The sequence below is a fragment of the Bradyrhizobium sp. 164 genome (assembly GCF_023073715.1).
Classification (GTDB): domain Bacteria; phylum Pseudomonadota; class Alphaproteobacteria; order Rhizobiales; family Xanthobacteraceae; genus Bradyrhizobium.
The window spans coordinates 1-109,797 of the sequence record NZ_JADPKA010000069.1 but is presented as its reverse complement, the minus strand read 5'-3'; the positions used below and the strand labels follow the sequence as shown (position 1 = coordinate 109,797).

At 63.4% G+C, this 109,797-nt stretch carries 114 protein-coding genes, 1 tRNA gene and 5 pseudogenes (1 of these 120 only partly in view); 64 read left to right on the top strand and 56 right to left on the bottom strand.

The window, feature by feature from the left end:
• A protein-coding gene (locus IVB01_RS22600; RefSeq protein WP_247280182.1) for a sigma-54 dependent transcriptional regulator crosses the window boundary here: on the bottom strand, positions 1–94 show its beginning. It extends 1,403 nt beyond the left edge of the window; the window shows 94 of its 1,497 coding nt (coding positions 1–94); it begins with the start codon at positions 92–94; its stop codon lies off the left edge, out of view.
• A gap of 127 nt (positions 95–221) precedes the next feature.
• Between IVB01_RS22600 and IVB01_RS22595 the strand changes: the two genes are divergently transcribed.
• The 12 genes from IVB01_RS22595 to IVB01_RS22540 all read left to right on the top strand — a co-directional run bounded on the left by IVB01_RS22595 (position 222) and on the right by IVB01_RS22540 (position 11,105).
• A complete protein-coding gene (locus tag IVB01_RS22595) occupies positions 222–2,156 on the top strand; it encodes a M3 family oligoendopeptidase (protein WP_247280181.1) in 1,935 nt (644 codons plus the stop codon).
• A gap of 87 nt (positions 2,157–2,243) precedes the next feature.
• A complete protein-coding gene (locus IVB01_RS22590) occupies positions 2,244–2,468 on the top strand; it encodes an AbrB family transcriptional regulator (RefSeq protein WP_124162834.1) in 225 nt (74 codons plus the stop codon).
• A 10-nt stretch (positions 2,469–2,478) separates the two neighbouring features.
• Complete coding sequence (locus IVB01_RS22585) at positions 2,479–2,874, top strand: type II toxin-antitoxin system death-on-curing family toxin (RefSeq protein WP_247451484.1); 396 nt, start codon at positions 2,479–2,481, stop codon at positions 2,872–2,874.
• Between the two features lie 96 nt (positions 2,875–2,970).
• On the top strand, positions 2,971–3,123 hold the full coding sequence (locus tag IVB01_RS22580; protein ID WP_008136857.1) for an aa3-type cytochrome c oxidase subunit IV: 153 nt from the start codon (positions 2,971–2,973) through the stop codon (positions 3,121–3,123).
• Between the two features lie 138 nt (positions 3,124–3,261).
• Entirely contained in the window at positions 3,262–4,389 is a 1,128-nt protein-coding gene (locus IVB01_RS22575; protein WP_247280179.1) for a Re/Si-specific NAD(P)(+) transhydrogenase subunit alpha, read from the top strand.
• 11 nt (positions 4,390–4,400) lie between these two features.
• Complete coding sequence (locus IVB01_RS22570) at positions 4,401–4,718, top strand: proton-translocating transhydrogenase family protein (protein ID WP_235543528.1); 318 nt, start codon at positions 4,401–4,403, stop codon at positions 4,716–4,718.
• Positions 4,719–4,757: 39 nt separating this feature from the next.
• A complete protein-coding gene (locus IVB01_RS22565; protein WP_247280178.1) occupies positions 4,758–6,155 on the top strand; it encodes an NAD(P)(+) transhydrogenase (Re/Si-specific) subunit beta in 1,398 nt (465 codons plus the stop codon).
• 210 nt (positions 6,156–6,365) lie between these two features.
• Positions 6,366–7,163: an alpha/beta hydrolase gene (locus tag IVB01_RS22560; RefSeq protein WP_247280177.1), complete on the top strand. Its 798-nt coding sequence runs from the start codon at positions 6,366–6,368 to the stop codon at positions 7,161–7,163.
• On the top strand, positions 7,117–8,595 hold the full coding sequence (locus tag IVB01_RS22555) for a sodium:proton antiporter (protein WP_247280176.1): 1,479 nt from the start codon (positions 7,117–7,119) through the stop codon (positions 8,593–8,595). Before IVB01_RS22560 ends, IVB01_RS22555 begins: the two co-directional genes overlap by 47 nt.
• A gap of 49 nt (positions 8,596–8,644) precedes the next feature.
• Positions 8,645–9,742, top strand: a complete 1,098-nt coding sequence (locus IVB01_RS22550) for an ionic transporter y4hA (RefSeq protein WP_247280175.1) — start codon at positions 8,645–8,647, stop codon at positions 9,740–9,742.
• A 22-nt stretch (positions 9,743–9,764) separates the two neighbouring features.
• Positions 9,765–10,049: a cupin domain-containing protein gene (locus IVB01_RS22545; protein ID WP_247280174.1), complete on the top strand. Its 285-nt coding sequence runs from the start codon at positions 9,765–9,767 to the stop codon at positions 10,047–10,049.
• Between the two features lie 93 nt (positions 10,050–10,142).
• Positions 10,143–11,105 (top strand): hypothetical protein, encoded by a 963-nt coding sequence (locus tag IVB01_RS22540; protein WP_247280173.1) that lies wholly within the window; start codon positions 10,143–10,145, stop codon positions 11,103–11,105.
• Positions 11,106–11,126: 21 nt separating this feature from the next.
• On the opposite strand, the gene IVB01_RS22535 is transcribed toward IVB01_RS22540, so the two are convergent.
• Both IVB01_RS22535 and rpsU read right to left on the bottom strand, forming a co-directional pair.
• Positions 11,127–11,777, bottom strand: coding sequence for a tetratricopeptide repeat protein (locus IVB01_RS22535; protein WP_247280172.1), 651 nt, complete (start codon positions 11,775–11,777; stop codon positions 11,127–11,129).
• Between the two features lie 255 nt (positions 11,778–12,032).
• Entirely contained in the window at positions 12,033–12,326 is a 294-nt protein-coding gene (rpsU, locus tag IVB01_RS22530) for a 30S ribosomal protein S21 (RefSeq protein WP_247280171.1), read from the bottom strand.
• A gap of 262 nt (positions 12,327–12,588) precedes the next feature.
• Between rpsU and aqpZ the strand changes: the two genes are divergently transcribed.
• A complete protein-coding gene (gene aqpZ, locus IVB01_RS22525; protein WP_247280170.1) occupies positions 12,589–13,311 on the top strand; it encodes an aquaporin Z in 723 nt (240 codons plus the stop codon).
• A gap of 34 nt (positions 13,312–13,345) precedes the next feature.
• Here aqpZ and IVB01_RS22520 read toward each other — a convergent pair whose 3' ends face one another.
• On the bottom strand, positions 13,346–14,452 hold the full coding sequence (locus IVB01_RS22520) for a 5-(carboxyamino)imidazole ribonucleotide synthase (RefSeq protein WP_247280169.1): 1,107 nt from the start codon (positions 14,450–14,452) through the stop codon (positions 13,346–13,348).
• Positions 14,449–14,937: a 5-(carboxyamino)imidazole ribonucleotide mutase gene (gene purE / locus IVB01_RS22515; protein ID WP_247280168.1), complete on the bottom strand. Its 489-nt coding sequence runs from the start codon at positions 14,935–14,937 to the stop codon at positions 14,449–14,451. Before purE ends, IVB01_RS22520 begins: the two co-directional genes overlap by 4 nt.
• Before the next feature lie 141 nt (positions 14,938–15,078).
• Between purE and IVB01_RS22510 the strand changes: the two genes are divergently transcribed.
• Positions 15,079–15,789 (top strand): GGDEF domain-containing protein, encoded by a 711-nt coding sequence (locus tag IVB01_RS22510; protein WP_247280167.1) that lies wholly within the window; start codon positions 15,079–15,081, stop codon positions 15,787–15,789.
• A gap of 2 nt (positions 15,790–15,791) precedes the next feature.
• Here IVB01_RS22510 and IVB01_RS22505 read toward each other — a convergent pair whose 3' ends face one another.
• From IVB01_RS22505 to IVB01_RS22495, 3 genes are all read right to left on the bottom strand, one after another.
• Positions 15,792–16,043: a hypothetical protein gene (locus tag IVB01_RS22505; protein WP_247280166.1), complete on the bottom strand. Its 252-nt coding sequence runs from the start codon at positions 16,041–16,043 to the stop codon at positions 15,792–15,794.
• A 21-nt stretch (positions 16,044–16,064) separates the two neighbouring features.
• A complete protein-coding gene (locus IVB01_RS22500; RefSeq protein ID WP_247280165.1) occupies positions 16,065–16,283 on the bottom strand; it encodes a hypothetical protein in 219 nt (72 codons plus the stop codon).
• 114 nt (positions 16,284–16,397) lie between these two features.
• Entirely contained in the window at positions 16,398–16,604 is a 207-nt protein-coding gene (locus tag IVB01_RS22495) for a DUF465 domain-containing protein (protein WP_008546179.1), read from the bottom strand.
• A 330-nt stretch (positions 16,605–16,934) separates the two neighbouring features.
• On the opposite strand from IVB01_RS22495, the gene IVB01_RS22490 reads away from it, so the two are divergent.
• The gene (locus IVB01_RS22490) at positions 16,935–17,114 is read left to right on the top strand and encodes a DUF465 domain-containing protein (RefSeq protein ID WP_025034152.1); all 180 of its coding nucleotides are present in this window, start codon (positions 16,935–16,937) and stop codon (positions 17,112–17,114) included.
• A gap of 168 nt (positions 17,115–17,282) precedes the next feature.
• Here IVB01_RS22490 and IVB01_RS22485 read toward each other — a convergent pair whose 3' ends face one another.
• Positions 17,283–18,386, bottom strand: coding sequence for an NAD(P)/FAD-dependent oxidoreductase (locus tag IVB01_RS22485; RefSeq protein ID WP_247280164.1), 1,104 nt, complete (start codon positions 18,384–18,386; stop codon positions 17,283–17,285).
• A 202-nt stretch (positions 18,387–18,588) separates the two neighbouring features.
• Here IVB01_RS22485 and IVB01_RS22480 point away from each other — a divergent pair, with 202 nt between their 5' ends.
• Genes IVB01_RS22480 through IVB01_RS22460 form a run of 5 tightly spaced genes read left to right on the top strand, consistent with a single transcriptional unit; the run spans position 18,589 to position 25,743 of the window.
• Positions 18,589–21,276 (top strand): EAL domain-containing protein, encoded by a 2,688-nt coding sequence (locus IVB01_RS22480; protein ID WP_247472827.1) that lies wholly within the window; start codon positions 18,589–18,591, stop codon positions 21,274–21,276.
• Positions 21,277–21,311: 35 nt separating this feature from the next.
• Positions 21,312–22,790, top strand: a complete 1,479-nt coding sequence (locus tag IVB01_RS22475; RefSeq protein WP_247494887.1) for a glycerol-3-phosphate dehydrogenase — start codon at positions 21,312–21,314, stop codon at positions 22,788–22,790.
• A gap of 52 nt (positions 22,791–22,842) precedes the next feature.
• Positions 22,843–24,015, top strand: a complete 1,173-nt coding sequence (locus tag IVB01_RS22470) for an ABC transporter ATP-binding protein (protein WP_247280162.1) — start codon at positions 22,843–22,845, stop codon at positions 24,013–24,015.
• Entirely contained in the window at positions 24,012–24,926 is a 915-nt protein-coding gene (locus tag IVB01_RS22465; RefSeq protein ID WP_247280161.1) for an ABC transporter permease, read from the top strand. The genes IVB01_RS22470 and IVB01_RS22465 overlap by 4 nt, the downstream gene beginning before the upstream one ends.
• Before the next feature lie 4 nt (positions 24,927–24,930).
• Positions 24,931–25,743: an ABC transporter permease subunit gene (locus IVB01_RS22460; protein WP_247280160.1), complete on the top strand. Its 813-nt coding sequence runs from the start codon at positions 24,931–24,933 to the stop codon at positions 25,741–25,743.
• A 51-nt stretch (positions 25,744–25,794) separates the two neighbouring features.
• Here IVB01_RS22460 and IVB01_RS22455 read toward each other — a convergent pair whose 3' ends face one another.
• The 3 genes from IVB01_RS22455 to IVB01_RS22445 all read right to left on the bottom strand — a co-directional run bounded on the left by IVB01_RS22455 (position 25,795) and on the right by IVB01_RS22445 (position 29,010).
• A complete protein-coding gene (locus IVB01_RS22455; protein ID WP_247280159.1) occupies positions 25,795–26,661 on the bottom strand; it encodes a carbohydrate ABC transporter permease in 867 nt (288 codons plus the stop codon).
• On the bottom strand, positions 26,658–27,530 hold the full coding sequence (locus tag IVB01_RS22450) for a sugar ABC transporter permease (RefSeq protein ID WP_247280158.1): 873 nt from the start codon (positions 27,528–27,530) through the stop codon (positions 26,658–26,660). The genes IVB01_RS22455 and IVB01_RS22450 overlap by 4 nt, the downstream gene beginning before the upstream one ends.
• A 94-nt stretch (positions 27,531–27,624) precedes the next feature.
• The gene (locus IVB01_RS22445) at positions 27,625–29,010 is read right to left on the bottom strand and encodes an ABC transporter substrate-binding protein (protein WP_247280157.1); all 1,386 of its coding nucleotides are present in this window, start codon (positions 29,008–29,010) and stop codon (positions 27,625–27,627) included.
• Positions 29,011–29,446: 436 nt separating this feature from the next.
• On the opposite strand from IVB01_RS22445, the pseudogene IVB01_RS22440 reads away from it, so the two are divergent.
• A pseudogene (locus IVB01_RS22440) lies at positions 29,447–29,764 on the top strand (cation:dicarboxylase symporter family transporter); the annotation flags it as partial.
• Between the two features lie 96 nt (positions 29,765–29,860).
• On the opposite strand, the gene IVB01_RS22435 reads toward IVB01_RS22440, so the two are convergent.
• Positions 29,861–31,753: an AsmA family protein gene (locus IVB01_RS22435; RefSeq protein WP_247280277.1), complete on the bottom strand. Its 1,893-nt coding sequence runs from the start codon at positions 31,751–31,753 to the stop codon at positions 29,861–29,863.
• Positions 31,754–32,040: 287 nt separating this feature from the next.
• Between IVB01_RS22435 and IVB01_RS22430 the strand changes: the two genes are divergently transcribed.
• The 5 genes and pseudogenes from IVB01_RS22430 (at position 32,041) to IVB01_RS22410 (ending at position 36,297) form a co-directional block, all read left to right on the top strand.
• Complete coding sequence (locus tag IVB01_RS22430; RefSeq protein WP_008546160.1) at positions 32,041–32,748, top strand: CoA transferase subunit A; 708 nt, start codon at positions 32,041–32,043, stop codon at positions 32,746–32,748.
• Positions 32,749–32,824: 76 nt separating this feature from the next.
• Positions 32,825–33,475: a CoA transferase subunit B gene (locus tag IVB01_RS22425; RefSeq protein WP_247280156.1), complete on the top strand. Its 651-nt coding sequence runs from the start codon at positions 32,825–32,827 to the stop codon at positions 33,473–33,475.
• 22 nt (positions 33,476–33,497) lie between these two features.
• Complete coding sequence (locus IVB01_RS22420) at positions 33,498–34,133, top strand: GNAT family N-acetyltransferase (protein ID WP_247280155.1); 636 nt, start codon at positions 33,498–33,500, stop codon at positions 34,131–34,133.
• A gap of 5 nt (positions 34,134–34,138) precedes the next feature.
• Positions 34,139–34,438 (top strand): annotated as a pseudogene (locus tag IVB01_RS22415) (DNA-binding response regulator); the annotation flags it as partial.
• 182 nt (positions 34,439–34,620) lie between these two features.
• Positions 34,621–36,297, top strand: a complete 1,677-nt coding sequence (locus IVB01_RS22410; RefSeq protein WP_247280154.1) for a mucoidy inhibitor MuiA family protein — start codon at positions 34,621–34,623, stop codon at positions 36,295–36,297.
• Positions 36,298–36,368: 71 nt separating this feature from the next.
• Here the strand turns inward: IVB01_RS22410 and IVB01_RS22405 are convergent, their stop codons facing one another.
• Genes IVB01_RS22405 through IVB01_RS22390 form a run of 4 tightly spaced genes read right to left on the bottom strand, consistent with a single transcriptional unit; the run spans position 36,369 to position 39,425 of the window.
• Positions 36,369–37,172, bottom strand: coding sequence for a heme ABC transporter ATP-binding protein (locus tag IVB01_RS22405; RefSeq protein ID WP_247416277.1), 804 nt, complete (start codon positions 37,170–37,172; stop codon positions 36,369–36,371).
• On the bottom strand, positions 37,169–38,263 hold the full coding sequence (locus IVB01_RS22400) for an iron ABC transporter permease (protein WP_247494886.1): 1,095 nt from the start codon (positions 38,261–38,263) through the stop codon (positions 37,169–37,171). Before IVB01_RS22400 ends, IVB01_RS22405 begins: the two co-directional genes overlap by 4 nt.
• Positions 38,260–39,213, bottom strand: a complete 954-nt coding sequence (locus IVB01_RS22395) for a hemin ABC transporter substrate-binding protein (protein WP_247280151.1) — start codon at positions 39,211–39,213, stop codon at positions 38,260–38,262. Before IVB01_RS22395 ends, IVB01_RS22400 begins: the two co-directional genes overlap by 4 nt.
• 5 nt (positions 39,214–39,218) lie before the next feature.
• Positions 39,219–39,425, bottom strand: a complete 207-nt coding sequence (locus tag IVB01_RS22390) for a hemin uptake protein HemP (RefSeq protein ID WP_247280150.1) — start codon at positions 39,423–39,425, stop codon at positions 39,219–39,221.
• A gap of 262 nt (positions 39,426–39,687) precedes the next feature.
• On the opposite strand from IVB01_RS22390, the gene IVB01_RS22385 reads away from it, so the two are divergent.
• The 6 genes and pseudogenes from IVB01_RS22385 to IVB01_RS22360 all read left to right on the top strand — a co-directional run bounded on the left by IVB01_RS22385 (position 39,688) and on the right by IVB01_RS22360 (position 45,098).
• On the top strand, positions 39,688–42,039 hold the full coding sequence (locus IVB01_RS22385) for a TonB-dependent hemoglobin/transferrin/lactoferrin family receptor (RefSeq protein ID WP_247280149.1): 2,352 nt from the start codon (positions 39,688–39,690) through the stop codon (positions 42,037–42,039).
• 98 nt (positions 42,040–42,137) lie between these two features.
• Positions 42,138–42,471, top strand: a pseudogene (locus IVB01_RS22380) (antibiotic biosynthesis monooxygenase).
• A 27-nt stretch (positions 42,472–42,498) separates the two neighbouring features.
• Positions 42,499–43,014: a heme utilization cystosolic carrier protein HutX gene (gene hutX, locus IVB01_RS22375; RefSeq protein ID WP_247280147.1), complete on the top strand. Its 516-nt coding sequence runs from the start codon at positions 42,499–42,501 to the stop codon at positions 43,012–43,014.
• 26 nt (positions 43,015–43,040) lie between these two features.
• Positions 43,041–43,817, top strand: a complete 777-nt coding sequence (gene exbB / locus IVB01_RS22370) for a tonB-system energizer ExbB (RefSeq protein WP_247280146.1) — start codon at positions 43,041–43,043, stop codon at positions 43,815–43,817.
• A 4-nt stretch (positions 43,818–43,821) separates the two neighbouring features.
• Positions 43,822–44,265 carry a TonB system transport protein ExbD gene (exbD, locus tag IVB01_RS22365; protein WP_247280145.1) on the top strand — a complete coding sequence of 148 codons (444 nt, stop codon included), beginning with the start codon at positions 43,822–43,824 and terminating at the stop codon, positions 44,263–44,265.
• The gene (locus IVB01_RS22360) at positions 44,265–45,098 is read left to right on the top strand and encodes an energy transducer TonB (RefSeq protein WP_247280144.1); all 834 of its coding nucleotides are present in this window, start codon (positions 44,265–44,267) and stop codon (positions 45,096–45,098) included. Before exbD ends, IVB01_RS22360 begins: the two co-directional genes overlap by 1 nt.
• Before the next feature lie 129 nt (positions 45,099–45,227).
• Here IVB01_RS22360 and IVB01_RS22355 read toward each other — a convergent pair.
• The 5 genes and pseudogenes from IVB01_RS22355 to IVB01_RS22335 form a co-directional block, all read right to left on the bottom strand.
• Positions 45,228–46,584 (bottom strand): annotated as a pseudogene (locus IVB01_RS22355) (esterase-like activity of phytase family protein).
• An 86-nt stretch (positions 46,585–46,670) separates the two neighbouring features.
• A complete protein-coding gene (locus IVB01_RS22350) occupies positions 46,671–47,570 on the bottom strand; it encodes a carbohydrate ABC transporter permease (RefSeq protein WP_091888289.1) in 900 nt (299 codons plus the stop codon).
• Positions 47,563–48,519, bottom strand: a complete 957-nt coding sequence (locus tag IVB01_RS22345; RefSeq protein ID WP_247280143.1) for a sugar ABC transporter permease — start codon at positions 48,517–48,519, stop codon at positions 47,563–47,565. The genes IVB01_RS22350 and IVB01_RS22345 overlap by 8 nt, the downstream gene beginning before the upstream one ends.
• A gap of 140 nt (positions 48,520–48,659) precedes the next feature.
• On the bottom strand, positions 48,660–50,009 hold the full coding sequence (locus tag IVB01_RS22340; protein WP_247280142.1) for an extracellular solute-binding protein: 1,350 nt from the start codon (positions 50,007–50,009) through the stop codon (positions 48,660–48,662).
• Between the two features lie 84 nt (positions 50,010–50,093).
• Positions 50,094–51,137, bottom strand: coding sequence for a C-terminal binding protein (locus IVB01_RS22335; RefSeq protein WP_247494885.1), 1,044 nt, complete (start codon positions 51,135–51,137; stop codon positions 50,094–50,096).
• Between the two features lie 251 nt (positions 51,138–51,388).
• On the opposite strand from IVB01_RS22335, the gene IVB01_RS22330 reads away from it, so the two are divergent.
• Entirely contained in the window at positions 51,389–53,074 is a 1,686-nt protein-coding gene (locus IVB01_RS22330; protein WP_247494884.1) for a methyl-accepting chemotaxis protein, read from the top strand.
• 186 nt (positions 53,075–53,260) lie between these two features.
• Here IVB01_RS22330 and IVB01_RS22325 read toward each other — a convergent pair whose 3' ends face one another.
• The 3 genes from IVB01_RS22325 to IVB01_RS22315 form a co-directional block, all read right to left on the bottom strand.
• The gene (locus IVB01_RS22325; RefSeq protein ID WP_247280139.1) at positions 53,261–54,238 is read right to left on the bottom strand and encodes a tripartite tricarboxylate transporter substrate binding protein; all 978 of its coding nucleotides are present in this window, start codon (positions 54,236–54,238) and stop codon (positions 53,261–53,263) included.
• 98 nt (positions 54,239–54,336) lie between these two features.
• A complete protein-coding gene (locus IVB01_RS22320) occupies positions 54,337–55,272 on the bottom strand; it encodes a DMT family transporter (protein WP_247280138.1) in 936 nt (311 codons plus the stop codon).
• 179 nt (positions 55,273–55,451) lie between these two features.
• Entirely contained in the window at positions 55,452–56,384 is a 933-nt protein-coding gene (locus tag IVB01_RS22315; protein WP_247280137.1) for a DMT family transporter, read from the bottom strand.
• A gap of 423 nt (positions 56,385–56,807) precedes the next feature.
• Between IVB01_RS22315 and IVB01_RS22310 the strand changes: the two genes are divergently transcribed.
• Positions 56,808–58,100, top strand: a complete 1,293-nt coding sequence (locus IVB01_RS22310; protein ID WP_247280136.1) for an adenylosuccinate synthase — start codon at positions 56,808–56,810, stop codon at positions 58,098–58,100.
• Positions 58,101–58,137: 37 nt separating this feature from the next.
• Entirely contained in the window at positions 58,138–59,754 is a 1,617-nt protein-coding gene (locus IVB01_RS22305) for a hypothetical protein (protein ID WP_247280135.1), read from the top strand.
• Positions 59,755–59,934: 180 nt separating this feature from the next.
• Here IVB01_RS22305 and IVB01_RS22300 read toward each other — a convergent pair whose 3' ends face one another.
• The 3 genes from IVB01_RS22300 to IVB01_RS22290 all read right to left on the bottom strand — a co-directional run bounded on the left by IVB01_RS22300 (position 59,935) and on the right by IVB01_RS22290 (position 60,960).
• Positions 59,935–60,276, bottom strand: coding sequence for a hypothetical protein (locus IVB01_RS22300; RefSeq protein WP_247280134.1), 342 nt, complete (start codon positions 60,274–60,276; stop codon positions 59,935–59,937).
• A gap of 179 nt (positions 60,277–60,455) precedes the next feature.
• Positions 60,456–60,686: a hypothetical protein gene (locus IVB01_RS22295; RefSeq protein WP_247280133.1), complete on the bottom strand. Its 231-nt coding sequence runs from the start codon at positions 60,684–60,686 to the stop codon at positions 60,456–60,458.
• A 31-nt stretch (positions 60,687–60,717) separates the two neighbouring features.
• Positions 60,718–60,960, bottom strand: coding sequence for a hypothetical protein (locus IVB01_RS22290; protein WP_247280132.1), 243 nt, complete (start codon positions 60,958–60,960; stop codon positions 60,718–60,720).
• 145 nt (positions 60,961–61,105) lie between these two features.
• On the opposite strand from IVB01_RS22290, the gene IVB01_RS22285 reads away from it, so the two are divergent.
• On the top strand, positions 61,106–61,531 hold the full coding sequence (locus tag IVB01_RS22285) for a DUF5413 family protein (protein ID WP_247280131.1): 426 nt from the start codon (positions 61,106–61,108) through the stop codon (positions 61,529–61,531).
• A 61-nt stretch (positions 61,532–61,592) separates the two neighbouring features.
• Positions 61,593–62,135 carry a DUF4112 domain-containing protein gene (locus IVB01_RS22280; protein WP_247280130.1) on the top strand — a complete coding sequence of 181 codons (543 nt, stop codon included), beginning with the start codon at positions 61,593–61,595 and terminating at the stop codon, positions 62,133–62,135.
• Between the two features lie 160 nt (positions 62,136–62,295).
• On the opposite strand, the gene IVB01_RS22275 is transcribed toward IVB01_RS22280, so the two are convergent.
• The 5 genes from IVB01_RS22275 to IVB01_RS22255 all read right to left on the bottom strand — a co-directional run bounded on the left by IVB01_RS22275 (position 62,296) and on the right by IVB01_RS22255 (position 65,581).
• Entirely contained in the window at positions 62,296–62,580 is a 285-nt protein-coding gene (locus tag IVB01_RS22275) for a hypothetical protein (protein WP_247280129.1), read from the bottom strand.
• A gap of 214 nt (positions 62,581–62,794) precedes the next feature.
• Positions 62,795–62,959 carry a DUF3309 family protein gene (locus tag IVB01_RS22270; RefSeq protein WP_060737078.1) on the bottom strand — a complete coding sequence of 55 codons (165 nt, stop codon included), beginning with the start codon at positions 62,957–62,959 and terminating at the stop codon, positions 62,795–62,797.
• 104 nt (positions 62,960–63,063) lie between these two features.
• The gene (gene msrB, locus IVB01_RS22265) at positions 63,064–63,483 is read right to left on the bottom strand and encodes a peptide-methionine (R)-S-oxide reductase MsrB (protein ID WP_247280128.1); all 420 of its coding nucleotides are present in this window, start codon (positions 63,481–63,483) and stop codon (positions 63,064–63,066) included.
• A gap of 30 nt (positions 63,484–63,513) precedes the next feature.
• Positions 63,514–64,224 carry a peptide-methionine (S)-S-oxide reductase MsrA gene (gene msrA, locus IVB01_RS22260; protein WP_247280127.1) on the bottom strand — a complete coding sequence of 237 codons (711 nt, stop codon included), beginning with the start codon at positions 64,222–64,224 and terminating at the stop codon, positions 63,514–63,516.
• A 241-nt stretch (positions 64,225–64,465) separates the two neighbouring features.
• Complete coding sequence (locus tag IVB01_RS22255) at positions 64,466–65,581, bottom strand: ATP-dependent RecD-like DNA helicase (RefSeq protein ID WP_247280126.1); 1,116 nt, start codon at positions 65,579–65,581, stop codon at positions 64,466–64,468.
• 171 nt (positions 65,582–65,752) lie between these two features.
• On the opposite strand from IVB01_RS22255, the gene IVB01_RS22250 reads away from it, so the two are divergent.
• The 7 genes from IVB01_RS22250 (at position 65,753) to IVB01_RS22220 (ending at position 71,280) form a co-directional block, all read left to right on the top strand.
• Complete coding sequence (locus IVB01_RS22250; protein ID WP_247280125.1) at positions 65,753–66,958, top strand: LLM class flavin-dependent oxidoreductase; 1,206 nt, start codon at positions 65,753–65,755, stop codon at positions 66,956–66,958.
• 211 nt (positions 66,959–67,169) lie between these two features.
• Positions 67,170–67,664, top strand: coding sequence for a septal ring lytic transglycosylase RlpA family protein (locus tag IVB01_RS22245; RefSeq protein WP_247280124.1), 495 nt, complete (start codon positions 67,170–67,172; stop codon positions 67,662–67,664).
• A gap of 21 nt (positions 67,665–67,685) precedes the next feature.
• Entirely contained in the window at positions 67,686–67,979 is a 294-nt protein-coding gene (locus IVB01_RS22240) for a hypothetical protein (protein WP_247280123.1), read from the top strand.
• 516 nt (positions 67,980–68,495) lie between these two features.
• A complete protein-coding gene (locus IVB01_RS22235; protein WP_346015533.1) occupies positions 68,496–69,443 on the top strand; it encodes a DUF3618 domain-containing protein in 948 nt (315 codons plus the stop codon).
• 12 nt (positions 69,444–69,455) lie between these two features.
• A complete protein-coding gene (locus IVB01_RS22230; protein WP_247280121.1) occupies positions 69,456–70,136 on the top strand; it encodes a hypothetical protein in 681 nt (226 codons plus the stop codon).
• Positions 70,133–70,549 (top strand): phage holin family protein, encoded by a 417-nt coding sequence (locus IVB01_RS22225; RefSeq protein ID WP_247280120.1) that lies wholly within the window; start codon positions 70,133–70,135, stop codon positions 70,547–70,549. Before IVB01_RS22230 ends, IVB01_RS22225 begins: the two co-directional genes overlap by 4 nt.
• Complete coding sequence (locus IVB01_RS22220) at positions 70,546–71,280, top strand: hypothetical protein (protein ID WP_247280119.1); 735 nt, start codon at positions 70,546–70,548, stop codon at positions 71,278–71,280. The genes IVB01_RS22225 and IVB01_RS22220 overlap by 4 nt, the downstream gene beginning before the upstream one ends.
• Before the next feature lie 115 nt (positions 71,281–71,395).
• On the opposite strand, the gene IVB01_RS22215 is transcribed toward IVB01_RS22220, so the two are convergent.
• The 4 genes from IVB01_RS22215 to IVB01_RS22200 form a co-directional block, all read right to left on the bottom strand.
• Positions 71,396–71,659, bottom strand: coding sequence for a GlsB/YeaQ/YmgE family stress response membrane protein (locus tag IVB01_RS22215; RefSeq protein WP_247280118.1), 264 nt, complete (start codon positions 71,657–71,659; stop codon positions 71,396–71,398).
• A 44-nt stretch (positions 71,660–71,703) separates the two neighbouring features.
• Entirely contained in the window at positions 71,704–72,159 is a 456-nt protein-coding gene (locus IVB01_RS22210) for a YidB family protein (protein ID WP_247280117.1), read from the bottom strand.
• A 146-nt stretch (positions 72,160–72,305) separates the two neighbouring features.
• On the bottom strand, positions 72,306–72,785 hold the full coding sequence (locus IVB01_RS22205) for a DUF2269 domain-containing protein (RefSeq protein ID WP_247280116.1): 480 nt from the start codon (positions 72,783–72,785) through the stop codon (positions 72,306–72,308).
• Positions 72,785–74,056, bottom strand: a complete 1,272-nt coding sequence (locus IVB01_RS22200; RefSeq protein ID WP_247280115.1) for an SDR family oxidoreductase — start codon at positions 74,054–74,056, stop codon at positions 72,785–72,787. The genes IVB01_RS22205 and IVB01_RS22200 overlap by 1 nt, the downstream gene beginning before the upstream one ends.
• Positions 74,057–74,447: 391 nt before the next feature.
• Here IVB01_RS22200 and IVB01_RS22195 point away from each other — a divergent pair, with 391 nt between their 5' ends.
• Both IVB01_RS22195 and IVB01_RS22190 read left to right on the top strand, forming a co-directional pair.
• Entirely contained in the window at positions 74,448–74,801 is a 354-nt protein-coding gene (locus tag IVB01_RS22195) for a DUF2200 domain-containing protein (RefSeq protein ID WP_247280276.1), read from the top strand.
• Between the two features lie 184 nt (positions 74,802–74,985).
• Positions 74,986–75,762 carry a helix-turn-helix transcriptional regulator gene (locus IVB01_RS22190; protein ID WP_247280114.1) on the top strand — a complete coding sequence of 259 codons (777 nt, stop codon included), beginning with the start codon at positions 74,986–74,988 and terminating at the stop codon, positions 75,760–75,762.
• 899 nt (positions 75,763–76,661) lie between these two features.
• On the opposite strand, the gene IVB01_RS22185 is transcribed toward IVB01_RS22190, so the two are convergent.
• The gene (locus IVB01_RS22185) at positions 76,662–77,117 is read right to left on the bottom strand and encodes a GNAT family N-acetyltransferase (RefSeq protein WP_247280113.1); all 456 of its coding nucleotides are present in this window, start codon (positions 77,115–77,117) and stop codon (positions 76,662–76,664) included.
• A 414-nt stretch (positions 77,118–77,531) separates the two neighbouring features.
• On the opposite strand from IVB01_RS22185, the gene IVB01_RS22180 reads away from it, so the two are divergent.
• Complete coding sequence (locus IVB01_RS22180; RefSeq protein WP_247280112.1) at positions 77,532–77,756, top strand: hypothetical protein; 225 nt, start codon at positions 77,532–77,534, stop codon at positions 77,754–77,756.
• Between the two features lie 702 nt (positions 77,757–78,458).
• Here IVB01_RS22180 and IVB01_RS22175 read toward each other — a convergent pair.
• From IVB01_RS22175 to IVB01_RS22150, 6 genes and pseudogenes are all read right to left on the bottom strand, one after another.
• The gene (locus IVB01_RS22175; protein ID WP_247280111.1) at positions 78,459–79,205 is read right to left on the bottom strand and encodes a C13 family peptidase; all 747 of its coding nucleotides are present in this window, start codon (positions 79,203–79,205) and stop codon (positions 78,459–78,461) included.
• 287 nt (positions 79,206–79,492) lie between these two features.
• A complete protein-coding gene (locus IVB01_RS22170; RefSeq protein ID WP_247451477.1) occupies positions 79,493–80,662 on the bottom strand; it encodes a beta-propeller fold lactonase family protein in 1,170 nt (389 codons plus the stop codon).
• Positions 80,663–80,795: 133 nt separating this feature from the next.
• Positions 80,796–81,116, bottom strand: a pseudogene (locus IVB01_RS22165) (integrase); the annotation flags it as partial.
• Positions 81,117–81,261: 145 nt separating this feature from the next.
• Complete coding sequence (locus IVB01_RS22160) at positions 81,262–82,011, bottom strand: class I SAM-dependent methyltransferase (protein WP_247280392.1); 750 nt, start codon at positions 82,009–82,011, stop codon at positions 81,262–81,264.
• Complete coding sequence (locus IVB01_RS22155) at positions 82,008–82,526, bottom strand: GNAT family N-acetyltransferase (RefSeq protein WP_247280391.1); 519 nt, start codon at positions 82,524–82,526, stop codon at positions 82,008–82,010. The genes IVB01_RS22160 and IVB01_RS22155 overlap by 4 nt, the downstream gene beginning before the upstream one ends.
• A gap of 286 nt (positions 82,527–82,812) precedes the next feature.
• Positions 82,813–83,400 carry a hypothetical protein gene (locus tag IVB01_RS22150; protein ID WP_247280390.1) on the bottom strand — a complete coding sequence of 196 codons (588 nt, stop codon included), beginning with the start codon at positions 83,398–83,400 and terminating at the stop codon, positions 82,813–82,815.
• 323 nt (positions 83,401–83,723) lie between these two features.
• Here IVB01_RS22150 and IVB01_RS22145 point away from each other — a divergent pair, with 323 nt between their 5' ends.
• Both IVB01_RS22145 and IVB01_RS22140 read left to right on the top strand, forming a co-directional pair.
• Positions 83,724–84,173, top strand: coding sequence for a DUF4440 domain-containing protein (locus IVB01_RS22145; RefSeq protein ID WP_247280389.1), 450 nt, complete (start codon positions 83,724–83,726; stop codon positions 84,171–84,173).
• Between the two features lie 329 nt (positions 84,174–84,502).
• The gene (locus IVB01_RS22140) at positions 84,503–84,796 is read left to right on the top strand and encodes a hypothetical protein (protein WP_247280388.1); all 294 of its coding nucleotides are present in this window, start codon (positions 84,503–84,505) and stop codon (positions 84,794–84,796) included.
• 232 nt (positions 84,797–85,028) lie between these two features.
• Here IVB01_RS22140 and IVB01_RS22135 read toward each other — a convergent pair whose 3' ends face one another.
• A complete protein-coding gene (locus IVB01_RS22135; protein WP_247280387.1) occupies positions 85,029–85,919 on the bottom strand; it encodes an AraC family transcriptional regulator in 891 nt (296 codons plus the stop codon).
• 118 nt (positions 85,920–86,037) lie between these two features.
• Between IVB01_RS22135 and IVB01_RS22130 the strand changes: the two genes are divergently transcribed.
• Positions 86,038–86,517 carry a nuclear transport factor 2 family protein gene (locus IVB01_RS22130; RefSeq protein ID WP_247280386.1) on the top strand — a complete coding sequence of 160 codons (480 nt, stop codon included), beginning with the start codon at positions 86,038–86,040 and terminating at the stop codon, positions 86,515–86,517.
• Between the two features lie 402 nt (positions 86,518–86,919).
• Positions 86,920–87,420 (top strand): nuclear transport factor 2 family protein, encoded by a 501-nt coding sequence (locus IVB01_RS22125; protein WP_247280385.1) that lies wholly within the window; start codon positions 86,920–86,922, stop codon positions 87,418–87,420.
• A gap of 477 nt (positions 87,421–87,897) precedes the next feature.
• Here the strand turns inward: IVB01_RS22125 and IVB01_RS22120 are convergent, their stop codons facing one another.
• On the bottom strand, positions 87,898–88,107 hold the full coding sequence (locus tag IVB01_RS22120) for a hypothetical protein (protein WP_247280384.1): 210 nt from the start codon (positions 88,105–88,107) through the stop codon (positions 87,898–87,900).
• Between the two features lie 183 nt (positions 88,108–88,290).
• Here IVB01_RS22120 and IVB01_RS22115 point away from each other — a divergent pair, with 183 nt between their 5' ends.
• Complete coding sequence (locus IVB01_RS22115; protein WP_247280383.1) at positions 88,291–88,713, top strand: hypothetical protein; 423 nt, start codon at positions 88,291–88,293, stop codon at positions 88,711–88,713.
• 139 nt (positions 88,714–88,852) lie between these two features.
• Here the strand turns inward: IVB01_RS22115 and IVB01_RS22110 are convergent, their stop codons facing one another.
• Positions 88,853–89,044, bottom strand: a complete 192-nt coding sequence (locus IVB01_RS22110) for a hypothetical protein (protein ID WP_247280382.1) — start codon at positions 89,042–89,044, stop codon at positions 88,853–88,855.
• 332 nt (positions 89,045–89,376) lie between these two features.
• Between IVB01_RS22110 and IVB01_RS22105 the strand changes: the two genes are divergently transcribed.
• From IVB01_RS22105 to IVB01_RS22070, 8 genes are all read left to right on the top strand, one after another.
• A complete protein-coding gene (locus IVB01_RS22105; protein ID WP_247280381.1) occupies positions 89,377–90,543 on the top strand; it encodes a cytochrome P450 in 1,167 nt (388 codons plus the stop codon).
• A gap of 372 nt (positions 90,544–90,915) precedes the next feature.
• Entirely contained in the window at positions 90,916–91,866 is a 951-nt protein-coding gene (locus IVB01_RS22100; protein ID WP_247280380.1) for a sulfonate ABC transporter substrate-binding protein, read from the top strand.
• A 37-nt stretch (positions 91,867–91,903) separates the two neighbouring features.
• Positions 91,904–92,857, top strand: a complete 954-nt coding sequence (locus tag IVB01_RS22095; protein ID WP_247280379.1) for a sulfonate ABC transporter substrate-binding protein — start codon at positions 91,904–91,906, stop codon at positions 92,855–92,857.
• Entirely contained in the window at positions 92,854–94,032 is a 1,179-nt protein-coding gene (ssuD, locus tag IVB01_RS22090) for an FMNH2-dependent alkanesulfonate monooxygenase (protein ID WP_247280378.1), read from the top strand. The genes IVB01_RS22095 and ssuD overlap by 4 nt, the downstream gene beginning before the upstream one ends.
• Positions 94,029–94,835 (top strand): aliphatic sulfonate ABC transporter permease SsuC, encoded by an 807-nt coding sequence (gene ssuC, locus IVB01_RS22085; RefSeq protein WP_247280377.1) that lies wholly within the window; start codon positions 94,029–94,031, stop codon positions 94,833–94,835. The genes ssuD and ssuC overlap by 4 nt, the downstream gene beginning before the upstream one ends.
• Before the next feature lie 7 nt (positions 94,836–94,842).
• Positions 94,843–95,679, top strand: a complete 837-nt coding sequence (locus IVB01_RS22080) for an ATP-binding cassette domain-containing protein (protein WP_247280376.1) — start codon at positions 94,843–94,845, stop codon at positions 95,677–95,679.
• Between the two features lie 32 nt (positions 95,680–95,711).
• On the top strand, positions 95,712–96,293 hold the full coding sequence (locus tag IVB01_RS22075; protein WP_247280375.1) for a flavin reductase family protein: 582 nt from the start codon (positions 95,712–95,714) through the stop codon (positions 96,291–96,293).
• A gap of 95 nt (positions 96,294–96,388) precedes the next feature.
• Complete coding sequence (locus IVB01_RS22070; protein ID WP_247280374.1) at positions 96,389–96,544, top strand: hypothetical protein; 156 nt, start codon at positions 96,389–96,391, stop codon at positions 96,542–96,544.
• A gap of 115 nt (positions 96,545–96,659) precedes the next feature.
• Here the strand turns inward: IVB01_RS22070 and IVB01_RS22065 are convergent, their stop codons facing one another.
• From IVB01_RS22065 to IVB01_RS22025, 9 genes are all read right to left on the bottom strand, one after another.
• A complete protein-coding gene (locus tag IVB01_RS22065) occupies positions 96,660–97,808 on the bottom strand; it encodes a M20 family metallopeptidase (protein WP_247280373.1) in 1,149 nt (382 codons plus the stop codon).
• A gap of 255 nt (positions 97,809–98,063) precedes the next feature.
• Entirely contained in the window at positions 98,064–99,449 is a 1,386-nt protein-coding gene (locus IVB01_RS22060; RefSeq protein WP_247280372.1) for a sigma-54 dependent transcriptional regulator, read from the bottom strand.
• Between the two features lie 54 nt (positions 99,450–99,503).
• Entirely contained in the window at positions 99,504–99,854 is a 351-nt protein-coding gene (gene fliN / locus IVB01_RS22055) for a flagellar motor switch protein FliN (protein ID WP_247280371.1), read from the bottom strand.
• A gap of 3 nt (positions 99,855–99,857) precedes the next feature.
• On the bottom strand, positions 99,858–100,481 hold the full coding sequence (locus IVB01_RS22050; protein ID WP_247280370.1) for a FliH/SctL family protein: 624 nt from the start codon (positions 100,479–100,481) through the stop codon (positions 99,858–99,860).
• Positions 100,481–101,578: a flagellar motor switch protein FliG gene (gene fliG / locus IVB01_RS22045; protein ID WP_247280369.1), complete on the bottom strand. Its 1,098-nt coding sequence runs from the start codon at positions 101,576–101,578 to the stop codon at positions 100,481–100,483. The genes IVB01_RS22050 and fliG overlap by 1 nt, the downstream gene beginning before the upstream one ends.
• Before the next feature lie 32 nt (positions 101,579–101,610).
• Entirely contained in the window at positions 101,611–103,221 is a 1,611-nt protein-coding gene (gene fliF, locus IVB01_RS22040) for a flagellar basal-body MS-ring/collar protein FliF (RefSeq protein ID WP_247494882.1), read from the bottom strand.
• Between the two features lie 179 nt (positions 103,222–103,400).
• Positions 103,401–103,676: a DUF1153 domain-containing protein gene (locus IVB01_RS22035; RefSeq protein WP_002714638.1), complete on the bottom strand. Its 276-nt coding sequence runs from the start codon at positions 103,674–103,676 to the stop codon at positions 103,401–103,403.
• Positions 103,677–104,048: 372 nt separating this feature from the next.
• A complete protein-coding gene (locus IVB01_RS22030) occupies positions 104,049–104,756 on the bottom strand; it encodes a flagellar hook capping FlgD N-terminal domain-containing protein (RefSeq protein WP_247280367.1) in 708 nt (235 codons plus the stop codon).
• Between the two features lie 12 nt (positions 104,757–104,768).
• The gene (locus tag IVB01_RS22025) at positions 104,769–106,400 is read right to left on the bottom strand and encodes a flagellar hook-length control protein FliK (protein WP_247280366.1); all 1,632 of its coding nucleotides are present in this window, start codon (positions 106,398–106,400) and stop codon (positions 104,769–104,771) included.
• A gap of 346 nt (positions 106,401–106,746) precedes the next feature.
• Here IVB01_RS22025 and mnmA point away from each other — a divergent pair, with 346 nt between their 5' ends.
• The 4 genes from mnmA to IVB01_RS22005 all read left to right on the top strand — a co-directional run bounded on the left by mnmA (position 106,747) and on the right by IVB01_RS22005 (position 109,565).
• Positions 106,747–107,928 carry a tRNA 2-thiouridine(34) synthase MnmA gene (gene mnmA / locus IVB01_RS22020; RefSeq protein ID WP_247280365.1) on the top strand — a complete coding sequence of 394 codons (1,182 nt, stop codon included), beginning with the start codon at positions 106,747–106,749 and terminating at the stop codon, positions 107,926–107,928.
• Between the two features lie 262 nt (positions 107,929–108,190).
• Entirely contained in the window at positions 108,191–108,829 is a 639-nt protein-coding gene (locus IVB01_RS22015; protein WP_247280364.1) for a class I SAM-dependent methyltransferase, read from the top strand.
• A 46-nt stretch (positions 108,830–108,875) separates the two neighbouring features.
• On the top strand, positions 108,876–109,232 hold the full coding sequence (locus IVB01_RS22010) for a hypothetical protein (protein WP_247280363.1): 357 nt from the start codon (positions 108,876–108,878) through the stop codon (positions 109,230–109,232).
• Between the two features lie 256 nt (positions 109,233–109,488).
• Positions 109,489–109,565: transfer RNA gene (locus IVB01_RS22005), tRNA-Met, on the top strand.
• Positions 109,566–109,797 lie beyond the last annotated feature (232 nt).

The window sequence follows — 109,797 nt, the reverse complement described above, 5'->3', positions numbered from 1 at the left end:
CGACGACCGTCTCGTAGCCGCATTTCTGCACCATGTTTTCGACCAGCCGGCGGGCTACAGCGTCGTCGTCGGCGATCAAAATACTGGCAGCCATGGTTTTCCCTGCACGCTACAACTATCTGTCTCGAATCGGGGCACTCTGGCCGAAGCCGATTAACGCACTCTTAAACCTTGATGCCCACGCCCGCCGTCGCGACGGTTGAACACAGGTTTCCCGCACAATGAATTCGCGCTCCAAGCTCGCTCTCAAAAAGTCTGCTCTCAAGAAGCCCGTTTCCAGCAAGTCCGCTCCCCGCAAGCCGAGCACCAGGAAATCCGCCGCCAAAGCAAAGTCCTCCAGGCCTTCCGCAAAGTCTCCGCCTGCAAAGCCTGCAAGCAAGACCGGCAAGCTTCCGGAGTGGAACCTGGCCGATCTCTTTTCGGGGATCGAGGCGCCGGAAGTGGCGCGCGACCTCGACAAGATGGATGCCGATTGCGTCGCGTTCGAGACGGACTACAAGGGCAAGCTCGCGACAGGGACAGCAAACGAAGATGGCGGAAAATGGCTCGCTGAAGCCGTGCGACGCTATGAGGCGATCGACGACCTCGCCGGCCGTCTCGGCTCCTATGCCGGCCTGGTCCACGCCGGCGACAGCGTGGACCCTGCGATTTCAAAATTTTACGGCGACGTGTCCGAGCGCCTGACGGCGGCGTCGACACATCTTCTGTTCTTCGCGCTCGAGCTCAATCGGATCGATGACGATATTTTGAACCGCGCGATGCAGACACCGGAGCTGGCACACTATCGCCCCTGGATTGAGGATTTGCGCAAGGAAAAGCCGTATCAGCTCGACGACAAGCTCGAGCAGCTCTTCCTGGAGAAGGCGCAGACCAGCTATTCCGCCTTCAACAGGCTGTTCGACCAGACCATCTCGGGCCTGCGCTTCAAGGTGGGCGCAAAAGAGCTCGCGATCGAGCCGACGCTCAATCTGTTGCAGGACCGAGACGGCGCAAAGCGCAAGGCCGCCGCCGAAGCCCTGGCGAAGACCTTCAAGGCAAATGAGCGCACCTTTGCGCTGATCACCAACACGCTCGCGAAGGACAAGGACATTTCCGACCGCTGGCGCGGCTTTCAGGATGTTGCGGATTCCCGGCACCTCAACAACCGCGTCGAGCGCGAGGTGGTGGATGCGCTTGTCGCCTCGGTGCGCGCGGCCTATCCAAAATTATCGCATCGCTACTACGGGCTGAAGGCGAAGTGGTTCGGCAAGAAGCGGCTCGCTTATTGGGACCGTAACGCGCCGCTGCCCTTTGCCGCGACCGACGTCATCGGCTGGCCCGATGCGCGGAACATGGTGCTGACGGCCTATCGCGGCTTCTCGCCCAAGATGGCCGACATTGCGGAGCGCTTCTTCACCGATCGCTGGATCGACGCGCCGGTGCGTCCGGGCAAGGCGCCCGGCGCGTTCTCGCATCCGACCACACCGTCGGCGCACCCTTACGTGCTGATGAACTACCAGGGCAAGCCGCGCGACGTGATGACGCTCGCGCACGAGCTCGGCCATGGCGTGCATCAGGTGCTCGCCGCGAAGAACGGCGCGCTGATGGCACCGACGCCGCTGACGCTGGCGGAGACCGCGAGCGTGTTCGGCGAGATGCTGACCTTCCGGCGGCTGCTGGCGCAGACCAAGAGCGCAAAACAGCGCCAGGCGCTGCTCGCCGGCAAGGTTGAGGACATGATCAACACCGTGGTGCGGCAGATCGCGTTCTATTCGTTCGAACGCGCAGTTCATACCGAGCGCAAGAACGGCGAGCTCACCGCGACCCGGCTCGGCGAGATCTGGCTGTCGGTGCAGGGCGAGAGCCTGGGGCCCGCGATCGAGATCAAGGCGGGCTACGAGAACTACTGGATGTACATCCCGCACTTCATCCACTCGCCGTTCTACGTCTACGCCTATGCGTTCGGCGATTGTCTCGTGAACTCGCTTTATGCGGTCTACGAGAATGCGGCCGAGGGCTTTGCCGAGCGCTATCTCGACATGCTTGCCGCCGGCGGCACCAAGCACTATTCCGAGCTGCTGCGGCCATTCGGGCTCGACGCCAAGGACCCAAAATTCTGGGATGGCGGGCTCAGCGTCATCGCCGGAATGATCGACGAGCTGGAGAAGATGGCCTGAGTGGCTGGCTTCTTGCGGGGCGTAAAACGTCTGTTGAACCAAGAGTCCAGCAATGTTATACACCCGTATAACCGCTGGAGGTTAGCCATGAAGATCGAGATCAAGAAGATCGGCAATTCGGACGGGTTGTTGCTGCCCCGCGAGCTTATGCAGCGACTCGATCTCAAGCGCGGGCAGCAATTGCATGTCGTGGAATTGCCCGGTGGGGGTTTTCAATTGCTGCCTTACGACCCCGACTTCGAGCGGACGATGGAAATTGCCGATGAGGTGATGGATAAGTATCGCGATACGCTCGCTGCGCTGGCAAAATAGCGGCCGGCGCATGAGTGATCCTCAGGAGCCACTCTGGGTCACCTACGAGCAGGCTGTCGCAATTCATAGCCGACAGCTCCGGCGCTTCGGTGGCGCGCCCGGATTGCGCGACGAGGGCATGCTGCGTTCGGCGCTGGAGCGTCCGATCAACAAATGGCGCTATGAACAGGCGCCAATGGAAGAACTCGCTGCAGCATACGCGTTCGGCCTCGCGAAGAACCATGCATTTGTCGACGGAAACAAGCGCATCGCCTTCATGGCGATGATGGTCTTCCTTCACAAGAACGGCGTCGCCTTCAGTCCCGCTCCCGCGGAAGCGACAACGATGATCCTCTCGCTTGCCGCGGGCGAAGTCAGCGAGCAGAGCCTGGCGCGCTGGATCCGCGACAATTGGAATTCCAAATGACCTCATTTGCGGGAAAACCGCGCCCGCGTGCCGTTGCCCTGCCCGAAAGTTTGCGGTATCCCAGCCCAACAATTCGACTTTCGACTGGGGACATCCATGGCTGACCATAGCGAAGTGGCGTACACCACCGCCGACGGCAACGACTACGTTGCGCACGAGCAGACCTACGAGGGCTTCATCAAGCTGGTGAAGTACGGCACGGCCTCGGTCGCGCTCATCGTGATCCTGATGGCGATCTTCCTCACCTGATCGATCGGCAGCTGCACACGCCAGCGGCAGCAGCTGCCCAGAAAATTTGCATACAAACCGGTCCCAGAACCGGTATCGAACGCCGCGGGAGTAACGCTTTAGTTTGCGCGCGCGCTGTCCTGCGCCGCCGGAGGCCTCATGAAGATTGCCGTTGCCAAGGAAATCGATCCGTCCGAGCCGCGGGTCGCCGCTTCGCCTGATACGGTGAAGAAATTCAAGGCGCTGGGCGCCGAGATCGCCGTCGAGCCGGGCGCCGGCCTCAAGTCGGGCCTGCCGGATTCCGAATTCACCGCCGTGGGCGCGGCCGTCAGCACTGATGCGCTGAAGGACGCCGACATCATCATCAAGGTGAAGCGCCCCGAGGCGTCGGAACTCTCGCAATACAAGCGCGGCGCGCTCGTCATCGCCATCATGGATCCCTATGGCAACGAGGCGGCGCTGAAGGCGATGGCCGATGCCGGCGTCTCCGCCTTCGCGATGGAATTGATGCCGCGCATCACCCGTGCGCAGGTGATGGACGTGCTGTCCTCGCAAGCCAATCTTGCCGGCTATCGTGCCGTGATCGAGGGCGCCGAGGCCTTCGGCCGCGCCTTCCCGATGATGATGACGGCGGCCGGCACTATACCCGCGGCCAAGGTGTTCGTGATGGGCGTCGGCGTTGCCGGTCTCCAGGCGATCGCGACCGCGCGCCGTCTCGGCGCCGTCGTGACCGCCACCGACGTGCGTCCCGCCACCAAGGAGCAAGTGGAATCGCTCGGTGCGAAATTCCTTGCCGTCGAGGACGAGGAGTTCAAGAACGCGCAGACCGCCGGCGGCTACGCCAAGGAAATGTCGAAAGAATACCAGGCCAAGCAGGCCGCGCTCACGGCCGAGCACATCAAGAAGCAGGACATCGTGATCACGACCGCGCTGCTTCCGGGCCGGCCGGCGCCGAAGCTCGTCAGTGCCGAGATGGTCAAGTCGATGAAGCCGGGCTCGGTGCTAGTCGATCTCGCCGTCGAGCGCGGCGGCAATGTCGAGGGCGCCAGGGCCGGCGAGGTCGTTGATCTCGATGGCATCAAGATCGTCGGCTACACCAACGTCGCCGGCCGCGTCGCGGCCTCTGCCTCCAGCCTCTACGCACGCAATCTGTTCTCCTTCATCGAGACCATGGTCGACAAGAATGAGAAGAAGCTCGCCGTCAACTGGGACGATGAGCTCGTCAAGGCCACTGCGCTCACGAAAGACGGCGCCGTCATCCACCCGAACTTCCAGCCGAAGGTTTAAGGAGAGTCGCCATGGAGCATGCTGCACAGGTCGTCGACCCCTTCATCTTCCGGCTGTCGATCTTCGTTCTCGCCGTCTTCGTCGGCTATTTCGTGGTGTGGTCGGTGACGCCGGCGCTGCACACCCCGCTAATGAGCGTGACCAACGCGATCTCGTCGGTGATCGTGGTCGGTGCGCTGCTCGCGGTCGGCGTCGGCATGATCTCGAGCGGCTCGGGCTGGGCGCGCGGCTTCGGCTTCGTCGCGCTCATCTTTGCCTGCGTGAACATCTTTGGCGGCTTCCTTGTCACGCAGCGCATGCTTGCGATGTACAAGAAGAAGTCGAAGTAAGCGGCCACCTCGGGCTGAAGGGACAGATGGGGACCTGAGATGAACGCCAATCTCTCTGCATTCTTGTATCTCGTGGCGGGGGTGCTGTTCATCCTGTCGCTGCGCGGGCTGTCGAGCCCGGCGACGTCGCGCCAGGGTAATTTGTTCGGCATGATCGGCATGGGCATCGCGGTTGCGACCACCCTCGCCAGCCATCCGCCTGCGGACGGCGTCGCCTGGATCCTCGTGATCCTCGGTATCGCCATCGGTGGCGCGATCGGCGCCGTGATCGCCCGCCGCGTGCCGATGACCTCGATGCCGGAACTGGTCGCCGCCTTCCACTCGCTGGTCGGCATGGCCGCGGTGCTGGTCGCCGCCGGCGCGTTCTACGCGCCCGAGGCCTTCGACATCGGCACTCCCGGCAACATCCATCCGCAGAGCCTGGTCGAGATGTCGCTCGGCGTCGCCATCGGCGCGCTGACCTTCACCGGTTCGGTGATCGCCTTCCTGAAGCTCTCCGCACGCATGAGCGGCGCGCCGATCATCCTGCCGTTCCGCCACGTCATCAACATCGCGCTCGCCGTGGCGCTGGTGTTCTTTATCGTCGGCCTCGTGCTGACCGGCAGCGCGCTCGACTTCTGGCTGATCGTCATCCTCGCCCTGGTGCTTGGCGTGCTCATGATCATCCCGATCGGCGGCGCCGACATGCCGGTCGTGATCTCGATGCTGAACTCCTACTCCGGCTGGGCCGCTGCCGGCATCGGTTTCACTCTCGGCAATTCCGCGCTGATCATCACCGGCGCGCTGGTCGGCTCCTCGGGCGCGATCCTGTCCTACATCATGTGCCACGCGATGAATCGGTCCTTCATCTCGGTCATCCTCGGCGGCTTCGGCGGCGAGACCGCTGCGGCCGGCGGCGGTACGGGCGAGCAGAAGCCCGCCAAGCTCGGCTCGGCCGACGATGCTGCCTTCATCATGAAGAACGCCTCCAAGGTCATCATCGTGCCCGGCTACGGCATGGCGGTGGCGCAGGCCCAGCACGCGCTGCGCGAGATGGCCGACATCCTGAAGAAGGAAGGTGTCGAGGTGAAATATGCCATTCACCCGGTCGCCGGCCGCATGCCCGGCCACATGAACGTGCTGCTCGCCGAAGCCAACGTGCCCTATGACGAGGTGTTCGAGCTCGAGGACATCAACTCCGAATTCGCGCAGGCCGACATCGCCTTCGTGATCGGCGCCAACGACGTTACCAACCCGGCCGCCGAAGAGGACAAGACCTCACCGATCTACGGCATGCCCGTGCTCCAGGTCTGGAAGGCCGGCACCGTGATGTTTATCAAGCGCTCGCTCGCCTCCGGCTATGCCGGCATCGACAATCCGCTGTTCTATCGCGACAACACCATGATGCTGCTCGGCGACGCCAAGAAGGTCACCGAGAACATCGTCAAGGCGATGTAGGCGGAAGCAAACGGACCGTGGCCATCAACAAAGGAATGGCACCGGTCCCGTCGCATGCCTCCCAAAGCGATGCGCGCGCAGCGTGCAGCCGGCAGGCCGCCCGCAAGGCGGCGTGCCGCTGCCGCGATGTTCCGGCCAGCCTCCGGCCCCATGTCATGAAATTGCTGCGGAGCCGTCGCAAGCCGTGAGCCGAAAGGCCGGCCGCGTATCATGACCATCGTCAAGTGGATCGCCATCCTGCTCGCGGCCGTCTATTGCGCCGGTCTCCTCGTGCTGTATGTCCGGCAGCGCCAGATGATGTTTCCGATCCCGCCCGCCGGTCGCACCGCACCCGATGCCGCGGGCCTTCCCGAGGCGGAAGAGCATGTCCTGACCACGTCGGACGGCGAGAAGGTCATCGTCTGGCACGTGCCGGCGAAGCGTGGCCGTCCCGTGATCCTGTATTTTCCGGGCAATGGCGATTTTCTCGCCGGTCGCGTCAGCCGCTTCAGGGCGATGACGGCCGACGGCACCGGCCTCGTCGCGCTGTCCTATCGCGGCTATGCCGGCTCGAGCGGTGCGCCGAGTGAGGAGGGTTTGCTGCGCGATGCCGCAGCTGCCTACGATTTCACGTCGGGGCGCTATGCCGCGGAACGGATCGTCGCCTGGGGCTTTTCGCTCGGCACCGGCGTGGCCGTCGCGCTCGCATCCGAGCATCCGATCGGCAAGCTGATCCTGGAGGCGCCCTATACCTCGGCGGTCGATATCGCCGCATCGGCGTTCCGGTTCGTGCCGGTGCGCCTCCTGATGCGCGACCCGTTTCGCTCCGACGAGCGGATCGCGCGCGTCACGGTGCCGCTGCTGATCATGCATGGCACCAATGACCTTGTCATTTCGATCGTGTTCGGAGAGCGTCTGTTTGCGCTCGCCCGCGGACCCAAGCAGTTCGTTCGCTTCGCGGGCGGCGGACACGACAATCTCGATGCTTTCGGTGCGATCGAAACGGCAAGGCGCTTCATTGAATCCTAAGCAGTTCGTCACGTGGCCCTGGCGCCTGGCCTTCGCCGCGATCCTCGCGTTATCGCCGCAACACGCATGGGCAGCGACCGGGCTCGATGGTGCTGCCATGCGCTGGCCCTATGCGCTACCCTTTGCCGGCCTGTTGCTATCGATCGCATTGGGTCCGCTGCTGTTTCCAAAAATCTGGCATCATCACTACGGCAAGATCGCCGCGGCCTGGTCGCTGCTGGCACTCGCCGCGCTCGTCATCTTTGCCGGGAGCATGGCAACGCTGGCGGCGCTCGTTCACGCCATGCTCGCCGAATATCTCGGCTTCATCGTGCTGCTGTTCTCGCTCTATGTCGTGGCCGGCGGCATCCTCATCACCGGCGACATCAAGGCCACGCCGGCGACCAATTTCGGCATCCTCGCGCTCGGCACATTGGGGGCGAGCATTGTCGGCACCACGGGGGCCGCGATGATCCTGATCCGTCCCTTGATCCGCGCCAACCGGCTGCGGCGCCACAATACCCATGTCGTCATCTTCTTCGTCATCCTGGTTGCCAATGTCGGCGGCGCGCTGAGCCCGCTCGGCGATCCCCCGCTGTTCGTCGGCTTCCTGCATGGCGTCGATTTCTTCTGGACCACGCGTACCATCTGGTTGCAGACCGCAATCGTGGCCGGACTGCTGCTCGCCATCTTCGTCGCCATCGACGTCAGGCGCTTCCGCAGCGAGTCGCCGCCCGGCGACACAGGTTGCGGGGAGCCGCTGCGCATCCGCGGCCTTGTCAATTTGGTGCTGATCGCGGCCATCGTCGCGAGCCTGCTGGCGTCGGCGATGTGGAAGCCCGGCATTGCCTTCGACATTCTCGGCACCAAGCTGCAATTGGAGGACGTCGTCCGCAATTTGGTGCTGCTGGCCATTGCGGCCTTGTCGGTTTGGCTGACGCCGGACGAGCACAGACTGGCCAACGGCTTCACCTGGGAGCCGATCCGCGAGGTCGCGAAACTGTTCGCCGGCATTTTCGTCGCGATCATTCCCGTCATTGCCATGCTCAATGCCGGCCATCACGGTGCCTTCGCCTGGCTGTTGTCGGCGGTGACGGCGCCGGACGGTGCGCCGCGCGAAGTCGCCTATTTCTGGTTCACCGGCCTGATGTCGGCGTTCCTCGACAATGCGCCGACCTATCTGTTGTTCTTCGAACTCGCCGGCGGCGACCCGCAAGTGCTAATGCATGAACTCTCGGGTACGCTCGCCTCGATCTCCATGGGTGCGGTCTACATGGGTGCGCTCACCTATATCGGCAATGCGCCGAACTTCATGGTGAGCAGCATTGCCAGCGAGAACGGCATCGAGATGCCGAGCTTCTTCGGCTATATGCTGCGCGCCGGCGCCGTGCTGATTCCGCTGTTCCTGCTGCTGACGCTGCTGCCGGTCGCGCCGATCCTGCACTGGCATTGAATCTCACGCCTGATTTGCTACTGCTCATGCCAGCAAATGGAAGCGGTGGATGAGCGCACATAACCCGATGCCCCGGTCGGCCTGGACCTTCCCGGCGCTGGCCGTGCTGTTGTTCGCGGCTGTTAGCGCGACGGACTACGTGTTCACGCTGTCGCTCGGCGGGCTCGTCTTCGCCATTGTCCTTCTGATCATCCTGTTCGGCACCGTATTTTCCGCGGTTCATCATGCCGAAGTGATCGCTGAGCGGGTCGGCGAACCCTATGGCACGCTGGTGCTGACGCTCTCGGTGACCATCATCGAAGTGGCGCTGATCACCACGATCATGCTGGGCGACAAGCCCGCCCCGGCGCTCGCGCGCGACACCGTGTTCGCCGTGGTCATGATCGTCTGCAATGGCCTCGTCGGGCTCTGCATCTTCATCGGCGGTCTGCGTTATCGCGAGCAGGGTTTCCAGCTCTCCGGGGCCAACGTCTATCTCAGCGTCCTGTTTGCGCTTGCCACCATCACGCTGATCATGCCGAACTACACCACCACCACGCCCGGGCCGGTCTATTCGGCGGTTCAGCTCGGTTTCGTCGACGTGGTCACGCTCGCGCTTTATGCGGTGTTTCTCTACACCCAGACCGTCCTGCACAAGGATTACTTCGTTCATGAACGGGCGCAGGGCGAGGGCGGGGAGGTGCACCTGTCAAGTGGGGCGCTCGCGCTCACCGTGGCGCTGCTCTTGGTCTCACTTCTGGCGGTCGTGCTGCTCGCCAAGAAATTCTCGCTGGTGGTCGATGCCGTGGGCGCCAGGATCGGCGCGCCGCCGGCCTTCGCCGGCCTTCTGGTCGCGCTCCTGATCCTGCTGCCCGAGGGCGTCGCGGCCATCGCGGCTGCCCGCAAGAACGACCTCCAGAAGAGCATTAACCTCGCGCTCGGATCGTCACTCGCGACCATCGGGCTGACCATCCCGGCCGTCGGCGTCGCCACCTACGCGCTCGACAAGGAGCTCGAACTCGGCCTCAACGCCCAGGGCAGCGTGCTCTTGCTCCTCACCTTCTTCTTGAGCATGCTGACGTTCGGCACCGGGAGGACCAATGTCCTGTTCGGTCTGGTCCACATGGTGGTATTTGCCGTCTACGTGTTCATGGTCTTCGTGCCCTGAAGCGCGACAAGGAGAGTTCCCGATGCTTGCCGCCCAGTCCGAGGTTCAGGTCGACAACGCGCAGGTCCGCGTGACCGAGTGGCGACTTGCGCCGGGGAGCGCCACCGGGCATCACACGCACGGCATGGACTATGTGATTGTACCCGTGGTGGCGGGGGAGATGACCATCGTGGCGCCCGGCGGCGAGAGATCCAAGGCGCAGCTTGCGGCCGGGAAATCCTATTTCCGCAAGGCTGGCGTCCAGCATGACGTACTTAACGAAACCTCAACCGAGATCGTGTTCCTTGAAGTCGAGCTAAAACCGTAGGTTGGCGTTGCTGTTTGCCATCGATCCGTCGCAGTTGATCCCTCACAATGCCCCAAAGTTCCCGCATCAGATCGCGCGGGGAGTGGCCGAGAAATGCTGAAATACCTCGCTAAAATCTCGATGGATATTTTCCCCTCGGTGCTCGCGACGATCATCGGGGCTTACATCGTTAATCACTACATCAATGCCAAGCCCGCACCCGATACTCCTGCGGCCGTGGCGGTGCCTGCCCAGGCTGGCAGTGAGGGCAAGCCGGCGGATACCGCCAGCCTTCCCGCGCCCGGCGTCAAGGCCAAGGGTGTCTCCGAGAAGAGCGTCTCCGAGAAGAACGCTGCGGACAAGCCGGCGGCCGAGAAACCTGCCGATCATCAGCCTTCTGCCGAGACCAAGGCCGCAGACGTTGCTCCCGCCGAGACCAGCCCGCGCGGCCGCACCGCCGCGCGCGAAAAGGCGGCCGCCAAGTCCGCTCCGGCTGCTGCGGTTCCCGCCACCGCCCCGATGGTGGAGGCCAATTCGGCGCCGGCTGCGGCTTCCCCGGCCGCGGCCCCCGACGCCAACGATCTCGTGCGTGCCGCGATCGAGCGTCTGCGCAAGTCGCCTGAGGGCAAAGCCGCTGAGGCCAAATCAATCGAGACCAAGTCTTCCGAGACCAAGTCTTCCGAGACCAAGCCGGCTGAAAGGCCGGCAGAGCCTGCGATACGGGAAGCAACCCGTACCCCGGAGGCGCCGCGTGTGATCACCGCGGAGCCGTCCACGGTGCGTCCGCTGCCGCCGCCGATCACCGTGTCGACGCCGTCACCCGAGGCCTATGGCAATAGCGGCTCGTCGCCGCTCAACCCGCCTTACACGGCCTCGGTCGGAAATGACGACCCGAATCGGATCACGCCGCCGGCTGACATTCCCGTGCCGGTGATCGCACCGCCGCTCGATCTGCGCGCCGACGCCGCCGCGACCACGACCATGCGGCGGCCGAAGACCAATGTCGCCGATGAGATGCTGTCCGGCGTGAAGTCGATGTTCCACGCCGTTTTGCCAAAACCCGCCACTCCCGATTAGGACGGCATCTGAGCCGCGCTGTCAGCCGCCGACCCGGGCGAGGCCGCTGCGGGCGGCATCGTCGCGTGGGCGAAGCGAGACCGCCTTGGTGTAGGACGCCGCTGCCTTGGCCCTGTCGCCCAGCCGCTCATAGGCCTGTCCGCGGGTGGTCCAGACCTGGGCGTTGTGCGGATCGGACTCGGAGGCCTCGTCCAGATCGGCTGCGGCTTCCTTGATCTTGCCGAGCGCGAGATAGCTGGTGGCGCGGCCGAGCAGTGGCTCGACCTTCTGCGGGTTGAGCCCGCTCGCAGCGCTGAAATCGGCGATTGCGAAATCGTGCTGGTTATTGCCCTGATAGATCAAGGCACGGCCATAGAGCGCCTGCGCGTTGTAGGGATCGAGCCCGACCGCGCGATTGAATTCGTCGAGCGCAGCTGCGGCCTCGCCTGACTTCGCCAAGGATTGGGCCTTTGCCGTGTGCGCCTGAGCTTCGCTGACGTTGCCGGCGCTGACCGCGCTTTCGGCGGTCGCGATCGCCTTCGGCGCCTCCTGAGGCTTCTCCTTCTCCGGCATCAGCGATCCCAGATCGAAGGAGCAGCTGCACAGCGCAATCCCGATCAAAGCCAACACGAACGGTTGCTGCCAGATCTGGCGTAGCCGCGCCAAGCTGCGCTCGGGGAAAGGGGAGGCCATCTACGGTTCGCTCGCGCTAGAGCATGGTCCGAAAAAATGTAAAGCGGTTCTCCCTCGCGACAAACGCGGAAATGCGTTTGCGCGGAGATCATGCTCAAACAACAAACCAAAGCGCGATGACGTTCAATCCCAATCTCATCGTGCTTTAGTGCCGCATCGGTGGCGCCCCTGTCCCAGAATAGGCACCGCTCAAAACAATAACGCGGGCCAGGGGCCCGCGTTATCGAAGACTAAAGTCTTGCAAGATCCGCTAGATCAGCGCGGTCCGCGCGGACCTGCACCCGGGCCGCGACCGCCACGATCACCGCCCGGACCTGCGCCGAACACCGGCTTCGGCTTCATCGGCAGCAGGCCTTCGCGCTGCAGCTTCTTGCGGGCCAGCTTGCGTGCGCGGCGCACGGCTTCGGCCTTTTCGCGGGCCTTCTTCTCGGACGGCTTCTCGTAATGACCGCGGAGCTTCATCTCGCGGAAAATTCCCTCGCGCTGCATCTTCTTCTTCAGCGCCTTGAGGGCTTGATCGACATTGTTATCGCGGACGAGAACCTGCACGCGGCATCCTCTTCAGGTGGATCGGATTTGAATTCTGGTAAGAATTAAGGGGATGGCAAAACGCGCAAGCCCTTAACCTTGAGCGCGCGGATGTATCAGACAAAACTGCAGATGTCCACCGGCCAAGCGGGGTTTCGGGCCAATTTCGGCCACTAAATGCGGCGAAAATACCTCTGTGCGGCCCCGATTTGGGCGATTTGACGTCCATGGCGGGGTCGTTTCCGGAGCTTTGTTCCGGAAACTTGAAATCAGGGGACGACACATGGACATGAAAAAATACGCCGCCGAAGCCATCGGCACTTTCTGGCTCACATTCGCAGGCTGCGGCAGCGCCGTCATTGCCGCCGGCTTTCCCCAGGTCGGCATCGGACTGGTCGGTGTGTCGCTGGCGTTCGGGCTGAGCGTCGTCACCATGGCCTATGCGATCGGCCACATCTCGGGTTGCCACCTCAATCCGGCCGTCACGGTCGGCCTCGCTGCCGGTGGCCGTTTTCCGGCCGGCCAGATCCTGCCCTATGTGATCGCACAGGTGGCGGGCGCCATCGTTGCCGCGTCGCTGCTCTATGTCATCGCGAGCGGGGCGCCCGGATTTGACGTCACCAAGGGCTTCGCGTCGAACGGCTATGACGCGCATTCGCCCGGCCAGTACAGCATGATCGTGTGCTTCCTCACCGAAGTGGTGATGACCATGATGTTCCTGTTCATCATCATGGGCGCCACCCATGGCCGTGCGCCCGCGGGCTTCGCGCCGCTCGCGATCGGGCTCGCGCTGGTGATGATCCATCTCGTCAGTATCCCCGTCACCAACACCTCGGTGAACCCGGCGCGCAGCACCGGCCCCGCGCTGTTCGTCGGCGGCTGGGCGCTGTCGCAGCTCTGGCTGTTCTGGGTCGCGCCATTGATCGGCGGCGCGCTAGGCGGGGTGATCTACCGCTGGCTCAGCGAGGAGCCTACAGGTGTCGTCGCGGGCGCAAAGACGGCGTGATCGCAAGGGGATCGCAGCGATTGCTGCGGTCCCCTCATTTGGCTTTTGTCGGCCTGACTTCGGTGACGTGTCCCATCTTGCGGCCGGGGCGCGGCGCGCCCTTGCCGTAGATGTGCACCGTGGCGCCAGGAACCGTCAGCCACTTGTCGTAGTCATTGATCTCGTCGCCAATCAGATTGGTCATGGTGACGCATTCGCCGTGGCGCACGGGCTTGCCGAGGGGCCAGCCGGCGATGGCGCGGATGTGCTGCTCGAATTGCGACACGGACGCGCCGTCCAGCGTCCAGTGTCCGGAATTGTGCACGCGCGGAGCGATCTCGTTGACCAGCACCTTCGGTCCGGTGCCATTGGTGAGCACGAACATCTCGACGGCGAGCACGCCGACATAGTCGAGCGCGCTGGCGATCTTGCTGGCGATGCTGCGCGCTTCTTCGGCGAGCGAGTCCGCGATCGGTGCGGGCGCGCGCGATATCTTGAGAATGTGGTCGCGGTGCTCATTCTCGGTGACGTCGAAGCACTCGACCTGACCCGTCGCCGCGCGGGCGGCGATCACGGAAATCTCGCGCTCGTAGGGCACGAATGCCTCCAGGATCGCCGATTTGGTGGCGAGACTGGTCCACACCTTGGCGATATCGTCGCCCTCGCGGATGATGGCTTGGCCCTTGCCGTCATAACCGAAGCGGCGGGTTTTAAGCACGGCTGGAAGGCCGATCCCGACGATCGCCTCGCGCAACGAAGCCACCGAGGTGACGTCGGCGTAAGCGGCGGTGCCGATGCCGAGCCGGGTGACAAAATCCTTCTCGGCCAATCGATCCTGGGTGGTCTCGAGGATCTTGCGGTTGGGCAGCACCGGGCGGCGCGCGTCCAGCACCATCGCGGCGGCCGCCGGCACGTTCTCGAATTCGTAGGTGATGACGTCGACGTCGTTGGCGAACAGCTCGAGCGCCTCGACATCGGCATATTCGGCGCAGGTTGCATTGAGGACAACGTCGAAGGCCGGCGAGTCCGGATCGGGCGAGAAGACCTGGCAGCGCAGCCCGAGCCGCGCCGCAGCCATCGCCAGCATCCGGCCCAATTGTCCGCCGCCGAGGATTCCGATGGTGTCGCCCGGCTTCAGCGTCACCTGCTTTGCGTCAGTCACGCCTTGTCCTCCGGGCGCTCGGCAACTGCCTCGGTCTGCGCCTTGCGCCAGGCGGCAAGGCGACCGGACAGGGCGGGATCGGACAGCGCCAGCACGGAAGCTGCCAGCAGCGCGGCGTTGATCGCGCCGGCCTTGCCGATGGCGAGGGTGCCCACCGGGATACCCGCGGGCATCTGAACGATCGAATACAGCGAATCGAGGCCTTTGAGCGTCTTCGATTCGACGGGCACGCCGAACACCGGCAGCTCCGTCAGCGCCGCCGCCATGCCGGGCAGATGCGCGGCGCCGCCAGCGCCGGCGATGATGACCTTGTATCCCGCCGCCTTGGCGCCTTTGGCGAAGGCAAACAGGCGATCGGGCGTGCGATGGGCCGAAACGATGCGGGTGTCGGCGGCGACGCCGAGCGCGGCAAGCGTGTCGGCGGCATGCCGCATCGTGTCCCAGTCCGACTGGCTTCCCATGATGATGGCGATCGGCGCGGTCATGACGTCAATTGTGCCCGGAAAACAGAAAGATAGGCCAGATTAAAGGTTCCGGCCGGCGGCTCGCAAGGCGGTGGCAAGGAGAAGGGAATGCACTATCCTGTCTTGGTGAATCCCCGCAAGCCTTCATTGAGCAGGATGCCCATGAAGAAACCAAAAAGGGCGAGTGCTGCGAAGGCCGAAAAGGGCCGGAAGACCAGCGCCAGCCGTTCCAAAGCCGCTGCCAAGCCTCCGGCCAGACCGTCGCGGCGCCGAACGCAGGCCAATGGCGCCACGGAAAGCATCAAGGCGACCATCCGCGGCTTGCGGAGCAAGCTGAAGGCGGCGGAGCGGCGGGTCGCGGAGCTCGAAGCGGCCGCTGACACCGATTTCCTGCTCGAGATTCCGAACCGGCGCGGCTTCGAGCGCGAGCTCAACCGCGCCATCGCCTACATGAAGCGCTACCGCGCCAGCGGCGCGCTGATCGTGCTCGACGTCGATCGGCTGAAGCCGATCAACGATTCCTTCGGACACGCCGCCGGCGACGAAGTGCTCAAGGCGATTGCCGCGACCCTGACGCGGCAGGTCCGCGCCTCGGACGTGGTCGGCCGTCTTGGCGGCGACGAGTTCGCGCTGCTGCTGTGGAATCTCAGCGAGACCGACGCCAAAGCGAAGGCCGCCTCGTTCGAGCAGGCGATCGACGAATTGTCCTTCACCTTTCGGGGCCAGCACGTGGCTGCGGGCGCCTCCGCCGGCGTCGCGTTGCTGGGGGCGCAGTCCGACGCTGGCCGCGCCCTCGAGGAAGCCGATGCCGCCATGTATGTGCGCAAGGCGTGCCGGCGGCACGAGCCGCGGACCAGGTTGGCCGGGAGCTAATCCTACAGCGCGGTGAGATCTTGTGGCACATTGCCGAACTTGCGCAGCAATGTGGCGTCGCCGAATTCGCCGGTCATGGGATCGCCGCTGCGGCTGAACGCGATCGCGCCGATGTGACCAGCGCCGCGCGATAGGATTTCGGCGCGCCGCAACGCGGCCGTCGAGCTCTGGCACTCCTCTGCGGCGCCCGCGACGGGCGATCCGTCAGCATCGATCAGGAAGGGCATTGCAACGTAGTAGGTTACATCCGACATGGCGTTGCTCCGATGTTGAACTCAGGCGGCGCTGCTTTTGCTTCGCATCTTGCCGGGCGAGATCTCCGGAACGCAGCCGGCGGAAATCGCCGCCTGCAATTCCTCCAGCTCGGCTTCCAGATATTCATTGGCCATGATCAGCGCCTTGATGGTGCTGCGCAGATTGCCGTCGCACATCGCGATCGCCTGATCGCAGGCCTGTTCATAATGGCTGTTGTCGAGAAGGGCGGTTGCCGACATCTGCGTTGTCCTTGGCGTTTCCTGGGGCGTTGGAAGGCAGAATGTTCCTATTTTGTTCTCGTTGAGTCAAGCAGATTCACGCACCCGCAAGCCGCGGCAAGGCCGCCTTGCGGATCAGGCGATGATGTCGGGCGTGATCTGGTCTTCGATGAAGGCGATGCGGTCGCGCAACAACAGCTTGCGCTTCTTCAACCGTTGTAACCGCAACAGGTCGGGGGCGGGCGACTGATGCAGTGCATCGATCGCCGCATCGAGGTCTCGGTGTTCCTGCTGCAACCGGGTGAGCTCGGCTTCGAGCTCACGCTCGTCTTCATTGGTCATGTCTGCGGTGGCCGAAAACCGATAGCCGTGAGATCTGGGCTGTGGATGCCCTGTGGAAATTATCGTCCTTGCGCGGCGTGACCGCAAGCGATCTGCGGCCGCCGGCCGCCGATCTTCCGCAACATATTTCTGCGGGTCGCCGCGGCGCTGCGCAAGCGCATTGATATCATGGATTTTTTCTGCGTGGTTCCCTTACTCACGCTTCGTTACATATGAATTTTCAAAAATGACGGCGCAACCACGGATACCCATCGACAGAACGAATCGGTGATGTAGACTTCCCTCGTCCGGATCGAATCCTGAGGTTCAACCCTACCGAGGAGGTTTCGAATGACAATTCAGGCACATCTTGTTGAATTGGAACGGAAGCACAAACTTCTCGAAAACGAATTGCACGAAGCTCTCGTGCACCTTTCAACAGACGACCTGCAAATTGTTGAGTTGAAGCGCCGGAAGTTGATGGTCAAGGACCAGATCGAGCGTCTGAAGCAAGGCGACACGCTCCACTAGTGATCCCCGCAACAGCGTAGAGTTGATCGTACTCCTTAGGCAGGGATGAGCGCCTTTGCGCTCATCCCTGCTGCAAGGAGCGCGCGTCGTGCAAATTTGTGCGGCGTCAGCCTTTTGCTTCGACGCATTTTCTTGACGCAAACCGGTATCCGCTTTGCTCGAAACGCTCTAGATGTCCGCGAGCTCAGCGACGTGATCCGCGATTGCGAGCGACGACGTCAGTCCCGGCGATTCGATGCCGAACAGGTTGATCAAGCCTGCCACGCCGTGATCGCGCGGGCCCTGCATCAGAAAATCCTGCGTCGCCACCGCTGGCGGCACGATCTTCGGGCGAATGCCAGAATAGCTCGGCATCAACGCCCCGTCGGGCAGCGTCGGCCAGTATTTGCGGATCGCGGGATAGAAGCGCTCGGCGCGTGCCGGATCGACCTCGTAATTGATGGTCTCGATCCACTCGACGTCGGGGCCGAAGCGGGCCTGACCTGCCATGTCCAGCGTCAGGTGCACCCCCAACCCGCCGGGCTCGGGCACCGGGTAGATCAGGCGCGAGAACGGCGCCCTGGCACTGCAGCTGAAATAATTTCCCTTGGCGAGATAGGCCGGCGGAATCCGGTCCAGCGGCATGCCGTCGATGTTACGCGCCACATTCGTCGCCGAGAGTCCCGCGGCGTTGACGAGAAGGCTGCATTGCAGCGTCATCGGCGCCTCACCGCCGGCCTCGATCTCGATGCCGTCGGCGGCGGCCTTGGCACGGACCAGCGGCGTGTGGAACGCGAAGGCCGCGCCGGCCTCCTCGGCTTCGCCGCGTAGCGAGAGCATGTAGGCGTGGCTGTCGATGATGCCGGTCGACGGCGACAGCAGTGCGGCGTCGCAGGCGAGCGCCGGCTCCAGCGCGCGTGCGGCCTCGCCCGAAAGCAGTTGCATGTCGAGCACGCCGTTGGCTTCGGCATGCGCCTTGATCGATTGCAGCTTCTCGGTCTCTTTCGCGCTGGTCGCGACGATCAGCTTGCCACAATTCTTGTGCGGGATGCCGCGCTCAGCGCAGTAGCGGTACAGCGCCTGCTTGCCGCCGACGCACATGCGCGCCATCCAGCTCCCGGCGCGGTAGTAGATGCCGGCATGGATCACCTCGCTGTTGCGCGAGGAGGTGACGGTGCCGATGGCCTCGGCTTCCTCGAGCACGACGACCTCGCGCCCGGCCTGAGCGAGCCTTCGAGCCACCGCGAGCCCGATCACGCCGGCTCCGATGACGACGCAATCGACCCTATCCATGGTCGTGCAGGACGTCAGTTGGGAGAGCCGGTGGCAGTGGGCCTTGAGGCGACGGCGCGCGGCCGTTTTCCGTTAAGGAAGCATTTATCATGTCAGGGCAATTGCCGTGTTTCGCGTCACATTTTTCCGTTGCGCGTACAGGCGTTTACCCGATCCAAACCCGCGAAGCCAGACAATCCGGCGTTGAAATCGCGGGTGGCGGATGGCTGAGAAAAACTGGCACGTGGGCAGTGCGCTTCCGATTGCTGTGCAGGCCGTCGTGTGCCTGGCTGGCGCGGTCGGCCCTGCGCACGCCTTTGCGCTGTCGGACAGCTTCACCGCTCCGAGTGATCTCGCCAAGCTCGATCCCAACGTGATCTGGGAAGTCCTGATCGCGAGCATCGTCGTCTGCTCGTTCCTCGCCGCGATCGCGCTATGGATCCATTCCTCGCTGCGGCGGACCAGGCGTTCGCAGATGCGGCGCAATGCCTTCGTCTCCTCGGCAATGAACAATCTCAACCAGGGCGTGGTGATGACGGATGCGCAGCGGCGCGTCATCTTCTGCAACGACCGCTATCTCGAGATCTATGGCCTGACGCGGTCGGATATCCGGGCCAACATGAACGGCTCCGAACTCCTCGAGCTGCGACGCAAGCGCGGGGTGCTCGGCGGCGCCTCCGTTGACGAGTTCTACGAGAAGGCGGCAAGCAGCAACGGTTTGATCACCGAGCTGCCGGATGGACGGGCCATCCTGGTGAAATTTTACGTGCTGCCGAACGGCGGCTCGGTGGCGACGCATCTCGACGTCAGCGAACAGCGGCGGCTTTCGCAACAGCTCGCCTCCACCAAGCAGTTCCTGGAAACCGTGCTGGACAATGTGCCGGCCTGTGTTGCCGCGAAGAGCATCGAGGACGGCCGCTACATCTTCGCGAACACCGCCTATGAGCGCTTCTGGGGCTTCTCGCGGGATCACGTGGTCGGCAAGAATGCGCGCGAGTTGTTTTCGCCCGCCTCGGCGGCCACTATCGAGGCGACCGACCAGGCCGCGCTCAACTCGCCGGACGGTCAATTCCGCAACGACTTCGAGGTCGAGCGTGGCGGGGAGCAGCGCATGGTCGCCTCGATCCGGATCGCGGTCCGCAATGAAAGCAACAGGCCCGGATTCCTGCTGCTGGTATTCGAGGACATCACCGACCGCCGCTCGCTGTCGCAGGAACTGGAGAGCACCAAGAAGTTCCTCGAGCTCGTGGTCGACAACATTCCGGTCGCGCTGATCGTCGAGCAAGTCAAGGACGGCCGCTATTTGCTCGCCAACCGCAGCGCCGAGACGATTCTCAACCGCAGGCGGGAGGAAGCCACGGGCCTGACTGCCGCGGATATCTTCAATCCCAAGGAAGCCAAGCTGATCATCGCGCGCGACGAGGCCGCAATCAAGAAGCGCGGGATGATCACCGAGGAGCATCCGATCTCCACTAAGGACGGCTTGCGTCTGTTCCTGACACGCCGCGCCACCGTGTTGAGCGATGCCGGCGAGCCGCAATATCTGATCAAGACCCATGAGGACGTCACCGATCGCCGGCAGACCGAGTCGCGCATGGCGCACATGGCCTATCACGACGGCCTCACCGATCTGCCGAACCGCGCCGCCTTCCTCCAGGCGCTGACCCAGATGATCGAGGCCTGCGAAGGCACGGTCGAGGAGTTTGCCGTCCTGTGCGTGGACCTCGACGGCCTCAAGGAGGTCAACGACGTCTTCGGCCATGCGCTCGGAGACAAGCTCCTGATCGAGGTGGCCCAGCGGCTCCAGGACTCCGCGCGCGGCGGCGTGGTGGCGCGCCTGTCGGGCGACGAATTCGGTCTCATCATCGACGGCAAGCAGCCGGACGCCGGAATGGCGCTGGCGCAGCAGATCGGCGAAGCCGTCGCCCGGGAATTCCAGATTGATGGCCGGCCGGTTCGCGCCGGTATCACCACTGGCATGTCGGTCTTCCCGCACAATGGCGCCGACGGCGCTTCGCTGCTTGCCAATGCCGGCGCGGCGCTGTTCCGCGCCAAGCAGAAGTCGCGCGGCACGATCAGCCTCTACCAGCCGGAGATGGACCAGCAGATCCGCGATCGCCGCGTGCTGCACCAGGACCTATCGATGGCGATCAAGAAGGGCGAGCTCTCGCTCGCCTTCCAGCCGCAGGGCGCCGCCGGCCACAGCGTCGCCGAGAGCGAGATCATCGGCTTCGAGGCATTGGCGCGCTGGCAGCATCCGGTGCGTGGCCAGGTCTCGCCGGCCGAATTCATCCCGATCGCGGAAGAGAGCGGCCTGATCGTCGAGATGGGCCAGTGGATCCTGCGCGAGGCCTGCCGTGAGGCGGCGTCCTGGCCAAAACCGCTCCAGGTCGCCGTCAATCTGTCGCCGGCGCAGTTCATGCACGGTGACGTGGTTGGCCTCGTCCATTCGATCCTGATCGAGACCGGCCTTGCACCCGGCCGGCTCGAGCTGGAGATCACTGAGGGCGTGCTGATCGAGGACTTTGATCGAGGCCTTGCGCTGCTGCGCCGGCTGAAGGCGCTCGGCGTGCGCATCTCCATGGACGATTTCGGCACCGGCTATTCCTCGCTGAGCTATCTCCAGGCGTTCCCGTTCGACAAGATCAAGATCGACCGAGCCTTCATCATCAATCTCGGCCGCAACCCGCAATCGGCGGCAATCGTGCGCGCCGTGATCGATCTCGGCCACGGCCTCGAAATGTCGATCATCGCCGAGGGCGTCGAGACCACCGACCAGCTCGCCTTCCTTGCCAAGGAGGGCTGCGACGGCGTGCAGGGCTATCTGCTCGGCAAGCCCCTGCCGATCGGGAAATATGCCGGCCTCGTCGGCCGTGCTGAGGTCATGGAGCTTGCGCTCAAGACCGGCTAATGATGATGGGGCGCTTCGCTCCTTCTCGTCGGCTCATGGCGGATTACGACCTTGCGATCATCGGCGGCGGCCTGAACGCTGTCAGCCTCGCGCGCGATGCGGCTGGCCGTGGTCTGCGGGTCGTCCTGTTCGAGCAGGGCGATCTCGGCGCCGGGGCGTCGTCGGCGACGCCGCGGCTGATCCACGGCGATCTGTCGGTTCTGGAACGGCGCGGGTTCTGGCGGGTGCGCCGGGCGCTGATGGAGCGGCGGACCTGGCTCAGGATCGCGCCGCATCTGGTCCGGCCGATGCAGTTCGTCATTCCCGCCCATTCGGACGAACGTCCGCCATGGCTGCTGCGCGCCGGCCTATTCCTTTATGACAGCCTCTCCAGCCGGAGCGGGCTGCCTGTCGCGACAACCCTCGACATCACGCATCATCCGGTTGGCAACGCGCTGAAGCGTCCGTTCGGCATGGCGTTCGAATATTCGGATTGCGTCGTCGATGATTCCCGCCTGGTGGTGGTCACGGCGCTCGATGCCGCCGAGCGTGGCGCGGTGATCCGGACCGGCGCGCGTTGCGTCCGCGCCGATCGAACCGACGCCTGGCGGCTTGCGGTGGTCGATCGAGGCCAGCGCCGCACGATCACGGCCCGGGCACTGGCCAACGCGACCGGGGCCTGGACGTCGGTGGTGGCGGAGACTGTGCTGCGGCAGCCGTTGCTCGCCATGGCCGCCATGCAGATGAGCCAGATCATCGTGCCGCGGCTGTTCGAATCCGATAACGTCTACGTCTTGCAGAACAACGATGGACGGCTGATCTTTGCCCGGCCCTTCGAGCGCGACTTCACCCTGATCGGCACGGTCACGCGTGAGTTCACCGGCGATCCCGCGATCGTGGCGATGCCTGGGGCCGATATCAGCTATCTCTGCGAGGCGGCCAGCCGCTATTTCCGCGAGCGCGTTACCCCGTCCGACGTGGTCCGGACGGTCTCCGGCGTCAACCTGGCGCTGGCGTCCGCACGCAGACGTGATGGCACGACCCTGTTCCACGCGCGCCGGCGCAAGGCGCCGTTGATCACGATGTTCGGCGGCGACATTACGACGTCGCGCCTGCGCGCGGAGAGGGCGGTGACGAAGTTGGCGCGGTTCTATCCGATGTCGCCGCGCTGGACCGCCGGCGCAGCGCTGCCCGGCGGGGATTTTGCCTGGAATCGTTTTGACACCGAGGTCGATCTCGCGCGCGACCGGTGGCGCTTTCTCTCGGAGCCGCAGGCCCAGCGGCTGGTTGCCGCCTACGGCTCGCGGTTAGCGGCGGTGCTCGGCGAGGCCAAGATCCGTGAAGAGCTCGGTCCCGCCTTCGGTCCCGAGCTGACGGGGGCCGAGGTGCGCTATCTCATGACCCACGAATGGGCGCGCTTCCCAGAGGACATCCTGTGGCGCCGTTCCAAGCTTGGTCTGACCATGCCCGCAGCGGATCGCGACGCGCTGGCCGCGTTCATGGCGGGTGTGAACGATTCATCCCGAACCGGTTGAGCTAGGCAGGATCGGCCGCTAGCGTGCGGCGGAATCGGGGTTGGCAGGGAACATGACGGACGAGTTGCCCAGAACAGACGCCGCGGCGAATGCGGCCAGCGGAGATCAACATCCGGTGGCCGGGCAGCCGTTGCTGCGCATTGAGGGCGTCTCCAAGAACTTCGGGACGTTCCGTGCCGTGGACGGCGTGTCGCTCGACATCAGGGCCGGCGAGTTTTTCGCGCTGCTTGGTCCGAGCGGCTGCGGCAAGACCACGCTCTTGCGCATGCTCGCCGGTTTCGAGGCGCCGGACGAGGGGCGCATCCTGCTCGGGGGCAAGGATATCGCGCAGGCCTTGCCGCACGAGCGTCCGATCAACATGATGTTCCAGAGCTACGCGCTGTTCCCGCATCTGTCGTCACAAGACAACATCGCCTTCGGCCTGAAGCGCGCCGGTATGGCGCGCGCCGACATTGCCGCGCGCGTTGCGGAGATGGTCGCGCTGGTGAAGCTCGGGGGGCTGGAGAAACGCAAGCCCGACCAGCTCTCCGGCGGCCAGCGCCAGCGCGTCGCGCTCGCCCGTGCGCTGGCCCGCCGACCGCAGCTCCTGCTGCTCGACGAGCCCCTCGCCGCGCTCGACAAGAAGCTGCGCGAGAGCACGCAAGCCGAGCTGATGGAGCTGCAGCGCCGGCTCGGCATGACCTTCATCATCGTCACCCACGACCAGGAAGAGGCGATGACGATGGCGAGCCGGATCGGTGTGATGAACGCCGGCAAGCTGGCGCAGGTCGCGACCCCGCGCGAGCTTTACGAGGCGCCGCGCTCGCGCTGGATCGCCGAGTTCGTCGGCGACGTCAATTTGTTCGACGGCGAGTTCAGGCTGCGCGACGGGCATCGCCTGGTGATCGCCACCCGTGAAGCGGGCACGCTGGTAGCGGCGGAGCCGCGCGAGCCGGTGAGCGAGACGAAACTGTCGGTCGCAATCCGGCCCGAGAAGGTCAAGCTCTCACGCCGCGGGCCGGTGTTTGAGGCCGGCCGTGAAACGGCGATCAACAGTCTGGACGGCGTGATCGCCGACATCTGCTATCTCGGGGGCACCACCACCTATAAGGTGAAGCTCGACGACGGCGGAATGGTGCAAGCTTCAGTCGTCAACAGCGCGCGCCTCGACGTCGATGCCTACAGTGTGAACCAGAGAGTCATCGCCTGGTTTACGCCCGACGACTGCGTGGTGCTGTCGTCATGAGCTCCCGCCGTATCTTCGCGCGGCCGGCGCGTTTTGCTGCCATCGCGCCTTACCTCTGGATGGCGCTGTTCTTCCTGGTGCCGTTCGGCTTCGTGCTGAAGATCAGCCTGTCGCAGACGGCGATTGCTCAGCCACCTTACGAGCCCGTGTTCGACCTGACGGCGGGATGGGAAGCGCTGAAGACGGCCCTTGCTGCGTTGTCGATTGACAATTTCAGGCTGCTGATCTCCGACGACATCTACGTATTCGCTTATGCGCGCAGTCTCATCGTCGCGGTCACGGCGACCGCGCTCCTGCTCCTGATCGGTTACCCCATCGCCTATGGCATGGCGCGGCTGCCGAAGCGCTGGCAGGCGGTGGCGATGGTGCTGGTGATCGTGCCCTTCTGGACCTCGTTCCTGATACGCATCTATGCCTGGATCAACATCCTCCAGCACGATGGCCTGCTCAATCAGATCCTGCTGGCGCTGCATCTGGTCAGCCAGCCCGTGGTGTGGCTCTCCACGGACAGCGCGATGTATATCGGCATCGTCTATTCCTATTTGCCGTTCATGATCCTGCCGCTCTATGCCACGCTCGCCAAGATGGAGCGGGCGCTGGAGGAGGCGGCCGGCGATCTCGGCGCGCCGCCGTGGCAGGTGTTCTGGCTCGTCACATTCCCGCTGTCGCTGCCCGGCGTCGGCGCCGGCGTGCTCTTGTGCTTCATTCCGATCGTCGGCGAGTTCGTCATCCCGGATCTTCTCGCCGGCTCCAATTCGCTGATGATCGGCCAGACCCTCTGGCTCGAATTCTTCACCAACAAGGACTGGCCGGTCGCGTCCGCGGCGGCCATCGTGCTGCTGGTGATGCTGCTGCTACCGCTTCTGCTATATGAGCGGCTCCAGAAGCGGCAACTGGAACAGGGGCGCTGATACGATGCGCAAGCTCTCCCGTCTCTCCCGCTTCAACATCGCTTCGCTCGCGCTGGGGCTGGCGTTTCTCTATTTGCCGATCCTCATCCTCGTCATCTATTCCTTCAACGCCTCGCGTCTGGTGACGGTGTGGGGTGGCTGGTCGCTGCGCTGGTATCACGAGTTCTTCAATGACCGCGCCATGATCGAGGCGGCCTGGATGAGCCTGCGGGTTGCGGTCTCGTCTGCAACCATTGCCACGCTACTCGGCACCCTCGCAGCGGTCGCACTGTCGCGCGGTGAACGCTTCCGCGGACGTACGCTGTTCTCCGGCATGCTCTATGCGCCGCTGGTGATGCCGGAGGTGATCACCGGATTGTCGCTGCTGCTGTTGTTCGTCGCGCTCAACGCCGAGCGCGGTTTCTGGACGGTGACGATCGCCCACACCACGCTGACGATGTGCTTCGTCGCCGTGGTCGTGCAGTCCCGCCTCGGCTCGCTCGATCGCTCGCTGGAGGAGGCCGCGATGGATCTCGGCTGCGATCCCGTCCGCGCGTTCGTGGCCGTCACGCTGCCGCTGATCGCGCCGGCGATCGTCGCCGGCTGGATGCTGGCATTCACGCTGTCGCTGGACGATCTCGTGATCGCGAGCTTCACCACGGGTCCCGGCTCGGCGACGCTGCCGATCCGGATCTACTCCGAAGTGCGGTTGGGGGTGAAGCCGGAGATCAACGCGATCTGCACGCTGGTGATCGCCCTGATCGCGGTGGTCATCGTCATTGCCTCGCTCGTCTCGAAACTGTCGAGCTCACAGGGCGAGAGCGCGGCGCCGCTGTAGCGAAGGCATCATTCCGGGTGCACTGCGCGTGCACCGGAATGACCAGTTTGCCTACGACTTCACCGCACCCGCCGTCAGTCCGCCCACCATGTAGCGGCGGAAGGCGTAATAGACCGCGGCCGGCGGCAGCGCGTAGATGAAACCGGTGGTCATCAGCAGTTCCCACGGGGAATCGTCGGCGGCGAGGAAGTTGCCGAGCGCGACGGGGAGGGTGATCTCGCGGTCGTTGGAGAGCAGCAGGAACGCGTAGAGATATTCGTTCCAGGCGAGCAGCACCGCATAGGTGCCGATCGCGACCAGCGAGGGCATCATCAGCGGCAGGTAGACCAGACGGAAGATCTGCAGCGTCGTCGCGCCGTCCATCACGGCGGCTTCGTCCAGCTCGACCGGCAGCTTGTCGGAGGCCTGCTTGAGCACCCAGATCGCGTAAGGCGAGGCGATCGTCACCATGGCCAGGATCAGCGACCAGTGATTGTTGAGCAGGCCGTAATTGCCCATGGTGCGGTACATCGGCACGGCGAGGAACGCGGCGGGGATGAAATAGGTGAAGAGCGCCAGGTTCAGCACGGTGCGTCCGCCCGGCACCTTCAGCCGTGAGATGGAGAACGCCGCCGCGGTTGCGATGAACAGCGTCAGCACACCGACGGAGACGGCGATCACCGTCGAATTCCAGAACTGAACGTAAAAGTCGCGCAGAAAGTAATGCTGCTGCTTGAACACGATCTCGAAGTTATGCAGCGTCGGATGATCCGGCCACAGCTTGCCCGAGAACGCGTCCTCCTTCGGGGAGATCGCGAACAGGAACATGTGATAGATCGGGATCATCGTCCACAGGAAGACGGGGATGCCGATCAGCAGCAGCCGCGCTTCGGTCGCGACGTCACGCCAAGAAAATTCGCTTACGCCGGGGAGCTTCATCGCGACAACCGTTTCATCATGAAGTACACGAGCGGCAGGACGAACGGCATCGCGCAGACGATCGACGCCATGGCCAGCGAGAGCTGGTCGAGCCGGAGATAGCGGATGCCGAGCGTCGACAGCACGTGCGTGAGGTCGGCCGGGCCACCGCCGGTGAGCAGATAGACGCTGTTGAAATCGCCGAGCGTCCAAATCATCGAGAGCAGCGTGCAGGTGACGTACAGCGTCTGCATTGACGGCCAGGTGATGTAGCGGAATTTCTGCCACCAGCTCGCGCCGTCGACCTCGGCGGCCTCGAACAGATCGTGCGAGATCGCAAGTCGGCCGGTGATCAGGATCAGCGTCCAGAACGGCAGCGACTTCCAGATGTGCACGGCGATCGCCATGCTCAGCGCCACGGTCGGATCGTTCAGCCAGTTCGGGCCGTCATCGCCGGTGAAGGAAAAGATGAGGTGGTTGATCATGCCCCATTCGGGATTGAGCATGAAGCGTACCGACAGGATGGTCGGGATCGACGGCACCGCCCAGGGCAGGATGAAGATCACCGAGAGCCATTTGATCCAGGTGCGCTGCTGGGCGAAGAAGCCGGACAAGAACAGCGCGATCAGCATCTTGATATTGATGCCGATGACCAGGAAAATCAGCGTGTTGACCGCGGCGCGGGCGAAGATCGGGTCGTTGTACAGCGCGACGTAGTTCGCCGGAGCGCGCGCCAGCCACAGCCCATAGCAGACGGGATAAACGACGAAGGCCAGGAAAACGAGCAGGTAGGGCGCGAGCAGCACGATGCCCCAGACCTGCGCCGGGGTCAGCCGCGACGACAGAGGCGGGCCGGGAATTGCCTGATCGCCAGAGAGCGTGATCGCCATTCTTTTCGAACTCTTCAAAGAGAAGCCGGCCGCGAAACGCGGCCGGTGTTGTTCTTATACCTTTCCCCGCAACGCGGGGAGAGGGGCGGACGACTTAACCCGCGACCTGCTTGATGCGGGCAATCAGTTCGTCGACGGCCTTGTCGACCGGAACCTTCTCGCTCACCACCCGGTTCATCGCCTTCGCCCACACGTTCTCGTTGTTGAGAATCGTGAATTTCCAGTTCTTGGTGAAGTCGAACGCGGCGGTGCCGCCTTTGAACTGCGTGTAGACTGCCTTGCGGTGCTTGTCAGCCTGCCAGAACGGGCTTTCCTGGCTTTCCTTCGTCACCGGGAACCAGCGGCCGAGCGCGCCCTCGATATAGGGACGGACGTTCTCTTCCTGGAGCAGGAAGCTGATGAACTGCTTGGCCTCGGCCTTGTTCTTGGCCGCGGTGAAGATCAGCCCGGTCTTGACGTCGGAGCGGTAGCGGATGGTCGAACCATCCGGCGCCTTGGGGAAGGACGCCGTGATGATGTCCTGTTCATAGGCCTTCTTGCCGGCGTCGCGCTGTTCCTGGGTGAGGGCCTGGTTCTGCGAATCCTCGAACCACTTCGCCGCGATCGAGATCGTGAAGTTGTGGGTCATCACGATCGTCTTGTTGTGGAAGGCAACGTTGTTGTCAGGATCCTTCCACGTCGTCGAGGACGGCGGCGTGCAGCCCTTGATGTACGTGTCGGTGTAGTCCTTCATCGCCTTGATCAGGTTCTCGCGGACCTTGGGATCATCGACCAGCAGCTTGCCGTCGTCGTCGACCAGCTTGACGTGGTAGGCGTCCATGAAGGTGTAGAACGACTGGAAGGCATCGGTGGATTCCACGCCCATCGGCTGGCCCACGGCATAGATGCGCTGGCCGGTCGCCTTGCGGATCGCCGGCTGCACCTTGTCGCACCAGAACGACCAGTAGCCCGTCCAATCGGTCGGAATGTCGCTCTGCTTGAAGCCGGCCTTCTCCAGCATGTCGTTCCAGATCTGGACGTGCATGCTCTGCTGCTTCAGCGGGAAGCCGTAATAGGCCTTCTTCTTGGTCACGTCGTTGTAGAGGATCGACGCGTCCAGCGTGTTCTGCACGAACCGGCCCTTGATCGGCTCCATGACATCCGTGAGGTCCTCGAGCTTGCCCTCGTATGCCCACTTGCCCTGCGCCTGCACGTCATAGGAGTCGGAGTAGGCAACGTCGGGCACCGTGCCGGCATCGAGCGCCGCGACCGTCTTCGGAATCATGTCCTGGATCGCGTACTGCGACAATTCGACCTTGATGCCGGTCTTGGCTTCGAACTTCTTGATCGTCTCGATCAGCGCGTCGTCTTCGGAGCGATAGAAGCCCTTGCCCCACCAGACCGTAATCGTCTTCTGCTGCGCAAAGGCGGGTGCAGTGGCGGCGAAAAGCCCAACCGCAGCGACCGCCAATGATACTGCGCCAATAACCTTGGATCTCACGTTTTTCTCCCTCAAACGGCCGGTGTTTTTAGCCGGCCGTCTAAAACACTAGCGCATGGCGGAAGTCTGATCTAGCGCCATGTTGTCAGACCAATGTCGTGGGATGGAGCCTCGCGGAGATGCTTGACCCGCGTATCGATCCAATCGCCGCATCAATTCGCAGCGATCAATTCGCCTTGTGCGTTCTGGCTTGGCCTGCCCATGCGCAGCTCCACACACCTGCTCGCCGCCAGCGAAAGACTCAGCTGTTGTAAGCGGTATGAGGACTGAACGCAACGCAGCCGGCTCGCAGCGACGCGGCGCTCCGGCTGCGGGAGCCAAAATGTCTCTGAAGCAAACGGGCCGATTGATCCAGGAACTCAGGTTCGTCGGGGAACGGACTTGCACCGCTTAGCGGGCAAACTGTCAGCGTTTCCCCTTCAGCCCGGTTGAAATGGCAGGCGTCACCGGCAGCGGCTTCGTCGCGCTTGTCGCGACCCTTTCGGTCATGCCGGATTTGCCGGTGCCCGGCCTGGCGCTGCTTGTTGGCATCGACCGCTTCATGTCGGAGGCGCGGGCGCTGACCAGCATGATCAGCAACTGTGTCGCGTCCATCACCATTTCGCTGTGGGAGGACGCCTGTGACCGCGAGGTGCTGGCCCGTGAACTGGGACAGAGCGGCACTATCAAGGTCGCGGCCGGGACGAAGATCGACGGGGCAACCATGGTGCACGAGGACAAGAGCTGGATCTCGACGACGCAATCGGCCGCTTGACGCCGCGTTTGCATGAAATCCGTCGCACTGTTGGATTTGGCAAATCGAGCCTGTCGCGCGCAGGCTGCCAAGCCTAAGAGAGCGAGGTTGATCACTCTAGTTGGACTTGGCGCCCTCCTTCGCGTTCTCCGCCGTCGGCGATCCGTCCTGCGCCGGGCGCTTTCCGCCACCGGTAATGCGCTGCTTCAGGAGATCGAGGAAGGGAGATGCTGCGGGCGACTGCCGGATCAGGCTTTCGGGGTCGGGGAAAATCAGGGGATCGTCCCAGGGCCCCTGCACCATGAAGGGCAATTGAAAGCCTGACGTCGTGTTGAGGCTCGCGACGCCCTTCATGTCGTATTCGCGTGTCGGCACGGAGGCGGTGCCGGTCAGCGTGATCTTCGCCGCGGGTCCTTCGATGCGGATGTCCTCGGCGGTGGCGATCCCGTCGGAGAATTTCACTGCGATGGTGAGCTTGTCGTAGGGGGTCGAGCCGTTGCGGAAATTGCCGCCGCCCGACAGCGGCCGCCGCTCCAGCCGCTTGAGCAGCTGCTCGGCATTGAAGCCGGAGATCGCGCCGTCATGCCCGGTGACGGTGGCGCTGCCGTCGAGCGACTGCACGAGGCCGAACGGGCTCGAGCCGGAGGCGAAGAGCGACACGTTGATGTTGCCGCGGCCGGACAGCTTGTTGAGGCCGAACAGTTCGGAGGCGCAAGCCTGGAGATCGACGTCGGTGAACTGGAATTGCGCCTTGATGTCGGCGACGCTGTCGGCGCGCGCGATGCCGAAAGAGCCCTTGGCGATGCCGCCATAGACCTGGGCCTCGCCAACCGAGAGCGCCAGCGTGCCGTTCCGCAAATTGGCGCCGATCGCAGTGCGGCCGAGCTTCGACGGGCCGACCGTCAGCTTTGCCGCTGACAGGCGCATGTCGAGGTCAGTGGTCGAGAGCCCGTTAAGATCGAACAGCTGCCTGTTCCAGTCGCGCGCGCCGCTCGCGAGCAGGCGGAAGGTCGAGATATAGGGTGTGAAGTCGAGCGCGTCGGCGGCGAGCGTCGCCTGCAGCGTCTGCCGGCCGTTATTGGCGTAGGTCATCACGCCCTCAGCGGCATTGCCGTCGAGTTCGACATTGACGTTGGTGAGCGCGATCGAGGCACCCACGACATTGGCGCGCGCCTTCAGCGCGAAACGGCCGAAGCCGCCGCTGGCGGGCTGCGGCTGGCCGGTCCAGCGCAGCGCATTGCGCAACGACGGGCTGTCGATGGTGAGCGTGCCTTCCATCATCGGGCTGGTGCGGTTGGCGACGCTGCCGTCGAAGGCGAGCTTGAGCGGCGCGCTCGCGATCCGCGCCTTCAATCCTGAGCGCTCGCCGGAGAGGGCGGCGACGAAATCGGAAAAGGTGATCGAGCCATCGACGCGCTCGCCGCGCCAGTCGAACTGTCCGGTCGCGGCGAAGGAGCGCGAGATCGAGGGCCAGGCCAGCGACAGGTCGATGTCCTCTAGCTTCTCGGTGGCGCGCGTGGCAACGTCCTCGTAATTGAGCACGCCGTCCTGGATCCTGATCTCGGAGAACGACACTTGATTGTCGGCGCCGGGCTTCATGGTGCGCGCAATGGTCTGGATGAAGGGCGTCCAGTTGCTCTCGCCGTCCGGCTTCAGGCTGACATGAATGCGCGGCCGCAGCAGCGTCAGGTCGGCGATTTCGAACCGTTGCAGCAGCAGCGGCAGCAGCCGCAAATTGGCGGTGAGGACGTCGACATGGAGCGCGGGATCGTTGGCGCCGCCGCCCTTGAGACCGACGTCGCGGAAGGAGATGTAGCTCGCCGGCAGGACCGAAATGTCGATGTTGCCTGCGACACTGAGCTCGAGCCCGGTCACGTCGCGGATCTGCGCTTCCACCGCCTGGCGCAGCGCGTCACGGTTAATGAGCCAGGAGGTCGCGATCAGGGCGATCAGCGCCAGGCCGAGCAGCGCCGCGATCGGCGTCCCGAGGCGCTTCATTCCTTGGGCCATGGTCAATGGCATGTCCTGATCGGGTTGGTCATTGGAGCCAGAAGGGCGGGTCGGGAAACCTGCGTGCCCATGCCCAAGCCTTATTATGTTAAGTCCCGCAACTTGATGGGTTTTCTTGTCGCTTTCAAGGCCGCGGACGATTCTGCCCACGGCGTGGGCAGCTTCTATCACCCGGCCACGGATCGGAGAACCCCGTATCATTGACGGCTTCGGAGAATTTCGCCTAATAATCGCCGCCAATAAGGCGCGACGCCCGCAAGCCGAAGGTTCAGTCGAAGGTCATTTGCATGAACAAGGTCTATCCCGACGCCAAGTCGGCTCTGTCAGGCATTCTGAAAGACAACATGATGATCATGTCGGGCGGCTTCGGCCTCTGTGGCATCGCCGAGGAGCTGTCGGACGCGATCCGCGAGTCCGGCGTCAAGGGCCTGACGGTGGTCTCTAACAATGCTGGCGTCGACGGTATCGGGCTCAGCCGCCTCTTGGAAACCCGGCAGATCAAGAAGATGATCTCGTCCTATGTCGGCGAGAACAAGCTGTTCGCCCAGCAATTCCTCGCCGGCGAGCTGGAACTCGAATTCAATCCGCAGGGCACGCTGGCCGAGCGCATTCGCGCCGGCGGCGCCGGCATCCCGGCCTTTTACACCAAGACCGGCGTCGGCACGCTGATCGCCGAAGGCAAGGAAGTAAAGGAATTCGACGGCGAGAAATATCTGATGGAGCGTGGCCTGTTCGCCGATCTCGCCATCGTGCATGCCTGGAAGGGCGACACCGCCGGCAATCTCATCTACCGCAAGACTGCGCGCAACTTTAACCCGATGATGGCGACCGCCGCCAAGATCACGGTGGCCGAGGTCGAGCATCTGGTTCCGGCCGGTGAGCTCAATCCCGACCACATCCACACGCCCGGCATCTTCGTGAAGCGCATCGTCGAGGTCGGCACGGCCAAGAAGCGCATCGAATTCCGCAACACCCGCCCGCGCCCCGCCGCTTAAGGCGCGCATGATCCGGAAAAGTGGATACCGATTTTCCGGCAAGATCATGCGCAATGAAGCACTACAGGAGAGTTAGATGGCCTGGACCCGTGAACAGATGGCCGCGCGCGCCGCGAAGGAACTGCGCGACGGCTATTACGTCAATCTCGGCATCGGCATCCCGACGCTGGTCTCGAACTACATCCCCGACGGCATTGACGTCAGCCTCCAAAGCGAGAACGGCATGCTCGGCATGGGCCCGTTCCCCTATGAAGACGAGGTGGACGCGGACCTGATCAACGCCGGCAAGCAGACCGTGAGCGAACTGCCCTCCACGTCTTATTTCTCGAGCGCCGATTCCTTCGGCATGATCCGCGGTGGTCACATGGATCTGTCGATCCTCGGCGCCATGCAGGTGGCCCAAAACGGCGACCTCGCCAACTGGATGATCCCGGGCAAGATGGTCAAGGGCATGGGCGGCGCGATGGATCTCGTCGCCGGCGTCAAGCGCGTCGTCGTGGTGATGGAGCATTCCGCCAAGGACGGTCCGAAGCTACTGAAGCAGTGCAACCTGCCGCTCACCGGCGAGCGCGTGGTCGACATGGTCGTCACCGATCTCGCCGTCTTCACCATCGACAAGCACGGCGACGGCGGCATGGCCCTGATCGAGCTCGCCGACGGCGTCTCGCTCGAGGAGGTCAAGGCCAAGACCGAAGCCGAATTCCGCGTTGCGCTGAAGAATACGTAAGGCCGTCGCAATGGAGGCGCGCATGACGATACGGTCAGCGCGTCCCGACGACGTCGGTGTTGTCGCACGAACCATTCTGACGTCGCAGCGCGGCTACCGCACGCGTGGCTGGTTCGACGTCGCGCTCGGCTGGCCCGAAGTGCAGTGCCTCGATTTCATCGCGCGCATCACCGTCGCAGACGCGGTGTCGATGTGGCACGTCTCGCAATTCCTGATCGCCGAGATCGATGGCATGCCTGCCGCCGCGCTATCCGCGCTGCCGGCGGCCGGCACCGGACCTTCGGCCTGGCGCGCGATCGAGGAAGTCGCCGCTGCAACCGGGCTCGCCGCGCCGGAGCTGGAAGCCATCCGTCGACGCGGCGCCTATACGCGCGCCTGCTGGGTTCAGGGCGGCGAGGGCGACTGGATGATAGAATATATCGCAACCGATCCCGCCTATCGCGGTCGCGGGCTGGTGCAGGCGCTGATCCGGCACGCGCTGGATAAAGGGCGGGCGGCTGGATTTGGCCGGGCGACGATATCGTTTCTGATCGGCAACGAGCCCGCCGAACGTGCCTATAGTAAGGCCGGATTCGTGTTCGCGGAGGAGAAGCGGGATCCCGATTTCGAGGCGCTGATCGGCGCGCCCGGCTTTCGCATGTTCATGCAGACAATCTAGCCTGCGGCGCGGCCGATTTCATCGGAAAGCCGTTCCGCGCCCGCGACATGGTCGATCGGATCGATGCTGCCGTTGACGAGTTCGCGCAAGCCCGGCGCGAACCGCCAGCGCTGGCTGGCCGGCTGCGAACCGCCGACCAAGCGCGCAGGCGACGGCTCGAACATCTCGCTGCGCGCCTCACCAACAAAAACCGTCGGCGCACGCATCTGAGCGCGCGGACGATCGAGGGCTACGGCGCCAGCGTGTTGCCGAAAGCCGCCCGCAACCCGGCCGATCTGCTTCGCCGCATGTTCGGTCAGGGCTCGGCTGCCCATGTCCGAGGCTTGGCGGGACCACAACGCGTTCCGCGGCCACCCTGCCGCCGCCGCAGCGTCCCACGGAAACCCCAATCGAACCGGTTCCTTCCCTGCCGCGTCTCATCACGATGGCGAGGCATCTTTTCGCGCGTCCGGCTGGTGACGCGTCGATATCGGCAGGGAGGAAATTTATGCGTACCATCGCGAAATATCTGGCGACGACGAGTCTGGTCCTGGTGGCCACGGCGGCGGCGTTGCCGTCATGGGCCGCCGACGTGGACGCCACATCGGCTATCGACACCGTCACCGTCTATCCCGATGGTGCCACCGTGACCCGGGTCATCGCGCTGGATCTGGCCTCTGGTGACAATACGCTGGTCGCGAAGGACTTTCCGCTCTCGCTCGATCCGTCCTCCCTCCGCGTCGAAGGCGAGGCGGGCGCCAAGCTGACCATCGGCACCATCGACGCGCGACCGCCGCGTGCGGCGCCGCCGGTGAACCTGCCGGAGCTCGACAAGCGCATAGAGGCGCTGAAGGATCAGCGCGCCGATCTGCAAGGTGTCATCGACTCGGCCACCGCCCGGCGCAAATTTGCGCAGCACTTTGCCGAAGCCTCGCCTGCCGGTCTCGGCGACAAGGGCGACGCCCGGCCGATCACCGAATGGCGCGCGGCCTTTGCCGCCGTCGCCGAGGAGATCGCGACCGCCGACACTGCGATCCGCGAGGCCGCGCGAAAACAGCGCGAGATCGATCGGCAGATCGCGCAGCTCGAGGCCGAGCGTTCGGCCAAGCCGCCGAGCAAGCTGGAGGTGCGGATCGACGTCGCCTCGGCAGCCGCGACCAAGGCGACGCTGCGGGTGACCTATACCGTGCGCAATGCGCGCTGGCTGCCGCTTTATGACGCCCGGCTCGACACCGGCGCCAAGGACCGCAAGCCGCAGCTCGAGCTGGTGCGCCGCGCCGAGGTCACGCAATCAACCGGCGAGGATTGGTCCAACGTCACGCTCGGCGTCTCTACCGTTCGCATCAGCCGCGGCGGCAGCGCCCCGGAGCTTAATTCGCTGGTCGCGCAATATCCGCAGGTGGCGAGACCGGTGGCTGCAGGAACGGTCTCAGATCCGGCGCGGCCCGCGCCGGTTGCACGTCAGATGCAACCCCATCTTTCGAAAATGGCCGAATCGGCCGAGCCGCGTGAACGCGCTGACGAGCAGCAGGCGGTTGCCGAGATCGGTGACTTCCAGGCCACCTTCAAGATTCCCGGGCGCGTCAGCCTCGGCGCCGCCGAAGGCGCCAAGAGCCTCCGTATCGCTTCGGTGAATGTGCCCGCCGATCTGGCGGTGCGGGCCGCCCCGGTGATGGACCCGACCGCCTTCCTCGAAGCCAGCTTCAGGCAGAGCGACGAGGCGACTCTATTGCCGGGCAAGGTCGCGATCTACCGCGACGGCGTCTTCGTCGGCCGCGGCAAGATCACGGCGTCGGCCAAGGACGACATCGTGCGGCTCGGCTTCGGCGCCGACGACAAGGTTAAGATCGAGCGCGCGGTGCTCAAGCGCAACGAGGGGTCGGCGGGTCTCCTTGTCACGACGTCGAAGACCGACGAGCGCGCGTTCAAGACGACGATCCGCAATGGACACGACTTCCCGATTAAGATTGCGATCGAGGATCAGCTTCCGGTCAGCGAGAACGAGGACATAGTGGTCGAGATGCTGCCCGCGAGCACGCCGCCCACCGCGAGCAACATTCGCGACAAGCGCGGCGTGCTGGAATGGTCGTTCGACGCCAAGCCCGGCGAGTCCAAGGACATCAACTTCGCCTGGCGCATCCGCTGGCCGAAGGACAAGAGCATGGTGATCGCACCGGCCGGCTAGACGGTGTCTCTTCACCTCTCCCGTAGGGACAGGTGAAGTGCGCCGCAAGCTCTGCGCCAACCAACTGGGCATCATCGCGCAGGCCCAGCCGCTCGCATCGATTGCGGCAGCACGTACGGTACGCCGTCGTCGCCTTGGTGCACGGCGGCATCGATCTCGAAGATGTCGCGGATGATCTCGCGCGTGACGACATCGGCCCGCGGGCCGTCGACGGCGAGCTTACCGCGGTTCAGCACGATCAGTCGGTCCGCGAAGCGGATTGCGAGGTTAAGGTCGTGCAGGATTGCGACCACGGCCGTGCCGCCTGCCGCGCGGCGGCGCGCGGCTTCCACGAGGTCGATCTGGTGGCGCAGGTCGAGGCTCGAGGTCGGCTCGTCCAGCAGCAGAAGTCCCGGGCCGTGCTCGGCCTCGCCGCAGGCGAGTTGCACCAGCACGCGGGCGAAATGGGCTCTCTGCTGCTCGCCGCCAGACAGTGTCGGCAATTGCCGGTCTCTGAAATGGGCGAGGCTAACCTCGTCCAGCGCGGCATCGACGAGCGCGCTCGCCTCGCGCGAGCTGCGATCGCCCGCGCCCATCAGCACGATCTCCTCGACGGTGAAGGGAAAGGTGACGTTGATGTGCTGGGACAGCATGGCGCGGCGCGCGGCGAGCTCGCGCGGCGTGAAGCTGCTGATGTCGCGCTGCTTCAGCCGCACCTCGCCCTCGCTCGGGCGGAGATCGCCGGAGAGCAGCCGCAGCAGCGTCGACTTTCCGGCGCCGTTCGGGCCAATGATGGCGACCATCTCGCCGGCCGCGACATGCAGGCCAACCCCATCGAGCAGCGTCGCGCGGCCGGCGTGCTTGCTTAAGGATCGCGCCTCGATCACGGCGCTCATAGCGAGGCGAGCCCACGCTGCCGCAGCAGGATGGCCAGGAAGACCGGCGCACCGACGGCCGCGGTCAAAATGCCGATCGGCATCTCCGCAGGCGCCACGATGGTGCGCGCCAGCGTGTCGGCGCCGACCATCAGAATAGCGCCAAGCAGCACCGAGGCGGGCAGCAGCAGGCGATGCGCCGGTCCGACGACGAGGCGGAGCAGATGCGGCACGACGATGCCCACGAAGCCGATGACACCGCTGATCGACACGGCAACGCCGGTCATGGCGGAAACCACGACGATCGAGATCCGTTTCAGGCGCTCGACGTCGACCCCGCCGTGAAAAGCGTCGGCTTCGCCGAGCACCAGGAGATCGAGCCCGCGCGCGATGAAGGCGCAGGCCGCAAGCCCGACGGCCAGGATCGGCGTGAGCACGGCGGCCTTGGTCCAGGTCGCGCCGCCCATCGAGCCCAGCAGCCAGAACGTGATGTCGCGGAGCTGGCGGTCGTCGGCGACGAACACCAGCAGCCCGATGCCGGCATTGGCAATGGCGGTGATGGCGACGCCGGCGAGCAGGAAGATCGCGATGGAGGTTCGCCCGGCACGGCTGGAGATGCCGTAGAGGATCGCGGTCGTCGTCAGCGAACCTGTAAAGGCCGCGAGCGGCAACAGCTCGGTCTGGAGGAAGCGCAGCGCTTCGCCGAAGCGTGAATCGGTGAAGACGATCGCACTCGCCGCCGCGAGCGCGCCGCCGCTGGAAACGCCGACCAGCGCGGGATCGGCGAGCGGATTGCGAAACAGCCCCTGCATGATCGCGCCGGCCGCGGCGAGCAGACCGCCAACCATCGCGCTCGCTGCGATCCGGGGAATGCGGATCGACCACAGCACGAGCTGGTCACGCGCCGTCATGGCGTCGGCGATCGTATTGCCGGCAAAGCCGAGCGCAGCAGGCAGTCGCGAGAGAGGAATACCGGCCGCGCCAACCGTCAGCGCAACGATGGCGGTGAGCACGAGTAGCACGACCAGAAGGGGAAGCGCGAACGATGCGGCACGTCGTCGTGCGGCGCGTCGTCGCCGGCTTTGCGCATCCGTCCCGACCGCCACACTCATTGCCGGCAATTCGCCGCCGACAGGGCCGACGTGAACGCGCCGCCCTGTTCGGCCAACGTCGGATAGAGCTTGACGGAGAGATCGCGAGCGGCCGCGGCCGTGCGCGGCCCGAACCCGAGCAGATAGAGTCCGTCCATGGTGATGAAACTCTTGTTGGACGCAACCGGCGTCAGCGCAAAGCCGGGATGGGCATAGACCGCTTCGGCCTGGAGCGAATCGTTGCCGCGCTCGATCGACAGCACGACATCGGGTTTGGCTGCCACGATCGCCTCGTCGCCGATGATCTTGTAGCCATCATAATCGTCCACGGCGTTGGCGGCGCCGGCGAGCTGGATGATCTCGTCGGCCGCGGTCTTGCGGCCGGCGACCATGGCGCGTCCGTTCTGGAGCGACATCACGAACATCACGCGCGCCGGCTTCGTCACCTTGGCACGCAACGCGCGGAGCTGCGCGAGATCGGTGCCGACCGCAGCGCTCAGGCATTCGGCGCGCGCATCGACGCCCATGGCGTGGCCGACCAGCTTGATCTTCTCGATCAGACCTTCCTCGGAGAAGGTCTCGGGCACCAGCACCAGCGGCACCTTCGCCGCCTCCAGGATGTTCATGGTCTCGCGCGGGCCCGATCCCTGGATCGCCAGGATCAGCGTCGGGTTGAGGCCCAGCACACCTTCGGCGGAAATCTGGCGCATGTAGCCGACATTGGGTTTGTCGTGCAGCGCCGCCGCCGGATAGAGGCTCGTCGTGTCGACGCCAACCAGCCGGCTCTCCAGGCCGAGTGCATAGAGGATTTCGGTGATGGCGCCGCCGATCGAGACCGTGCGTGCGAAATCGGTGATGGCGACGTCGCGATTGCGCGCGTCGTGCACCGTGATACCGGCGGCGTGCGCGCCGGACACGAGCGCGAACGTGCCGGAGAGCAGGAGGCTTGCAAGCGTGCGACAAAATGTCATTGCGTTCACTTGGTCAGGATCAGCTTGTTCTGCGAGGTCAGGCGCAGGCGATAGCTGTCCTCGCCATGCGCAATGATGATCTCGCGCTCGGCCGCAAACAGCTCGCGGCTGTCGATCCGGCTTCCTCGCATGGTGAGGGTTCTCGTTGCTGCAGAAGGGCCTCCTGCCGCCCCCGCCGCGCCGCTGCTGCTGTCTCCTGATGTTGCTGACATTGTTGGTGTGATGCGCTTTCGAAATTCAGATGCGTCTTGCTTTGTATAAGGGGCGCGAGGCGCATTCCAACGGCAGCAATTTACAATCGATATAAACTGTAACCGGATGTCATTGACGGTCAGAGTGTTGCCACGTAACCGATTATGGCAGTGGGGAGTGCCCCGCGTGCTTTCGAAAGACAGCCAGCCAGTCGTTCGCGTTGCGAACGCACGCCAGCCAATAAAACTCCAAAACTAAAGTGAAGTGCAGGCTGGGGCTGATATGGCTGACGGGGCTAGGTATTCGCGCGCCCTGATTTTGGGCGCGTCGGTGGTTTCAATCGCGGCAATGACGGCGGAGAGGGGGCTTGCACAGGCCGCCCAGCCGCAGGCCGAAAGTGCGTCGTCGGAATGGCCGAAGCAAGCGAAGCGCAAGCCGGTGAAGCCGCCAGTTGCGCAGCCGGCAGCGCCCGACGTCATGAACGCCCGCGCCCAGGCTGGAGGCGCGGCGCCTGTTCAGACGCTCGACACGATTACGGTCGCCGCGACCAAGACACCGCAGCGGACGATCGATGCGCTCGCGCCAGTCAGCTCGATTTCGCTCGACCAGATCCAGGGGCTTCAGCCCAACCGTTTGTCGGGCATCTTCTATGCCGTGCCCGGCGTGTCGTTCCAGGAGCGCGGCGACGATCCCGCAACCGTCATCAACATCCGCGGCTTGCAGGATTTCGGCCGCGTCGCGGTCGTGGTCGACGGTGCGCGGCAGAACTACCAGCGCACCGGCCACAACGCCAACGGCTCCTTCTTCCTCGACCCTGAATTGATCGGCGGGGTCGATGTCGTGCGGGGACCGACTGCCAATATCTACGGCTCCGGTGCGATTGGCGGCTTGGTCTCCTTCCGCACCAAGGACATCAACGACGTGTTACGCCCCGGCGAGCGCTGGGGCGTCGATCTCTCCGGCTCCTACGGCTCCAATAACAATCGCGGCCTCGCTTCGGTCTTCGGCGGCGTGCGCGCCACGCCCGATATCGATGTCTTCGGCGGCGCGGTCTATCGCACGCAGGGCAATTACAAGGACGGCAATGGCACCGAGATCGGCAACACCGGTAACCAGGTCGAAAGCGGGCTGATGAAGCTCACGGTGCGGCCGGCCCTCGGTCACGAGGTCAAGTTCGGTGCCATCTTCCAGGATTATCAGTACGATATTGGTCAGTTCAACCGGGGCCCGGTGCTAACTGCGGCGCAGCGCGCGCTTTATCAGGGCTCCTCGGTTTACGCTTCCGACGCCAAGAATTACACCGGCACGATTACCTGGAATTATTCGCTGCCGAGCGACAATCTGTTCGATTGGCACATGTCGGTCTACGGCAACCGCGTCGACAACGACCAGACCAAGACCTATCACTATTCAACCGGAGGCGCGACCTATTGCGGCGCGGGCAATTTCGGCAACAACATCTCGGGCTGCGTCGGCGACAAACGCGGCTATGTCCTCAACACCTACGGCATCGACGTCAACAACACCACGCGCTTCAACGTCGGCGACTGGCGCAACGCCGTCACCTGGGGCGTCGACGCGTTTCAGGACGACGTCATCACGACCGACAGCCGCGGCAACTCCAACATCACCACGCCGAGTGGCATCCGTACTGTGTCGGGCGGTTTCGTTCAGTTGAAGCAGAACTACGGCACCTGGTTCGAGGCGGTGAGCGCGATCCGCTATGACCGCTACGACCTCGATTCCGGCAGGACTAGCGCCGGCGGCGACCGCTTCTCACCCAAGATCACCCTGGGCGTCACGCCGATCGCGGGCTTCCAGCCTTATGTCAGCTATGCCGAAGGCTATCGCGCCCCGTCGATCACCGAGACGGTGATTTCCGGCGCGCACGCGACCGGGGGCGGACCAGCGTTCTTTCCCTGCCCCGACGGCACCGTCGGCCTGTTCTGCTTCCTCCCCAACCCAAACCTTCGTCCCGAGGTCGGCAAGAACAAGGAAGTCGGTATCAACCTGAAGTACGACAACATCTTCAGCGCGTCTGACTCGTTCAGGGGAAAGATCAACCTGTTCCGCAACGATGTCAGCGACTATATCGACCTCGTCGCTTCGGCGGCGGTCCTGGTGCCGCCATTCGGCTCGTTCAGCCAATACTACCAGTATCAGAACATCGCCAATGCCCGCATCCAGGGCTTCGAGGCGGAGACGATGTACGATGCGGGCAGCTGGTTCATCGGTGTCGCCGGTCACTACATCCAGGGCAAGAACGTCGCCACCAATATCGGGCTTGCGACCATCAGCCCGACCAAGGTCGTCACCACCGGCGGTGTCCGCCTGCTTGATCGCACCCTGATCGTGTCGGCGCAGTGGGCTTCGTTCGGTCCGAACAACGACGTGCCGGCCAACTATATTCGCTCGACCGGCTACGATCTCGTCAATCTGTATCTGACCTACAATGCGACCAGGGATATCGTGTTCTCGGCCTCGATCGACAATCTTCTGAACCAGTATTACCGGCCTTATGCCATTCCCGGCAGCTCCACCGATGGCACCTCGCAGAACGACGTGCTGTGGACGAGCCCGGGACCGGGCAGGGTCTACAAGGCCGGCCTGAAGATCCACTTTGGGGGTGCGTGAGCCGCAGGGCACCGCAACACCACAACTTCCGCCGGGCCGCGCTGATGCTCCAGCGCGGCTTCGGCGCGTTTTCGTCTAGATCAGAAGAGGAGACTTTCATGTTCATCGCTATGAATCGTTTTCAGGTGAAGCTCGGCTCGGAAGCCGCGTTCGAGACCGTCTGGCGCAGCCGGGAGTCCTATCTCGGCAGCATGCCCGGTTTCGTCGAATTTCATTTGCTAAGGACCGGTGCTGGAGGACCACACGCTGTATTCCTCGCACACCGTGTGGGTCGACAAGTCCGCTTTCGAGGCCTGGACGCGCTCAGAGGAATTCCGCCGCGCACATGCGCGTGCCGACAACAAGACCGGCGCAAGCCTCTATCTCGGCCATCCCAAGTTCGAGGGGTTCGAGGTCATCATGACTGAGCGCAAGGCGAACGCGGCCGCCTGAGCCGGCCGATCATGAAGGGAGCTGGACATGTTGAGCACCGATCTCGCCGATCTCAAGGCGTATATGGCCGACAATCCCGACGCCGTGATCGAGGACGTTGCGCGCGAGCGCAAGGTCACCCCGCGCGCTGTGATCGAGGCGCTGCCGCCGTCCATGGTGCGCATGGGCGGCGGTGAGCATTTCGCCGCCGCCATGCAGGATATCGCCGAATGGGGCGAGGTCACGCTGATCGTCCACACGGACGATGGGATCTTCGAGTTCACCGGGGCGCTTCCCGCGGGGGAGATCGGCCGCGGTTACTTCAACCTGATGCAGCCGAAGGGATTGCACGGCCATCTCCGTCATGAGCGATGCGCGGCCGTCGTCTTCGTCGAGCGTCCCTTCATGGGCAAGACGTCCGCCTTCGTCGCCTTCGTCAATGCCGATGGCGGCATCATGTTCAAGGTCTTCGTCGGCCGCGACGAGACCCGTGCGCTGCGTGCGGACCAACTGGCGCGGTTCAGGCAGCTCGCGGACCGGATCGCGCCGCAGCCAACCGCGTAGCTTCTTCTGTCTGACGGGAGATCAGGATGCAAAGCAATTCCAGGCTTCGGCACATGATCGTAACATCCGTGCTGGCGCTCGCGCCGACACCGGCCTTCGCGATCGACGAAGCGCTGTTACCGCGCAATCTGTCGCCCTGGGGCATGTTCGTCAGCGCCGACATCATCGTGAAGACGGTGATGGTCGGCCTCGCCGTGGCTTCGCTGGTGACATGGACGGTGTGGCTTGCGAAGACCATCGAGCTGCGCCGCAAGGGCGCGCTGGCTTTGCACCGGACGCGCGCGCTCGAAGGCAACATGACGCTGGCCGAGGCCGCGGCACGGGCCGGCGATGCGCATGATGCGGTCGCCCAGCTTATCCAGTCCTGCGCCAAGGAGGCGGAGCTCTCCGGCGGCGTGCTCGATAACGGCCTTGAGGAGCGGGTGGCGCTGCGGTTGGAGCGGGTCGAGGCGGCCATGTCCCGGCAGATCGCGCGCGGCACCGGCGTGCTCGCGACCATCGGCGCCACCGCGCCGTTCGTCGGCTTGTTCGGCACGGTCTGGGGCATCATGAATTCCTTCATCGGCATCTCCGAGAGCCACACCACGAGTCTTGCGGTGGTCGCGCCCGGCATCGCGGAGGCATTGCTTGCCACCGCGCTCGGCCTCGTCGCCGCGATCCCGGCGGTCGTGATCTACAATCATCTCGTTCGCGGCATCGCCAATTACCGCGCGCTGCTCAGCGATGCCTCGGCACAGCTTACGCTGCTGGTGAGCCGCCAGCGCGACCACAGAGAATTCCGCCTGGCGCGGGCGGCGGAGTAGGGCCATGTCCGCAAAGCTCGGCGCAAGCTCCTCGGTCAGGTCGCGCGGTGACCCGGGTGATCTCGACGTGACCCACGAGATTAACGTCACGCCATTCATCGACGTGATGCTGGTGCTTCTGATCATTTTCATGGTGGCGGCGCCACTTGCCACCGTCGACATCGGGGTCGATCTGCCGGCGAGCGCCGCCGAGCCCGCGCCGCGGCCGGACAAGCCGATCTTCGTCACCGTGAAGCCGGATCTTTCGATTGCCGTCGGTGAGGATCTTGTGTCCCGCGATGCGCTCGGCACCTCGCTCGCTGCCGCCACCAAGGGCCGCAAGGACGAGCGCATTTATCTGCGCGCCGACAAGGCGGTCTCCTATGGCGACTTGATGGAGGTGATGAACAGCTTGCGCAATGCCGGCTACCTGAAGGTCGCGCTGGTCGGCCTCGACGGGCGCAGCTGATGACCTCCGCAAACGCGTTTGCCCTGCACGAGCCGCTCGGCGAAAGGGAAACCATGCGCTGGAGCCTATCGGCGGCCGTAATCGTGGCGCTTCACATGGCCGCGGCACTGCTTGCGATGAGCTGGCTCAAGTCGCAGCCCGAGCAAGGTGTGAGCCTGCCGGCGATCATGATCGACATGGCACCGGTGACTTCGGCGCCGCAATCGATGCAGGACGACATCGCGCCAGGGCCCGTGATGCAGGAGGCCGATGCTTCGCCGCCGCAGCCCGTGCAGCAGCAGATGGCCGAGGAGACGATCGCGCCGACGCCGCCGCAGGAAAAGCCGGACGTTGTCGCGCCACCCGAGCAGAGATTGGAGCCGACCCCGGCCAAGCCCGAGCCGGCGAAGATCGTCCCGGTCGAAAAGCCGGCGCCGGCGAAGCCGAAGGTGGTTCGCCGCGAGGCGAAAAAGCCGTCTGAGGCGCCGCCGGCGCCGCGCACCAGCGCAGCCCCGCGCGCGGAGCGCGAGGCGGCGATGGCATCAGCCCAGAGCGCCGGCGCGGTGGCCTCCGTGATCGCATCCTACAATCAGCGAATCCGCGCGCATCTGATGCGCTTCCACCAATATCCGTCCTCTGGCGGCGGTCAGCGTGGCATCGCGAGGCTGAGCTTTACGATTGCCCGTAGCGGGCAGGTCACATCCAGCCGCCTCAGTGGTTCGTCCGGCGTCGCCGCTTTCGACGCTCAGGCCATGGCGATGATCCGCCAGGCCTCGCCGTTTCCGCCGATCCCGGACGAGGTCAAGAACGGCGCGATGAGCTTTACGATTCCGGTGGAGTTTACGGTGCGATAAGTCTCCGTTGTCGTGCCCCGCGAAGGCGGGGCATCCAGTACGCCGCGGCATTTCCGTATCACACCGCCGCCGCGGCGGACTGGACCGCCCGGTCGAGCCCGGCGATGGCCGTATCGAGAGAGCGTCGCCTCACTTCGCCTTCAGGAAATCCGCGACCTCCAGCAGCATGAACTCGTTATCGTCGGCCTTGTTGGGGTCGCGGCTGGACGAGAACGGCAGATTGTTGTCGTTGCCGACGATGATGTGAGTGTCGTCGACGCGATCGACGTTCTCGATGGTGAAGAACGGGAAGGTGTAGACGCCGTCATTGAGCGGCTTCCTCGCCTTCTTGTCGGGATCCCTGATCTTCAAGAGGTCGATATAGCCGATCTTGCGCACGGGCTTGCCGACATTGGCATCGGTGAGCTCGATCTTGTAGATGCGCTTGAATTTGGCGAGGTCAGGAAAGCAGTTCTCGCCGCGGGTGCCTTGCGGGCAAGACTTGTCCGCGGTGCCTTCGCCGTTGTCGCGCTCGATGACGAGGCCGCTGGTCGGGTCGACCATGTTGAAGTCGCCGATGGCATTGCCGTTCTGTTCGAACACATACTGCCAGTAGCGTCCGGTGAATTTCTCGGCAGCGACGTCGAATTCGAGGATGCGGGAGGCTTCCTTGCCGTCGACCTTTTCCCAGTCCTTCTTGTCGGCGTCCCACAGCGGTCCTTCGAGCAGGCCGTAGAGGAATTTGCCGTCCTTGGACGATGCAAAGCCCTCAAAACCCTTGGAACGGCGGAGGTTGACATTAGTGTAGGTCGCGCCCGGCGCGGCCGGCGTTCCCACTGCCCAATTGTCCGGCGAGCGCACCGGCTTGCCATCGGCGACCGTCTCGAACACGGCCAAGATCTTGCCGGTTTTGTCGGCCTTTCAGGATATAGGGGCCGAACTCGTCGCCGATCCAGAAGCTGTCGGCGATGATCTGGAAGCCCTCGGTGTCGAAGTCCGAGCCGGTGAGATAGCGCTTCTGGGTATCCTCATGAACGATGCGGAACGGCACGCGTCTGTCGGGATCGTGCAGGAAGATGGTCTCCAGCCGCTCGATCTTGCCGCTCGTCCAATCCATCTTGTAGTGGTTCAGGTATAGCATCGAATCCGGCGAGTTGGCACGCGCGCCCATACCGTTGTCGGTGATCACCCAGAACGTGCCGTCCGGCATGGTCTTGATGCCGGAATGACCCTGCAGCGGCTGGCCCCTGAACGGCAGCGACACGCCCGTCGCCCGCTCATAGGACTTGCCCATCACGGTGCCGAGCGCGTCGACGCGCTTGCCCGTCGTGTATTTGCCCGAGGTCTTGAGATCGGCTGGCGCATCGGCGGGTGCGTCGATGAACGATTCGGCCGGCATCACCACGTGGCCGACGAGTTTGGCGGGGAATTCACCTTCGCTCTGCGCGAGCGCGGCGCTCGCGGTGAGAATGATCGTTGCGACGGTGCCGAGAAAAGTCGCGCGCATGTACGTCTCCTGTTGGCGGACGCACGCCTTATGCGGACGGCACATTGCAGTTTTGTGAAGCCGGGCCAAACGCCGCAGTTGCCCATCTACTCCTTTACCGCGCCCGTCAGCGACGACACGTAATAATCCACGAACAGGGAGTAGAAGATCGCAACCGGCAGCGAGCCGAGCAGCGAGCCGGCCATCAGCGCACCCCACTGATAGACGTCGCCGGTGACGAGCTCGGTCAGGATCGCGACCGGCACGGTCTTGTTGGCGCCGCTCTGGATGAAGGCGAGCGCGTAGATGAACTCGTTCCAGGACAGCGTGAAGGAGAAGATGCCGGCCGAGATCAAGCCGGGTACCGCCAGCGGCAGCGTGATCCGCCTCAGGATCTGCAGCCGCGTGGCGCCGTCGACCAGCGCGCATTCCTCGAGCTCGTAGGGAATCGACTTGAAATAGCCGATCAGGAGCCAGGTGCAGAACGGCACCAGGAAGGTCGGATAGACCAGGATCAGCGCAAGCGGTGAGTCGAACAGGCCGAACTGCACGACGACGGTGGCGAGCGGAATGAACAGGATCGACGGCGGCACGAGATAAGCGAGATAAATGCCGAGACCGACATAGGGACTGCCGCGGAAGCGCAGGCGTTCGATGGCGTAAGCGGCAAGCGTGCTCGCGATCAGCGACAGCGTGGTCGAGCCGATCGCGACCAGCATCGTCGTCCACAACCAATGCGGATAAGCGGTGTTGAACAAGAGGTGCTTGATGTGCGCCAGCGTGGGCGACGAGATCCAGAACGGATTGTGCTCCTTGTAATTCATCAGCTCCGCGTTCGGCTTGAACGAGGTGATCGCCATCCAGTAGAACGGGAACAGCAGGATAAGTACGAAGCAGCCGAGCGGCAGATAGATCATCATCAGCCGCCGCAGCCCGGAATCCCACGCCATCGTGTCGGGCGCTGCCTTCGCGTCGGCGACAGCCGGTTGGGCGACTGTATCAGTCATTGCTCTCTCCCTGCTGCCATTTGCGACGCGCCAGTCCGAAATAAGAGAACAGCGTCGCGAACACCAGGAACGGGATCATCGACACCGCGATCGCGGCACCCTCGCCGAGCTCGCCACCGGCGATGCCGCGCTGGAAGGCAAGCGTTGCCAGCAGATGGGTCGAGTTGCCGGGCCCGCCACGGGTGATGGCGTAGACCAGCTGGAAGTCGGTGAAGGTGAAGATGATCGAGAAGGTCATGACGATGGCGAGGATCGGCATCATCATCGGGAACGTGATGTAGCGGAAACGCTGCCAGGCGCTGGCGCCGTCGAGCATCGCAGCCTCGTAGAGCGAGGGCGAGATGGTCTGGAGCCCCGCCAGCAGCGAGATCGCGACGAAGGGAATGCCGCGCCAGATATTGGCGGCGATCAGCGAGAAACGGGCCGGCCAGGCCGAGCCGAGGAAGTCGATGTTGCTGGAGCGCCAATGCAGCACGTCGACCAGCAGATACGAGATGATCGAGAATTGCGGATCGTAGATCCACCAGAACGCCAGCGCCGACAGCACGGTCGGCACGATCCAGGGCAGCAGGATGATCGCACGCAGCACGCTCTTGAACGGAAAATGGTTGTTGAGCAGCAGCGCGAGCCAGAAACCGAGTGCGAACTTTCCGAAGGTCGCGACGGCCGTGTAGACCACGCTGTAGAACACCGCGTTCCACCAAAGGGAATCGGTGAGGAGATACTGGAAATTTTCGAAGCCGACGTAGATGCCACGCCGGCCGATCGTGGTGTCGGTGAAGGCGAGCCAGATGCCCAGGCCGAGCGGATAAGTCAGGAACACCGCGAGCAGCCCAATCGCAGGCGCCAGACACATCATGATCAGGAACGGCTTGTAGTCGAACAGCCGCACCAGCCAGTTCGGCTGCCGCTGCGCGAGAACGGGGGAGGAGAAGGTGGTCACGGACATCGGTTCGGCGTCCTGTCTTGGGCTGTCGCTACCGCAATCATTGCGAGCGAAGCGAGGCAATCCAGTCTGTCTCCGCGGTTACGGTCTGGATTGCGTCGTCGCTTCGCTCCTCGCAATGACGGCTGCCTTGTCGTGAGTTTTTACCGCCCCTGCCGCCGGAAGTACCGCTTGCACCGCTGCTCGGCTTCTGCGGCAGCCGCCTCCGGCGTGGCAGCGCCGGTCGCAACGGACGCGAACATCTGGATCAGCACGTAGTCGGCGCTGACGGCTCCCGTCGCTGTCGAGATCGGGCCCTTGTAGCCGTCGTAATAGGTGCTGTTCATCGTGTCCTTGAACAGCTTCACCTTGGGATCCTGCGACCACACGGCGGACTCGGCGTAGGCGGCCAGCGGCTGCGACCAGTAGCCGGAGTTGGCATTGAGCCACGGCTCGTACTGGTCCTTTTCCAGCATGTATTGCAGGAATGCCTTCGCCGCGTTGGGGTACTGGCTGTGCTTGAACACCATTGCGTTCAGCGTCAGGCCCGCCATCGGAGAGACCTTGGCCAGGCCCTTCGGCAGCAGCTGATGCTCGCTGTCCTCGGCGATCGCCTTGGTGGCAGGATCGTTCTTCAGCGAGAAGTACAGCGAAACGCCATTGGCGGTCAGGGAGATCTCCTGCGAGGAATAGGCGCGGTTGTTGCTGACGTCGTTCCACGACGTCGTGCCGGCGATGAAGGTCGGGTAGAGCTGCTTGACCCAGTTCAACGCGGCGATGGTCTCCTTGCTGTTGATCGTGACGTTGCCCTCTTCGTCGAGCAGGGATCCGTTGTGCGACCACAGCGCCCAGCTCGCAAAACCGTTGCCATCGCCCTTGGCATTGCCGAGCGCGAAGCCGGCCGGCTTGCCGGCCTTGTGCAGCTTCTGGCACAGGTCGAGGACGCCGGCATGGTCCTCCGGCACTTTGTCGAAGCCGACCGATTGCAGGACCGACTTGCGGTAGATGAGGGGGCCGGCGGTGGCGCCGAACGGCAGCCCGATCCACGTATCGCTCTTGTTCTTCTTGCCGTAGCGCTGCGCCAGCGGCAGCCAGCCGCCATAACGCTTGCCGAGATAGTCGGCGACATCAGTCAGCTCGATCAACTTGTCGATATAGATGTGCGGAGCATCGGAGAAGCCGATAATGATGTCGGGGCCGGCGCCGGAATTGGCGGTCACTGCGGTCTGCTGATTGATATCTTCCCAGCCGACGAAGTCGACCTTGACCTCGACCCCGGTATCCTTGGTGAACTTTGCCGCATTGGCGCGGAACACGTCCTCGTCGGCCTGGACGAAGCGTACCGGGCGCAGCATGCGCAAGGACGCGCCCTTCTCGATCGCGAGTTTCGGTGCCGCCACATCGGCAGCCTTGATCGTTGATGGCGTTGTTTGCGCTGCAGCACCGGTGGCCGCGAGCGTTGCAGCAGACAGGCCCAGCGCCAAGGCATCACGACGCGTGATGTCGTTCCTCATCAGTTCCTCCCTTGATGTCTCCCTCCCCGGCGTTGATCGCCGGTGAAGGGCCGTTCCGGTTTCCGGCGCCTTTGCGCCGGCCGCCTAGCTGTTCGGCCCGCGATCCATGCTGATCGGTTGCCAGCGGCGGAGCGCGGTGCTTTGCAGCACCGACGGATTGACGCAGCTTACTGGCCACATGCCCTGAAGCACCAGTGACAATTCGTAGCCCACGCGGCGCTTGCGCGCCTCGTCGAACCGTGCCGAGGCCGAAGCGACGTGGGCGGTCAGGGTCACGTTCTCCATGCCGAGCAGGGGATTGTTGTGCGAGGGCGGCTCTTTCTCCAGCACGTCGAGGGCGGCATGCGCGATCCAGCCCTCCTGGAGCGCCTTGATCAGGCTCTCCTCGTCCACCGTGGCACCGCGCCCGGTGTTGATGAAGATCGAGCCCTTCTTCATCTGCCGGAAGTGCTTCTCGGTCAGCATGTGATGGACCTCGGGCCGGGCGGGGGCGTGCATCGAGACGAAGTCGGATTGCGACAGCACCTCGTTCAGCGTCGCCGGGATCACGCCGTGGTCGTACATCAGCGTTTCCTGGATGAAGGGATCATAGGCCATCATGCGCAGGCCGAAGGGCGCTGCGCGTTTCGCAACCGCGCGCGCGACGCGGCCGAACGAGATGAAGCCGAGCGTCTGGCCCATCAGCCGCGGGATCTTGAGCAGCGCCGGCCGGCCCTCGGCCCAGCGGCCGTCGCGCACCATGCGATCCTGCTCGACCAGGCGACGGAAGCCCGCGAGCAACAGCATCATGGCGTGGTCGGCGACCTCCTCGATGAAGGTGTCGGGGATGTTGGTGACGGGAATTCCGCGGGCGGTGGCGGCCTTGACGTCGACGTTGTCGACGCCGACCGAGCCGAGCGTAATGACCTTGCAGTTTTCTAAGCTGTCGATGATGCTCTTGGTGATCGGGATGCCCTTGGCATAGATGGCGTCGGCGTTTTTCGCGGCGGCGACGAACCCGGCCTCGTCGGCCGGCGCCTCGACGATCTCTGCATCGATCGGATCGAGCGCCTCGCGCTCATAGGAGTAATCGCTGCCCGCGACCGTGAAGCTCGCGCCCTTCGGCGTCACCACCCTGTATTTCGGCATTTTCTGCTCCCGATTTGGTTTCTTGTTGTGGCCTGCCTTCGTGGCTGACCTTTGCGTCTTTTACGCGAAATCGACGCGGCCGCGTACAATTCCCGGTTGTTGGCGCGGAGATAAATTGCCGGTTTGTGCGGCTGCGTCCGGGCTTCTACGGATGACCGTAAGTAACTTGATAAGGGCTCACACATAAAAGTTGATTCGATTTTGATCGAACTGGTCGCGTGCCCGTATCCCGTCATTGCCGGAGCCACCCCGTGAAATTGAGCAATCTGAAGATCGCCCCGAAGCTCGGCATTCTTGTCGGGGTCACCTTGTTGGGCCTGTGCATCTCCGGTGTCCTTGCCGGCTACCTGATGAAGCAGGAGATGGTGAATGCACGCATCGATCAGGCCAAGGCTATCGTCGAGCTGGCATGCAACTACGCGGGCGCTCTGAAGAAGCGCGTCGATGCCGGCGAGCTGACCAAGGATGCGGCCCTGGCCGAACTTCGCCGCTATGGCAACGCGATGACCTATGACAACGGCGCGGGCTACCTGTTCGGCACGTCGTACGACGGCATCACCCAGCTTGCGCCCGATCCGAAGCAGATCGGCACCAACCGCATGGACGTCGTGACCAACGGCCGCAAGCTGTCGCTCGAGCTGATGGACGGCGTCAAGGCGAAGGGTTCGATCCTGCTGTATTATGAATATGTGAAGCCCGGCCAGGAGAAGCCGATCCGCAAGATCGGATATGCAGTCGCCGTGCCTGGCTTCGACATGTATCTCGGCACCGGCGCCTATCTCGACGACATCGACGCGAGAATGGGCCCGGTCTATTGGCTGCTCGGCCTGGCCTTGCTCGGCATCGTCATCGTTGCCGGCAGCGTCGCTTGGCTGATCGGCCGCGGCATCAGCCGTCCGCTGGCGCTGCTCGGCGCCCGTATGAAGGACCTCGCGGATGGCAAGCTCGAGGGCGACATTCCCGGCGTCGGCCGCGGCGACGAAGTCGGCGCGATGGCCTCGACCGTGCAGATCTTCAAGGACAATGCGGTCCGCATCCGCGACCTCGAGAAGACCGAGGCGGACGCCAAGGAGCGTGCCGCGGCGGAACGTCGCAGCGCGATGGAAGACATCGCCAACGACTTCGAACGCAGCGTCAACGGCATCGTCCGCTCGGTCTCCTCGGCCGCCGCCGGCATGCAGAGCACGGCGCAGTCGATGACCGCGAGCGCGACCGATGCCTCCTTGCGTGCCGCAACGGTCGGCGCTGCCTCGCAAAAGGCCTCCGGCAATGTCGGCACGGTTGCCGCTGCCGCCGAAGAGCTGTCGAGCTCGGTTGCGGAAATCTCCCGCCAGGTCACCCGCTCGACCGAAGTCGCCAGCCGCGCCGTCAGCGACGCCGAGCGGACCAACGCCACCGTGCAGGTGCTCTCGACCGGCGCCGAGAAGATCGGCGAGGTCGTCAAGCTGATCCATTCGATCGCCGCGCAGACCAACCTGCTCGCGCTCAACGCCACCATCGAAGCGGCACGCGCCGGTGAATCCGGCCGCGGATTCGCGGTCGTCGCCTCTGAGGTCAAGGCGCTCGCCAACCAGACTGCGAAGGCGACCGAGGAGATCTCCGCGCAGGTCGCGGCGATGCAGACCTCGACCAGCGACGCGGTCACGGCCATCACCGGCATCACCCAGACGATCGCCGAGATGAGCGAAATCACCGCGGGCATTTCGGCATCGATCGAGCAGCAGGGCGAAGCGACCCGCGAGATCGCCCGCAACATCCAGTCGGTTGCGGCCGGCTCGAGCGAGATCAACGCCCATATCGGCAGCGTCACGTCGGCCGCGGAAGCGACCGGCAGTGCAGCCAGCGACGTGCTCACCAACGCCCGCGAGCTGGACAACCAGTCCGGCGCGCTGCGCAGCGCCGTGGACAGCTTCCTCGTCAAGGTGCGCGCGGCGTAAGCCCGTGCGCTGAACTCGTAGAGTGGGCAAAGACGCAAAGCGTCGTGCCCACCCTTTTCTCTCGACTGTCATGCCGCGCGAAGGCGCGGCATCCAGTACGCCGCGGCCTCTCGGTTCAAATACAGGCACCTCCGGAATACTGGATCGTCCGCCTCCGCGGACGATGACATCGTCCGAGGAGCACGCCTACTGCTTCTCGATCTTCGCGTTCGTGATCAGCTTCTCCCACAGCACGAGCTGCTCGTTCACGAAGGTGCCGAGCTGCTCCGGTGTGCCCGAGAAGGCGTCCATGCCGAGGGTGGCGAGCTTCGCCTTGATCTCCGGATTCTCGACGATCTTCCTGATCTCGGTATTGAGCCGCGTCACGATCTCCTTGGGCATGCCGGCCGGGCCGAAATAGCCCTGCCATGACGAGATGTCGAAGTCCGGCACGCCGGCCTCCTGCATCGAGGGCAGATGCGGCACCAGCGGCGAGCGCTCCTTGGTGGTGACCGCGAGCGCGCGCAGCGCGTTGCCGTTGACATGCGGCAGGCCGGTCAGGATGTCGACGAACATCATCGAGACGCGGCCACCCATGACGTCGTTGAGCGCCGGCGGCGAGCTCTTGTAGGGCACGTGCAACAGGTCGAGCCCGGCATTGTGGGCAAAGGTCGCGCCGGACACGATCGCCGAGGACGAGCCCGAAGCGTAGCTCAGCTTGCCCGGATTGGCCTTGCCATAGGCGACCAGCTCGCCGACAGTCTTGGCCGGCACTTCCGGGTTGACGACCAGCATGAAAGGCAGGTCGCCGGTGCGCGCGATCGGCGTGAAATCCTTGACCGGATCGTAAGTGAGGCTCTTGAGCAGATAGGGATTGGCCGAATGCGTGGTGTTGGTCGTCACCAGCAGCGTGTAGCCGTCGGGAGCGGCCTTCGCGACGTAGGTTGCGGCGAGCATACCATTGGCGCCCGCCTTGTTCTCGATCACGATGCCGACGCCGAGCGCCTGCGACAGATGCTGCGAGATCAGCCGCGTCGTGGTGTCGGTGCCGCTGCCGGCCGCGAACGGCAACACCAGCGTGATGTTGCGGCTCGGATAATTGTCGGCCTCGGCCGTGGATGCGGCGGCGAGGCACAATGCGGCCGCGCCGATGGCACGCAGGTTTCGAGTCAACGCTGAAATCATGTCTGGACGTTCCCTCTTTGTCGTTGGCGGGGAACCTAGCGTCTCCTCGTTGAAATCGGAAGCGGTGAGTTTGTCGCCGTGTCTCCGCGCCGCGGAATTTACTTCGCCGCCGAACCCTGGCGCGAGGCGATCACGACGCCGGCGAGCACCAGCGCGTAGCCGATCAGGTGGAACGGCTGGAGCTTTTCGCCGAGCAGCAGGATCGCCATCGCCGAGCCGAACACCGGCACTAGATGGAAGAACGGCGCGGCGCGGTTCGGGCCGATCAGCGCGACGCCGCGGTTGAAGAAGAGATAGGCCAGCGTCGAGGGGAAGATCAGGATATAGCCGAGCGTTGCCAGCGTCGTGCCGTCGAACTGCAGCACGCGGCCGCTTAGAGCCTCCCAGATCGCAGTCGGCAGCAGCATCGTCGCGCCGCAGCAGGTGGTGAAGGACAGGAAGGAGAGCTGGTGAATTTTTGGCCGGCGCGGGATGAAGGCCGAATAGAGACCGAACGCTACCAGGGAGGAGGCGAACATGATGTCGCCTCTGTTGAAGCTGATGCTCGCGAGTGCGGCGAGATCGCCGCGTAGGATGATGATCAGCACGCCGAGAAGCGAGATCGCGATGCCCGCGAACTGCGCACCGGTCAGCCGCACCCCAAACAGCACCAGCGACCACAGCGCCACGAACAGCGGACCTGCCGACTGGATCAGCAACGCGTTCAGCGCCTCCGTGTATTGCATTGCCCAGTACGAGATCGCGTTGTTGAAGGCAAATCCCACCAGCGACAGGAACAGCATCAGGGGCAGGCTGTTGCGCAAGGCAGGCCAGTCGCGCTTCAGATGCGGCCAGGCGAACGGCAACAGGATCAGGAACACGCCGAACCAGCGGATCGTGGTCACGGTCAGTGGCGGCACATGCGCGCCGACATGACGCGCGAGCACGATGTTGCCGGCCCAGAACAACGAGCTCAGGCTCAGCAGCAGATAAGGCTGGTTGTTGAGCCAACTGGCCGTATTGGAGGCCGCTGGCGCGGGGGAAGCGATCGTCATTGGCGTCGGATACGAGCTTGCGCCGGATTGCCGTCATGACACAAGTCACGCGGCCGCAATGCTACAATGCAGGCATGACCCGGGGACGCGTCATTGGCGGTTAATATGTTGGACGCAATGTGCTCATCCGCTCTCCCACAAGAGGAGAGGTGATGGCAGCGCTCCGCTTGGATACGTTGCTAACTCGCCTGCTTGCGTGACGCCACGAACACGCCCGCCAGCACCAGCGCGAAGCCGAGGAAATGGAAGACCTGCGGGTGTTCGCCCAGGAACACGATCGCCATGATCGAGCCGAACACTGGCACGACATGGAAGAACGGCGCGGCGCGATTGGCGCCAATCAGGCGGACGCCGCGATTGAAGCAGAGATAGGCGAGCGCCGAGGGGAACACTGCGACGTAGAATAGGGTCAGCAGGTTCGGCCCGTCGAGCTTCATCACGGGGCGCTCGATCAATTCCCAGATCTCCAGCGGAATGAGGCAGGCGGCGCCGCAGCCGAAGGTGAAGGCGAGGAAGGACAGGCCGTGCATCGGCGGACGCTTCAGGGTCAGTACCGAATAGAGCGCGAAAATGACCAGCGCGACGATGAAGATGAGGTCGCCCTTGTTGAACTCGATGTTCGACAGCGTGGTGAAATCGCCATGCAGCAGGATCGTGAGCACGCCGCACATCGACAGCAGCACGCCGAATGCCTGCGCCGCGGTGAGCCTGATCCCCAGAATGGCCAGCGACCACAGCGCCACGATCAGCGGGGCGGCAGACTGGAGCAGCAGCGTGTTCAGGGCCTGGGTATGCTCCAGCGCCCAATATTGCAGCGTGTTGAAGGCGCCGATGCCGGTGATCGAGAGCGTGATCATCAGGCCGAGCCGGCCGCGGATCGCGGGCCAGTCCTGCGCAAGATGTTTCCAGGCGAACGGCAGCACCAGCAGGAAGGCGAAGGACCAGCGCAGGAATGACAGCGTCACCGGCGGGATGTGGCCGGCGGCGAGCCGACCGACGATGGCATTGCCGGCCCAGCACAGCGCGGTGATGCTGAGCAGCAGATAAGGCTGGTTGGCAATCCAGGTTTGGCCGGCGGTTTCGGCGCCTGTGCTCTGGCCCGTGGCAGACATTGTGATGGCTATGGCCCCGCGTCATGCGCCGAGGCGTCCGGCCCGGCGAGATCCGGGCCGGTTCATAGCCCGGCGCCGTTCAAAGACACGGAAATCGAGGTTGCATCAATGGGGGACGGATGCATCGCGACCATGCAGCGGCCGAGATCGCGTCTAGCGCTTTGGTCGAGGCTTTGGCTCGGCTCTGGAAGGTCTCTGGATTTTCGGGGGATATCAAAGGCTTGGATGGCCTTCCGAGCCCCGAAAAAGCCCCGTTCTTGCTTGCTTAGAGGGGCTGCTTCCTTTATCCGGTTGGCTGCCTTGCGTGCGGGCGGCTCCGGCCGCCGATTGGGCTGGGCGCAGGCATGATCCCGGAAGAGTGGGCACCGGTTTTCCGCGAGGATCATGCCTCCTAGAGACAGATTGAACAGGGATTACCCGCGAATGGCCAATGTTGTCGTCGTCGGCGCCCAGTGGGGCGACGAAGGGAAGGGCAAGATCGTCGACTGGTTGTCGGAGCAGGCGGACATCGTCGTCCGCTTCCAGGGCGGCCATAACGCCGGCCACACGCTCGTGATCAACGGCAAGACCTACAAGCTCGCGCTGCTGCCCTCCGGCGTACTGCGCGAGGGCAAGCTGTCCGTGATCGGCAACGGCGTGGTGTTCGATCCCGCCGCCTTCCTCGACGAGGTCGCCAAGCTCAGGGCGCAGGGGGTCGATGTCAGCCCTGACAATCTGCGCGTCGCGGAAAACGTCACGCTGATCCTGCCGCTGCACCGCGAGCTCGATGCGCACCGCGAATCCGCCAGCGCAGCGACCGCGATCGGCACCACGCGCCGCGGCATTGGACCTGCCTATGAGGACAAGGTCGGCCGCCGCGCCATCCGCCTGATGGATCTTGCTGATCATCAGACGCTGCCGCACAAGATCGATCGCCTGCTGGCGCATCACAACGCGCTGCGCCGCGGCCTCAACCTGCCGGAATTCGACAGCGCGGTGATCCTGAAAGAACTGATGGCGATGGCGCCGCAGCTGCTGCCCTATGCCGAGACGGTCTGGCGGCTGCTCGATATCAAGCGGCGCGAAGGCAAGCGCATGCTGTTCGAGGGCGCGCAAGGCGCGCTGCTCGACGTCGATCACGGCACTTATCCCTACGTCACCTCGTCCAACACGGTGGCGGCGCAGGCGGCGACCGGCGCCGGCCTCGGGCCGGCCGCGGTCGGTTACGTGCTTGGCCTGTGCAAGGCCTATACGACCCGCGTCGGCCAGGGCCCGTTCCCGACCGAGCAGGACAACGAGACCGGCCGCAAGATTGGCGAGCGCGGCCGCGAGTTCGGCACCAATACCGGTCGGCCCCGCCGTTGCGGTTGGTTCGACGCCGTGCTGGTCCGCCAGGCGGTCCGGACCTGCGGCATCAACGGCCTGGCGCTGACCAAGCTCGACATCCTCGACGGCTTCGACACGATCGAGGTCTGCACCGGCTACAGGCTCGACGGCAAGGAGATCGACCATTTCCCCGCCGGTGAGGGCGCGCAAAGCCGGGTCGAGCCGATCTACGAGACGATCGAGGGCTGGAAGGAGCCGACCGCCAGCGCACGGTCCTGGGCCGACCTGCCGGCCCAGGCCATCAAATATGTCCGCCGGATCGAGGAATTGGTGGGGTGCCCGGTCGCGCTGCTTTCCACCAGCCCCGAACGCGAAGATACTATCCTGGTGCAAAATCCGTTTGAAGCTTAACGATATCTTACCAGGACGCGCGTATAGTTGAGTTGAAATGGCTGATTACTATCCGCTGATCGCCCGCGCTATTGCCGCCCTGGACCCCAACGCTCCCGGCGAAAGCCGTCGCGCGCTCTATGAGCGGGCGCGCACGGCGCTGATCGCGCAGCTCCGCAGCGTGCAGCCGCCGCTCTCCGAATCCGAGATCACCCGCGAACGGCTGTCGCTGGAAGAGGCCGTCCGCAAGGTCGAATCGGAGGCCGCCCAGCGCGCCCGCGAGGCCTCGCGCCCCGGTGGGGGCACTCGCCCTGGCGGCAGCGGCGATGCCTTCCGCCGGGCTAGCGCCCGCGCGGCCGAAGGCAACGCTCCCGCATCTCAGCCGGCCCCGCCGCGCGCGCGTCCGGCCCCGACGCCGCCGCGTGCCGACCGCCCGTCCTTTGGTGCTGACGATCAGGGCGACGCGCCGCGGCCGCCGCGTGCGCCGCGTTTCGACGCCCCGCGCCAGCCCGGCCCGTCCGCTCCGCCGCCGACGGCGGAGCCGCAGACGCCTCCACCGGCCGGACGCGATCGCGCGGGTGCGCGCCGCCCGCCGGACATGGGCCCGCCGCCACCGCTACCACCCGCACCGGGCGTGCGCGGCTTCCGCGACATCACGGCCGATGCCAACGATCTCGGCGGCGCCGCCGCGCAGGCGAGCCGCGCCGCGCGCCGCACCTACGCCAACGTGCCCTCGCCCTCGCCGGAGTTCGACCGGCTGGAGCCGAGCCTGGAAGACCGCACCGGCGAGTCCGAGGCGCCCTATTCCTACGACGAGTCGGTCGAGGAGGCCGAGCGCTACACGCCGCAGCCGCCGTCGCAGCGTGCGCGCATTGCAGCCGAGCGCGACGCCAAGAAGCGCGTCCGCACCGGCTCCGCCTTCCCGTTCAAGAGCGCGATCGCGGTCGGCATCGTGCTGATCCTGGTTGGGGCCGGCATCCTCTGGGGCAAGCAGCTGGTCCAGATCGTCAACGGCTTTCTCAAGCCGTCCGCGACCCAGGTGGTGGAGGCGCCGAATCCGGCCCAGCCGCAGACCAAGCCGAAGATCCCGGATCGGGTCGGCCAGCCTTCGGCGAGCGACCAGCCGGTCGCGCCGGTGGCGCAGAAGGTCGTGCTCTACGACGAGGATCCGTCCGATCCGAAGGGCAAGCAATATGTCGGCTCGGTGGTATGGCGGCTGGAGCCGATCAAGGCGTCCGGCAACCAGAAGGCCGACATCGCCGTGCGCGCCGACATCGAGATCCCCGACCGCAAGTTCAAGATGACGATGTCGTTCCGCCGTAACACCGATTCCTCGCTGCCGGCGAGCCACACCGCGGAATTGACCTTCATCCTTCCGCAGGACTTTCCGGGCGGCAGCGTCTCCAACGTGCCGGGCATCCTGATGAAGTCGAACGAGCAGGCGCGCGGTACGCCGCTCGCCGGCCTCGCCGTCAAGGTCACCGATGGCTTCTTCCTGGTCGGCCTTTCCAATGTCGACGCCGACCGCGCCCGCAACGTCCAGCTCCTGAAGGAGCGCTCCTGGTTCGACGTGCCGCTGGTCTACGCCAATCAGCGCCGCGCCATCATCGCGATCGAGAAGGGCGCCCCCGGCGAGCGCGTCTTCAACGACGCGTTCGCGCAGTGGGGCGATTGAGCTCTTCACCTCTCCCCAGCAGGGAGATCTCGGATTGCAGCAATCCGGGTGAGGGGCCGCGCCATTTTGTGAGACTGCAACCACTCACCCGGATCGCATCTGCGATGCGCTCCGACCTCTCCCTACGGGAGGTGAAGCGAGCTCTCTCGCGGTCAGCGGTGCAATCGAAATTGAACGGCCTTACTGCGCGGCGGCTTCCCGCTTGCGCGATGCGGCGTGCTCGCGGTCCATTACGGCGCGGCAGCCGGGACTGACATGTGCCTTGTTCCGCACCATGCAGGCCCTGATCCGGGGGATGTCGGGAATTTCACTGGAGCACAGCCGCATCGCATCGCCCGAGCACATCTGCTGCGCTTCGGACGAGAAGGCGAGACCAGGTGATGTCTGGAATGCGATGGCGGTGGCGGCGACGGCGAAGAGAGTTGCGATCGTCTGATAGCGTGTCATGCGGAATGGGTCCCCGAGTTCGTGGGCTTGAGCCACTTGATTTTGGGGCGCCGCACGCGGCTTGATCTGCCGCATGTCACAGCCTTCACGTCGGGAACTTTGGTCCCGCATGTGGTCGCTCGATTACTTGATGTTCGAATCGAAAGTGCTGCGCCGCCCGAGCGAAGTATGCGCCATTGTCACGGAGCTGCAATGGTCTGCGTGAAGGAATTTGCAATTGTTGCGCGCGAGTCACGCAAAGCCGGCGCGCGCGGTCAGATCAACCGATCAGGGCGAGGGCTCGCTTGCGCCGCATCGCTCGTGCCGAGTGATGCGGCGTGTTCTTCGACCGCGCTGACGCCCTTGGCCGTGAGTTCGAACAGATCGCCGTCCTTCATCACATAACCATCGGCGATCAGTTCGCCGATCTTGCCGTGGCGATCGTCGGCGAAGGCAACGGACTGGCTGATGTCCCGCAGGATCGAGAGTTGTTCATCGCGCAGCATGGCTTCACACTCCGTTCGCGGGTTCCGGTCCTCACATTCCGTGACTCTGAAACACCTTGCTGCAAGACTTCGACAGCTTGGCCCGGTTGGCTTGCAGGCAACTCTGAACCGCACCGTCATTGCCGAGGTCCTTGCGGCACAGGCGCGATGCATCCCGCGAGCAGGCCTTCTGCTCCTGCGGCGTGCCCATGTGGCCTTGGGCGAGAGCAGGTGCGTTCGACAGACCCGTCAGGGCTGCCAGCGCGAATGTCGCCAGAACAAGTCTACGGGGCATCGGGGCTCCAATCTGACAGGGACAATTCAGGTCCTGCATGAACTCGTCGCTTTGCCACTTGTTCCCTTCAGGCGCAGCCTGCGCCCCGCTATTCAAGGTTCCCGCCGGCGCTGCTATAAGGCTGTCGAAGTTAAGAGGGTGCTCGATGAAACGCTATCTGGTGTTTGCGCTGGTCGGTCCGTTCGTCGGCGGGTTCCTGCTGCTGCTCACGACGACCTATCAGTCCGGCTATTGGACCCAGACCAGCCTCGGCGAGGTCGGCAAGCTGTTCGCAGTCTTCTTCAAGACCCTGCAATACAGCTATCTGTTCGGCTTCCTGCCCTCGCTGATGATCGGCGCGGTCGACGACATCCTAATCCACATCAGACGGATCGGCCCGGTCCTGCGGATGCTGCTGGTCGGTCTGTTCGCCTTCGTCCTGGCCTCGATGACCTACAGCTCGCGCGGGCCGGATTCGGGCGCCGTGCAGTTCATCCTGTACGGCCTCGTCGGGTTCGTACCGGCAGTGATTTCATCCTGGTTCGTGCATAGATATGTCGAGGAGCCGCAGGCAGTGACCGCACCAACCTGAGTGCGCGACCTTCGGGCGCGGCCCAGCAACCTCCGCCGCCGCGGCGCGTTCTTTGGAAGCCATGTCCATGTCCGACGACGACATCCTTGCTCCGCGCCGATCCCGTTCGGGAAGCGGCTCGCATGCGACCTTTGCGGCTAAGCAAGCGCGCGGGCCGATCATCGACCAGGAGGGTCACGAGATCCGCCCTGAGACGCTGGAGCAGGGATTTCGCGAGTTTCGCTTCGAATTCGGGCAAGGCAATCCGTTCGGCAATCTGACGCGCGAGCAGCGGATCGCGCGGCTCGAGGCGATCGCAAAGTTGCTCGACGTTGCCTTCATCCTGCCCGGCACCAATATCCGCTACGGTATCGACGGGCTGATCGGGCTGATCCCGGTCGTCGGCGACATCATCACCACCGCGATCTCGTTGTGGCTGGTGCGCGAGGCGAGGGCGTTGGGCGCGCCCTGGTACATCACGGCGCGCATGCTCGGCAATGTCGCGGTTGACGGCGTGTTCGGCCTGGTCCCGTTCGCGGGCGACGCCTTCGACGTCATGTTCCGCGCCAACATGCGCAACGTGCGGCTGCTCCGCCGCTGGCTGGAGAAGCAGCCGCGGATTTAAGCGTCGCGCGCATTCTTCGCCCATCCCCGCAAGCGGGGCGGGGGGAAACGCAAAAAGCGCGACGGCCCTTCGGCCATCGCGCTTTCAGCGCACATTACTTTCAGCGCACATTACATGGCTTTACGAAAGCTTACGCCGCGTCACATGGCTTTACGAAAGCTTACGCCGCGTCGGCATCGGTCTCCGCCGGCTTGCGACGGCGGGGCAACGGGAAGGCCTCACTCTCATAGAGCGAGCGGATGCCGTTCTGGTCGAAGCGCGCTTCCTCGACCTGGAGATAGGCGCCGTTCAGCGAATCCGTCGGCAACTGCTCCATCGCGAACTGCACGGCTTCGGCCGCGGTGCCGAACCGGCGATAGGTGAAGCCCGCGCGCTTCTTCTTGCGGATCGCGGCGGGGAAGAGTTCGGCGGAGGTGTTGAAGTTGAACGGACGCAGTGGACGCATGGTCAAAGACCTCGTGATCTTCTCTGGGGCTTTAAGCGCGTGGGGTTGGGGAGGGCAGAGGCCGCAATCGAGCGGGCCCGCCGCACATGGCATTTTCGTCCACTAATATAGGCCGATTTGACAAAAATGCGACCCCCGCGATGCGAGATGATGAATCCGCGCATGGCAGCCCCGCGCGCGCGATAAATCAAACAATTTCAAAGCGTTGCATGATTTACAACTTGCCGAGAAGCAACAGCACGACCAGCACCACGAGCACGACGCCGCCGATCCCCATGCCGGAATGGCCGAGGCCATAGCCATAACCGCCGATCCGGCCGGAGAGCCCGCCCAGCAGGTAGATGATCACCAGGATGATCAGGATGGTCCCGAGTGACATGGCATTCTCCCCTGACAGGCGCCAAATGCGATGGCCGCACCGCCACGAAAGAAAAGCCCATTGCGTTCGCCGGGTTCCGTAACGGAACCGGTGATGCCCCGAGTTTATTTCGGCTCGAGCTTCAGCGCGGCGGAGTTGATGCAGTAACGCAGGCCGGTTGGCCCAGGGCCGTCGGGGAAGACATGGCCGAGATGGCCGCTGCACTTGGCGCACAGCACCTCGGTGCGGATCATGCCGTGGCTGGTGTCGCGCTCCTCGTCGATATGGCTCTCGACGGCGGGCTGGGTGAAGCTCGGCCAGCCGCAGCCGGAATCGAACTTGGCATCCGAAGAGAACAGCTCGTTGCCGCAGCCGGCGCAGACATAGGTGCCGGCGCGCTCGTCGTGCTCATATTCGCCGGAGAAGGGACGTTCAGTCGCCTTCTCGCGCAGCACCGCGTACTGCATCGGCGTCAGCTCGCGCCGCCACTGCTCTTCGCTCTTGATGAGCTTGTCGTCAGTTGTTTTCGTCTTGGGATCGGGCATGGGTCTCCCGTTTCTCGCGTCATGTCGTGATCAGTTGGTGGCCTTGCTGGCATTCACCAGCGTCGGCTTTTCAATGTAATTATCCGCGAACAGTTTTTTCAGGTTCTCGACCTTGGGGATGTCGTTATAGGCGATGTAAGGCTGGTTCGGGTGCAGCGTCAGATAATCCTGGTGATAGGCCTCGGCCGGATAGAACGCCTCCAGCGCGCCGACCTTGGTTACGATCGGCTTGTTGAAGACCCGGGCCGCGTTGAGCTGGGCGATATAGGCCTCCGCCACCTTCTTCTGCTCGTCGGAGGTGGTGAAGATCGCCGAGCGGTATTGCGGGCCCACGTCAGGGCCCTGCCGGTTGAGCTGGGTCGGATCGTGCACCACCGAGAAGTAGATCTGGAGAATCTTTCCGTACGTAATCTTCTTCGGGTCGTACTTGATCTCGACGGACTCGGCGTGACCGGTGCGGCCGCTCGAGACGGTCTGGTAGTCGGCAGTCGCCTTGGTGCCGCCGGCATAGCCGGAGACGGCGTTGACGACGCCCGCGGTGTGCTGGAAGACGCCCTGAACGCCCCAGAAGCAGCCGCCGGCGACGACGGCGGTCTGGATTCCGCTCGCGGGCGCTGCATCCATAGCGGGAGCGGGGATCACGACCGCATCCTCCGCGGCCATCGACGGCACGGTGAACGAAAACGCCAATGCGGCGGTCGCGGCAAACAGGGACAGGGTACGGAAAGGAATTCGGCTCATGGCGCATCCTCGTTCGAAGGCGTTAGTGTAGGGCGATTGGCGTCAAGCGAACAGCCCGCTTGGCGGCAGTTCGTTACCCGAGATACGGGCCGGCCGGGCCATTATTACTTAATGCCGGACACGAGTCCGTGAAGTGAGCAACTCGTCATTCCGGGCGGCTCGAGATTCTCAGCTGCGCAAGTGCACGCCATAGTTCGAGCTGCTCGGAATGGCCAGTGTCACGACGCTTCGGCCCCGAACCTTAAACGACGATGGAGAGCCGCTTCGCCGCGCGCGTGATCCCCGTATATAGCCAACGCGCCCTGGAGTCCTGGAACGCAAAGCTCTCGTCGAACAGCACGACGTCGTCCCATTGCGAGCCTTGCGACTTGTGCACCGTGAGCACGTAGCCGTAGTCGAACTCGTCATAGGGCTTGCGCTGCTCCCAGGCGATCTGCTCGACGCCGCCCTCGAAGCAGTCGGCGCGCACCGAGACCTTCGTCACCTTGTGGCCGAAATCCTCGTCCGGCGACAGCCGCATGCTGAGAATGCGCGATTTCGAGCGCGACGTGTTGCGCGACTTCACGCGCCACAGGCCGCCGTTGAACAGGCCCTTCTTGCGGTTGTTGCGCAGGCACACCAGCTTGTCGCCGGCGACCGGAAAGGCGTCCTCGATGTTCTGGCGCTGGCGCACCCGCATGTTGTAGGCGCGTCGGGTGTTGTTGCGGCCGACCAGCACCTGGTCGGCGCCCATGACCCGGTCGGGATCGAGCTCCTTGCGCGACACCACCTCGCTCTCGCCGTAACGGCCGATGTCGAGCTCGCGGCCTTCGCGCACATCCATCGACATCCGCACGATCGGATCGTCCTGGGCCTGGCGATGTACCTCGGTCAGCATCGCGTCGGGCTCCGAATTGGTGAAGAAGCCGCCGCCCTGGATCGGAGGAAGCTGCGCGGGATCGCCCAGCACCAGCAGCGGGCAATCGAACGACATTAGGTCCCGCCCCAATTCGGCGTCGACCATCGAGCATTCGTCGATCACGATCAGCTTGGCTTTTGAGGCCGGCGCGTCGTCCCACAGCTCGAAGCTCGGCTGCTCCTCGCCGGATTCGCGGGCGCGATAGATCAGGGAGTGAATGGTGGAGGCATCGTCGCAACCCTTGTTGCGCATCACCAGCGCCGCCTTGCCGGTGAAAGCGGCAAACTTCACCTCACCGTCGACGCCCTCGGCGATGTGCCGCGCCAGCGTGGTCTTGCCGGTGCCGGCAAAGCCGAACAGGCGGAACACCGGCGGCGTGCCGCCGCGGCCGGGTTTTGCTTTCAGCCAATCGCCAACGGCCTTGAGCGCGGCGTCTTGATGCGGGGTGAATGTCGGCATGGCTTTCCAGGAAGAGCGGGCGCCACACTTAAATGAGTCGCCACTGGCAAACTAACCGTTCGTTCGCTGCAATCAAGTCATTCTCCCGCACGGCGGAATTGCTGCTCCGTAGACAGCGTTGCCTCACGCACTAAGATGAGGCCAACAAGAACAATGTGGGAGAGCGACGCCATGAAGTTCGGCATCTTCTACGAGCTGCAATTGCCGCGGCCCTGGGTGGCCGGTGACGAGCTCAGGCTCTACCAGAACGCGCTCTCGCAGATGGAGCTCGCCGACAGGCTCGGCTACGACCATGCCTGGGTGGTCGAGCATCACTTCCTCGAGGAATATTCGCACTCGCCCTCGCCGGAATCCTTCCTGGCCGCTGCAAGCCAACGCACGCAGAAGATCAGGCTCGGCCATGGCATCCTTCAGCTCACCACCAACCACCCGGCACGCGTCGCCGAGCGCGTCGCGGTGCTCGACCTGCTCAGCAACGGCCGCTGCGAATTCGGCATGGGCGAGAGCGCGTCGATCACCGAGCTCGAGCCGTTCGGGCGCGACATGGAAAGCAAGAAGGAGGTGTTCGACGAGGCCGTGGCCGCGATCTTCCCGATGTTCAAAGACGGCGGCAGCGAGCATCACGGCAAGTACTTCGACATCCCCTTGCGCAACGTCGTCCCGAAGCCGGTGCAGAAGCCGCATCCGCCGCTGTGGATGGCATGCTCGCAACTGCCGACCATCGAGCGCGCCGGCCGCCACGGCTTCGGCGCGCTCGGCTTTCAGTTCGTCAGCGCCGATGCCGCCCACGCCTGGGTGCACGCCTACTACAATGCGATGACCAAGCGGCTCACCAAGCTTGCCGATTACGAGATCAACCCGAACATGGCGCTGGTCTCGTTCTTCATGTGCGCCAAGACCGACGAGGAGGCGCGTGCCCGCGCCGACGGCGCCACCTTCTTCCAGTTCGCGCTGCGCTTCTACGGCGCCGCGCAGAACCGCCAGCGGCCCGCGCCCGGCACGGTCAACATGTGGGACGAGTACAACAAGTGGAAGCGCGACAATCCGCAAGCCCAGGAGGCGGCGTTGCGCGGCGGCCTGATCGGCTCGCCCGAGACCATCCGCAGGAAGCTGAAGCGATTCCAGTCTTCGCATATCGATCAGGTCATCCTGCTCAATCAGGCCGGCAAGAACAGCCACGAGCACATCTGCGAATCGCTCGAGCTGTTCGGCCGCGAGGTGATGCCGGAGTTCCAGAACGATCCGGCGCAGGCGGCCTGGAAGCAGGGCGTCATGAGCGGCGAGATCAAGCTGGAGGAAATCGACACGCAGGCCTTCACCGACCGCTACGGCAAGCTCGCGATCAACGTCGCCCCGGTGAGGGCCGCGGCGGGCTAGGCTGTAAGTCATGCTGCTGACGCAATCTCTGTCTTAGTCGGCGACAACCTAAAACACTGCGTGGGAACCGCTCTGGTTCCCCACGACGGTTCCATAGCCAAGGGGTTGGCACGAATCCGCAAAACATCGGCGCAAGCTTTATGAACGCTTCCGCGTTTGCTTGCTCTGTTTGCGGTGCCGGGAACCGGCGATCGAAAAAATCATAGGAGTTATGATGCTGTTCCGCTCGAGCGCCGCACTTTGCGGCGCCCTGGTTGCGCTTGCCGTTTCTGTTACCGTTGCTCGTGGTGAAACGCGGGGAGTTCACTCAAGCACCGTCGTCGATGCTAGCTCCGAGAATGCGCTCGTCGGCGCTGCCTCCATGTACAATCCCTTTAAGCCCGGCAAGGAGGAGGGCGGTCCGCGCACAGCCTCCGGCGAGCGTTATGATCCCTCTGCCTGGACGGCTGCCATCAAGACGAGTTTGCGTCGGAGATTTGGCGGGGTCCCATTTGGCGTGAGGCCAAAGTTTGCCCTCGTCGAGGCCGTCGGCAAGAAGATCATCGTCAAGATAAATGACGTCGGACCACTCAGGCCCGGCCGCATCATTGACTTCAACGAGCGGACGATGCGCCATTTCGATCCAAGCCTGGAGCTCGGAGTCATTAAGGACGTAAAAGTTAGTCCGCTTTCAGGGGACAATTGGACACTGGGACCGGTGGGCTGAGAATCCAAGTTGGAAGAGGCAGTGCACGTCCCGGGACGGCGGGGCCGCCTTGACGGTCTAAAGTCTACGCATATCGACCAGATCACCCTGCTCAAGCAGGCCGGCAAGATGAGCCACGAGCACATCTGCCAATCGCTCGAGCTGTTCGGCCGCGAGGTGATGCCGGAGCTCCAGAACGTCCGGCGCAGGCGGCGTGGAAACAGGCCGCAAGGAACGGCGAGATCAAGCTGGAGGAAGTCGATACGCAGGTCCTTCACCGGCCGCTGCGGCAAGCTCGCGATCAACGTCGCGGCGGGGAAGGCGGCGGCGGGTTAGCGGGCCTGTGCAGCTGAACCGGTATGCGGTGATCAGTGCACAAGCGCGGCGTTTTGACCCGGAGCAGACCTCGCAGCCCGTTTCGTATCCAATCATGGCTAGATGGCGATCATTGCAACTTTGTCCCCTTTGGGTTGTTGCGGAAATGGCGATGCCCACTGCGGCGCCTGACGCAATCGGCCCGTCAGACGGCCGCGATCAGCTTCGCGAGCCAACGCGCTGCCTCTAGCGGCGAGCTCGGTTGGCGCACGTCATCCTTGTTTAGCAATTCGAGCGTCGGCCGATATCGGCGCGCGTGGCGCGTGCTGTCGATCGAGAGCAAAGCGGCACGCACGAGCGCCTAGCCCTAACGCAATGCGCGTCTCCGACGGTCAACGTCGCTCCTTATCGCGCTGGTCTCCCCGCTCTCGTCGTCACCAGCAAGCGCCAGGCAGCGCGAGGAACGATTCAACAAAGCGTGAGTTCGACCCTAAATCCAAGAAATAAAGCAAGAGGGTAAAGGCGATGACACGATCTGTGGAGGAGTTGAGACGCGAGTCCGAGCGCAACCGTGCAGAACTGGCGGCTACGGTAGGGCGACTAAAGGAGCAGATATCGGACACCGCCGACGACATTCGCCACAAGGTCTCGCCGCAGCACATCAAATCCGAAGTCACCGAATACGTCAGCCACAAGACCCAGAGTTGGGTCGAAGGGCTCAAGCAACAGATTATGGACAATCCGATGCGCGCAGTGGCCGCGGGCGCCGCAGTGGGAGTTCCGTTGCTGCGGTTGGCGCGAGGTGTGCCGTTGCCACTTCTGATGATCGGCGCCGGGCTTGCCCTGACTTCGAAGACAGTGCGGGATCGCGCTGCAGACGCCGCCGGTCCGGTCATGGATAATGCGGGGCGAATGCTAGAGGAGGTGACGGAGGGCGCCCGGGCCATGCAGGGCGATGCCAAGGAGACGCTATCCTCCGCTCAAAGCCGAGCCGCCGAGATGGCTGGTGACGCGCAGGACAAGGCCGCTGGAATTGCCGCTGATCTGCGGGCGGGCGCGGCTCGGGCCGCCAGTTTCGCGGGTGAAAAGCTCAAGAGCGGCATGGATGCAACCAAGGATGCCGCTGCCAGCGCGCCTGACCAGGCCCGTCAGACCATTGGCGACAATGCCGCCCTCATCGGAGGCTTGGGGATCGCGGTCGGCGCCATCATTGCTGCGGCTCTTCCCGAGACCAGGGCTGAAGCCAAGGTCATGGGGAGAGCAAGCGACGGAGTGAAGCAGGCCGCGGCGGCTGCGGCGCAATCCGGATTCGAGGCAGCGAAAGACGCGACCACATCGGCAGCCGATGTTGCGGCGCAAAAGGTCGGCGAGGCTGATCTCGGCGCCCACGCCAGCCGTATGACGCAGAACATGGCGGACACATTGAAAGAGGCTGCCGGCGACGTGGTCAAAGCTGCCTTTAGTCCCTCTCAAACCAACACTTGAAGGAAAACCATCATGAGCGATTTGGACCCGCACAACGTAACGCAGTTCGCAAAGGACCAGGACAAAGGCACCGCGAAGGATCTGAAAGGACAGATCGGCGATGCCGGAGCGGAGATGAAGCAGCGCGCCGGTGATGCTCTCCAGGCATCGGCTGATCTTGCGCGTGACAAATTCAGTGAGGCCGCGGATGCAGCAAAGGGGGTCGCGGAGGGAACCGTGGACCAGATCCAGAGCCAGGCCCGTGAGCAGCAGCGGTCCGGCGCCGATTTCATCGAGCGCCTGGCGGGCAATATCCGCGAAGCCGGCCGAGCTTTCGAGACCGACGTACCGTTCGCGGCACGTGGCATCGATTCCGCTGCCGACTATGTCGAGGACGCCGCCCAGAAGATCCGGGAAGGGAGCTTCCGGGATCTCGTCGAAGGCGCAACCGACTTCGCCAAACGTCAGCCTGCGGCCTTCCTCGGAATATCGGTGCTGGCAGGCTTTGCGGCCGTCCGCTTCCTGAAGGCATCGGGCGGACACTCGTCATCCCCAGGGCAGCGCGACACGACGAACAGATCGTCGCCGGGAAGCGGTCAGAAGCCGGGCGGGACCTCGTTTTCGGCGGGAGAACAGACCTGGTCTCAGGGGTCCGTGCGGCGTGGCCCTAATCCCCAACAAACCTCATCCACGCAGGGCAACACAGTACCATGAGCATCGAGCGCGATATCAAAACCAGTCAAAGCGAGTTCAGGGCGATCTCGACCCTGCTCGGCGATGCCATGTCGCAGTTCGCCAAGCTCTTCCAGAACGAGATAGAGCTGGCAAAGGCGGAGGTTGGCGAAAAGCTTCAAAAGATCGGCAGCGCGCTAGGCTTGATCGTAGGCGGTGCCGTTCTGGTGATCCCGGCGATCGTCATGGCACTGTTCGCCCTGTCCGCCGCATTGATCTCCGCGGGATGGTCGGAGCCGGTCTCTTATCTGACGTCGGCAATTATCGCGGCGGCCATCGCCGCCGTGCTGGTCGCCGTTGGCATCAACCGGCTTGATGCGCGTCATCTGGCCCCCAGGGAAACGATCGGCCAGCTCGAAAAGGATAAGGACACTGTGAAGGGAATGGTGCGATGAGCAGCACAAAAACCAGCTTTATGGACAATTTGGTGGCCGCTGCCCGGGAAAACCCGCTTGCCGCCGCGCTGATCGGAGGTGGAGCGCTCTGGCTGTTGGCCGGCGACCGGCAGCTTAAGACTGCGGCGCGTTCGGCTGCGGATGCCGTCGCGCCTGTCGTCGACCTTGGGACGAGCGGTCTCAGGTCGGCGGCATCCGCGATCAAGCAGACCGAGGCTCCCCCAACCGCACCTGAAATGGACAACGATCGGTCGACGGGCGTCGGAGAAACCTTGGGAGGCGCGACCGCTGCCGCTTCCGATGCGGTCTCGGGAGCGGCCGACAACGTCCGAGATCGTTTCGACGAGGGCGTCGCTTTCGCGCAGGAGAAATTCAGCAGGCTCGGCAATGCGTTTCCGGACAGGGAGGCCATAAACAACGCGAAGTCATCACTCGCCAATATGCTCGAACGGCAGCCGCTCGTGCTTGGGCTCGTGGGCATCGCGATCGGTGCGGCGGTTGCGGGCGCGTTTCGCGCCTCCGAGATCGAGAACAAGTATATCGGCGAGGTCAGCGACGATGTGAAAGCCGACCTGAACCGGCGCGCCGGCGCGGTGTCGCAGGCCATGCGTGAGGCCTCGGACACGGTTGTCGCAGAAATCAGCGACACCAGCGCCGAAGTTGTGGACCGAGTTAAGCAGGCCGGCACGGACGCTGCGGCAGCTGCCCGTGCCGAGGTGAAGTCTCTTTGATGAGACCAGAAAGGGGGCGCGCTGGCCGTCAACGGCGCGCGCCCTTTGCTCAAGCTTGATCAGGCAGGATGCTTCGCACGCAGGTCGCTGCGAGAAAAGCCCGGCCTTTTGTTCTTCAAATCGTGCGCCGTTGTCGTCCGGCGATGAGGCCATACACAAAGAGCACGATGATGGCCCCGACCACGGCGCCGATGAGTCCGGCACCCTCTCCAGGACGGTACCAGCCAAGGGCTTGGCCGAGGTAGGTGGCTACGAAGGCGCCAACGATCCCGAGGATGGTCGTAAGGATGAACCCGGAGGGTTCGTTGTCACCTGGCATGATGAACTTTGCGATCACCCCCGCGATAAAGCCGATAATGATGGTCCAAATAATGCTCATTCTCCACTCCTCCTGAACAAACAACGACGATGGCAGTGCGAAGGCTATGAGGTGGGTAAACGCCCCTCAGGCGTGTACTTGTCGATTGCCTGGGGAAGCTCGCGCGATAACCTTGCGAGGATCTCCTCGTGAGACAGCCCGGTTTCCCGCTCCAGCTTGTCCAGCACGTCGGGGCCGATTGCTTCCCGCAACTGCGAGGGCGAGATGTCCTTGTTGGGACCTGAACTGACCCAAGACCGAGCCGCGTCCCCGTGGCCGTTTTGGTCGAATTTCTCCAGCAGCTCGCCAATTCCGCCCTGCAGTAATCCTCCGACACCCGCCCCGCTCAGCATGCCCGTGAGATTGCCGAGCAGGCCGCCCAGCGGCTGGCGGGTGTTGGCGGGTTCAAGCGAGCCAGATCCCGGTCCTCTGAGCAACTCCGCCAGCTTGTCGCGGTTCTGATACCCGGCGATGGCTAGCAGTCCGAGCAGTGCGGTCATGGACGGCATTCCGCGGCTCATCTTGTAACTCCGTGATAAGGTTAGACAGCTCGAACTCGGCCAGTCCGGTTCTGTTCCTAGGCGTGCATTCGCAGCTCGCCGGAGCCGGTGCAGGCGAAACAGAAGCGGGCGTGATGAGCGGCCAATCGAGCTGGCGCCGCGTCAGTTCAATCCCAATATGGAATAGCCGGGCGGGCGATCATCAGCCAAAAGATAGCCAGCACGGCTGCGAACGCCGGAAATCCAAAGGCGAACCACCACCGGAAGAGACGGTCATACTCGGCAGGCAGCTTGGCGTCGGTCTCGACCGCACGCACGGCGAGATCGCGCATTCGCATCTGCATCCACACCACCGGCAGCCAGAAAGCGCCGGTCACCACATAGAGTGCGATGGACGCCGCAATCCACCCCTCGCGAAGAGAATACCCGCTCGACCAAGCGAGCCATGTGCCGGTGATCGGCTGCAGGACCACGGCGCTCGCCGTGAACAGGAAGTCGGCCAGCACGACCGTCCGCGCCACCCCCGCGATCTCGCGCAGGTCGCCGCGCAGATGCGCCACCAACATGAAGAAAGCGATGCCGGCACCCGTGCCGAGCAGGACCGCAGCACCGATGATGTGCACCATCTTGACCAGAAAATAGAGCATCAGCGATCCTCTCGGATCGCCATGGCGACCAGATTGAGCATCAGCACCGGCCAGATCTTCAGCATCGGTCCGAGCGGATCGGCCCACAGCCGCGGCACCAGCGCCGTACCGATCATGACATAGGTCAGCGAGATGATCAGTGCTGCCCGGAGCCCGTAAAGGCTAGCCGGCCGCCACAGAATGGCGAGACCGATGACGATGTCGGCGAGGGCTCCCGCAATGACGGTGAGGGCAGCGAACCTTTCTCCCAATCCGCCTTCCCGGACGTACGACATGCCGATCTCCCAGCCCGGTCCCAGGGAGATGATGCCGGTGACGATCCAGAACAGACCGAAAACGCCGAATATCAGCGGCTTCAGCGCATACAGCCGCGCAAACCAACGCTCCTGCACCGAGGCGGGCTCGCTTGCGAGCGCGGCTGCAAGGTCACGCGGCACGATGCCCGTGGCCTGACGCCAGGGCTCGGGATCGCCGGTCGCGCCGCGCCGCATCTCGGCCTGCGCCGTCGAGTTGACGGGCGTTGCCCAGCCCAGCATCTGGGCAACGTCCCCGGCGCGGTAAGCTGCCGAAGCCGCCCAGGAAGGCAGGTGCAGCCGGTAAGCCGGCCTCCAGCGCAGCCACGAGCGAAACAGCGCGACCGCGTCGCTGAAGGCCATCCGCTGCGGACCGGCCAGATCGAGTGCGAGACGAGAAGGCGCGCCGGGTTGCAGGAAGAACAGGACCGTGTCGACGACGTCGTCGAGATGCACAGGTTGAATAGCTGCCGTATCGGGCATGATCGGTAGGACCGGCAGGGAGGCCAGTCCTCGCAACAATGCGCTGCCACCATAGGCGGGCCGCCCTACAACGACTGAAGGCCGCAGCACGACCCAATCGAGGTCCCGCGCCATCAAGGCGGCTTCGCCGTCGCGTTTGGTGCGCGAAAAATCGGTCCGGGCATCGCGATTGCTGCCGATCGCCGAGAAGAGGATGACACGGCGGACGCCGGCGCTTTCACACGCAGCATAAAGTGCCGCGCTGCCGGCGACATGAACGCCTTGCATGTCCTGCCCCTGCAGGGCACCCGCCGCATTGATGACGGCATCGACGCCCGCAAGAATGCCCTTCCACTTCGAAGCGTCGGTGGTCCGGGCAACATCGAGGGTGATGTGGTGCGCATTGGGTGCCGCCGGATGACGCGACACCAATACGCATTCATGCCCGTCGGCGGAGAGCCTGGCGTGGATTGCCGATCCAATAAGCCCCGTCCCCCCAACGAGCAGGATGCGCATCGACTGGTCCCTCAATTGGTCGCCCCGGGGAACGCAAACCGCTGATCAATTCTGAAGGCGCAGACGAATAAAGCAGGGCTGATGTAATGGTTCCTCGCGGCGGAACAGGTGAGTTTGGTGCAGACAGCGCCTTGTCGCGACCGCCCTTGCCGCAGATGTTGCGTCGCCATCGATATGAGAGGGTCGCCGCGCCGACGCTAGATTACCGGACGCGGCGGCGGCGCAGGACCTGTACGGAGAAGCGGGAAGGTGGCGATTCTCGAGCTGAAATAAAAATGTGCATCGCCGGAATTGCGTTTCTTGACCCAAGCCTCCGTATGACCTGGGGCGCCGCCGAGCACCTGATCGTCTCGAGTCTCAGTCCTGCAACAAGCGAACTCCTGGAATGGCCATGGCAAAACATCGGATCTACACAACGAGCTTCGCAAGCGTTTACCCACTTTACGTCGCGAAAGCAGAGAAGAAAGGACGCAGCAAAGCCGAGATCGATCAGATCATCTCCTGGCTGACGGGCTATGGTCAGAAGGAGCTGGAAGCTGAACTGGAAAAACAGACGGACTTCGAGACCTTCTTTGCAAAGGCCCCCAAGATCAATCCTTCCCGATCCCTGATCAAAGGCGTGATTTGCGGCGTCCGAGTGGAGGATATCAAAGAACCAACGATGCGAGAGATCCGGTATCTCGATAAGCTGGTCGATGAGCTGGCCCGGGGAAAAACGATGGACAAGATTTTGCGAAAGGAGTGATTCTCGAGCGCCTGATTGAGCTCTTTGCGAACCCATCGGCCCAACGGGCGGATACCGCTCCATCTGATCGCGAGGATGAGGCAGCAGCTGCTGGTGCAATACCGGCCGTGTTCCGCTCTCCAACTTCCGGCGAAATCCCGTTCCTGCTATCCTCCAACAAAAGAACATCTTGCGGAGGAAAACGATGCGGTCTCAGCCGGTGCCCGCATATCCAGCGGCTGGCGATACAACGTCGGCGGTGCTCGCCATCGGACGCCCCGATTTCCCAAATGTCCTGATCGATACGCTGCGGCGGCAGGCCGATGTCGGCCATTGCATGGTGTTTGCGCTGACCCGTGCCGGCGCTGCGCGCTGCCTGCTCGATGCCGGCAACATCCCGATCGGCGGCGATCTCGGCGCGGCCTATGCCGGACAGTTCCACGAATCCGATCCCAACCGCGATGCGCTGTTCGAGCGCGAGGGCGGCGCGCCGATCATGCTGCCTGCGTTCGCGCCGCGCATGTATGGCGCGCGCTACCGGAAAATCTTCTTCCAGGATTCGGGCATCGTCGACAAATGCGCGACTGCGATCTGGACTGGCGACACCTGCTTCTACGTCAACTTCTACCGCATCGCCGCGCAAGGTCGCTTCAGCGCCCTGCAGCGAGAGCGCCTTGAGGCGATCGCGCCGGCGATCGCCGCGAGCGTTGCCCGCCATTTTCAGCACACTGCAACGCCAGACCGGACGCTCGCCGGGTTGTTCGCGAGCTGCGCGCCGCTTGCCGCCCTCACGCCGCGCGAGCAGGAGGTCTGCCGGCGCATCCTCGCCGGCTTCAGCTCCGAGGCGATCTCGAAAGACCTCGGCGTCAGCCTGCATTCGACCCTGACCTATCGCAAGCGTGCCTATGAGCGGCTCGGCATCTCCTCGCAGAGCGAGCTGTTTGCGATCGTCCTGCGCCTGCTAGCGTGCAGTCTGAACTAAGGCGCGGACTCGGGGTCCGCGATATCCACTTGCGAGGTAAAGCGGATACGCGGTCCCGCCTCCGGGACCGTCGCCTCGCGACCCGCAGCCGACAACACTCCTCCGGCCTCCGGCGAGCCGCATTGAACTCTCCAGCTCCGCTCGCCATGTGTGGGAGACAGCTTGGAGCAAACAATGAAGCAGCTTTTCACCTGTGTGGCGACCGTGGGCTGCCTGGTCACCTTCCACTCCGTCGCGCAAGCCCGCTCTGCATTCGACGGATCCTGGGACCTCATTTTCGTGACGCAAAGAGGACCTTGCGATGCGACCTATAATTTCACCGTCAACATCACCGACGGAATAGTTACACATCCGAATCTAGTCAGGTTCAGAGGCCACGTGGCGCGTTCCGGCGCGGTTCGGGCCTCGGTGACAGTTCAGGACAAATTCGCCTCCGGCTCAGGTAGACTCTCGAGCAATGTTGGCCGCGGGACGTGGAGCGGCCATTCAGGAAACGCGCGCTGTTCAGGCTACTGGACCGCACAGCGCAATTGGGCGCGCTGAGCCAATGTCGGAGTGGCCCGCAGGGAGCAGAGAACGCTCGCTGATTGCCTATGGCCCGAGTAGAATCAATCGACGGTATGGTTGACAGTTTGCGAGGCTCCCTGCGAAGCCAACGTGCGCGGACGTACCTGTGGAATAGAGGACTGACTCGCTCTCGCTATCAGTCTCAAGACGGCCAAAGCACTTGGTGCGATCATTCGGCCACCGCCGGACAGCCGCACGAAGTTATCGGCTGAGATCTGGTGTTGGCCCGAATGCGAATTCCGGACGCAACGTTCAAGGGTCCGCTCATCAGGGAAAACCGGAAATGACAAGCCATTCGCGTGACCTGCGCTGTTGACCCGAAGCGGGCGTAATCAGAGCAATGGCTTCTTCATCAGAAAAGTCGATCCGTCCGGACGTTCTTCGAAGTGAACAAGTTCGTATCCGAGCTTTGTATAGAACGGTTTTGCCGTAATCGAGGACGATAACCAGAGCTCAGACAAGCCCTTGCCGACAGCATGTCTCTCCAGATACTCGACTGAGCGTCTTCCGATGCCTCCACCTTGGTGTTCCGGAGCGACGAACAAAGAGTGCAGCTTTCCCTGGCCAAGGCTGACCGTCCCGACAACGACGCAATCACTCGCGGCTACGAATACGTCCCGCTGCTCCATTTTTTCGATGACCCTGTCGAGCGCGAAATTCGCACAAATCAATTCAATGATCGCCTGATTGTAGTCGCGCGAATTCGATACGCGCACCGCATCTTGAATGAGCGTGCTCAGTGCACTTGCATCGGCCGTCGAGGCCTTTCGTATCTCGTGATGGATCATCAATATCAGTCACACTATGCAGCCTCCAGAGCCTCTACCTCAGCGCGCAAAGAACAGATGTCGCAAGTTCCTTTCGCAAGCAGAACAGCGTCTCATGTTGGCCCGTAGCTGCCTCGCCCAACCATCCAACGACCGTCTGCTTTCAGGTGGAGAGCGGATTAGGGCCGTGAAGTCTCTTCGCTTCAGCATGTGACCCCAAACCCGAAGTCGGCCCCTGGGGGGTGGTGCGCTTGCGGAGGCGAAGATCGGTAACCTCGAGATAAACGATCTCTGAACTGCCCGTTCGGCCGGCGTTCATATCATCCCTTTAGGATCTCCACACAGTAGTGAACCCCAGCCGTAGTTTGCAGCCGTGGAACCGAATCACGCGCTCGATAATTTGCGCAGGGACATACTCACAATGGAGGAGACACAATGAAGAAGCTTCTCATTTCGGCTGCTGCCGCTGCAATCATGACCGGCGCTGCCTCCGCCCAGACGGAATTTTATGTAGTGCAAGACACCTCCACGAAGAAATGCACGATCATGGACAAGAAGCCGACCACCACAACCGCCGTCATTGTTGGCGACGGCAAGGTGTTCAAGACACGCACTGAAGCTGAGACCGGGATGAAGACCATCAAGGTCTGCGCGCACTAAGGGAGCGGTGGCGAGAAGCGATGACTCCCACTCCGTCCGCTCCCATCGACAAGAGAGAGGCCGCCGAAGTGGCCCCCTCTATTCATCGGAACATACCAACTGGAGGATCAGCCATGTTGAAAGGAATGCGCAAGTATGCATTCAGCGCCGCAGCGGCAACTGCGCTTTTTGTAATCCCGATCTCGGCCTTTTCCCAATCCTTTGAGATTGGACCGGGAGGCGTCCGAGGGTACGACCGTCGAGGGGGCGGGCAATGCGAGCAATTGCGGCTTGCCTGCGAAAACAAGGACGCGCTAGGGGAACGGGGCGAAGGAAATTGCCGCAGGTATCGGGAGACCTGCCAAAGACCAGTACGCAGGGATGTGTGCGCCGAATTGAGACAGGCCTGCCTCTACAAGAACGAGCTGGGCGAACAAGGCGCAGGAAATTGCCGCAGGTACCGCGAGACTTGTCGGGGGCGCCTGTAAAGGTCTCGCCAATTTTCAGGGTGGCGGAGTGGTCCGGCATCGCTTGGCACTGCCCCGCGCACTCGTCATCGCGAAGGCCGCCTCAGTTGGCGGCCTCGTTCATATCAGGCCACCCGCGCCATGTCGCCTACTGGCCCGAATGCGAAGTCTAAGCGCCAAACAGTCTGCTTGTCGGGGGTGACCGGAAATGGCGATGCGCCCGCGAGCGATAGCCTTTGCGCTCGCGGCCGGTTGTTCAAGGACGTCCGACAAGCAATGGCAGCACGTCTGCACCGCCCGCCATGAGCGGATTCGACGGCTCGAAATGTTCCCGCAATTCTCGCTTCCGGACGAGTGAGCGCGCATCGAGAAACGCATCCTTCAGGCTGACGGCTTTCCGGAGCGCGACGTTGAAAAAAGCGTCGCCAAAATAGGTCCACTTGGCCTTGTCCTGGCAGCCGAACGACGAATGCTTGTCATCGGCCGCGGTGATGACCAGCACATCGGGAGTCGCCAGGCGCGGGATAAAAACCCCGGAATAACAAGCCGAGATCACCACCACCTTGTGTCGCACACCTGTCTTCGCGAGCATGTCGCGGAGATGAGATGGTGTGAGCGTTTGTGTGAGCCGCCCCGCCTTGATTGCAAGGCCATCAGGAGAGCCATGCGAGGTGAGAATCAAAAAGAGAACATCTTTCTCGGCATCCAAGCGGTTGGCTGCCGTCTGCAACGACTTGGCCAGAGCTTCGATCGTTGCATTTCCCCCTTTCTTGGAATTGTACTCCACGTTGATCGGTCCCGTCTCGAAACGGCCGGCCACGACCTGAGCCGCGCCGGTCGCCTCGGATCTAAACACGCCTTGATCCCCGTACAGGCCAAAGGACACCACGCCAACCTTTCCAGCGTCCGCAATCGCATGGACCGGAGGAACCAACGACCAGATGGTCAGAAAAAAAACGACGAGCGGCGCGCCGAGCCGCCTGATCGAGGACCTGGAGGTCATCGCGAACCTCGTTTCGAGATCGCCGCTACAGAACTGCGGCTCAACACAAAATAGCGGAAATCCAGTGAATTTCCATCCTTCGGAATGGCACGTGCAAGGGTCCGGATACGGCCCATTGCATCCTTTGACGCGGTGTAGCCAGGAGTCCGTTCACAGGGACAGGCCGGGAGTTCGCGTCCGAGGGCCGGATCGTGGGTCGACCGCAAACTGCCCAGTTCAACAGCTAATTATCATTGCCAACGAAACCTGAGCCCCACGATGAGCCCTCGACGGATGGATGAAGGCTTTTACGGTCCCATCCTCGCCGAAGCGGGATGTCCGGGCACCTGGAAGCGCTTGCCTGTGTCCGTGATGTTACTGCCATCGACCTTCAGAATGGAGAAGTCCTGCGTCAGATAGTTGCCGATGAGAAGGTACTTGCCGTCGGGCGTGAAGACAGCAGCCTCGGGCAAGCCGCCGACCTCGATGTCTGCGGTCTTGCTCACTTTCTTGCCGTCGATCTTGAGAACCGAGATGCTACCGTTCTTTTCGTAGAAGTATGCGTTCTTCATGTTGGAACCGCGCAGAATGACCGCAACCGCGACGTCGCCCTTGGGGCTGATTGCAAGCCCCTCGGGGCCGTCGCCCACCACCACGCGATCGATGATGCGTGGCGGATTGGCCTCCAAATCGATGACGCTCGTGGTATCCACACTTCCATCGGAAGCACCTGCGTTGCCGTTATCCGAGGTCAGGGCGATTTTCCCGCCGGGTGCGGCCGCGACATTGTAGGGCCACTGGCCGGCCGGCAGATCGATCTTGTTGTACGTCACCTTATCGCCCGCGATGTCCAGCATGGAGACTTTGTGAGCAGGGAAGCGGGCGACCAGGGCTCGCTTGCCATCAGGGGTGAACGTCACGTGCGATGGACTGTCCGGCATCGCAACGGTGTCCGTGATCTTCACGTCAGTGCCGTTCACGGAGAGGACGCTGATCGAATTGTCTCCGCGATTGGCGACCAGTGCCATCTTGCCATCTGGACTGAAGCTGAGCCCGGAAGGTTGTTTCCCGCCAGTGAGCGTTGCAGCCAGCTTGGGCGGATTGGCCTGCAGGTCGACGACGTAAATCTTGTTGTCCAGCACCTGTTTCAGCGTGTCGCCCTCCTTGACGACGTCGACCGAGTCGGCGACCAGCGCCACGGTTCCGCTGGGATCGATCGCAACGTTCACGGGCGGTCCGACCACTGAGTTCTTCAGCGGCAGGGCACCGATGATCTTGGGGGTTTCAGGAGAGGCGAGATCAACGATGAGAACCTGATCCTTACCAGGTGCAGACAGAACGGGCTTGCCGCTTTCGTCCCACAGAAGCTTCTCATCGAGGCCGACGATCAAGAGCGGCTTCGCGTGCCCAGTGCTAAAGCTCGTACTGAGCAGCATGACGGCCGCAAATGATAATCCTATGGCACGGTTACGCCACATCTTGGCATCCTCCCGAAAATGACGCCCGCCTCTGCAGGGCTGGTCTTAGCAGTTTACGAGGTGAGGCTTTCGTTCGCTAGTGGTGCCTCGTCTGATCTCCTGGCTTCTCGCCTGTCGCCCTCAGATGGTCATCGAGGGCTTGGCGGGTCGCCTCGGTAAGCTCGAATTTGACGGGACGACCGGTCTTCTTCTGGCGGACACTGGCTCGATCGGCCGCATAGCCGCTGGGTGCGATATCATCGACTTTGAGGGCGACAACGTCGCAACCACGAAGTTTGCTATCGATAGCGACGTTGAACAGCGCCAGATCGCGAATCCGACCTTCGACCTGGAGCTTTGTTCGAATGGACCAGACGTGCTTGGGACGGAGTGGCGGCTTCGCGCCAACGATCTTTCCCTTATTCCACGGTCGCCGCTTGGCGACGTTCACGTTGGGGCTTGGGACATCAGTCATGATGACCTCCTCAGTTGATGAGGCCGGTCATTTTCGGGCGAGCAACCTTTTGAACCTACGTCGGCTTATAGACAATTGCAGGCGTACTTTGGTCCTATTGGTTGGCCGGGTGGGTGCAAATGTCCCATAAGCGACATCGGGGCATTTACTGGCGGAGGGCGCGCAAATGCAGAAAGTAGGGTATGCGCTGCCAACGTCGGGCAGCACTGGACAAGACGGCATGTTCGGGAAGGGATGGCTCTCGAAGCATCTCGACTAAGAATCCCGCGCTCTCTAGCGCTAAGAAATAAGCTTCGATAGGGCGATGCTCGCTATGGAACGTCATCGCCAAACCGTCACGCTCGACCGCGTCAGCATATCGAAATGCACTGAGATAGTCGCCCTGGATGATGAAACGCGCTTCGGCGCTTGCCTGTTCGAATCTCCCAGCGGAATTGATCGGATGAACAATTGCCACACAAAATCTGCCACCCGGTTGCAACACACGCGCCGCTTCTCGGACGGCCGCAGGCATATCGCTGATATCTTGAAGTGACATGAAGGCGATTGCTAAGTCCGCGCAGGCGTCGTCAAGGGGTAGCGCCGTGGCGTCCCCCAAACGCACGTCCGTCGCCGGGTCGAACTCTCGCGCAGCTTCGACCATAGACGGCGAACTGTCGATTGCGACGACCCTGTGCCCAAGTCCCTTCAGGTCACGGGTTAGCCGTCCTTCGCCGCAGCCGATATCTACCGTTTGTCGTCCGGGCGCAGGCAACAGATGAAGGAATTGATCTCGGTGAAAGCGCCAGTAGCTATCATGTCCGGGAGCGCGCGCCCATCGTATCCAGTGACTGGCCTCGGCTTCCCAGCTGACATTTAGAGGCACAGCATCTGCAATCGTTCGTGTGATGCTCATGATGGGCCCTCTGGACCATCCAGACCTTTTGCCTCCGCTCGCGCAAACGTCGTCAGAGCCTTGGTCATGGGATATCCGGAACTGGTCCCAAATCCGCCGAGCGGCGGCCCATTTTCGACATAGCCGTTGGACACGTAAAATCGGCGCGCGGTCTCAGTGCTCGTCAAGCTACACTGGTTATTGCCTCTTTCTGCGGCTCGCGTTTCTAGCGCCCGCAGTAGGGCGCGGCTAACTCCCCAAAATCGCGCGTCGGGCGATACGTAATTGAGGCCAATCGTTCCGGCATCGGTTACTGACCCGACCGCGAGGATGTCGTTATTTTCGACAGCCACAAGCACCGAGTTGTCCGTCTGTTCGACCCAAGCACAGAAATTCTCATGCGTCTTATTGCCCAACCATCGTGCCAAGATGGAGGGGTCGCTTCGGTGGTCAGCTCCGCAAAGCTCCGCTATCGATCGCTGCAACACAATGCAGGCAGAAGGCGCATCTTCTGGTATAGCTTCTCGTATTTGCATCCAGTGATTTTGGCATACGGCCGATACCCGTGGCAATGGGCAGCCTCGCTGCAATGTCGCCCACTGGCCTCGTGCCGACCTCAGCTGAGAGCGCCGCGAGATCCGCTTGCTAAAGGTGACCCGAACAAGGCGATCCGAGCGGGCCAAGGCAGCCTTTGACCCGACTCCGACATTGCAACGTGCGTCGTCGTGCAGCCGATCAACTCGACTTTACGCCATTGGAGCATCCAAGCTGACGTTCGCCGCCGTGCCGCTGGTCTCGAAGGCACGGCGGCGTCCACGTGCGTCACCGCGCGCTGCCCGTGGTTAGCTCTTGCGAGTGCACCGGGATCATCAGGTGCTCATTGGGTTTGCCGGGGAACATGACGTAAGGCTGGGTCGCGTCCTTGACGTCCAGATCGCGCGGATAGGGACTGAGCATCTCACGTGCTGCGCCCCCGACAATCATCACGTGCGGGCCGGTCTGGACCCAATGCTTGTGCGTGTGCCGTTCGGCATGATCATGATTGCTCGTGCCGGTGTCCCCGGCCAGCATGAAAATCAGGCCGATCTTGTTCGGCGGCTCCTGTTTGGCCTGTAGAGCTTTGCGCCATTCCATGGCGTTCTGATCATCACATTCGGGCGTTCCGTCATTTCCGATAAAGCACGTGAAACCGTTCGATCCGGTTTGGACGGTCTTAGAAGACCCATCCGGCTGCATCATGGTGATCGTCGCGTTATTCACGACCGACGGCGGGGCGGCGGTCTTCACCTTGGCGATGTACTCTGGTTCGGTCTTCGGGATTTCCTCCGTTGGAAGAGCCGATGCCGACGTGACGAGCGCTGCCGAAGCTACGCAGAACCCAACCGACGCGAGAGCATAGAACCTGTTCATGGCTTACCTCCTGCAAAGTGGGCAACCGCACGAACTGTACACCGAAACCAACTGGGCGTATCTTCCGAGGTATGGCAGGGATATTTCCTTTCTCTATGTGACTCACCCAATCTATTGCTGCTTTGCGGGCACTCGACTCCGCCTCGCCACGCGGCGTCATCAGCTGCGCAGCGAGGCCTGGAGCTTTTCAGCGCCGTTAAGCCGAGGCAGGGAATGCGACGCTGGAACCGCCTTCCCACTGGCGCCTGAAGTGCTATCCTGAACGCACGGGTAAGCCACGCGGAGCGATAACTATGCGCACAGTAGTCCGAGCCGCAAATGTCATGTCGTTCTTCATGATGTTCTCCGTTGTAGCTTTGCCGGCGTGGGCTGCCGGACCAGAGGCGGAAGTGAAGGCGCTCCATGCCGCCGATCAGACCTGGCTAAAAGGCTTCACGGCCGCCGACGGCGATACGATGGCGAAGTTGTACGACGAACGCGCAGTGTTGATGCCTCCTAACGCGCCGGCTGTGACGGGTCGCGACGCCATTCGCACCTTCCTGGCGAACATGTCGTCGGAAGCAGCCAAGGCCGGCCTTGTGTTCAGTTTCGCCGACAAACAGGATGGCGGCGCAAACGGCAACCTGGGCTGGTCTTCGGGCTCCTATACGATCAAGGACAAGGCAGGGAATGTGGTCGAGACCGGCAAGTTCCTGTCAGTATCGAAAAAGGTCGGCGGCAAATGGCTCTACTGGCGCGACACTTGGAACGCTGACAGTCCGCCACCAAAATAAGTCCGCTACATCGCGCTTCAAGTTGCACTTCTCTTGCTGGACAGCGAGATCACGTTTTCGCGCGGCGTTGCGATCTCTCTGGATCGATTGACACGCCGAATGCGTCCCTGCGGTGTCCAAGCAGAATCTTTAATGTCGCCTCTTGGCCCGTCGCTGACCTTTGCTCAGACGGCTGCGAAGTCCCGTTTCGGGAGCTGAGCCGAACGCTTAGCACTCCGATGCGAGTGACGTTTTTCTCTATCGCTTTAGGATTGTGGCAATTAATTCACGCTATTGGCTCGGCCTATGGCCTTCGAGATGCCCACGGTTGGCGTTAAGGATAGTGTCTGATGTACTTCCTCACTGCCTGTCTGATCGTCGTCGTCGTGAGTGCCGCGGTATCGCTTCGTCGATCCAGAAATCTATCCCAGCCTCAGTGGGCTACCCCGGCCCAGCGGCTCGCAGCACGGCGGCGAGCGCTTTGGCCGACAATCTGCGCGGGGTTTTGTCTGCTGGGGCTGCTCGGATTTCATCATTTTCAACACGAGCCAGAACTTGGTCCCACCGCGACGACCTATCTCATGATGCTTGTTACCTCTTTCTTCGGCGGTTCGTTTCTTGGCGTCATTGGCGGGATGGATTGAGGTAGCGGGGATCAATGCAAGGCTAAAACGCGCCGGACTATGACAACTGACAAGCTGTCATGTCTTTGGCATCGTCCTGTTGGTGTCCGGGCCCTTAGCTCAGAGCGCCGCGAGGTCTACTTCCTGAAGGTGACCCGAACAGGGTCATGCAAGCTGGCCAAGGCCGTCTTTGACCCTGACCGGACATTGGACTTCTTTTGTTGAATGCTCAGGTGCCAGTCTGGTACCTTTTTTATTCCGGTCGGCTACGGCCTGGAAACCGCATCCGGAATTTCGATGGAGTCATCCCTGCATGGTGACAAAAAAATTTCACGAAGTTCGTTGCCTCGCCGAATCCGACGGTCTCGGCAATGGCCTCGATAGGCCACGGTGTGTACGCAATAAGCCGCTTCGCCTCGAGGATCACGCGCTCCTCGATCATCATCTTGGGCGGAAGACCACGCACCGCAACGCAGGCGCGACGCAACGCTTTGGTTGAACAGCCGAGCCTGTCGGCATAGTCTTCGACACGGCGCGTCCGCATGAAGTGGGCTTCGACCTCCGTGAGAAAGTGCCGGACTGTCCGATGATAACTCGAGAGCAACGGAGCTTCGTGCCGGTCCGAGCAGCGAGCGATCTGCAAGAGCAGGACGTGAAGCTGGTGCTGCAAGATGTTTGCGCAGGTCGTCGAGCCATCGCTACATTTGTACTCATCAATTATCGCGGCACACCCGGCGCAAACTCGCCCGTATGAATCCGCATCGAGGTTGATCGCTCCACTTGCCGCCGCATGATCGAGCGCCGAGCCCCGGACCAGCGGATGGTTCGCCGCCTCATCGGGCAGGACAAACTCGGGCGTAAAGAGAACGACCGTTGCCTCCACCTCTGCGCCGGGCACGAACTGCTGCACCTGGCCTGGGCGAACATGCAGAAGCGTCCCCGCCGTGCAGCGCAAACGCTCGAAGTCGAGGAAATGCGTCGTCGCCCCCGATGAGAATAGCATCAAAAGATGAAAGGCAGGACGTTGCGGGTGGTCAAAATGATCGGGCGGCACGCGCCTGAACAATTCCGACAACGCGAGCGGCTCGATTCCCAATTTTGGGAAGCGCCTGTTGAAGTAGTGGACCCCTTCAATGGGCTTCATCAGGAATCTCGCGCCGCATGGCCGACTGTCCGATTTTGATCATCTGACGGTACCAGACTGACCTAGCTATGCGCAATGCGATACGGCACGCTCTCGTATGCACAAGGAGGGCTTCACCATGCCGAACAAGCTGATCCGTATGATTGCCGCAACACTCAGTTTCATCACCCTCGCGCTCAGCCCGCCCGCGCCAAGCGCCGCAGCCGGCACGGAGAGCGCGGCGATCACATCCGCCAATCACGCCTTCGATGAGGCATTGTCTGCGCGTGACATCGCGGCGATGGACATGATCTGGGCGCACGAACCACATGTGGTCGCGGTTCATCCTGCAAGCAAAACGCCGATCATCGGCTGGGCCGCTGTGAGGCAGAGTTGGGAAGCGACGTTTGACCGCTTTGCCGAAATCTCGGTGTCGATGCAGGACCCGCAAATTCGCATCAATGAAAACGTCGCCTGGGTCGTAGGTCTCGAGGAGATTCGAGGCAAACTGAAAACCGGCGAGGCCGCAACCTTCATGGCTTTGACCACGAACATATTCGAAATGAGCGGCGGCCGCTGGCTAATGGTCCTGCACACGACCTCGCGCGTTCCACACTGACCTATGCAAGCCCAAGTTCAGTTACAGGGAGCGGAACAATCTGAAAGCGAGGTAGGTTGGCGACTGTCCTTGGTCCGTAGCTGCCTCGCCCGACCATTCAACGACCGTCTCCTTTCAGGTGGAGAGCGGATTAGGGCTGTGAAGTCTCTACGCTTCAGCATGTGACCCCATGGCCGACATCGCTGTGTTGAGCTATATTGGCGCAGGAGCCAACGTCACTTCGCGATCATCAGGATGAGTCAGGTCGGCGCTAGTGCGCCCGAGGTGTACCAACCGTAATACTGACAGGACCTGTTCCTCGAAACCGGGCGACCGCGTGATCGGCGTTGCTTAGGAGGACGGAGGTAAGCCTCGTCTCCATCCTCTATTCTAGGGAGGCATCAACAGCAGGGAGCTAACATCATGCGCACATTTGGAGCTGTATGTTTCTCATTATTGCTGTCAGCAATTCCTGCTACTGCAGCAGATCAAAATCTCAAGGAGGAAATTGGGAAGATGGCTTCAGCATACGAGCAGCACTTCAACAAACAAGATGCTGCCGGGATTACGGCACTTTATACGAAGAACTACCTGCGTGTTACTCAGAATGGAATTGAGCCCGATAATACCAAGTTTTATGAGGACGGTTTCAAAGCTGGACTTAATCGCCTCGAGGTAAAGGTGACCGAAGTTCAGCCATTGTCAGAAAACATGGCTCTGTCAACTGGCGAAGCTCACATTACTGGAAAGAGTGAGAAAGGCGATCCCCTAGAAATAAACGCGATTTGGACTGCTCTTGATGTTCGTGAGAATGGGCAATGGAAAATTCGTATGCTGACGTCGGCTCCTAAGGCACCGCCGCCGCAGCCGCAACAAGCGGGGACCACGGCGACTACAACGGGGAACGCGCCGAGTGGAAAATAGCGCCTACCCGAGAGAAGTTCGTCGTGACCGGCTTTCGCGCCCAAACGGGCGGAGGCAGCAACTGAAACGTAGGTCTGTCGGCCACGGAAGCCGACTCGCGTCCGCTGCGTGAGACCAAGGGGCCTCCCCTCTCGAAAAATGACGGGATAGCGCGGCTCCTTGATCGGACCGAGGATCAGCTTTTAGTGAAGACCGGACTGCAGCAAGTACAGCCCTGCAGGACCGAGTCTGGCCCTACGCGACGAAATGCGCCTATCACCTCCATGCCACCGGAGCTGATAGAGATCGGGCGAAAACTGGCGCGGTTGACCCTAAACGGAAATCGGGCGTCGCCTGATCGGATTCACAAAATCGCGCTCAATGTCGTTGCGACAAGATGCATGGTTTGCTCCCTAAATCGTGCGGGCTGTTCGCCACACGGGGTCAAGCTGAAGAACCCGGTTTCGTCTTGGAAGGATGTGCAGAGGATTCACTCGTTCAGAGATGAGCACGCGGCAATAGCCATCCCATGATCTTCTGATACGGATCGCGACGACTGCGAATGAATGCGTTCTCGTTCTGCTGAGCGGCGGTCCTGGCGAATTCAGAAATCCCCTCCAAAGACTGGCGTTTATCCTTCGGAAGCTTCGCCCATTGGCGAATGATCTTCCGGCGGGCTTCGCGTTGCTTTTCCCTTATGTCAGGCATCTGGAAGCTCCTTGAAGAGGATTATTCCGATCGACCTAGTATTGTTTGGGCTCACTAGAACTTCAACGTCCAATCAAGAACTCTTAGCCCCTCTGATCGTGAAGCTCTATACACGGGAGCCAGTCTCATATTGGCTTTACAGGCCCGCCGCCCTAGAATTGCGGCGATCGCAGGACGGGCGAAATGCAGTATGTTTGCGACGCACCGAAGGGCAAGACCTGGTTCCGTATCGAGACGGAAGGTGAAGCGATGCATGAGTCGCGCCTGATGGACCACACAGTTGAGAAATATTTCCGCCGCGAGCGGGAGAAGGCAGTCGAGTCCTGGCGTCCCGAGCGGCCCAACGCGATCGAGCGCGACATCGGCCTCGAGGCCCATGTACAGCGAGAGATGCCGCTTTTCCTCACGCTGCGCGACAGGGAGGGCAATGCACTGACTACAGCGATGCTGCCACCCGGCGGCAAGGATCGCGGCGGGTTCCGGATCATCATCGTTGCCGCATCCAATGCCGATCCCTATCCTCAGCAAGACGCGGCCATCGCTGCACTGGGAGCACATTTCGGTCTCACACTCGATCGCAATCGCTGCTTCCCCTACGGCCGCTAAGGAGCCTGATAAGTACCGCCGCTTGATTGAGCGATGTCGGCTCATGGACCCATAGCTGTCTCGACCGAAAGCGCTCTCCAAGGCCGCCCACGAAATTTTGCGAAATGCGGGTGGACGGTCGCTGCAGGAGTGCAAGCCTTTAGCTGATAATCTCCCTGACCTTGATGCCGCGCAAGGTCTCGATGCAGTCAGCTACCAAATGCAAGAGCTCTTGCCGCTTTATGCTCTTCACCTGACGACCTTCCATATTGATTAGTATGTATCTCGCCATGTCGTAGGCGACTTCAAACTGCGATTTGCCGGTAACCTCGACATTGATTCTTTCAGCCATTTCGCTCCCCGCTAGTTATAATTGGAAAGGAGAAGCCTATTGGAAAGCGCGTGGCCAAGTCGAGTCTGTCTTCCTTTGCGGTTAGATCATATCGGCCTGAAGGTCCGCTGGCGCTGCAACTCGAAATGCAGAGCATTAAACTAGTCCCGCTTTTGGCCCTCAACGAACATTCGCTTATGTCCGATGTTGTGGACAATGCGGGCTTCGCCATCGCACCCGCGCGTACTCGACTCTTGAAGACACGTCCTGAGGCCGCCTGTCCCAATCGCTGGGGACAGACGGCGGCTCCTGAAGGCGCTAACCTTGGCAGGCACATAGCAAGGGAGCGAAGTTTGAGCACCGCGCCGCGCATCGACATCGACCCGGCCGCATTCTGGGCCGATCCCTATCCGATGCTCGCGACAATGCGCAAGGAGGCGCCGATTGCCTTCGTGCCGCAGCTCGGCTCGACGTTGCTGACGAGCCGCGACGACATCTCGATTTCCGAGAAGCAGATCGACGTGTTCTCCTCGCACCAGCCCGCAGGTCTGATGAACCGGCTGATGGGCCATAACATGATGCGAAAGGACGGCGAGGCGCACCAGGTCGAGCGCCGCGCCATGTTTCCGACGGTGTCGCCGAAGACGGTGAAGGCGCATTGGACCGCGCAGTTCCAGGCCCATGCCGACCGCATCATCGATCGCATCGAACCGGGACGGATCGACCTCATGCGCGATTTCGCGCTGCCCTTCTCCGGCGAGTGCCTGAAGTCGATCACCGGCCTCACCAATATCGGCTTTCAGGACATGGATGCGTGGTCGCAGGGCATGATCGAGGGCATCGCCAATTATGCCGGCGATCCCGCGATCGAGGCGCGCTGCCACGCCGCGACGTCGGGCATCGATGCCGCGATCGACGACATCCTGCCGGTGATGCGCAAGCATCCGGACCAGAGCATTCTCGGCGTGCTCCTCGCCTCCGGCATGCCGATGGAGAGCGTGCGCGCAAATGTGAAACTCGCGATCTCCGGCGGCCAGAACGAGCCGCGCAAGGCCATCGCCGGCACGGTATGGGCGCTGCTGACCCATCCCGAGCAGCTCAATCTCGTGCGCAAGGGCGAAGTGTCCTGGCTGCAAGCGTTCGAGGAATATGCCCGCTGGATTTCGCCGATCGGCATGTCGCCGCGGCGCATCGCAAAGCCGTGGAGCATCCGCGACGTGTCATTCGAGCTCGATGAGCGCGTGTTCCTGATGTTCGGCTCGGCCAATCGCGACGAGAAGCATTTTGAGCGCGCCGACCAGTTCGACGTGAGACGAGACACATCCAAGAGCGTCGCCTTCGGCGCCGGTCCGCATTTCTGCGCCGGCGCCTGGGCCTCGCGCGCCATGATCGCCGACGTCGCGCTGCCGACCGTGTTCGCGCGCGCGGGGCAGCTCGAGATCGCCGATGACGAGGAGGTGCGGATCGTCGGCTGGGCGTTCCGCGGCCTGCAGAATTTGCCGGTCAATTGGCTTCATTAGGTCGGCCGGGGCCCCTCCATCCCGAGCCCCGCCATGATGCCATCTTGCTCCTGTTTTGCCCGACGAGTCAAACGAACTTCGGATAATGCGTAAGTCATTGTTTTCGCACGCCCTGGCTACTGTGCATGGGGTTGTTTTTGCGGTTTTGGTTCCGGCCGCGAGTCTCGAGACCGAACCCGCGCGGCCTTCACATCCGCGTGCAGAAAAATTCCATCTTCATTCGCTCCGCCGCTTGAAAGATTAATCACGCGCTTCGCCGCACGCGCAGTGTTCGCATCGCTATTTTCCTGAGCGTCTCGACAGCTTTCGTAGCGCGCCCCATCATTCACGAGACCTGAATGAATGACGGCCGCACGCGGCCGGGAGCTTGGAATGCATCGTCGCGACTTCTTGAAACTCTCTGCCGGAACTGCAGCCGCTGCTGCCTTCGTCTCGCGCGCCAATGCGCAAGGCGCAGTGAAGGAAATTCGCATCGGTTACCAGAAGACCGGCGTGCTCGTCATCGCGCGCCAGCAGGCCGCCCTGGAGAAACATTTTTCTCCGCAAGGCATCGAGGTGAAATGGATCGAGTTCTCCTCGGGCCCGCCGATGATGGAGGCGATGAACGTCGGCAGCCTGGACTTTGGTTCGGTCGGGGACTCGCCGCCGGTGTTCGCCCAGGCAGCGGGCGCCGCGATCGTCTATGCCGCCGGCCAACCCATCACCAACGGCCAGGGCATCTTGGTGCCGAAGGAGTCCCCGATCCGCACGATCGCCGACTTGAAGGGCAAGCGCATCGGCTTCACCAAGGGGTCCAGCGCGCACAACGTCGTGGTGCAGACGCTCGAGAAGGCGGGGCTCACCTATGCTGACATCACCCCGGTCTATCTGACCCCGCCGGACGCGGGCCCCGCCTTTGCCAATGGCAGCATCGAGGCCTGGGCGATCTGGGATCCGTATTTCGCGATCGGTGAGACCAAGCAGAACGGCCGCATCCTGATCAATTCGCGCGAGGTTACCAAGACCAACTCCTTCTACATCGCGAACCGCGAGTTCGCGAAGAACCACGGAGTGGTCCTGCAACAGATCGTCGATGTGACGACCGCGGCCGGTAACTGGGCCGAGCAGCACCGCGACGAGGTCGCCAAATCGCTTGCCGCGATCACCGGCGTCCCGCTGGACATCCAGACCGTCGCCGCCAACCGCGCGAACTTCGTGGTCGGCCCCGTCACCGACGACATCGTCGCGACCCAGCAGGGCGTCGCCGACCGCTTTCATAAGCTCGGCCTGATCCCGAAGCCGATCGTCATCCGCGACATCGTCTGGCGCAACCCGGCAGCCTGATCGTGCCCACCACTCTCCCATTTCAAAAGGTTTGAACATGAGGCGTATCATTCAGCGTCTGATCGCGGCCATCGTGCTGTCGATCGGCATCGTCGCCGCCGCGGTCGGCACCTCCTACGGGCAGGACAAGGTGATCCGCATCGGCTATCAGAAATACGGCAAGCTGGTGCTGCTCAAGAGCAAGGGCACGCTGGAACCGAAGCTCGCCGCCGATGGCTACAAGGTGGTGTGGACCGAATTCCCCTCCGGTCCGCCGCTGCTCGAAGCGCTCAATGTCGGCGCAATCGACTTCGGCAACACCGGCGAAGCTCCGCCGATCTTCGCGCAGGCCGCCGGCGCCCCGATCCAGTATGTCGCCTATGAGCCGCCGGCGCCGAAGGGCGAAGCGATCTTGGTGCCGAGGAACAGCCCGCTGAAGTCGGTCGCCGACCTCAGGGGCAGGAAGGTCGCGCTGAACAAGGGCTCCAACGTCCACTATCTTCTGGTCAAGGCGCTGGAGAAGGCGGGTGTCAAATATTCGGAAGTCGAGCCGGTGTTCCTGGCGCCGGCCGATGCACGCGCCGCGTTCGAGCGCGGCGCGGTCGATGCCTGGGTGATCTGGGATCCATTCCAGGCCGCAGCGGAAGCGGCCACCGGTGCGCGCACCTTGGCCGACGGCACCGACATCGTCGCCAACTACCAGTTCTATTTCTCCTCCAAGAAATTCCTCGAAGCCAACCCGAAGATCGTCGACACCGTGCTCACGGAGCTGAGCGCGGTCGACGACTGGGCCAGGGGCGACATCCATGCGGTGGCCGAGCAGCTCGCGCCGTCGATCGGCTTGTCGGTCCCCGTGGTCGAAGTGGCGCTGAAGCGGCAGGCCTACGGCGTCAAGCCGATCACCGATGCCGTCATCGCCGACCAGCAGCAGGTTGCCGACGCGTTCTTCGCGCTGGGCCTGATCCCCAAATCCATCAAGATTTCCGACCTGGCTCGGAAACCAGGATCATGAGCAACACCATGAGTAAGCAAGCGAACGCCAACATCCTCTGGTTTCTGCCGACCCACGGCGACGGCCGCTATCTCGGCACCGGCATCGGCGGCCGTGAGGTCAATTTCAACTATCTGCGCCAGATCGCCCAGGCCGCCGATCAGCTCGGCTATTTCGGCGTGCTGCTGCCGACGGGGCGGTCTTGCGAGGATTCCTGGATCGTTGCCTCCTCAGTGGCGCCGTTCACCGAGCGGCTGCGCTATCTCGTGGCCGTTCGTCCGGGCCTGCAATCGCCGAGCGTGGCCGCACGCATGACGGCGACGCTTGATCGCATCTCGAACGGTCGGCTTCTCGTCAACGTCGTCACGGGCGGCGATCCCGTCGAGAACAAGGGCGACGGCATTTTCCTCGGCCATGACGAGCGCTACGAGGTCACCCGCGAGTTCCTCAACGTCTATGGCGATCTGCTCGCCGGCAAGACCGTCAATGCCGAGGGCAAGCATATCCATATCGAGGGCGGCAAGCTCTTGTTTCCGCCGGTGCAGTCGCCGCGCCCGCCGCTCTATTTCGGCGGTTCGTCGGATGCCGGCATCGATGTCGCGGTGGACACCGTGGACAAATATCTCACCTGGGGCGAGCCGCCGGCTCTTGTTGCCGAGAAGATCGCGAAGGTGAGGGACGTCGCCGCCGCGCGCGGCAGAAAATTGTCCTTCGGGATCCGGCTTCACGTGATCGTCCGCGAGACCAATGAAGCGGCCTGGCGTGCCGCGAACGAGCTGATCAAGCATGTCAGCGACGAGACCATCGCGCTGGCGCAGAAGAATTTTGCCCGTATGGACTCCGTCGGCCAGCAGCGCATGGCGCAGCTCCACGGCGGCAGGCGCGACAAGCTGGAGATCGCTCCGAACCTGTGGGCCGGCGTCGGCCTCGTGCGCGGCGGCGCCGGCACGGCGCTGGTCGGCGATGCCCAGACCGTCGCAACGCGCATCAGGGAGTATCAGGACCTCGGCATCGATACCTTCATCATGTCGGGCTACCCGCATCTGGAGGAAGCCTATCGCTTTGCCGAGCTGGTCTTCCCGCTGCTCTCGCTGGAGCAGCCCAGCAACGTGACGAAGCTGCACTTCAACGGCGGTCCCTTCGGCGAAACGGTCGGCAGCGATTTCCGTCCGCAGCATCGGGTGTCGCAATCATGAGCGTGATCGACAGCATTGCCCTTCCGCGCAGCGTACGCCTGCCGCGGGCAGACGGCCTCATTCAGTGGATCGTGCCGCTCGCCATCATCGCGATCTGGCAGGTCGCGAGCGTCACTGGCTTCGTGCCGACGCGGGTTCTGCCGGCGCCCAGCGACGTCATGCTCGCAGGCTGGAAGCTGCTGCTCTCCGGCGAGCTCGTCCGCAACATCTGGGTCTCGTTCTGGCGCGCCTCGATCGGCTTCTTGATCGGCGGCAGCATCGGCTTCGCGTTCGGGCTCGCCAACGGCCTGTCGCAGCTCTCGGCCAAGCTCACCGACACCACGCTGCAGATGGTGCGCAACGTGCCGCATCTGGCGCTGATCCCGCTGGTCATCCTGTGGTTCGGCATCGACGAGAGCGCAAAGCTGTTCCTGGTGGTACTCGGAGTCTTCTTCCCGATCTACCTCAACACGCTGCACGGCATACGCACGGTCGATCCGCAGCTGATCGAGATGGGCCGCATCTACGGCATGACCGATGGCGAATTGTTTCGCCGGGTGATCTTCCCGGGCGCGCTGCCCTCGATCTTCGTCGGCATCCGCTTCGCGCTCGGAATCATGTGGCTGACCCTGATCGTCGCCGAGACCATCGCGGCGTCCTCGGGCCTCGGCTACATGGCGATGCAGGCGCGCGAGTTCATGCTGATCGACGTCGTCGTGCTTTCGATCCTGATCTATGCCCTGCTTGGCAAGCTCGCCGACAGTGCCTCCCGCGTGCTGGAGCGCCTGACGCTCTCTTGGCACCCCGCCTTCCAGAAACGTTGAGAGTGACATGCAGACAGCGCTTCGTAGCTCCCTTCCGGAAACCGACCTCGCCAGCCGCGCCAATTTCGCGCCACATGCCCGTATGGTGCGCGAGGAGCGCCCGGCGACTGCCGCGGGTTTGCCGCTCAGCATCCGGGGCTTGCGCAAATCCTTCGGCGACAACGAGGTGCTGCGCGGCATCGATTTGCACATTCCCGCCGGCCAGTTCGTCGCCATCGTCGGCAAGAGCGGCTGCGGCAAGAGCACGCTGCTGCGCCTCATCGCCGGCCTGGAGAAGATCGACGCCGGCAGCATCAGCTTCGGCCAGGATATCCAGCCCGAGGACATCCGCGTCATGTTCCAGGAGCCGCGGCTGTTGCCCTGGGCGCGTGTGCTCGCCAATGTCGAGGTCGGGCTCGGCCGCGATCGCGCGTCGGAGGATGCGCATGCGCGCGCCGAGAAAGCCCTGAGCGAGGTCGGGCTGGCCGAGAAGCGCGACCAATGGCCCTCGGTGCTGTCGGGCGGCCAGAAGCAGCGCGTCGCACTCGGTCGCGCGCTGGTCTCCCGGCCGCGCGTGCTCGCCTTCGACGAGCCGCTCGGTGCGCTGGACGCGCTGACCCGGATTTCGATGCAGCGCCTTTTGGAACGCGTCTGGCGCGACCAGGGCTTTACCGCGATCCTTGTCACCCACGACGTCTCCGAGGCCGTCGCGCTCGCAGACCGGGTGCTGGTGATCGAGGAGGGCCGGATCGCTCATGACGTCACGGTTAACGCGGCCCGGCCGCGCCAGCGTGGCTCAGCTGAGCTTGCGGGCCTCGAAGGCTCGATCCTGAACCACCTGTTATCGGCGGACGATCGTACCTAAATACAGGGAACCCCGCTTGGGGGAGCAACGCCATGAATGTAGTGCCCCGCGATCTCATGACCGAAATCCCCGTCTCGTCCGCCGATTTCCGCGGCGCCTTGCGCCATCTCACCGGCGGCGTCAGCGTCATCACCGCCGGGCGGGGCAGCGACATCAGCGGCATGACGGTGACCTCGGTGACCTCGCTGTCGGTCGAGCCGCCGACGCTGCTGGTCAGCATCAATCGCGATGCCTCGTCCTTTCCGCTGATCCGCCGCCATGGTGCCTTCGGCGTGAATATCCTCAATGCCGATCAGCTCGATGTCGCCGAACGTTTTGCCGGCAAGGGCGGGTTGAAGGGCGCCGACCGTTTCGCGGGCGCCCAATGGGTGAGGGCGGTGTCGGGCGTTCCGCTCCTGGTCGGCGCCTTGTCGGCGTTCGATTGCGAGGTCGAGGAGATCATCGAGCGGCATTCGCACGGCATAGTCATCGGCCGTGTCAGGGATATCAAGAGCTCGAGGCGGACTGCGGCGCTGGCTTATTGGCACGGCCAGTACGTGGCCGTCGACCAGGACGAAGACGCGGTCAAGCTTGCAGACGTCAGCGTCCCTGCGCGCGCCCGGCGCGGCATTTGATCGCCGCCATCGCTCGCGCAAGGCTGGCGTTTTCCCCGCCACCGCTTTAGAAGCGCCTGAGCCTTCCGGATCGGGGGCGGCAATGGAGCGGATGGATGAAGCGCGTCGCGACCTGGGCCTTCTACGCCATCGGCGCGCTCGCGATTGCCTATCTCGTGCTCTACGCCTACGCGATGTTCAGCGGCGAACCGATCGTGCCGGGCGACCCCATCCACATCTTCCGCAGGCCCGACGCGCCGAGTTATTCGTAGAGTTTGGCGGGTCTCGTAGGGTGGGCAAAGCGAAGCGTGCCCACCACTTCTACCCAGCGAAGCCAAATGGTGGGCACGGCGCAGGCGCGCCTTTGCCCACCCTACGGCGCCTCCCTCACCCTCTTAGAATCGCCAGCGCGAGCGCCTGCGCGCGCGGCACGATGCTGTCGAGCTCGAGATATTCCTCCGGCGTGTGCGCGAGCCCGCCGACCGGGCCAAGGCCGCAGATGGTCGGCGTGCCCACCGCGGCGGTGAAGCCGGAATCGGCGCAGCCGCCCGAGAACTCGCCCTGGAGCGTGGCAAGGCCAACCTCTCTGGCGGCGGCCCGATAGCCGTCAAACAGCGCTTTCGACTCCGCGCTCTGCACCACCGGCACGAACTCGCCCTTGATGGTCAGCGTCGCGCTGGTGCCTGGCACATAGGGCGTCGCGATGATCTGCTCGATCGCGGTCATCACCGTCGCGCGGTCTGCGGGATCGACATAGCGCAGATCGATCTGGCCTTCCGCGTAAGGCGCCGTGGTGTTGACGGATTGTCCGCCCGAGACCAAGCCGACGTTGAGCGTGATACCCTTGTCGAGATTGGTCAGCGCGTGGATCTGCACGATCTTGTGCGCGAGCTCGCCGATCGCGCTGACGCCGGCGGCGAAATTGGCGCCGGAATGGGCGGCTTTGCCGGTGATGGCGAAATGCATGAAGATGCCGCCCTTGCGCCCGGTGACGATATTCCCCGTGGGGCGGCCCGGCTCGGCGTTGAACACGGCGCGCGCGGCGCGTCCTTCGCGCTCGATCACCGGCCGCGAGGAGGGCGAGCCGATCTCCTCGTCCGAGGTGATCAGCAGCTTGATTGGATGCGGATTGCCGCCGAACTTGTGGAAGGCGGTCGCCACGAACACGTTCATGACGAGCCCGGACTTCATGTCGGCCACGCCGGGTCCATAGGCGCGGCCGTCCCTGATGGTGAACGGACGCCGTCCGGCCTCGCCCTTGCCGAACACGGTGTCGCGATGCCCCATCAACAGCACCGGCTTCTCGTTGCTGCCGGGCTTTGCGACTTCGGCATGGATCGCGTCGCCAAACGTGCCGTGGCTTTCGCGGCGGAACGGAATGCCAAGCTCGGAAAAATGCCGCTCGAACCGCGCACCGACCGCATCGACACCTTCCTTGTCGTAGGATCCGGAATCGATGTTCACGACATCGCGCAACAGATCGATCATCGCCTGCCGCTGCGACGCCAGCCAGTCCGTGATTTGAGCTTCCGACATGTTTATCCTCGTGTGGTTCTCGCGGAGTTATAGTGCTTGGCGCGCGGATGGCCTAGCCACGGGACGCGGTTCCGTCATGCGAAGGATGCTCTTGAGGTTCGTCATTGCGAGCGAAGCGAAGCAATCCAGAGTGTCGCCGCGGAGGGATTCTGGATTGCTTCACTGCGCTCGCAATGACGAGGTTGGCAGCCTGCGTCAAACAAAGTGCCCGGGACCGGCCCGGGCATCTACATTCTCGATCAGCGTGAGCGCCGCCTACGCCCCTACCATCGGCATGCGCGGATATTCGCCCGGGGTGCCTGCGGGCGGGATCGGGATGCCGCCGTCGGCGTATTCGTTGAGCTTGTTGCGCAGCGTGCGGATTGAGATTCCTAAGATGTTGGCGGCATGGGTGCGGTTGCCGAGGCAGTGCTTCAGCGTCTCCAGGATGAGGTCGCGCTCGACATCGGCGACGGTGCGGCCCACGAGCGCACGTGTCACCTGCTCGGCGGCCATTGTCGCATGCGCCACGGCCGGCGCGGTCCTGGCGAGGTCGAGGCGGTCACCATCCGGCGTGATGATTGCGTCGGCGCCGATCTCGTCGCCCTGCGCCATCAGCACCGCGCGATGCATGGTGTTTTCGAGCTCGCGGACGTTGCCCTGCCAGCGGTTGGTGGAGAGCACGCGGCGCGCCTCCGCCGAAATCGGGCGCAGCGGCACGCCGTTGGCCTCGGCATATTTCTTCACGAAGTGCTGGGCGAGCTCGAGGATGTCGGCGGGGCGCTCGCGCAGCGGCGGGATCTTCAAATTCACGACGTTGAGACGGAACAGCAGATCCTCGCGGAACGTGCCTTCGCGCACGGCCTCAGCCAAATTGCGGTTCGAGGTCGCGATGATGCGGATGTCGACGGCGACAGGCTTGGTGCCGCCGACGCGATCGATCACGCGCTCCTGGATGGCGCGCAGCAGCTTCGATTGCAAGCGGACGTCCATCTCCGAGATTTCGTCGAGCAGCAGCGTGCCCCCCGTCGCCTCCTCGAACTTGCCGATGCGGCGGGCGATCGCTCCGGTGAAGGCGCCCTTCTCGTGGCCGAACAGCTCGGATTCCAGCAGATGCTCAGGGATAGCGGCGCAGTTGATCGAGATGAACGGACGCTTGGCGCGGGCCGAGCGGGTGTGGACGTAACGGGCCAGCACTTCCTTGCCGGTGCCGGACTCGCCGGTGATCATCACCGAGGCGTCGGAGCCTGCGATCTGCTGGGCAAGCTTGATCACCTTGGCCATCGCCTCGTCGCGATAGACCAGCTCGCGGGAATCGTTGGCAACGGCACCCAACACCGCCGCGATCAGCTCCGGATCCGGCGGCAGCGGGATGTATTCCTTGGCGCCGGCATGGATCGCGGCGACCGCGGCGCGGGCGTCGTTGGTGATGCCGCAGGCGACGATCGGAGCGTGGATGTGCTCCGCCTCCAGCCGAATCACGAGGTCGCGGATGTCGAGCGCGACGTCGACCAGCAGGAGGTCGGCCCCCTTGCCGCTGCGCAGGACGCGCATCGCCTGCTCGTGATCCTCAGCATGGGTCACGGTGGCGCCGTTCTCCATCGCGATCTTGGTGGCCGTGGTGAGCTGGCCCTTCAAGGTGCCAACGATGAGAAGCCGCATGTCAGTCTCCTGTCCGTCTGGTCGCGCCGTTGCGCGTCATTGTCTTTATTTGTGCTAACCGCGTTCGGTCTTGATGATTTCGGTCATGGTCACGCCGAGCTTATCTTCGACCAGCACCACCTCGCCGCGGGCGACGAGCCGGTTGTTGACGTAGATGTCGATGGCCTCGCCGACGCGGCGGTCGAGCTCGAGCACGGTGCCGGGCCCGAGCTTCAAGAGCTCGCCGACGTCCATCTTGGAGCGGCCGAGCACGGCCGAGACCTGCACCGGCACGTCGAACACGGCTTCGAGGTCGGCAGCAACGCGCGAGGCATATTCGTCCTCGGTGTAGCCGACATCGGTACCGGTCGGCGGCATCGGGCCGTTGAGATCGGGCAGCGGGACCTGTCCGTCGGTGTCGCTCATGGCTTAATTCCCCCTGCGGGACGCGATGTAGCGTCCGACCATTTCGTCGATCTTGGCCGCGATGGCGCCGCGCTCCAGCACGACGCCGCCATCGGCCCATTCGATTCGGCAGTCGCCGGTGGCAATCTCCGGCTCAGCCAGGATCACCAGCCGGCCCTCGAAGCCGCTCTGCTTGGCGAGCCGCTCGATCTTGTCGCGCGCAGCGTCGTAGAGCGCGTCGTTGATGCGGACGACGAGATGCGGCGTCGCCACCAAATGCGAGAAGCAGTCCTTGACGAGTGCGACGATCTCGCCGAGCGGCTCGGCGGCGACCAGATCGGCGCACAGTTTGCGGGCCACCGCGAGCGCGACGTCGACAGCCTCGGTCTCCATCTTGGACTCGATGTTGCCGATCCCGGAGGCGATGCCCCGGATCGCGATGTTGATCTCCTCCATGGCCAGCGCAACGCGGCGGTCGCTCTCGGCCTTGGCCTCGCGCTGGCCGGCGGCAAAGCCGTCCTGATAGGCGCGTGCCTCGGCTTCCGCGATCTTCTGGGCGATCTCGGCCGCCGTCGCGGGTTTCTCGCGGCTCGAGCGTTCGGGTGCGGCGAAGTCGGTATCGAACAGGAATTTTGCCGGAGCGCCCATCAGTACACCAGCTCGTCGTCGGCGCGGTTCTTGGTCAGCATGATCTCGCCCTTGGCGGCGAGGTCCTTGGCGAGGTTGACGAGCAGCGCCTGCGCTTCGTCGACATCACGCAGACGCACGGGGCCCATCGCCGCCATGTCGTCCTGGAGCATCTTGGCCGCGCGCGATGACATGTTGCCGAAGAAGAAGCTGCGGACGTCCTCGTTGGCGCTCTTGAGCGCGACGCCGAGCTTGTCCTTGTCGACATTGCGCATCAGGGTCTGGGCCGAGCCGGAATCCAGCTTGACGAGGTCGTCGAAGGTGAACATCAGCGCCTTGATGCGCTCGGCCGATTCCCGGTTGTCCTCTTCCAGCGACGTGATGAAGCGGGTCTCGGTCTGGCGGTCGAAATTGTTGAAGATTTCCGCCATCACCTCGTGGGCGTCGCGGCGGCGGGTCTGCGACAGGTTGGACATGAACTCGGTGCGCAGCGTCTTCTCCACGCTCTCGATCACCTCCTTCTGCACCGCTTCCATCTTCAGCATGCGGTTGACGACGTCGAGCGCGAGTTCCTCGGGGAAGATGCCGAGCACACGGGCGGCGTGCTCCGGCTTCAGCTTCGACAGCACCACCGCGATGGTCTGCGGATATTCGTTCTTGAGATAGTTCGCGAGCACCTCTTCCTGCACGTTGGAGAGCTTTTCCCACATGTTGCGGCCGGCGGGGCCGCGGATCTCGTCCATGATGCCGTTGACGCGCTCCGGCGGCAGGTACTGCTGGAGCAGCCGCTCAGTGGCGTCGAAATTGCCCATCAGCGCGCCCGAGGCCGACATGCGCGAGACGAATTCGAGCAGCATGTCCTCGACGGTGTCGACCTCGACGGTGCCGAGCGTCGACATCTCCAGCGAGAGCTGGCGCACCTCGTCGTCGTCGAGCAGCGACCAGATCTTGCCGCCATATTGCTCGCCCAGCGCCAGCATCAGGATCGCGGCGCGCTTCGGTCCGGACAATTGCTCGGCCGGCCTGCCGTCCTTGGCACGGGTGTTGGCCCGCTGACCGAGCGTGGAGATCACGCTGGTGATGTCGTTGCTGTTGGCGTTTTGCAATGCGGCGGCCATGTCAGATCACTTTTTGATTCAGTTGGCTGGGGTTATTTCGCGGGTTCGGTCAGCCACTGGCGGATGATGGCGACGGTTTCGTTGGGATTGCGCTCGGCGAGCTCGCCGACGCGATGAACAGACTGGGCGTGGACCTGGCCCTGGATGGTGGCGACGTCGATCGCGCTTGCGGCGGCGTTCGGCAGGAGCGGCTGGCCGGCGGGCACGGCCTCTTCGGAGCCCGCCGGGCCGCTGAGCACGCCGGAGATTGCGGCAGCCATCTCGTCGGAGGCCAGGATGCGCTTGACCAGCGGGCGGATCACCAGGAACAGCACGACCAGGCCGAGCAGCATCATCACGCCGAGCTCGACGAAGTACATGACGTCGTCCTTGGTGAACTGGAGCATGCCGAGGAAGCCGCCAGGCTCGCCGATCGGCGCTGTAGAGGGGGCGTCGGCAAAGCGCAGATTGACGACCTCGACCTGGTCGCCGCGCTTCTGGTCAAAGCCGATCGCCGAGCGCACCAGCGCTGCGATGCGGTCGAGCTGCTCCTTGGTGCGGTCTTGATAGGCGAGCTCGCCTTTGTCGTTTTTGGAGTAGATGCCGTCGACCAGCACCGCGACCGAGATGCGGTTCACCCGGCCGGCCTCGGTCACTTCGGTCTTGGTGATGCGGGAGATCTCGTAATTGTTGGTCTCTTCGCTCTTCTTGCTCTGGTCCTTGGCCGCGACGCCGTTGTTCTGCTGGTTGCCGGGCAGCTCGTTGTTGACGGTGACCTGGCCGTTGTTGTCGGCGGTCATGCTCTGCTCTTCACGAGTCTGGCTCGAGCGCAGCACGCGGCCTTCGGGGTCGAATTTGTCCGAGGTCTGGGTGACCTTGTTGAAGTCGAAATCGGCGGAGAGCTGCACGCGGGCGCGTCCCGAGCCGACCACGGAGGAGACGATGTCCTCGACCTGCTTGCGCATCCGCTTCTCGAAGGCGATGCGGCGCTCGTCGCCGACCGCCTGCTCCGGATCGGTCGCGGCGCCGTCGGCGAGCAGCTGGCCGGCCTCGTCGACGATTGAGACCCGCTGCGGCTTCAGCCCGTTGACGGCGGAGGCGACGAGGTGGCGGATGGCGCGGATCTGCTGGGCTTCCAGTGAGCCGCGGACGCGGACCACGATCGAGGCCGACGGCTCTGGCGCCTCGCGCGCGAACAGCGGGCGCTCGGGCAACACGAGGTGGACGCGGGCGGCCTGGATGCGGTCAATGGCGCGGATGGAGCGGGCGAGCTCGCCCTCCAGGGCGCGAAGGTGATTGATGTTCTGGACGAAAGAGGTGGTGCCGAGCGCGTCCGACTTGTCGAACACCTCGTAGCCGACGCCGCCCCCCTTCGGCAGGCCGCCCTCGGCGAGCTTCATCCGCAGGCGCGTGACCTTGTCCTTGGGCACCATGATGATGGAGCCCTCGTTGCGGATCTCGAACGGGATACCCTGGCGTTCCAGGTCCTTGATGATGCCCGAGGAATCCTCGACGCTGAGGTCCGTGAACAGGGTCGTCATCTGCGGCGTGGTCACGCGCATGATGACGAACGCGAAAAAGCCGATGAGCGCGGCGGTGACCGCGATCATCGCCCCGAATCGGGCGGCTCCGATACTTTTCAAAAAGTCCGCAAGACCTTGCAAGCAACCGCCCCAACCAGCTTCGGCCGCTTTCACTGGAAAGGCCGAGTGGGCAATTATTGCCTAGGTGATGGTTTCGATATGGTTAACGACGGTTAAGAGGTCGGACAAAAGTTAACGTCATGAAAAAAATCGGCCTCGCGAGGCCGATTTTCGTCAAAAGCCGCAGGTTTCCGGATCGCTTACTGGCGATATTGCTGGATGCGGGTGGTGCGAAGACCCGCCAGACCGTGCTGGTCGATGGAAAACTGCCAGGAGAGGAATTCGTCGACCGTCAGGGTATAACGGCTACAGGCCTCCTCGAGGGAGAGAAGTCCGCCACGGACGGCGGCGACGACCTCGGCCTTGCGGCGGATGACCCAGCGTTTGGTGCCGGGTGCAGGCAGATCCGCGATCGTCAACGGACTGCCGTCCGGCCCGATGACGTATTTTACCCTCGGGCGATGGGGTTCTGTCATGGCGTACTCACAAACTCTCAACCACTGAACTCACGCCAGTAACCCTACGCGTCGCGGCTTAAAAATCCGCTAAGCCTAAGGCTTCAATACAATTCTCGTTGAAACTGGCTGGAACGCGCTCGTCTCCGCGGGCGGGACGGGGGCGTCCAGGCCGGTCAGGAGGCATTTCGTAAATGCTTTACTAACGAACGAGGCCTGAGCGCGGGGTTGGGAGGCCCCGAATTGTCGTCCCGGCGAAGGTCGCGACCCCAGCAGCTTGGCGAGGACTCCTGGGTGAGAAAAGTGGTGCTGCTACCAGGGCCTCATCGATGGATCACGCGGTAAGGTCTTGGCTTTCGCCGGAACGACACCGAGTGTGTAGCGGCACCTCTCTTAATTGCTGGCGGTGGCGATGATGCTCTTCACCTGGCTCAGGGTGTAGCTGGCGCCGTCGATGGTGAGCAGCGGCGGCGACTGGGTCAGGTCGACCGACGATACCGTGCCTTGCACCTGCGCGGCGATGCCGACAGTGTTGTTCGCTACATCCTTGCCCGTGGCCGAGATCGTGTACTTGCCGTCGGGCCATTGCGTGCCGTCATTGCCCATGCCGTTCCAGGTGAAGGGGATGTCGGTGCCGGCGGCGGCGGTATATTTGCCGGTGAACACGGTCTGACCGCTGGCATTTGCGACGGTGATGTCGACGGTCGAATCGGAGGGCACGTTGAGATGCCAGGTCGCCGACGAGTTCTTCATGGTCGCGGTCGAGCCGTCGACCAGGGCGGTCTTGCCGACGAAGCCCAGCGCCTGGGTTGCCTGCGTGGTCTGCTGGAGGGTGACGAGCTGGGCCAGCGAATCGTTGGTCTTGAGCTGCTGCTCGACGCCGGCGAACTGCACCAGCTGCTGAGTGAACTGGTTGGTGTCGAGCGGATCGAGCGGGTTCTGGTTCTGCAGCTGCGTCGTCAGCAGCGTCAGGAACGTCTGGAAATTGCCGGCGAGCGTCGCGCCGGTGGACGAGCCCAGGCTCGAGCTCGACGAGGACTTGGGGATGTCGGTCGTCCCGGAGACGACGGAAGGGGCGGTGGCGGCATTCGTGGTGGCCATGTCGAACACTCCTTACACTCTGATGTCGACGCCGCTGCTCGATCCGAGCATGCGGCCGTAGCTGCGCCCGACGGGCACGGCTGCAACGGTTTCGTCCTCACTGATGATCAGCCGGCGGGCATTGCCGCCATTGTCGTTGTCCTGGCCGGAGTTCTGGTTGGATGAATTCTGGTCGCGCAGGCTGAAGGACAACCCGTTGCTGCCGGTCTTGAAGCCGGCATCGTCGAGCGCGCGCTGCAGTTGCGGCGCGTCCTGACGCAGCATTTGCAGGGTCTCCGGCTTCTCCACGGTGAGATGCGAGGTGACCTGGCCGTTGCGGTCGACATTGATGCGGACGTCGATCCTGCCGAGATCGATCGGATCGAGGCTGATGTCGAACCGCGACTTGCCGGCGCGTATCGCGGCCGCGATCTCGATCGGGACGCCGCTGATCGGCACCGTCGTGTGGCTTGCCGCGCTCGCGGTGAGCGTCGCGGTCGATGCGGTCGCAGCCGAGGTGGTATTGGTCAGCGGCGCCTGCACGGCCGAGGTGGCTTGTGCGCTGGTATCCGTCGTGGCGACAGTTGGCTGCGGCCCCGCATGAGCGTGCGTGGCGGACGCGCCGGATGCCGCATCAGCGGTGCGCTCGGTGCCGGCTGCCTTGGCGTCAGCCGTTCCGTCATCTGCCTGCGCCCTGGCGGCCTGCGGAGGCGCGGCGGCGTCGAGGGTCGCTGCGCCCGCTGCTGGTGGCGTGGCGGCGTTTGCCTTGCCGGTGCCCTGGCCGATATTGGAGATGTCGGTCTGGGCTTGCGCCGTGGCCGCGGCCTTGAACGAGGTCTTCGGCGTGCCCTGGTCCACGGCGATCAGGCCGCCATTGGCTTTCGCATCGGTCGCGGTGGCTTCGCTCGTGCCGGTCGCGGTCTCGCCGAGCGTGGTCGTGGTGTCCGCATCGACCTTGGCGCTCGCGGTCTTGGCGCTCTTGTCGCCCGCGGTGGCACTGTCGGTCTTGGCGCCCTGGATCTGTGCTGCGGTGGAGGCGCTCGCGGCGAGGCCGGCGGCGGCGATGGTCAAGGGGGAGGCCGCGTTGGTGGCCTGGTTCGCAGCCGGATCGACTGGCACGACCGGGGCGGCAGCGACGACCGCGTTCGGATCGGGCACGGCGATCTGGCTCGCATCGGTCGTTGCGGCGGTAGTCGCGTCGACGGCGGCGGTAAGAGTGTCGGTGCCGTCGGTCTTGTTTCCCTTGGTCTCGTCGGACTTGTCCGCCGATTCGGCGTCGGAGGCCTCCGCCTTGTCCTTGGTCTTGCCGGCGTCCTTGGCCGGATCGGCCATCGTGTCGCTCGTCTTGTCGTTCTCGTCATCGGTCTTGGCGGGCGCCGACGCGTCGGCGCCATCACTCGCCCTGCTCTGCGAGGGCTCGTCCGCGGACGAGGTGTCGCGCGCATTTCTGTCCAAGGAGGGCGACGAAGCAGAGTCGCTCCGGCGCGGCACGGTGTCCTGCGCCTGCGAGCCTGTATTGTTGCTGATTGCCTGGGTGTTGCTGTCGACCAGCGAGCCGAAGGAATCGGCCGCGGACGCGTCTTTCGCGGCTTGCGACCGGGCAGGCTTCTGCTGCGCGCTTTGGACTTGCACGCTTGCCACGACATCTGATGTCCGACCAACCACAGGAGACCCCTTGGAAACTTCTATGGCATGAGGGTAGCAAGGAGCGGGCCAGGGTCCCTTCCTGGGTGTTTCGGCAATAAAATCAATACTTTGATGTCTTGGTGCGGCCGCCGATCGCCTGCCGCGACCCCGTCATTTCTGCCTCCCCGGCAAGAATTGCCCTCAGCTGGCCGCCCGCGTGATTGCTTCACCGGAATGCCGCCTATATTAAAGAGGTCACTCTCAGCCGCTTTCGACCGGGGGCCCTCGTGCCTTTCGGGAACTGAAGTTCCCGGGGATCGCCGATGTCCCGCGAGAAGCAAGAAATCGCGGATGCGCCGCGCGCTGCCGTCAGAACCTAAGGCCGATGCTCAACAGTCTGGATCTCGAAGGCCGTCCTGAGGATACCAGGGTCGTCGTTGCCATGTCGGGCGGCGTCGATTCCTCGACGACGGCTGCGCTGCTCAAGGCTGAGGGCTACGACGTGGTCGGCATCACGCTCCAGCTCTACGATCATGGTGCCGCGACCCATCGCAAGGGCGCCTGCTGCGCCGGCCAAGACATCCACGACGCCCGCGACGTCGCCGCCAAGCTCGGCATTCCCCATTACGTGCTCGACTACGAGGACCGTTTTCGCGAATCCGTCATCGACAACTTTGCCGACAGCTACGCGCTCGGTGAGACGCCGGTGCCGTGCATCGAGTGCAACCGCTCGGTCAAGTTCCGCGATCTCCTGAAGACCGCGCGCGAACTGGGCGCCACCGCGCTCGCCACCGGCCATTACGTCGCCTCGCGGCGCCTCAATGACGGCTCGCGCGCGCTGGTCTGCGCAGCCGACAGCGACCGCGACCAGAGCTATTTCCTGTTCGCGACCACGCGCGAGCAGCTCGGCTTCCTGCGCTTTCCGCTCGGCGACATGACCAAGCCGCAGACGCGTGAGCTCGCGCGCCGGTTTGGGCTCGCGGTCGCCGACAAGCACGACAGCCAGGACATCTGCTTCGTGCCGACCGGGCGCTACACCGACATCATCACCCGGCTGCGGCCGAACGCGATGGATCCCGGCGACATTGTCGATCTCGACGGACGCGTGCTCGGCCAGCACAACGGCATCGCCAATTTCACCGTCGGCCAGCGCCGCGGCCTCGGCATCGCGGCGACCGCGCCGCTGTTCGTGGTGCGGCTGGATGCCGCAAACCGCCGCGTCGTGGTCGGTCCGCGCGATGCCCTGAAGATGCACCGCATCGTGCTGCGCGACGTCAACTGGATCGGCGATGGCGACATCGACGGCGCGATCGGCGGCGGCCTCGAAATGTTCGTGCGCGTGCGCTCGACCCGGAGCCCCCAGCCGGCGTGGCTGCGCGGCGGCAATGGTCATTACGAGGTCGAGCTCGTCGCCGGCGAGGAGGGCGTCTCGCCGGGCCAGGCCTGCGTGTTCTACGACGCACCTGGCGGACAGGCGCGCGTGCTCGGCGGCGGTTTTATTCAGAGCGCCGCGGCGAAACTTGCGAGCAGCACGGCAAGGCCGCTTGCTGAGGCGGTCCGCGGCTGACGGATGACGATATCAAGCACAACCGGTTGGTCTGGGTTCACCTCTCCCCGGAGGGGAGAGGTCGGATTGCGGCTGGCGATGCCAAGCATCGTCCAGGGCAATCCGGGTGAGGGGCCGCGGCTGTGATTAAGACCGCAACCCCTCACCCGGATCGCATCTTCCGATGCGATTCGATCTCTCCCTATGGGAGTGGTGGACTGAGCCCGCGGCCTTCACCAATTCAACCAGGACTCTTTTCGCTTTAAGTATCCGGGGCAGGGGCATGGCAGCAGACATCTCGCGGGCCGGGGTCGAGAAGGCCTATGGCCGCTGGGCGCCGGTCTATGATCTCGTGTTCGGCAAGGTGTTCGACGCCGGACGGCAGTCGACTATCGCGGAGGCCGACCGCATCGGCGGCCGCATCCTCGACGTCGGCGTCGGCACCGGCCTGTCGCTCTCGGATTATGCGCGCACCACGAAAATCTGCGGCGTCGACATCTCCGAGCCGATGCTGCGCAAGGCGCAGGCGCGTGTGCGTGCGCTCAGGCTCTCCAACGTCGAAGTGCTCTCGGTGATGGACGCGAAGAATCTCGCCTTCCCCGAAAATTTCTTCGACGCGGTGGTTGCGCAATATGTCATCACCGCCGTGCCCGATCCGGAAGGCACGCTCGACGAATTCGTGCGTGTCTTGAAGCCCGGGGGCGAACTGATCCTCGTCAACCACATCGGCGCCGAGAGCGGCCCGCGAAAGCTGTTCGAACTCGCCTTCGCACCTGTCGCCCGCCGCCTCGGCTGGCGCCCGGAATTCCCGTGGGCCCGCCTCGTCAGCTGGGCCGCAAGGCACGGCGGCGTCACGCTTGCCGAGCGCCGCCCCATGCCGCCGATGGGCCATTTTTCGCTGATCCGCTACCGCAAATCGTGATCGTGCGGGCAGGGAACGGGGCGCGCGAGACGCGCGTTTCCTTCCCATGCGCACGACATCAAACATCATCCTAGCGGGCCTGCTGATCGCCGCCTCTGGCAGCGCGATCGCGCAGGCCCCGCCCGCCCCGGCGACGCCGCCACAACAGACCGCGCCGCCATCCCCGCAACATGCGGCCAATTGTACACCGCAGGACCGCCCGAACCGCCCGGCTGACGGCACGACCACGGGCCAGTCCCGGGAACCGCTCGGCGACAAGCTGGCCAAATCCGAGGGCGTGCTCTGCCCGCCCTCCGGCATTGACCCTGAGATGCATGCCCCAGCGCCCGACACCGGCGGCAACACCCCGGTGATCCCACCCCCCGGCAGCCCTGGCGGCGACCCGAACGTGAGGCCGAAATAGGCCGATTCTTCGCCTCTCCCCCGCCTGCGGGGAGAGGCTCGAATCCGCGCAGAAAGCGCGGGATTCCGGTTGAGGGGACTTCCGCGAGTCTGGTGCGTTAAGCCGGACAATTCCGGGGGCGAAATCGACCGCTTTTCCACCTCGAGCGCCTTGGCGCGCCGAAGCTTTTAGCAAACGCGGATTGACTTCCCGCCGCCCCCTTCCTTATATGCCGCGCGTTCGCGAGATCGGCATTATGCGCCGCCGCGATCCCTGTGGCGGGGTAGCTCAGCTGGTTAGAGCACGGGAATCATAATCCTGGGGTCGGGGGTTCGAGTCCCTCCCCCGCTACCAGATCCAGCGTACACATTTGATTTCCCAAGACTTGGTCGATCGATATTTCGACGCGAGGGATGTCTCATTGATACATCCGGAACGGTCGCTCATCAATGTCAAGCTAAAGCGGGATGGGGTTTGGTTGATCGATTTGGGATTCCCAAATCAGTTCGTTTCTGATTCACCATGCTGGCTGGGCGGGAGGCCAGCATGGATGGGCAAGCCTTATTCTCTGGATCTTCGCCAGCGT

Bases quoted from the DNA above. Each gene is read 5' to 3' on its own strand.
- IVB01_RS22595 (WP_247280181.1), top strand. From the start codon at position 222: ATGAATTCGCGCTCCAAGCTCGCTCTCAAAAAGTCTGCTCTCAAGAAG.
- IVB01_RS22590 (WP_124162834.1), top strand. From the start codon at position 2,244: ATGAAGATCGAGATCAAGAAGATCGGCAATTCGGACGGGTTGTTGCTG.
- IVB01_RS22585 (WP_247451484.1), top strand. From the start codon at position 2,479: ATGAGTGATCCTCAGGAGCCACTCTGGGTCACCTACGAGCAGGCTGTC.
- IVB01_RS22580 (WP_008136857.1), top strand. From the start codon at position 2,971: ATGGCTGACCATAGCGAAGTGGCGTACACCACCGCCGACGGCAACGAC.
- IVB01_RS22575 (WP_247280179.1), top strand. From the start codon at position 3,262: ATGAAGATTGCCGTTGCCAAGGAAATCGATCCGTCCGAGCCGCGGGTC.
- IVB01_RS22570 (WP_235543528.1), top strand. From the start codon at position 4,401: ATGGAGCATGCTGCACAGGTCGTCGACCCCTTCATCTTCCGGCTGTCG.
- IVB01_RS22565 (WP_247280178.1), top strand. From the start codon at position 4,758: ATGAACGCCAATCTCTCTGCATTCTTGTATCTCGTGGCGGGGGTGCTG.
- IVB01_RS22560 (WP_247280177.1), top strand. From the start codon at position 6,366: ATGACCATCGTCAAGTGGATCGCCATCCTGCTCGCGGCCGTCTATTGC.
- IVB01_RS22555 (WP_247280176.1), top strand. From the start codon at position 7,117: ATGCTTTCGGTGCGATCGAAACGGCAAGGCGCTTCATTGAATCCTAAG.
- IVB01_RS22550 (WP_247280175.1), top strand. From the start codon at position 8,645: ATGAGCGCACATAACCCGATGCCCCGGTCGGCCTGGACCTTCCCGGCG.
- IVB01_RS22545 (WP_247280174.1), top strand. From the start codon at position 9,765: ATGCTTGCCGCCCAGTCCGAGGTTCAGGTCGACAACGCGCAGGTCCGC.
- IVB01_RS22540 (WP_247280173.1), top strand. From the start codon at position 10,143: ATGCTGAAATACCTCGCTAAAATCTCGATGGATATTTTCCCCTCGGTG.
- IVB01_RS22535 (WP_247280172.1), bottom strand. From the start codon at position 11,777: ATGGCCTCCCCTTTCCCCGAGCGCAGCTTGGCGCGGCTACGCCAGATC.
- aqpZ (WP_247280170.1), top strand. From the start codon at position 12,589: ATGGACATGAAAAAATACGCCGCCGAAGCCATCGGCACTTTCTGGCTC.
- purE (WP_247280168.1), bottom strand. From the start codon at position 14,937: ATGACCGCGCCGATCGCCATCATCATGGGAAGCCAGTCGGACTGGGAC.
- IVB01_RS22510 (WP_247280167.1), top strand. From the start codon at position 15,079: ATGAAGAAACCAAAAAGGGCGAGTGCTGCGAAGGCCGAAAAGGGCCGG.
- IVB01_RS22505 (WP_247280166.1), bottom strand. From the start codon at position 16,043: ATGTCGGATGTAACCTACTACGTTGCAATGCCCTTCCTGATCGATGCT.
- IVB01_RS22500 (WP_247280165.1), bottom strand. From the start codon at position 16,283: ATGTCGGCAACCGCCCTTCTCGACAACAGCCATTATGAACAGGCCTGC.
- IVB01_RS22495 (WP_008546179.1), bottom strand. From the start codon at position 16,604: ATGACCAATGAAGACGAGCGTGAGCTCGAAGCCGAGCTCACCCGGTTG.
- IVB01_RS22490 (WP_025034152.1), top strand. From the start codon at position 16,935: ATGACAATTCAGGCACATCTTGTTGAATTGGAACGGAAGCACAAACTT.
- IVB01_RS22485 (WP_247280164.1), bottom strand. From the start codon at position 18,386: ATGGATAGGGTCGATTGCGTCGTCATCGGAGCCGGCGTGATCGGGCTC.
- IVB01_RS22480 (WP_247472827.1), top strand. From the start codon at position 18,589: ATGGCTGAGAAAAACTGGCACGTGGGCAGTGCGCTTCCGATTGCTGTG.
- IVB01_RS22475 (WP_247494887.1), top strand. From the start codon at position 21,312: ATGGCGGATTACGACCTTGCGATCATCGGCGGCGGCCTGAACGCTGTC.
- IVB01_RS22470 (WP_247280162.1), top strand. From the start codon at position 22,843: ATGACGGACGAGTTGCCCAGAACAGACGCCGCGGCGAATGCGGCCAGC.
- IVB01_RS22465 (WP_247280161.1), top strand. From the start codon at position 24,012: ATGAGCTCCCGCCGTATCTTCGCGCGGCCGGCGCGTTTTGCTGCCATC.
- IVB01_RS22460 (WP_247280160.1), top strand. From the start codon at position 24,931: ATGCGCAAGCTCTCCCGTCTCTCCCGCTTCAACATCGCTTCGCTCGCG.
- IVB01_RS22455 (WP_247280159.1), bottom strand. From the start codon at position 26,661: ATGAAGCTCCCCGGCGTAAGCGAATTTTCTTGGCGTGACGTCGCGACC.
- IVB01_RS22450 (WP_247280158.1), bottom strand. From the start codon at position 27,530: ATGGCGATCACGCTCTCTGGCGATCAGGCAATTCCCGGCCCGCCTCTG.
- IVB01_RS22435 (WP_247280277.1), bottom strand. From the start codon at position 31,753: ATGGCCCAAGGAATGAAGCGCCTCGGGACGCCGATCGCGGCGCTGCTC.
- IVB01_RS22430 (WP_008546160.1), top strand. From the start codon at position 32,041: ATGAACAAGGTCTATCCCGACGCCAAGTCGGCTCTGTCAGGCATTCTG.
- IVB01_RS22425 (WP_247280156.1), top strand. From the start codon at position 32,825: ATGGCCTGGACCCGTGAACAGATGGCCGCGCGCGCCGCGAAGGAACTG.
- IVB01_RS22420 (WP_247280155.1), top strand. From the start codon at position 33,498: ATGACGATACGGTCAGCGCGTCCCGACGACGTCGGTGTTGTCGCACGA.
- IVB01_RS22410 (WP_247280154.1), top strand. From the start codon at position 34,621: ATGCGTACCATCGCGAAATATCTGGCGACGACGAGTCTGGTCCTGGTG.
- IVB01_RS22405 (WP_247416277.1), bottom strand. From the start codon at position 37,172: ATGAGCGCCGTGATCGAGGCGCGATCCTTAAGCAAGCACGCCGGCCGC.
- IVB01_RS22400 (WP_247494886.1), bottom strand. From the start codon at position 38,263: ATGAGTGTGGCGGTCGGGACGGATGCGCAAAGCCGGCGACGACGCGCC.
- IVB01_RS22395 (WP_247280151.1), bottom strand. From the start codon at position 39,213: ATGACATTTTGTCGCACGCTTGCAAGCCTCCTGCTCTCCGGCACGTTC.
- IVB01_RS22390 (WP_247280150.1), bottom strand. From the start codon at position 39,425: ATGTCAGCAACATCAGGAGACAGCAGCAGCGGCGCGGCGGGGGCGGCA.
- IVB01_RS22385 (WP_247280149.1), top strand. From the start codon at position 39,688: ATGGCTGACGGGGCTAGGTATTCGCGCGCCCTGATTTTGGGCGCGTCG.
- hutX (WP_247280147.1), top strand. From the start codon at position 42,499: ATGTTGAGCACCGATCTCGCCGATCTCAAGGCGTATATGGCCGACAAT.
- exbB (WP_247280146.1), top strand. From the start codon at position 43,041: ATGCAAAGCAATTCCAGGCTTCGGCACATGATCGTAACATCCGTGCTG.
- exbD (WP_247280145.1), top strand. From the start codon at position 43,822: ATGTCCGCAAAGCTCGGCGCAAGCTCCTCGGTCAGGTCGCGCGGTGAC.
- IVB01_RS22360 (WP_247280144.1), top strand. From the start codon at position 44,265: ATGACCTCCGCAAACGCGTTTGCCCTGCACGAGCCGCTCGGCGAAAGG.
- IVB01_RS22350 (WP_091888289.1), bottom strand. From the start codon at position 47,570: ATGACTGATACAGTCGCCCAACCGGCTGTCGCCGACGCGAAGGCAGCG.
- IVB01_RS22345 (WP_247280143.1), bottom strand. From the start codon at position 48,519: ATGTCCGTGACCACCTTCTCCTCCCCCGTTCTCGCGCAGCGGCAGCCG.
- IVB01_RS22340 (WP_247280142.1), bottom strand. From the start codon at position 50,009: ATGAGGAACGACATCACGCGTCGTGATGCCTTGGCGCTGGGCCTGTCT.
- IVB01_RS22335 (WP_247494885.1), bottom strand. From the start codon at position 51,137: ATGCCGAAATACAGGGTGGTGACGCCGAAGGGCGCGAGCTTCACGGTC.
- IVB01_RS22325 (WP_247280139.1), bottom strand. From the start codon at position 54,238: ATGATTTCAGCGTTGACTCGAAACCTGCGTGCCATCGGCGCGGCCGCA.
- IVB01_RS22320 (WP_247280138.1), bottom strand. From the start codon at position 55,272: ATGACGATCGCTTCCCCCGCGCCAGCGGCCTCCAATACGGCCAGTTGG.
- IVB01_RS22315 (WP_247280137.1), bottom strand. From the start codon at position 56,384: ATGTCTGCCACGGGCCAGAGCACAGGCGCCGAAACCGCCGGCCAAACC.
- IVB01_RS22310 (WP_247280136.1), top strand. From the start codon at position 56,808: ATGGCCAATGTTGTCGTCGTCGGCGCCCAGTGGGGCGACGAAGGGAAG.
- IVB01_RS22305 (WP_247280135.1), top strand. From the start codon at position 58,138: ATGGCTGATTACTATCCGCTGATCGCCCGCGCTATTGCCGCCCTGGAC.
- IVB01_RS22300 (WP_247280134.1), bottom strand. From the start codon at position 60,276: ATGCGGCAGATCAAGCCGCGTGCGGCGCCCCAAAATCAAGTGGCTCAA.
- IVB01_RS22295 (WP_247280133.1), bottom strand. From the start codon at position 60,686: ATGCTGCGCGATGAACAACTCTCGATCCTGCGGGACATCAGCCAGTCC.
- IVB01_RS22290 (WP_247280132.1), bottom strand. From the start codon at position 60,960: ATGCCCCGTAGACTTGTTCTGGCGACATTCGCGCTGGCAGCCCTGACG.
- IVB01_RS22285 (WP_247280131.1), top strand. From the start codon at position 61,106: ATGAAACGCTATCTGGTGTTTGCGCTGGTCGGTCCGTTCGTCGGCGGG.
- IVB01_RS22280 (WP_247280130.1), top strand. From the start codon at position 61,593: ATGTCCATGTCCGACGACGACATCCTTGCTCCGCGCCGATCCCGTTCG.
- IVB01_RS22275 (WP_247280129.1), bottom strand. From the start codon at position 62,580: ATGCGTCCACTGCGTCCGTTCAACTTCAACACCTCCGCCGAACTCTTC.
- IVB01_RS22270 (WP_060737078.1), bottom strand. From the start codon at position 62,959: ATGTCACTCGGGACCATCCTGATCATCCTGGTGATCATCTACCTGCTG.
- msrB (WP_247280128.1), bottom strand. From the start codon at position 63,483: ATGCCCGATCCCAAGACGAAAACAACTGACGACAAGCTCATCAAGAGC.
- msrA (WP_247280127.1), bottom strand. From the start codon at position 64,224: ATGAGCCGAATTCCTTTCCGTACCCTGTCCCTGTTTGCCGCGACCGCC.
- IVB01_RS22255 (WP_247280126.1), bottom strand. From the start codon at position 65,581: ATGCCGACATTCACCCCGCATCAAGACGCCGCGCTCAAGGCCGTTGGC.
- IVB01_RS22250 (WP_247280125.1), top strand. From the start codon at position 65,753: ATGAAGTTCGGCATCTTCTACGAGCTGCAATTGCCGCGGCCCTGGGTG.
- IVB01_RS22245 (WP_247280124.1), top strand. From the start codon at position 67,170: ATGATGCTGTTCCGCTCGAGCGCCGCACTTTGCGGCGCCCTGGTTGCG.
- IVB01_RS22230 (WP_247280121.1), top strand. From the start codon at position 69,456: ATGAGCGATTTGGACCCGCACAACGTAACGCAGTTCGCAAAGGACCAG.
- IVB01_RS22225 (WP_247280120.1), top strand. From the start codon at position 70,133: ATGAGCATCGAGCGCGATATCAAAACCAGTCAAAGCGAGTTCAGGGCG.
- IVB01_RS22220 (WP_247280119.1), top strand. From the start codon at position 70,546: ATGAGCAGCACAAAAACCAGCTTTATGGACAATTTGGTGGCCGCTGCC.
- IVB01_RS22215 (WP_247280118.1), bottom strand. From the start codon at position 71,659: ATGAGCATTATTTGGACCATCATTATCGGCTTTATCGCGGGGGTGATC.
- IVB01_RS22210 (WP_247280117.1), bottom strand. From the start codon at position 72,159: ATGAGCCGCGGAATGCCGTCCATGACCGCACTGCTCGGACTGCTAGCC.
- IVB01_RS22205 (WP_247280116.1), bottom strand. From the start codon at position 72,785: ATGCTCTATTTTCTGGTCAAGATGGTGCACATCATCGGTGCTGCGGTC.
- IVB01_RS22200 (WP_247280115.1), bottom strand. From the start codon at position 74,056: ATGCGCATCCTGCTCGTTGGGGGGACGGGGCTTATTGGATCGGCAATC.
- IVB01_RS22195 (WP_247280276.1), top strand. From the start codon at position 74,448: ATGGCAAAACATCGGATCTACACAACGAGCTTCGCAAGCGTTTACCCA.
- IVB01_RS22190 (WP_247280114.1), top strand. From the start codon at position 74,986: ATGCGGTCTCAGCCGGTGCCCGCATATCCAGCGGCTGGCGATACAACG.
- IVB01_RS22185 (WP_247280113.1), bottom strand. From the start codon at position 77,117: ATGATCCATCACGAGATACGAAAGGCCTCGACGGCCGATGCAAGTGCA.
- IVB01_RS22180 (WP_247280112.1), top strand. From the start codon at position 77,532: ATGAAGAAGCTTCTCATTTCGGCTGCTGCCGCTGCAATCATGACCGGC.
- IVB01_RS22175 (WP_247280111.1), bottom strand. From the start codon at position 79,205: ATGACCTCCAGGTCCTCGATCAGGCGGCTCGGCGCGCCGCTCGTCGTT.
- IVB01_RS22170 (WP_247451477.1), bottom strand. From the start codon at position 80,662: ATGTGGCGTAACCGTGCCATAGGATTATCATTTGCGGCCGTCATGCTG.
- IVB01_RS22160 (WP_247280392.1), bottom strand. From the start codon at position 82,011: ATGAGCATCACACGAACGATTGCAGATGCTGTGCCTCTAAATGTCAGC.
- IVB01_RS22155 (WP_247280391.1), bottom strand. From the start codon at position 82,526: ATGCAAATACGAGAAGCTATACCAGAAGATGCGCCTTCTGCCTGCATT.
- IVB01_RS22150 (WP_247280390.1), bottom strand. From the start codon at position 83,400: ATGAACAGGTTCTATGCTCTCGCGTCGGTTGGGTTCTGCGTAGCTTCG.
- IVB01_RS22145 (WP_247280389.1), top strand. From the start codon at position 83,724: ATGTCGTTCTTCATGATGTTCTCCGTTGTAGCTTTGCCGGCGTGGGCT.
- IVB01_RS22140 (WP_247280388.1), top strand. From the start codon at position 84,503: ATGTACTTCCTCACTGCCTGTCTGATCGTCGTCGTCGTGAGTGCCGCG.
- IVB01_RS22135 (WP_247280387.1), bottom strand. From the start codon at position 85,919: ATGAAGCCCATTGAAGGGGTCCACTACTTCAACAGGCGCTTCCCAAAA.
- IVB01_RS22130 (WP_247280386.1), top strand. From the start codon at position 86,038: ATGCCGAACAAGCTGATCCGTATGATTGCCGCAACACTCAGTTTCATC.
- IVB01_RS22125 (WP_247280385.1), top strand. From the start codon at position 86,920: ATGCGCACATTTGGAGCTGTATGTTTCTCATTATTGCTGTCAGCAATT.
- IVB01_RS22120 (WP_247280384.1), bottom strand. From the start codon at position 88,107: ATGCCTGACATAAGGGAAAAGCAACGCGAAGCCCGCCGGAAGATCATT.
- IVB01_RS22115 (WP_247280383.1), top strand. From the start codon at position 88,291: ATGCAGTATGTTTGCGACGCACCGAAGGGCAAGACCTGGTTCCGTATC.
- IVB01_RS22110 (WP_247280382.1), bottom strand. From the start codon at position 89,044: ATGGCTGAAAGAATCAATGTCGAGGTTACCGGCAAATCGCAGTTTGAA.
- IVB01_RS22100 (WP_247280380.1), top strand. From the start codon at position 90,916: ATGCATCGTCGCGACTTCTTGAAACTCTCTGCCGGAACTGCAGCCGCT.
- IVB01_RS22095 (WP_247280379.1), top strand. From the start codon at position 91,904: ATGAGGCGTATCATTCAGCGTCTGATCGCGGCCATCGTGCTGTCGATC.
- ssuD (WP_247280378.1), top strand. From the start codon at position 92,854: ATGAGCAACACCATGAGTAAGCAAGCGAACGCCAACATCCTCTGGTTT.
- ssuC (WP_247280377.1), top strand. From the start codon at position 94,029: ATGAGCGTGATCGACAGCATTGCCCTTCCGCGCAGCGTACGCCTGCCG.
- IVB01_RS22080 (WP_247280376.1), top strand. From the start codon at position 94,843: ATGCAGACAGCGCTTCGTAGCTCCCTTCCGGAAACCGACCTCGCCAGC.
- IVB01_RS22075 (WP_247280375.1), top strand. From the start codon at position 95,712: ATGAATGTAGTGCCCCGCGATCTCATGACCGAAATCCCCGTCTCGTCC.
- IVB01_RS22070 (WP_247280374.1), top strand. From the start codon at position 96,389: ATGAAGCGCGTCGCGACCTGGGCCTTCTACGCCATCGGCGCGCTCGCG.
- IVB01_RS22065 (WP_247280373.1), bottom strand. From the start codon at position 97,808: ATGTCGGAAGCTCAAATCACGGACTGGCTGGCGTCGCAGCGGCAGGCG.
- IVB01_RS22060 (WP_247280372.1), bottom strand. From the start codon at position 99,449: ATGCGGCTTCTCATCGTTGGCACCTTGAAGGGCCAGCTCACCACGGCC.
- fliN (WP_247280371.1), bottom strand. From the start codon at position 99,854: ATGAGCGACACCGACGGACAGGTCCCGCTGCCCGATCTCAACGGCCCG.
- IVB01_RS22050 (WP_247280370.1), bottom strand. From the start codon at position 100,481: ATGGGCGCTCCGGCAAAATTCCTGTTCGATACCGACTTCGCCGCACCC.
- fliG (WP_247280369.1), bottom strand. From the start codon at position 101,578: ATGGCCGCCGCATTGCAAAACGCCAACAGCAACGACATCACCAGCGTG.
- IVB01_RS22035 (WP_002714638.1), bottom strand. From the start codon at position 103,676: ATGACAGAACCCCATCGCCCGAGGGTAAAATACGTCATCGGGCCGGAC.
- IVB01_RS22030 (WP_247280367.1), bottom strand. From the start codon at position 104,756: ATGGCCACCACGAATGCCGCCACCGCCCCTTCCGTCGTCTCCGGGACG.
- mnmA (WP_247280365.1), top strand. From the start codon at position 106,747: ATGCTCAACAGTCTGGATCTCGAAGGCCGTCCTGAGGATACCAGGGTC.
- IVB01_RS22015 (WP_247280364.1), top strand. From the start codon at position 108,191: ATGGCAGCAGACATCTCGCGGGCCGGGGTCGAGAAGGCCTATGGCCGC.
- IVB01_RS22010 (WP_247280363.1), top strand. From the start codon at position 108,876: ATGCGCACGACATCAAACATCATCCTAGCGGGCCTGCTGATCGCCGCC.